Origin of the sequence: Paenibacillus sp. FSL R5-0810, from assembly GCF_038002285.1 — a bacterium.
Classification (GTDB): Bacteria; Bacillota; Bacilli; order Paenibacillales; family Paenibacillaceae; genus Paenibacillus_AQ; species Paenibacillus_AQ lactis.
Genome location: NZ_JBBOCF010000001.1, coordinates 5,250,240 through 5,365,582, shown reverse-complemented (window position 1 = coordinate 5,365,582; position 115,343 = coordinate 5,250,240). Strand labels below are relative to the sequence as shown.

Below are 115,343 nucleotides of genomic sequence, written 5' to 3'. Positions count from 1 at the left end.
CTCGCCTACTCCATATACATCCAAGCCGACCTGGTCGGCCAGCACAATTTCCTCCACGACCTCGCGCAGCCTTTGGGCGTGGCTGATCAATTCGCCGGTGTGAACGTCCGGCACGGTTTCAACAAACGAGCTAATTCCGATTTCCATCATCGGTTCCTCCTAGTAACGTATCGTTATGTGTATGTTTCACAGACGCTATATTTTCTTTAGTTAATATATCTTTATATTGAACGTTTACGCATCTTTTTTCAAGTGGAAAAACGTCAGGGCTGCAGCCTAAGGTTATCGGCATCAACAGATTCAAAAAAAAGACCGGCACTTCTCCCGAAGGCCGGTCTCTCCCTATGCGGTTTATTTCTTGGCAAGCAAGTATTCCTCGAGGCGGTCCCAAGTTTGCGTAATGCCTTCCTCCATGCCCATTTCGAGCACCTTCTTAAGCTCATCCGCGGATTGATATACGGTCCGGGAGACGATCTTCGTTCTTCCGTCCAGCTCCTCGAATGTCATCGTTGTTGTGGACGCTGGAAGTTCCTCGGAAGTATTGCCTTCGGCATCGGAGAAATAATCGGTGTAAACGATTTTGGTAGGCTTCTCAATCTCATGGTAGACCGATTTCCCCCATGACTCCATGCCATAAAATTCTCCTTGATTCTTATCCATGCACGTCATGCAATAATGCCATGAACCGCCGGGACGAAAATCCATGTTCGACACGGTTGTCTCCCAGCCACGCGGACCCCACCAGTGCTTCAGATGCTCCCCGTCCGAGAACACCTCGAATACGAGCTCTCGCGGCGCGTCGAATACACGCTCCAACACAATTACAGGTCCTTCCACTCGGGTAATCATTTTGCTTGTCATCATCATTTCCTCCTCAAGTTTAAGTTAGGCTATGGGTCCTTCTTCTCGCCCGATTGCAATTTCTTCAAGTATGCGTCCAAGCTGTCAAAACGTTCATTCCATATTCTGCGGTAATCATTCAGCCATGCATCCAGCTCTTGAAAGGGCTCCGAGCGAAGCATGTAGTTTCGCCTGTTCGCTTCCGCCTGAACCTCTACCAATCCGGCCTCCAGCAGCACCTTCAGATGCTTCGAAGCCTGAGGCTGGCGAATCTGCAGACGTTCGGCGATATCACCCACCGTCATCGGACCTCCGAGGAGCAGCTCTACAATCGCAAGACGGCTCGGCTCGGCTAATGCACTAAATATCGCTTGCTTCATTCCTGGTGGTGACGGTTATAGAACCGAAGCTTCGGGGAATACGGCTTTTGTCTACTGTCTATTCCAGCCACCAACATCACCTCGATGCGTTTATTTGATTATGCCGTGTTCTTGAATTGAATATACCACACTAGGAATATTCCTGTAAAGGAATATTTATTTTGTTCACATCACTTATGCATTCAGCCGCTATATTCGCCTTCCTTCCCCCCCGCTTCTCCATTCCATTAACATCGGTCACACCTGCATGGGCTTCTGCATAGCATATGATGAAAATCATAAATCACCATTCGTATAGGATTGTACAAACCAACGAATGTATCTGCTGCCTATACGGATGCAAGCTTGCAGAGGGCCGGTAGCCAAGCGGTGGCCACTGCCGTTTGCAGACTCTTGCAAGCCGTGCATGGCAGCATGAATCCCATGAAGGAGTGAAGTTATATGGCATTTTTGCCGCCGCAAGGACCACCAGAACTGCAAGGACCCCAAGGACCGCCTGGGCCGCCAGGACTGTTGGGACCACCGGGACTGCAAGGAATGCAGCAAGGACCGACATCCCCTCCTCCCCAGTTCATTCCCCAGAACCCCGCCGCAACTTCCGTCACCGGAGCTGGCCCTTCAACCTTTGCGGTTGATCCCGGCGCCATTCGGGGCTGTCTGTTCCGGTTCACGTTTATATGGCCTAGACGCGGGAGGGGCTTTTGGTTCTTCCCAACGTTCGTAGGACGTACTTCTGTAGCAGGTTTCCGGTGGACCGGAAGCACCTGGGTATTCTCGGGCTTTGATTTAAGAAGAATCGAGTCCTTTACTTGCTTTTAATAGTCCGGATCCGACATAGTATCCGCGACTGGCGATGATCATGCCGAAACATGGAATAATTGCCTGAATCAAAAAAAGGGATTGCTGTTCTTCGGCAGCACTCCCTTCCCCAAGCCAATTCCAAAGAGCAACGTACACCGGCTTACACAACCGTTTAGCGGTGTCGAAACGACCGTACCCTCCCCGTACAACGATTGGACAAGCTCTTCTCTCCAAATAATAACTTGATTATATTTCATCATCGTTAAATAATATGTAGCAGGCCTGCTTAAACCGATTATAAAGATTGGGATTATCAATATATTAGAAGCAGCAGAAAGGTTGACAGAACACAATGGCATTATCCCAGCAGCTTAGTAACAGCAATCCATCCATTAAACAACCGTTTCCCGTGTCCATTCTATCGCTTACGGTCGGCGCGTTTGCGATTGGCATGACGGAGTTCGTCATCATGGGAATTCTACCGAATGTCGCCGCAGATCTAAACGTCAGCATCGCGATGGCGGGCCAGCTGATCACGATGTACGCTTTGGGGGTTGCCGTCGGCGCTCCCATCCTGACGATTCTTACGCATAAAATTCCGCAGAAGAAGCTCCTTCTTCTGCTAATGGGACTATTCATATTCGGCAACGGAATCTCCGTGTTTGCACCGAATTATGCCGTTCTCATGGGCGCCCGGATGCTGACGGCGTTAACGCACGGCACCTTCTTCGGGGTCGGCGCGGTGATCGCCTCCGGCCTCGTTCGCCCGGACAAACGGGCTGGCGCCGTCTCCATTATGATGGCCGGCTTGACGATCGCCAATATAATCGGCGTCCCGCTCGGTACCTTCATCGGTCAACAGATGGGCTGGCGCGCCTCCTTCGGCGCAATTGCCATCATGGGCGTCCTTGCGCTGGTCGGCATCCTGATCTTCATTCCGCAGATTCGCCAGGAGCAGTCTTCAGGCATTGTCCAGCAGGTGAAGGAGCTTTTGAAGCCCAAGCTGACGCTGTTTCTGCTCATTGGCGCGCTCGGCAATGCCGGCCTGTTCGCGGTGTTTACCTACATCGCTTCCCTGCTGATCGAGATTACGGGATACGCGGAGGCAAGCGTCACGTGGATCCTCATTTTATTCGGCTGCGGCGTTACGCTGGGCAACATCGTTGGCGGGAAGCTGGCCGATTGGAAGCTCATGCCTTCGATCCTAAGCATCTATTTCGCGACCGCCGTCATCCTGGCGATCCTGACGTTCACCATTCACCAGCCGATATTGGCTGTGGTAACCATTGTGCTGTGGGGAGCGGCCTCATTCGCCGTCATGCCCGGCCTGCAAATTCGGGTGATGAACTTGGCGCAGGGAGCGCCAGCGCTCGCCTCAACCTCCTCCCATTCCGCCGGCAACTTGGGGAATGCGGCCGGGGCTTTCATCGGAGGGCTTGTCATCACGCATCTAAGCCTGAACGCCCTGCCTTGGGTAGGGGCCATTCTGGCGGGAATCGCCTTCTTATTGGGCCTCGCCTGCTATATCTCCGAGCGCAAGACCGGGGATGCAGCCGTGAAGGCATGAGACGAGGTATGCCAGAATAGTTAATGATGTGCTTCCTGGCTTTTTCTTGAAGATAGACCATATCTAAAATTCCGAGGAGGTCCTCCATGCCGCGACTTATGAAGTTCAGCCTCATATTCGCAGCCATTGCAGCTGTACTCTATGTCATGATCTATGATTTCGGATTCCCCAAATTTCCGTATGAGATCCGAATGAGCTATCCTGCCGTACAGTACACTGCGGAAGATCCCTCCTCTGCCGTTCCTACGACCATCGAAATTGAGGGAACTTATTATCGCCGGTTGTTCCAAGAGCCGCTGTTCGACGGATCGATTCGGGTCCCTCTGTATGACTTCACGATGAGCTCTGATCCTGATACTGAGTATCCGCTGTATCGTTATGACCGCATATACGAAGACCCGCAGGGAAGCAGCAATGACACCTATATCTCCTTCTTGAATTATCCATCGTACACGTTCAAATCGAATGGCGCGATTGATAGCGTAACGATCGAGACGCTCGGTCAGCTATACATGAAGGACCGCTTTCAGCAAGTATTGATTCAAGTCACCCGCGATCCGGACGTAGACGCGAATCCATGGTTCATCGTCGCTCCGGCAGCGACCATCGAGGAGGCCGAGCAGCTGCGGAAACACATACTTCCCTAGGCTCTGTTCATAGGCGGCATACTTATCGTCAAGCCTGCTGAAGATCACCCGGCCTTTTACTCATAAATCGCTCCAACCATTGAATGTCCATGGCAAAAAGCCCCGGATTCCCTATAATTAAGGAATCCGGGGCTTTTCAATTTCAACTCGGCGCTTCCCTGCTTAAGCTTAGGATCGGTTTTCCAGCTCAATCTTCAGCGCCTCATAGTGCTCCATCAGCTCGCCCATAATCGGATGCTCGCCCGCAATGCCCGTATACTTGGACGCCGTATCGCTTGGTCCGATCTCGCGAACGGAGCGCTGCAGCTCAGCGCTTTCCGGGTCCTCAGGCACGTCGAACAGCAGCGCGGCCGCCATCGATTTGGCCAGGCTTTTGTATGCCAGTCCGCTTTCGAAGGCCAGCATGGCCGGGGACACGAGACGGTCCCCGGGCGACAGCTTCCGGATCGGGGAGCGTCCTACGCGCACCACCTCATCGGTAAGAGCCGGGTTGCGGAAACGGTCCAGAATGGTTGCAATGTATGCCTGATGCTCCGCCGGATTGAAGCCGTGCTTGTGGATCAGCGCCGCGCCGGTCTCATCCAGGACGGCACGGACATGCTTCGCCACCTCATCGTCCTTCACCGCATCCTGAATCGTCTCGTATCCTTTCAGGAAACCGATGTAGGCAGCGGAGCAGTGCCCGGTATTCACCGTGAACAGCTTGCGTTCAATGTACGGCTCCAGCCGGTCCACATAATGCACGCCCTCGACCGGCTTGAAGCCATCCAGCATCTGCGAACGGTCCACTGCCCACTCATAGAAAGGCTCGACAACCACCTTGAGCCGGTCCTCATGCTGCTGGAGCGGTACAATCCGGTCAACGGCCGCATCCGGGAACGCAATGCTGGAATCCGCCTTCCGTCTCGTCTCCTCATCCAGCAGGCCATAGACATGCTCTTTCAGCTGGGTGCTGCCGCCGATGGCATTCTCGCAAGCGATAATGTGAAGCGGAGCAGCCTCCCCCTGCAGCCGGAGCTTTAGTCCTTCCGCAATCGTAGGCGCGATAAACTTCAAAATATTGACGCCTACCGCCGTTGTCACAATATCGGCTTCCGCAACTGCCCGCGCAGCCGCTTCGGGCTCCGAGGCGCTGTTCAGCGCAGTGATGCCCTTGACCACCGTCGTCTCCTGACCTTCGCTGGCAAGCGTCACCGGATACTCCCCGCGTGCTTTCAGCTCGGATACCAGCTCTTCGTTCACATCGACGAAGCAAACCTCGTAGCCTGCTTGAGACAGAAGAAGTCCGATAAACCCGCGCCCGATGTTGCCTGCTCCGAAATGGACCGCCTTCATGCGCCCATTCCCCCTTCGAAGATGGCGAGGATCTCCTCCTCCGTCGAAGCGTTCATAACCTTCTCAATGCTCTCGTCATCGGTGAAGATCATCGCTACATTCGTCAAAATCTCCATATGGTCGCCGCCGGCAGCCGCAATGCCGATAACGATGAAGGCCGGCTCGTCGCCGCCAAAATCAACGCCCTCCGGGAAGCGAACGATGGACAGGCCCGTAGAAGCGACCATGCCCTTGGCTTCTTTCGTGCCATGAGGTATGGCGAGGCCGCCGCCCATGTACGTGGAGGCGATCTCTTCGCGCTCCAGCATTTTGTCCACATAGTCCTCCGACACATGGCCCGCCTTCACCAGCAGGTTGCCTGCCATGCGAATCGCTTCGCTCTTGCTGCTCGCCTGAGCGTTCAAAATCACTTTTTCTTTCGACAGTATGTTGGTCATCGTTAATCTCCCTCTTTCTATAGTCTATGTTCGATTTGTCCGTGTACTTATGGTCTATGATTCAAAAAATGCTGCAGCTCCTCCGCCAAGAAGGAGCGTATCTCTTCTTCGCTGCCCTGCTCCATCAGCTCGATCAGCTCGGAGCCGAGCAGCATCGCGCTAATCTCGCTCAGCACCTCCAGACTCTCCTTCGGGAGCTGCTTCGGGGCGAGCATCAGCAGGATGACGTCGGCCTCCAGCCCCTCTTCGAGCGGAACGGGCTCCGCCAAACGGAAGAGCGTGATTGAAGGCTTCGCAATGTGCCGGCTCCGGGTATGGAACAGCGCGAGCCTCGTCTCGGGGATGAGCTGCGTGCCCATCCGTTCCCGCTCAAGCAGGCGGTTCACCACGCTCCCCGGATCATGTACCGCCTCCAACACATGCATGCGCGATAACGCGTCTGTCAGCGTTCCTTCCAGATCAGCCGGAGCATTATCCAGGCGGTATACATGGAAGCCGTCTAACAGCGCCACGATTTCGTTCATGAGCGCGGCCTGCATCCGCAATCGCTCGAAGGATGCGGCCTTGCGCTCATCTTGCCCTGCGGCAGCAGCGCCACCGCTGCCCCCTGCCGGCTTTGTCGCCGCGCGCTGGAGGAAATGGAGCAGACGCTCCTTATCATCTGCCGTAAGCAGCGGGCTCAGCCGGATGTATTTATCTTTTGAAAGGGGCAGGTCAATCGTGGAAATAATCAGATCATACTGCTCCTCCGGCATCCGCGCCGCTTCATACCATGACGCGTTGCCGAGAACCTCGATCTGAGGCATCTCCTTGCGCAGCCGGGTTCCAAGAAGCCTGGATGAGCTTAGCCCGCTTGAGCAGACGAGAATCGCCCTCACAGGCTGCTCCGGCTGATTCAGCCGTTCGATGGATGCGCCGAAATGCATGACGAGAAAGCCGATCTCTTCATCAGGCACATCCAGCCCGTTTCGGATTTCATCCACCGCCTGACGGACGATGCCGAACAGCTCCTCGTAATCCTTGCGGATCGGACTCAGCAGCGGATTACGGATGCGGGTGCCCTCCCGGAGCCGCTTCATTGCGGCACCCAGATGCTCCACCAATCCGGCCCGAAGCGTCCGGTCCTCTTGAAAATCCAGCCCTGTCCGCTTCGCCACCGCTTCGGTCAACCGGTGCGCAATCTCCACCATTTCCACATCGGAATGGGCGAGCTCGATAATCTCCGACATTTCGCCCGCTGCGTCAAACAATTTTGCGATATAGACAACCTCTGCATCGGAGAGCCTCAGGTTCAGCGTATTTTCCAGCCGGATGGCAAAGCTCCTTGCGTCAGCCAGCATCGCTTTTGCGCTTCCTGCCTCCTCGGGCTGGATGAATTCAATCGGCCGTCCCTGCCGAATTCGGCTTACGGTGACCGATAGAGCGATCAGCATCCGTGTGTAGGCTTCTTCGGTTAAGCTCTCCGTCCAGCTCCAGCCCATATCCCACAGGGCTCTTTCAACGTCCAGAAGGACAGGCTTGTCGATCATGGACAGCAGGCGGGCGATGGCGGGATGACTGTAGTCTTCATAGCCATCTCCGACGAGATCGGAATAATCCACATGCTCATCGGCCAGCCTGCAGATCGCCCACCGTTTGCCGCTCTCCGTCCCTTCGATCTCGACGCCATAGCCCCTGCGCCGGATCAGCGACAGTCCGAACCGCTTCATCCACGGCTCGACCTCATCCAGATCATTGCTGATGGTCGGAACCGTGACCTTCAAGCTGTGGGCCAGGGCAAACAGCTTAATCGGCTCCTCGGCTTCCAGCAGCGCACAGAGCAGAAGGATTTTTCGCTCTTCCCCGGAATAATCTGCGGGCTTGCCTGCGATCAGCCGTGCCCGAAGGCTTGCTTCGGCCCCGGGCGCCTTGCTCTCCAGCCGGATGCCCGTTCCCGACTTTTTGTAAAGCAGTACCCCCGCACCCTGTAGATGCTCCTCAACGGCTTCCAGCTCCCGATGGACCGTTCTGACGCTGACCCCGATCTCAGACGCGATCTCTGCAGCCGTCATGCCCTCCGGTCTGTCGAGCAAGAGCAGAAGCAGCTGGCGCTGCCGGGCAGTTATAGGTTCCAGATCCATGCCTCCCTTCTGCACGAAATGGAGACAACGCCGGCGTATAGGCGCCAGCGTGTCATATCGTTACTGCAATATTAATCTTTCAGACGTTCCACAAGCTCATCATATCTCGGGCTCTTCAGGAAGTTGTCGATCGAGATATGCTCCGCATTCGGATTTTTGGCGATGGCCCGTTCCGTCAGCGTCTTCTGCGTGATGACGATATCCGCATCGTCCGGAATTTCGCTGACCGCCGAGTTCACGACGGTAATGTTCACGCCGGCCTGCTGCAGCTTCTTCCGGAGGACGGAAGCGCCCATCGCGCTCGAGCCCATGCCTGCGTCGCAAGCGAATACGATTTTGTTGATATTCGCCTTATCCGCGTTAGCGACAGCAGCTGCGGCAGGAGCGACTTGATCATTCATGCCGCCTGTCTTCATCGCCTTCATTTTCGCAGAGGCTTCTTCCAGGTTCGGCTCCTCTTCACCCTTCTTACCCGTTTTGAGCAGCACTGCCGCAACGAGGAAGGATGCGATCGTCGCCGTGATGACACCGGACAGGACGGCCAGCAGCCCGCCTTTAGGCGCCATAGCAAAGTAAGCGAAGATGCTTCCCGGCGATGCCGGGCCAACAAGTCCAGCACCAAACAGCTGGAAGGTGAACGTTCCGACTACACCGCCCGCAATGGCAGCGAGAATCAGGACCGGCTTCATCAGAATGTACGGGAAATAAATCTCATGAATCCCGCCCAGGAAGTGAATAACGACTGCGCCCGGTGCGGATGCCTTCGCGGATCCGCGTCCTACAAGCCAATAAGCCAGCAGGATGCCGAGGCCCGGGCCGGGATTGGATTCAAGCATATACAGCACGGACTGACCGATCCGGGCCGATTCCTCGGTTGCAATCGGGCTCAATATTCCATGGTTGATCGCATTGTTGAGGAACAGGATTTTCGCCGGTTCAATAATAATGTTGACCAGCGGCAGCAAATTGGCATTGACCAGCACGTCGACGCCCGCGGACAGTGCCTTGGTAACCCCCTGAATCAACGGTCCGATGCCGGTATAGGCGATAAGAGCAAGCACTCCGCCAATAATACCGAGCGAGAAGTTGTTGACCAGCATTTCGAAGCCGGATTTGATCTTGCCGTCGATCAGTTTGTCGAATTGCTTCAGCACCCACGCTGCGAGCGGTCCGACGATCATGGCTCCTAGGAACATCGGAATGTCCGATCCGACAATAACCCCGACTGTAGCGACTGCACCGATGACGGCCCCCCGTTTGTCGTGGACCATCTGCCCGCCGGTGTAACCGATCAAGAGCGGCAGCAAGTAGCTGATCATTGGACCGACCAGCTTGCCGAGCGTTTCGTTCGGGAACCAGCCGGTCGGGATGAATAAGGCCGTAATCAAGCCCCAAGCGATAAATGCGCCGATGTTCGGCATGACCATACCGCTCAGGAGACGGCCGAGCTGTTGAATTTTGACGCGTATGCCTCCGCCGGATGCGTTGGCCTTCGTCTCAGTGGACATGATGCGATACCTCCAGTCCTTATTTTGAAATATATAAAAAAATCGGTTGTGTCATGAACCATGTCTGACATCTTTATGTTAAGGCATTTTGGTAAGCGCACTCAACGAAAGGAAAATTCGGTTTCGGCAAGAATATTGTTGACAATTTTTAAATGGATCATGTTTGTTATTTGAAAATATCTCCCGATAGGCAGTTCTTTCATAGTTCACGGCCAGTTTGATCCTCATAAATTCTCGTTTTTCCCGTTGATTTCCGTCTCATATAGGTTATACCTATAAATTATATTTAATTTATATATTTCCTTAATGAGTCAAGGGTGGGTTACGATGGAGCCAGCCAATCATTTCGAGAGGAGTTTTGAACTATGGACCCGTCGGTAAAAGACCTGTTTGACGCTGTCGCCGGTGACTATGACCGGGAGCGCCGGCAGCTGATCCCCTGTTTTGACGATTTTTACGGAATGGCGCTGTCTCTCGTTGAGAGCGACCATCCATCGCCGCGTATCCTGGACCTGGGAGCCGGCACCGGACTGTTCTCCGGCATGGTGCTGCATAAGCACCCGCATGCCCGCTTAACCCTGATGGACCTGAGCGACAAAATGCTCGAAGGCGCCCGCCGAAGATTCGCAGGAGCGGATCAGGTCCGCTATATTACCGGCGACTACGCGGACTATCCATTCCGCGAGTCTTACGACATCGTCATCTCCTCCCTGTCGATCCACCATCTGACCCACCCTGCCAAGCAGCGATTGTTCCATGCTGTGTACGGGGCCCTCGAGCCGGGCGGGATCTTTGTGAACGCCGATCAGGTTCGGGGAAGGCACACGAGCTCCGATGAATACTACCGGCAGCGCTGGCTGGAATCGATTCGCCGCAGCGGCTTATCCGAGGCAGCGATCGAAGCTTCGATCAAGCGGCGGGCGGTTGACATTAACGCGTCATTGGAGGACCAGCTCCGTTGGATGGAGGAGGCGGGCTTTCAGGAGACGGACTGCATGTATAAGCATTTGGATTTTGCCGTGTTCTTCGGAAGGAAGCCGAGTTAAAACAAACAAAAACAAGCTCGTTCCTCAATAAGAGGAAGAGCTTGTTTGTTGTTCGCTTATCTCTACTGATGATCTACTGCCTGTCCGGCATGCCGTCAAGCATCATCATCCGCGTGGATGTGAAGAATATAGCCTTTGCCCCGGATGCTCTCGATCCCAAGCAGTCCGCGCGTCTTCTTCCGAACCCGGTAGATGAGGGCATTCATCTCTTCTGCGCTCACATCCGGCACGTCGTCCGGACCCGCCTCCCGCTCGGGCCAGACCAGGAGCTTCAGCTGCTCTTTGGATACGAATTGCTCCTTGTGATGGAGCAGCAGTTCAACGCATTTATATTCTTTTTCCGAGAAGGCAATCACCGTTCTCCCATGAACGAGCTCCTGCTTATAGGGGTTGAGCGTTATGCCTCCCGTATCCTCGGCAGCTGCCAGATGTTTCATGAGCGGCGTAATATCCATCGTCTCATCCATTCGAAGCACCGAGAAGGTTAACACGACCAGATCACCGGCCAGCGCCACGGAATCCCCGTGCTGCAGCGGAGCCTCTCCATTCGGTTCCAGCCGCTGCTGATTGACGAAGGTTCCGTGCTTGCTGTTCAGATCTTTAATGCTGAATTGTCCGTCCCTGTAGATCAGCGCTGCGTGCTTGCGGGACACGTACACATTATCGAACGTGATATCCGGGTCCCACTGCTTGCCCTTGCGCCCAAGCACCGTCATCGATCTCCTCAAAGGGATCACATCTCCGCGCTCGTACGGGTTCCCCCGTTCCACCATCAAGTAGGAGGATCTATCCATCATGCTACCTCCTGATTATCGTAATATCGCCCATGCTTTGTTTCATTTATCAGATCGCTATTATGCAATTGTTATGCTCCAGCCATTGAGTATGCGCCCAAAATCACTAACATGGATAAAGAGAACAAAGCTAGAGATATAGAGGAAGCCGAAACGCTCGGCTCTTAACAGTAACGATTTTGGGGGATTGAATCATGCGTATTCGAAAAAGCTGGAGGAACGTCATTCTGGTTATTCTCATCATACTCGGATTTCTGTATGTTAACAACTCGTCGCTATTCACCAAGGAACGCGAAGGTGAGCCCTTGCTGCTCGCGCATCGGGGGATCGGCCAAACCTTTCCGATGGAGGGAATTGAATCCGATACATGTACCGCTTCACGTATTTACATACCGGAGCATGCCTTTCTGGAGAACACCATACCATCCATGAAGGCAGCCTTCGATGCCGGCGCGGATATCGTGGAGCTGGATATTAAGCCGACGAAGGACGGCCAGTTCGCCGTATTCCACGACTGGACGCTGGAATGCCGGACGAATGCACACGGCTCGGTCAAGGATTATACCATGGAGCAGCTGAAAAGCATCGATATCGGCTACGGCTACACGGCGGATCAGGGAGCCACCTATCCGTTCCGGGGGAAGGGCGTCGGGCTCATGCCGTCCCTATCGGAGGTGCTGGCCGCATTTCCTGACGGCGAATTTCTGATTCATATCAAAAGTCAGGATGCCGGCGAAGGGGAGCTTCTGGCCGCCTATCTCGCCCAGCTGCCGGAAGACCGCTTAAGCCGGCTCACGGTATATGGCGACGATGCGCCGATCAGCGAACTAAAATCGAGGCTCCCTGCGCTTCGGGTCATGTCGATGGATTCTCTGAAGAGCTGCCTCATCTCTTATATCGGTGCCGGCTGGAGCGGCTATATGCCGTCGGTCTGCCGCAATACCCAGCTGCATATTCCCGAGAAGTACGCCCCTTATTTGTGGGGCTGGCCCGATAAATTCCTGAACCGCATGGACCGCATCAATACGAGGGTCATTCTGGTCGCCGGAGACGGCGGATGGTCGGAAGGCTTCGATACGGTCGAAGATCTGAAGAGGCTGCCGAAGAACTACAGCGGCGGCATTTGGACCAACCGGGTGGATGTCATCGCACCGGAACTGACGATCAAGAAATGACATGGAGCAAGGCGCGCTTGCTTCTTGGCCATACCCCCAGCAATGGGGGTATTTTTTTCATGTCCGCATCCCCGCGCCATAAGCTCAACGCCTGCCTGCCAATTGAAATCAAGGCAAAGTTTTTGGGCCCATCCAGCCGATGATTTATATAGACCAGAAGGATCAGACCGTGACGAGGTGCCACCGAACTACCGTTGATTAGGAGAGGATATTTTTTGGCCAGAGACACTGAGAAAAAAGGATGGTTTAAAAGCGTGCTTGCCCCGCAAGCCCCATCAGAGAAGGAGCCTGCGGAAACGGCGCCGGTCCCGGCCCCGGCCGAATCGGTGATGGAAACATCCGGGCCCGCGCATCCTGCGCAGCCCCCGGCAGATCATCAGAAATCCCTGTTATCGAAGGATAACCAGGACAAAATCGCGCTGGACGTGATCGTATCGATTGAAAACATGCTCAAGGAGCGACAATTGCTGTCTTATAAAAACAACGGTCTGGAGGATCAGCTGGCGGCGGCAAACGAGACGATCCAGCGGCTGAAGCAAGAGCATATCAAGAAGGATCAGCTGATTCAGGAGAAGAGCAAGGAAATCCGCGAGCTCGAAAACACGCTGACCCACAAGCAGATGGGCTACGATCAGCTTCTTGAGGACTATAAAGAATTCCAGCTTAGCTCCAACCTGGCTTATGAGAAGCTGTCCGGACAGCTGGAGACAGAAACGGCGAAATACGGGAAGCTTTATGAGGAATCCACGAATGCCCAGTACCAGAGCATGCTCAAGATTAATGAGCTGGAGGACAAGATCCGGGAGCTGCAGATCGAGAATCAGAAATATGCCGAGCAATATCGGAAGATCGCCGACGAAAAAGCGGAGCTCTTGCAGACGATTCAGGACTTCACCGAGAGAATGGGCTTCTCCTTCGCACCCAAGACATCAACGACGCAGATGCCGGAGTAATTCCGCGGATCCGCAGCAAGAGAAAGGAGATCCATCATGTCCGTCTTTTACGGAAAAGTGATTGAATTGCAAGACATTGAACAGCATGAAGGGCAGTATGGCATGCGAATCCGGCTATCGGCCGCCGAGTCGTTCGAATATGTCTGGGCCATCGATAATGCGACTGCAGAGAGCCTGCTGGCGATTGTAGACTTTGACGGCATTCATAAATACCGGCTGTCCCGGCATACCGTATGGGATGCTAATCGTCGGCAGTACATAGGCTACATCACCAAAACCCGCCGCGATCAGAGCATCCGTTATCCCTTCGTCTGCTCCGAAGCATTTATACATAATCTTAATGCAGTTCAGCGCGTTCAGCATCTGGACGAAATCCATGCGCTGCCTTTTCTGTCCCTGACGTACGCGGAGCGGGAAGCTGAGACCTTGCAGGAGGAAGAAGAGCCGGGACGAAACCAGCAGAAGAAGCACAAAAGGCAACGATTGCCGATGAGGCGGGTCGCCATCACGGCCCTCAGCATGCTGTCGATCCTGTTATTGGGCTCGTTCGATGCCCTGTCCCTTCCGGTAGCGGAGTCGCCGGGCGCTTCAGCCTTTACGGCAGGGACGGCTCTTCCGGCATTCCAGTCCGTACGGCACACCGCTGCAATGGCTGAGGCCTCTTCGAACCCAGCCCCGAAGAAGCTGGAATCAGAGCCTCGGCCAAAGGTCAGCTCCGAGCCGAAGCTGAGGCCGCAGGCGGAGCTGAAGCCGCAGACGGAACTGAAGCAGCAGACTGGGACGAGGCCACAGACGGAACTGCCGTCCTTCGAGCTTAAGGACGCCGTCACCTACAGCCTGCCGAAGGGCTATGTCGCTTTGACCTTTGATGACGGACCGTCCAAATACTCGGCGAAGATCATGAAGGTGCTGAAGGAGCATCAAGTCGGCGGCACCTTCTTCTTCGTCGGAGAGAATGTGGGCAAGCATCCGGCCGCGGTTCGGGCCATCCAGGAGAGCGGCTATTCCATCGGCAGTCATTCCATGAACCATGCGAACATGCCGCTGCTGGCCTACGAGGAACAGGAAGCGCAGATCAAGAGCGCCGCTGAATCCATCGAAGCCATTACGAAGCAGCCGGTTACGCTCTTCCGTCCGCCATACGGGGCATTCAACGAGATGACGGAAGAGGCGAGCCGCGCACACGGCAGCAGCATCGTCCTGTGGAACAAGGACCCTGAGGACTGGCTGACGCGCGATAGAGACAAGATTCTCCATTATGTCCGCCATACGGAGCCCTCCGGCTCCATCATTCTACTTCACGAGTCGCAGGCGGTCATCGATGCGCTGCCGTCCATTATTGCGTACCTGAAGGATCAGAATTTAAAAATCGTCAGCCTGCAATAGCCATTATCGACTCCTGCATGTGGACCCCCGACAAATAAAGGCTGTGCCTGCAATTGATGTTCATGCAGGCGCAGCCCTTTTTTTCATGATGATACGGCATGGTTCATTACAGCAGATCTCCCTCGCAAGGGACATTTATTATGGCAGGCTTCCTCTACAAGCTCTCGATCAGCATGTACACGCCAGTAAAGATAAGGATCACATACGTAAAGATTTGAAACACTCGCTGATTAATGACCCGGAATAGCCGCTGTCCGAGGAACAGCCCCAGGAATACCAGCGGAAGCGCCATGGCACTGGAAGTCCAGACCGTCTTGGTCGACCCCGCTACGATCGCTTGAATCAGAAGGCTCAGCGTATAGATGAACATGTAGAAAGCAAGCGTCGTCGCTCTAAGCTGCTCCTTCTGCGTATCCGTGCCGGAGAAATACAGCAGCAGCGGCGGCCCCGGCATCCCGATGCTGGTGGTCAGGGCCCCCGACAATCCGCCTACGGCCAAATCTCTGCCCGGGCGCTGCCGGATCCGGAACCGCAGCATCAGCATGACGGTAAGCAGAAGGATGATCAGGCTCACGCCGAGCTTCAGCCGGCCGATATCGATCCACGAGAAGACGGCTATGCCGATCGGCAGACCGATCACGCTTCCGATCACCAGCCTTTTGAGGATGCCAAAGTCAATGTCCTTCCGAATTCTAAAGATTAAGGCGGCGGATATGATCAGCGACAGGATCAAATTGATCTGGATCGCCTCCGCCGGCTCGAACAACAGCAAGAGAAACGGCGTTGCGAGAATGGAGAACCCGAAGCCGGTGCTTGTCTGGAGGATGGATGCCACGAATATGATGACCATAAATAGAAGAATGTCCACGGGGTTACACCTGCTTTCTTCCATATGCGTTATGGGGAAGTCGGCCCATATCAAACGCTCCATCCTGCCATTGTAACATATAATCCCAGTGATTCTCCCTTATGAGGCTGTTTTTGTCCTGCCTATTATGCTCGGCTATATAGAGTTCCTGCCTCAACTTACCCGCATCAGGAGCCGGGTGCCAGTCATGTATGCGTTCAGAGAAGCCCGCCCAACAATGAAGCTGAAACGGCCGTGGAGCTTATCGCTCGTTGCCTGTCACTTAGGCTCTGATAGTGCAGCCTGCAGCCGGCTCCTATGGATCCAATACGGTTTACGGTTTCCTTCTTTTCGAAGGATTCCCTCGTCCACAAGCTGATTCAGGATGGGCGTTACGGTCTCCCGAATGCTGCCCGTCATGCTGGCCAGCTCCTGGTGGGTCATTTCAACCGGTAACGGAATCCATTCCCCATCGCTTCTTGGACCTGAATTAAATTTCGTCACAAGCTTATTGAATAGGAAGAGCAGTCTTTTACGCACACTTCCGTAAGCCATGTACTCAAGCATGTCCTCGGTTTCCTGCAGTCTGGCGGTGACGATCTCGATGTACTTTAAGGCCAGCTCGGGCTTCTCGGTGATGACCTTGCGAAACTGCTCGCTATCCATCTCGCATATGACGGAGTCCTCCATCGTGACCGCAAACAGCGGGACCCCTGTACGAAATGAGGTGATCTCTCCGAATAGATGGCCTGTCCCTAAAATATCAAGCGTCAGCTCCTTCCCTTCCTCCGTAATTTTATACAAACGAACGGTGCCTGATTTGATGATATATAGCACCTTGTGCTCCATGTAAGGCGAAGCGATCACGGTTCCCTTGGGCCGGGCTTCAAGAGGCGTTATATGGTTCAACTGCTGCAGCTCATCCTCGCTAAGCCCCTTAAACAAGTCCACTCTCGATAGATACGTAATCATCTCCATCTGACATCATCCTTTTCCTATGTATTCCAGACTACATCCCTCAGCGTCCTGTCCCGGATAAACTATGCCTTGAAGGCTGTAAAAGCCGCACCTCATAACAAGGAGTGATTTTCCCATGGAGCCGATATGGACCGTTCTGTTCCAAGGCATATTAATCGTCATCTTCGTCATTTCCGCTTCCCTGAAGTTTCTGCGTACCCGGTCGATGGTGAAGCACTGGACCGAATACCGCTATCCTTTCTGGGGAATGTATGCGATCGCCGGCTTGGAAGCTGTGGGCGCTGCGCTGATGATTACGTCCTTTTGGATCCCGGGAAACAGCATTTATGCCGCCGCCCTGTTTGCCGTGCTGATGATCGGAGCCGTTCACGCCCATCTTTATCGAGCCAAGCATAAACCAATCATGGCCGTCAATGCAATGCTGATGCTCGTGCTGTCCGTTACCCTGCTTTTTCAATAATCACCGCCTATATCCCCTCATGAAAAAGAGGCTGGCCGTCTGTCTGCAACAGATGACCGAGCCTCTTTCGTCCATTTCATCAGCGAAACCCGCTACTTCACCCATTTATGCAGCAGCGGCCCTTCCTCGCCGTAGACCGGGTCCATAGACGGAACCGGCACGCTCCGGATCTCCGATATGGCCTGCGCCCGATCGGTCGGATTCCGCTCCCGCAGATTAGGCGTGATTCCGCCGGGATAGGCGCCCACCACCGCAAAATCCGGACTGGCGTCCAGCAGCATATGCGCCGTTCCGGCCGGCAGCACGATCACGTCGCCTGTGGCGAGGGTCAGCCGCTCCCCGGCATCACCGCCGATCAGAACCGTCGCGCTGCCGGATTGCACGCCCAGCACTTCATGCGTATTGCTGTGGTAATGGTGGTAATCGTACACACCTCCGGTCCAGCTGCCTGTCCATTGATGGCGGTTAAAGGCTGCCTCTATGCCGGCCGGGTGATCCGCAAATACGCCCTCGTACACGATCACCGGCAAATCCGGATGATTCGGAACTTCTCCATCGTCCCTCACGAAGAATGATCTGACCTGAGCCTCCACTGTCATCCGCTCCTTTCTGCACGATTGATGCACTCGTAGTACCAGTACCCGGACAGCCCGGGACTCAAACAGTAAACAGCCAAAGACCATCGGCGGATGCCGATAATCTGGCGAATGCCTCTTCAGAGATATGAAGCTCCAAGCTCCTGCCCCCTGGTGCGATCTTGCTGAATCGCTTTAGTTGCCTAAAAACTCGAAATGAGAACCAAGACGAAGACAGTCCATGAAAAAATACCATGTATTCGTTTTCTTGGTCCTTAACAGGATTTTACATCGGCTCGTGAACTAGGATAGTTTATTACATAAGATGTCATTTGTCTTTATATGTAATTAAAGGATGTAAATGGATTATTTTATCCCTCTGCTATCCATTTTTATCCCTTGACGTCCAGCTCGCCATCCAAGAATTCACCCAAGGTCCATTCCGAAAAGCCACCTGCAGATTGCGCAGGACCCGATCAGCAGCAGGCTTACCCGTTCCATTCAATCGAGATATAGAGAAAGGAGAGAGACGTTTGCAGTACTTTTTCTACGGCATTGCCGGGATATTTCTGGTGTTCCAGACCTTGTACACGATCATTCCGTTATGGTGCAGCAAGGTGAAGCGACTCGATCCGGATCTGCCTGAGCATTCGATCTCGGTGCTCGTTCCGGCTTACAACGAAGAGCTGACGATCCGAAACTGCATGGATGCTATGGCCGGTTTGAACTACAGCCGCTATGAGATCCTGATTATCAACGACGGCTCCAAGGACGGCACCCTCTCCGTGCTTCATGAGCTGCTGGAGTTACAAACCGATTTAAGGAGACCCGATCAGAAGCTATCCTACAAGACGGTGAAGGGCTTTTACCGCTCGAAAAGGTACCCGAACATGTTTGTGATCGATAAGCTCAACGGCGGCAAGGCGGATTCGCTGAATGCCGGCATCGATTATGCCGCTTCGGATATCGTCATTACGCTGGATGCGGATAGCATGCTGGAGGCAGACTCGCTTCGGTATGTAAATCAATATTTCCATGACGACAAGGTCATTGCGCTCGGCGGCACGGTCAAGATCGTTCAGGGAGCCAAGCGGGATCAAAACGGCGCCATTATCGAGAGGTTTCGCGGAAAGAGCTTGATCAAAAGCCAGATCATCAATTATACGCATGGCTTCTATGTGCGCAAGCTTACGCAATCGTTCTTTAATTCCATCGTGGTCATCTCCGGCGCATTCGGCGCATTCCATAAAGCAGTGCTCGTGCAGGTGGACGGCTTCCGCAGCACCGTAGGCGAGGATATCGACATTACCCTGAAAATCCATGAGTACATTAAGGCTAACGGCCTTAAGAAAAAGCTCGTGTATGCGCCGGAGGCTGTCTGCTACACCGAATGCCCCGAGAACCTGCGCAACTTCTACAAGCAGCGCATCCGCTGGCAAAAGGCCTTCGTCGACTGCATCCTGATCTATTGGTCCAGGCTGTCCAGCAAGTTTAGCGTTGGCGTCAGCCTCTTCTTTGCCATCGACGGGTTTATGCTGGGCACGTTCTCCGCATTCACCACGCTTTTTTACCTGGGACAGGCACTGATGCTGGGCGGCAATGTGCTGCATGCGTTCATCTTCCTGCTCATCAGTCTGCTGTTCAATGCGGCGCAGATCATCATTTCGCTGCACCTATGCCGCAAATACGGCAGCACCTACCGCGTGGCCGACTATGTGGCCATGTTCCTGTTCAGCCAGTGGGAGCTCGTCACATACCGGAATTTGCTGCTCTACATCAATATTGCCGGGACGTTTAAGTACTTCGACAATGATGAAGGCTGGGGCTTCGTCGAGCGCAAGGGCGCTGTCGCCATTAGCCAGAACATTGCCGCAGGCTCGAACTAATATCAAGGGAGGCTGCCATAAAGCATGATACGAAATAACCGAATTATATACGTGGATATGCTCAGAATCCTATCCATCGTTGCCGTCATCGTGCTGCATTATACGGCGGAGGTGCTGACGAGCACGAATGATTTCAACAGCTCCGCATGGTGGATCAGCAACGGGTTCAATTCCATCTCCCGCTTCGCCGTGCCTGTCTTCTTCATGATCAGCGGGGCGATGATGCTGCGGACGAACATCAGGTCCTACCGGGAATTTTACGCCAAACGGGTTATCCCGCTGCTCATTCCCCTCCTCACCTGGTCGCTCATCTACGGCTTGTATAATCAGTACTATATTATTCGAAGCAGCATGAACGCCTACGAATTTGTGATCGACTTCGGCTTCCGGCTGCTCACCGACCGGAACTATGTGCATCTGTGGTTCCTGTATGCCATTATCGCCATTTACATGACCGTGCCGCTCATCAGCAAATTTATCCGATCATGCAGCGAGCGGGATTTACGGTATTATCTGCTCTTATGGTTCATCGTCAGCATCGCGTACCGCTTCATATCGGATGCCGTATTCCGTGCAACCGAGCAATACATCAATATCCCGATCATGAACATTCCGTTCTTCATGGGATTTCTGGGCTATTTTATCCTGGGACATTATCTATTCCATTACGATCTGCCGGGGAGGGCAAAGAATCTGTTGTACAACCTCGGCATCGTCTCCTTCTTCCTTACGCCGGTAGCCACCTACTTTGCGTCTATGCACAGCGGCGTGCTGGACGAGATGTTCTATGGCAACTACTCCATCACCGTGTTCTTCATGTCCGTCGGCCTGTTTATTTTCTTCAAGGAGAAAGAGCCCCGTCTCAGCGAAAGCGTGAACCACAAGGTTCAGAAATTGATCGGCTCGATCTCCAAAGCCAGCTTCAGTATCTACCTCATTCATCTGCTGGTGGAAATGATGCTCTCCGGCAGAACCGAGGTCGATGCCACGCTGGCGGAGGCGGCCCTCCGTCTTCTGATCAATATCGGCATCATCTTCGCCATCAGCTACGTCACCGTCAAGGTGCTGAACCTGAGCAAGACGGCAACCTATATCCTGTTTGGCGGTCGGGGGTGACGTGAGATGAGAGTCAGTATCTATACGAAAATATTTATTGTTGTGCTGCTTGCCGGCATGAGTTTTTATTTCTACCGGATATCCGCGAAGGAGGATCGCAGAATTACGGCCGTATACGTGGAGGCATGGCAGGATTACCGAACATTGAATCTGTCGGAGCGGGGGGTCGACATCGCCTTTATCGCATTCGCCAAAATCAAAGGCACCGATCTGTATTTTCACGAGGACAGCCAAACCGACAGCCAGATCAAAGAAAACATCAAGCAGCTAAAACGGCATCATCCGCATACGAAGATGGTGCTGGCGATAGGAGGCTACGGCGCGGACGGCTTCTCCGATGCTTCGCTGGACGGCAACCGTTACTTGTTCACGGAGAGCATTGTCAACATGGTCAAGGAGCTGGAGCTGGACGGGGTCGATATCGACTGGGAGTATCCGGCTTTCGATGCCTGGAATACGCAGAAGGCCCGGCCCGAGGATACGAAGAATTTTACCAGCCTGATGAAGGAGCTGCGGGAGAAGCTGTACCGGCTTCCGCATAAGAACAAGAAGTACCTGCTGACCTTCGCCTCAGGGACGCAGGATTGGTATTTTCGCAACGTCGAGGTGAAGAAGGTCGAGAGATACGTCGACTACATCAACGTCATGACCTACGATCTCACCGGCAAATGGTCGGATACGACCGGCTTTAATGCCAATCTGTACGTAGACAGCCAAGGCAAGTCCGAGCACAGCGTCGACGGCATCGTCTCCATGTATCTCGATCACGGCATCGACAGCCGGAAGCTGCTGCTCGGCATCCCCGCGTATTCCTACGGCTGGAGGGATGTGAAGGATAAGAAGGGGAGCCCGGGCGGCCTCTTTGCATCCGGCAAGCCGATCGACATCGATAAGACGGATTTGAGCTATAAGCAGATCAAGCGGTCCTATCTGAACAAAAACGGCTACAAACGCTATTTCGACAGCAAAGCCAAAGCCGCTTACCTCTACAATGGGGATACGTTCATCAGCTACGAGGATCCGGAAGCCGTGAAAGAGAAGATCCGCTACATTAAGAGCAAGAATCTCGGAGGCGCAATGTTATGGCAGTATGCGCAGGATGCGGAGGACGGGCTCGTACAGCTCTTATCCGAGCATTTGAACGAATAGTTCAATTGCCGGGCCGCGTAAAGATTGAATGTCAGACGATCGTGGTGCCAGCTCAGCAAAGATCCTTGCAGCAGGGAAGAGGATTCCTTGCCTGATATGTCGAAATCTATCGTATTATGCGAAAATGGAATGAAACAGCTCTCAAATATTCTGCGATCATCATCATATTTCTTGCCTTCTTATTCGGCCTGCGATGGGCTTGGTCCGAAATGTTCTCCACCTCGCACGATCCTCGCGCCGTTAACGGCGTGCTCGATCTCCGCGGGGTGGATTTAAATTCGTCCTCCCCATTCTATTTGGACGGTGAATGGCAATTCTATCCGTTTCAGTTTCGATCCCGGGCGGATGTGGAGGAGACGCCGTTTCGCAGCGTTCAGGTTCCCGGGGACTGGAGCAGCGCGCTTCATGAAGACGGGAACGGACCGTCCTACGGATACGGGACATACCGGCTTCGCATCCTGACCGACCCGCTGGAGGAGCCTGTCGCCATCTGGATTAAAGGAATCGAGACGGTCTCCCGCGTGGAAATGAACGGTCTGGCGGAGCCGGAAATCGGCAAGCTGGCTGCGGACAAGAACAACTATATTGCAAGGATTGCTTCGTACACGGCCACCTATTCCGAGGAAGGCGCGACTGAAATCGATCTGCTCATCCAGGTCGCCAATTTCGACGAGCCGCATAACGGCGGCATCGTCCGCTCGATCCGCTTCGGGTCGGCAGCGTCCATCGATTATGTGCGCTGGTATTCGATCGGATTCCAGCTGGTGACCTTTATGGTCCTGCTGCTGCACGGCCTTTATGCCGGCATTCTGTTTGCATTCAATCGGCAGGAACCGGCACTGCTGATGACCGGGCTGCTGACCCTGACGGCGGGCATCGCAATCCTGGCCGGAAACGATTATATCCTTCTGCTGTGGCTGCCGATCGATTACGCGGGAGGGATTAAGGTCCGTCTGATCGCCTTGCTGTGGCAGAACCTGCTGATGCTGCTCTTGTTCCGGCGATTCCTTTCGCCTGTCTCCGGACGAACCTGGCTGCGGGCATTTACGGTGGGGCTTATCCTGTTCACCGGCTTCCTGGTCGTTTCTCCGGCATCTTGGGTCCACAGCGTCATGGAGTTTAAGCTGTTCGCGTTCTTCTATCTGATTCCGCTTGCGGGGCTTGTCCATTTGGTGGGAACGATGATCTTCCGGCGGCAAACCGATCAGGACATCGTATTCCTGCTGCTCACGGCAGCCGGCATGATCACCAATCAGCTGTGGACCCTGGCGGAGTCTGCCAAGGAGATTACCACCGTCTATTACCCGGTCGATATCATTGCTGCAATTATCGGATTCTCGACATACTGGTTCAAAAAATATATCCGCAACGCCAAGGAGAACGCCAAGCTGAACATCCAGCTGCAGAAGGCCGATAAGCTTAAGGACGAATTTCTGGCCAACACGTCGCATGAGCTTCGAACCCCGCTGCACGGCATTATGAATATCGCCCAATCCGTTGTCTCCAAAGAACGGAAGAACATGAACAAGGGCAGCATCGAAGACATGAAGCTGCTCATTACGATCAGCCGCCGCATGTCCCATTTGCTTGAAGACCTGCTCGATATCACCAGGCTGAAGGACCACCACATTACGCTTACTCCCGAGCCCTTGCGCATTCAATCGGTCGTTCCCGGGGTAATCGCCATGCTTCAATTCATGGTGGAGGGCAAGCCGATCCGGCTCCGAATGGAGATTGCGGACTCGATGCCTCCGGTTATGGCCGATGAGAAGCGGCTTGTGCAAATTCTGTACAACTTGGTTCATAATGCGCTCAAATATACAGAGCAGGGAAGCGTAACGGTCTCCGCCTCGGTTCGGAACGGCCAAGCCGAGATCCAGGTATCCGATACCGGAATCGGCATGAGCACGGAAGCGCTGGAGCGCATCTTTCTTCCTTATGAGCAGGGCTCCCACGGCGTCCATGACGGCCGGGGGTTTGGACTCGGCCTCAGCATATGCAAGCAGCTGGTCGAGCTGCATGGCGGCGCGATATCCGTCAGCTCCGAGCCGGGTGCCGGCTCCGTCTTCTCGTTCAACCTGCCGCTGGCGGAGGCAGGGGCAAGCGAGGCGAGGCTTTCCAAGCCGTCCGGGGAAATGGCGGCGTCTACGGGACACGAGGCATCCGAGGCAACGGAGACAAGCGGAGCTGAACCCGCCTCCCTCCCGTCAGCCGACAGAGGCATCCACGAGCCGCTGCCGCCTCCCGTCGATCCGTCGCTGGGTAACGACGGCAAGGCCAGCATTCTGGTCGTCGATGATGACCCGGTTAACCTGAAGGTGCTGCTGGGCATCCTTTCCTCAGAGCCGTACCACATTACTACAGCCGGTTCAGGGCTGGAAGTGTTGGAGCTTCTGGGAATGCGGACATGGGATCTGCTCATCGCGGATGTGATGATGCCTCAAATGTCCGGCTATGAATTGACGCAGCGCGTCCGGGAGCATTACTCGGTAGCTGAGCTGCCGATTCTGCTGCTTACCGCCCGTAGTCAGCCTGAAGATATCTATACGGGATTCGCTTCGGGCGCCAACGATTATATGACCAAGCCTGTCGATGCAACGGAGTTAAAATACCGAATCCGGGCGTTGATCATGCTCCGGCAGTCGGTTCGCGAGCGCTTGCGGATCGAGGCCGCCTATCTTCAGGCACAGATTCAGCCTCATTTCCTGTTCAATACGCTGAATTCCATCATGGCGCTGAGCGAGATCGACACCAAGAAGATGCAGCATCTGGCGGGCGCATTCGCTTCGTTCTTGCGGATCAGCTTTGATTTTCTGAACACGGGCGAGCTGGTGGATATCACGTACGAGCTCGAGCTTGTCAAAGCCTATCTGTATATTGAGCAGGAACGGTTCCGCGAGCGGTTGGCCGCCGTATGGGAGGTCGACCCGGGGATTCAGCTGCGCCTTCCGCCGCTGTCGATTCAGCCGCTGGTGGAAAACGCCGTCAAGCACGGAGTTCTTCGTCGGCATCAGGGCGGAATGGTCCGGATTCGGATCACGCGCCAAACCGAAGGGGTGCTGATTGAAGTGATCGACAATGGCCGCGGGATGGAGGCGGATCAGGTAGCCGAGCTGTTGAGCCCTGCCGGGCAGGCACTGCGGGGGATCGGCATACCGAACACGAATCGCCGGCTGATTCAAATGTATGGTCAAGGATTGACCATCATCAGCCGCCCGGGTGAAGGCACGTCCGTGTCCTTCGTCATTCCGGAGCATCGCCGGCTAGAGAAGAAATCAGGGAAACAAACGATGTAAAGCTCCGATTGTAGACGATACTATATACGGAGCGTATGGTCAGGCAAGCAGAGGCTTGCCTGGCTTTTTTTTGCGCTGATCTTCAGCCTTTGAACGTAATAACCTCGATATGCATCTTCCAAATCCAGGATCATTATGATAATATACCTGCAGAAAGAGTTAGTTAGTTGAATAACTTATATTGGAGGTGGGTCTGTTGGCAAGACCTCAACGGATTACGAAAGAGGAATTAATCGCCTCAGCCCAGCAATGCATTCAAGAGAAGGGGCTCGATAAGCTGACGTTGAAGGCCGTGGCCGAAGGAGCCGGTGTGACGCAGGGGACGGTTTACTACCATTTCAAAACCAAAGAGCAGCTCATGCTCGAAATCGTCCGCTCCATCTGTGATGCGTCCTGGCAAACGGCAGGGTCGGATCCGCAGGATGGCAGCAGACGTGATACGATGGTCCGCGTGCTGGAAGCCGCCCGTGACCGCTGCGCGGAGAAATCGTATCATACGCTGTTCTTCTCGCTGGTGGTACACAGCTTGCAGAACGCTGCCCTCCGTGACCAGCTCAAGGGCATGGTCGAGCGTGAGAACACGCATGCTGCCGGCCTCCTTGCCCGGCTCTTCCCGGAAATGGAGATGTCCGGCCCCTCCCTGAAATACCGGGCCATGATGGTCAACGCCCTCATCGACGGCCTGGCGCTTCAGGCGCTTCTCGATCCGGAGTTTGAGGCGGAAGCGGTGTATGCGGAGCTGATCCGGGCAGCCTCCGCCTGGATAGAGAAATCCCCCGATTCATCCAACACTTCAAGTTAGAAAGGAGCTGCAAAGCCATGCGGTTTTGGATCAGCTTAGGATTCCTGCTGTGGTTGGCCGCTACATTCGTGTTCCGATTTTGGGGAGGTGCGCTGATCGATCCCGGCCAGCCGCTCATCTGGCTGTCCTTTATTGGGATCGTTCCCCTGATTCTGCTGACGCTCCGGGCGCTGTTTCGTGTCCGGAGGCTCTCTTCCACAGAGCGCCCACGGGCTGCCATGCTGGTGGCGGTCCCGGGGATGCTGCTGGACCTCTTCAGCGTAGCTTTTCATGACCTGGTGTTCCCCGGACTTCCGCAAGCCCATCTGCACCTCTTCTTCGTTTGGCTGCTGTGGGCGTATTCGCTCATTCTTCTGGGAGGACTGCTCGGGCAGAATGAGCGGCAGCCCCAGTCGTGATCAGCCATGACGCCTGGATGTCGGGACGCAGGGACGCCGTGACGGTCAGAATAAGGCAGAATAAAGGCAGAGGCAGACGCGGCCGGCCTTCATCGACCGAGCCATCACCCTCGGCTAGGCTGCCTCGCCTCCCTTCGCAAGCGCAAAAAAAACGGATGCCCATCCTCTCGAACGGCATCCGTTTTGTCTTTTTCCGATCCGTTATTTTCCCGTCCGGTTCAAGATGCCCAAGTATTCCACCCAAGGGCCGACATCCAGCCGGTACCGCTCCGCTAATACCCGGGCAATTTGGGCCAGATGCGTCAGATCATGCACCACCCAAGTCGAGAGCAATTCCCGTACCTTCACAACGCCGAAGGCCGGATGCACGCCCGTCAGTTCAAGCTGATGCTCCGATTGGACCAGCGTCTTCAGCTTCTCGATACTTTGCGCCCGAGCCGCCTTAAAGGTCTGCAGTCGTTCATCCGTCGACGCCGCCTCCCCTTCGGACAGGTGGGCAAACCGGTCAAAAGAAGGGAACGGCTTGCCCTCCCCCTCCTCCAGCATAAACGCCAGCCTCGGCATCCAATTCGTTCGCTCCCCTTCGATCAGGTGATCGATCACTTCGGCGGCATTCCAGGTGCCTTCCCCCTCGTTGCACGCCAGCCAGCCCTCCGGCAAGCCGGACAGCAACGTCGCAAGTGCTGCCGGCGTCCGTTCCAATAGCGCAATGGCTTCATTTAACTCGAAATTCATAAGAACCTTCCCCCTATAAAGTTAAAGCATGGTCATGATGTGGTTGACCGCCGTCATGTAACGCCGAGCATTGCGCGCTGTGGCAAAGCCTTGCGGCCGTTGCGGGTTCTTTGATGCAGGACACATTCATAGGTGTCTTCCACTGACCCCTAGCCCATCGGATGGAATAATGCTGCTCTCACCTTCTCGGCCTCTTCCGGGGTTCGATGATGGTCCACGACTTCATTCACATCGAATTTATTCCCATCCGGGTCATAAAATACGAAATTGATTCCGCAGCTGTGACGGTCCTGAAGCTGATCCGTTACGACGCCATTTTCTTTCAATTTATGATACAGCACCTCGATCTGCCTGACTTCAAAGGTAAACCGAAACATTTCATATCCGTCCCTCGTTGGAAACTGATTATTATGCGGGCCTTCGGTTTCCACCAAGTGCAGCCATTGCCCGTCGGAAAGCTTCAAAATCACTTGAGCTTCCGCTGGATTATAAGGTACGGCATACTCAAGCCCAAAGTTACTCTGCCACCATGCCGCCGACTTTAGCGGGTCACGGACCGGTACATAGATGGAACACACGGCTTTTAAAGCATTTCCTTGAACATTCGACATTTACAGTTCATTCCTCTCACTGGGTTTATTCTCTTTCATGCTAAGAAACGCTTTCCGGATCCAAAACCAAACACCTTTCCAAAAAATAGTTGGGCATATTTCTGATTACATTCGTCTGCCGCCTCCCGATTTCCTGCAAGAATACGGCTCACGCCAGCCAGAATTCCGAAACGGCAGCTCTGCCCGCTCGGCCAGCCAGCCGCTTATCCCTTCTCCGCTGCCACCCGCATTTACATGAACGGACCTCATAAAGCCGTCAACGCAAAAAGGCGGAAGGCATCAAGGCCAACCGCCGGAGAAAAGAAATCGATCGAATGATCATCCATCATCTCATCTGCCCAACATCCGTCCTAATAACGGAACGTCACTCTTCAGTCCGTTTAGAAGAGGGGAACGCGCCTCCTTCCCGTGCCAAGCGTTGGAAATAAGGCGCAGAGCCGCCAAGCGACCTGTACACCCTGGCGGCTATATTTCCTGCCAGGATAGCTGCTGCCGGCGTTTGCGGCAAATCGTAAGTCCCGGCGAAATTGGAATCGTCATCATCTCATAAGCATCAGTCCTTCTGGATAACTCATCGATCGCTTGATAAGCGGTCCCGCATAGCGTCGGGTCCATCATTTCAGCGGTCCCCGGATGCGAATCATGAAGCAGGATCAGGCCGTGCGGCGACACATAAGGGAAAAAATCATAGAAATCCTGCAGCACGGCTTCTCTGGAGTGATCGGCGTCAATGAACAGCATGTCAATCTGTATCGGGCGAGCCGCCAGCTCCTGGGCGAAGGCCTGTGTCGTTCCGTGGAAGAACCGCGTCTTGGGGGTCATCTGCATATGCTGACCGGCCTCACCGTTCAGATCAACGCCGATCAGGGTTTCCGCAAACGGAATGACCCGGTTGAACAGCGCGCATTGGTACAGCCCCAGCTCCACGTATACTTTGGGCCGGACGATGCTTGTCAGAAAGAGGATGAAGTCCTCATGCCAGTTGATTCTCACTGGTTCATCGCCTCCTTCGCTTGTACTCATTCCTTTATTTTATTTTGAGCATATGCGATGTGTGCCATGATACGAGACCAAGTGAGACTGCCGCCTGAATGATGCACCGAGACTGCTGAGATGACGCAGAGCGGCGCGGATTACGAGGATAAGCATGGCTCATGATCAGCGGCGCAAATTCCCGCTCCTCGAAAGACGATGGAGGTTTCCGGCGCGCCTGACCGGCACCAAACAAAGAACCAAATCCAATAAACCCTGCACCCGAAGGCGCAGGGTTGTGCTGTGCTGTATGATAGTCTCGGATCACACTGATCCCTTCTGTTCCCGTGCGCATATGGAGAACCGCGTGCGATGAACAAACGAAGCCCATGCCTCTATCGGGGCTGCATCAGGTTCCGCAAAAGGTCCTGTAGGGACGGTTCGATTGCGGAGGCAGCGTGCAATATTCATCCTGCTCCGGGACATAAGCGTACGGATTCGCCAAGGCCGCAACCAGACGCTTCAGCACACTGTAGTCACCCGACTCCACGGCAGCTTCCAGCGCCTCCTCCACCCTGTGGTTGCGCGGGATGATCGACGGATTGCTGCTGCGCATCCGCTGCTTCGACTCCTCCGCGGACGCTTCCTGCCGGTCTAATCTGTCGCGCCACAGCTCCAGCCATTGTGCGAAATCGGCGCTGCCGTGCAGACCCGTCTCCTCCGGCCGGCCCAGCGTCAAGGCACGGAAGGTGTTCGTGTAGTCCGCTCCGTGCCGCTGCATGAGGTGGAGAAGGCTCTTCACGAGCTCTTCGTCCTCTTCCTCCTCGTTCACGATCCCGAGCTTCGACCTCATGCCATCGAGCCAGTGGCGATGGTACAGCTCGGCAAAATCGCCCAGCGTTTCCTCGGCTGTCGCGATCGCCTGCTTCTCGTCATCCTGAAGAAGCGGCAGCAGCGTCTCGGCGAAACGCGCCAGATTCCAAGCGGCGATCTGCGGCTGATTCCCATAAGCATACCGGCCCTGCACATCAATGGAGCTGAACACCGTGTTCAGATGATACGTGTCCATGAAAGCGCACGGACCGTAGTCGATCGTCTCCCCGCTGAGCGCCATATTGTCGGTATTCATCACGCCATGGATGAACCCGACCAGCTGCCACTTGGCGATCAGGGAAGCCTGTCGCCGAATGACCGCTTTCAGAAGCGCAAGATAGCGGTTCTCCTCCTGCTCCGCCTCGGGGTAATGCCTTTGAATCGTATAATCGGCGAGCGCCTGCAGCTCCCCGGCTCTCCCCCAATTCGCGGCATACTGGAAGGTGCCGACGCGCAGATGACTCGCCGCCACCCGGGTAAGAATGGCACCAGGCAGCTCTGTTTCGCGGAAAATCTCCTCCCCGGTTGTCACCACCGCCAGGCTGCGGGTAGTCGGAATGCCGAGCCCGTGCATCGCCTCGCTGATGATGTATTCGCGCAGCATCGGGCCAAGCGCGGCCCGTCCATCGCCGCCGCGGGAGTATGGAGTTCTGCCTGAGCCTTTGAGCTGAATATCCACCCGTTTTCCCTCTGGCGTGATTTGCTCGCCCAGCAGAATGGCGCGGCCGTCGCCCAGCATCGTGAAATGCCCGAACTGATGGCCCGCATAAGCTTGGGCGAGGGGCTCGGCCCCCTCGGGGACCCGGTTGCCGGCGAATACGTCCGCCGCGCCTTCGGTCTGCAGCGAATCGGCATCAAGTCCAAGGGCTGCGGCTAGCGGCTCGTTGAAGATGACGATCTCGGGAGCGCGCACAGGCGTTGGGTCAAGCCGGGTAAACATCGTGTCCGGCAGGCGGGCGTAGCTGTTGTCAAAGTTCCAGCCTGCAGCTGTCGTTGATTTATTGATCATCGGAAGTCTCCTTTTTCATTTTTCATTATACGTTTCTCGTATTGTGCTCTTCGTTTATGCTCGCAACAATGAGTTCCATGATTGCTGTACATCTTATATGTATCATCCAATCCGATTTCTGCCTTTATAGGTTGTACCCGCTCACCAGTATTATTCCTTGCCGGACGGCCATGAGAATCCATCCAGCTATCACCCTTTAGTTTACGCTATTCGACCTGCTTCGCCAAACATGGCATACTTGCTCCCCGGTAATCGGTTAGCGCCAATTGCGGACCTTGCCCTGTTCGCGGCCGAATGCCGAAAGAGCAGCCCGAATGCAGCACGCGCGCATAAGAAGCGTGCAGGACTGCTCCTTTGGACAGGCCATCTTCAGGGGAACGTCCGCTATTTCAGCTCTTTAAGAAATCCGGGTCCGCAAAGCTCGGATTCGGATACTTGTAGAAGCCCTCTCCGGTTGCCCGTCCAAGCTTTCCTTTGTCGATATACTCCGTCTTCAGCAGGTTCGCCACCCGAACGAACTCTTCATCGCCGGTCGCCTCCGCCTTCGCTTGTCCGATATTGTAGGCTGTGGTGATGCCGACGACATCCAAGATCGCGAACGGACCAAGCGGTGCGCCCGTTGCCACCATCCAGGTTTTGTCGATCGTCTCGACGTCGGCCACTTCCCGGACTAACAGACGCTGGGCCGCCTCAAGTAGAGGCACCAAGAGGGAATTCAAAATATACCCCGGCTGCTCCTTATGGAGCGGCAGCGCCACCATCCCGATTGCCTTAGCAAAGTCAATGACATCTTGAAACACCTGCATGTCCGTTCCTGGATGCTTCATGATTTCAGCCGTATTGTTCTTCCAGATCTCATTGGCAAAATGCAGCGCCAGGAACCGCTCCGGCCGTCCGGTCGCATCGGCGAACTGGCTTGGCAGCAGCGTCGAGGAATTTGTAGCGAACACCGTTTTGGCGGGAGCAGCCTGTCCCAGCTTGGCGTAAAATTCGGTTTTGATGGACACCACCTCAGGGACCGCTTCAATGACCAGATCCGCGTCGGCCACGGCCTGTGCTAAATCGCTGTGAAAGGAGATTCGGTCAAAGGCCTGATCGGTTTCCTCCTGGGTCGCCCCCAAATCCTGCCGGTAATGGGGCTTCAGCTCCGCAATCCGCTCCTTCGCACGTTCAAGCGCCTGATCGTTGATGTCGTACACCGACACCTGAAAGCCTTTGAAAGCGGTCTGGTAGGCAATCTGACTTCCCAATACGCCGCTTCCGGCAACCGTAATGTGTTTGAAATTCATGATGATGTCTCCTTTATCGCTTAGTTAACCCTTTTTCCGTATACAATCCCCCAATTATTACAATACATACCCCCAATCTCCGTGAGTGACCCCGGCCTTCCCTAACTTTATGACAGGTGTCATAAGGATCTCTTTACAGGTGTGAATGTTGCGGCAGACCTGCCGAATCTACAATAAAGCTGTAAGAGAGAACGATAAGGAGAGAGGGAAAGAACCATGGAACAACGAAAGGAACGCATTCGTCTGCTGGATATTTTACGGGGATTCGCCATCCTCGGAACACTCGGGACGAATATTTGGCTCTTCGCGCATGCGGGAGACCTCAATTATATGACAACCTTCGAATATTCCGGCTGGTGGGGAATTGATGATCTTCTTCGCATGATCGTGTTATTCCTTGTGAACGGGAAGCTGCTCGGACTATTGACGATCATGTTCGGCGTTGGGCTCGAAATGAAGTATCGGCAGGCCAAACGGAAGGGAAAGCCATGGCCGGGCGTTTATCTGTGGGCTGTGCTCTTTTTGTTCCTGGAGGGGCTGCTGCATTTTATACTGGTTATGGAATATGACATCTTAATGAGCTATGGGATTACGGCAATCATCGCGGCGTTTATCGTAAAAGGCGGCGACCGGCTCATCGCCCGTTCGATGACGGTCATCGGCAGTGTCTGCGCGGTTGTGCTGCTCGGCCTAATGGGATTGATGCTGGCGGTTAGCGGGCAGGTATCGATGGGCAGCTTTGACAGTATTGTTGCTCTATATCAAGAAGGTACGTGGATGGAGCAGGTGCGGTACCGGCTGGATAACTTCCTTCCGCTTCGAATCGAAGCCATATTAACGATTCCATCCAACATATTCCTGTTTCTGCTGGGGGTTCGTTTCATGCGTGCAGGGGTGTTTTCCCCGGATGAGAAGGGCCAAAGGATACGAAAGAACCTATTTAAACTCGGCTTGTTTATCGGATTGCCGCTTAACCTGCTCATTTTCATCCCTGGCGGGGCATTCGATCTACCGGTGCGCTATTTATTTGCTCCGCTGATGTCCATCCTCTATATAGCAATCATTGCGAGAATGATACAATATACGAAGTGGGAATGGCTGTGGCGCCTCCTGGAGAACGCCGGGAAAATGTCTCTGAGCTGCTATGTGCTCCAAAACATCATCGCCTCCTTCCTCTTCTACGGCTGGGGCTTGGGGCTCGCCGGCAAGCTGAATTCTGCAGCCATCATCGCCATCTGGCTGATGATTTGCATCGTCCTGCTGTGCATTTCATCCCTATGGCTTCGAGGCTTTAAGCTAGGACCTATGGAAACCGTCCGCAAACAAGCGATAGGACTCTTTGAATCGAGATAGCCGGAATTGGGGGCTTGATATGTTTCATAAGTTGTACCCGAGAGACCAAATCAAAAATTATCTGCTGATCGACCTCGTACTGACGGTGTTTTTATTCTACCGGGTGTTAAGCTCGGATACGGCACCGGGACTGTGGGGCAGCCTTCTGCTGCTCCTGCTGTTCCTGGTTTCGTTTTATATTGCATTGTGGCGCCGCAGCGGCTGGCTTCTGGCAGCCGTGTTATCAGGCCAGGGTACGCTTACCGTGCTCGGGATCTTTATTGGGCCGGGTATCCTGCTATTCGGCATCCTCTTTGCCGACTTGCTCGGCAAGTCCAGGTCCAAAGGGCAGATCGCTATCGGCAGTGCTACTATCGCCCTTTCGTATCTGCTCGTATTCGTCATCCGCCAGGAGCCGCTGCTGAAGACGGAGAATGCCATTTACCTGCCGGTTATGATCATTCAAACGTTATACCCGGCCATTATCTATATTCGGGAGAAAGCAAAAAGCCTGCAGGGCGAGCTGGAGGAAGCCAACCAGCAGATCGCCATGTATATCCAGCAGGAGGAGCGTCAGCGGATCGCGAGAGATCTTCATGATACGCTCGGACAGACCCTGATGATGATCAAGATGAAGACCGAGCTGGCGACGAGATGGGTGGATAAGGATCCTGCCCAGGCCAAACGGGAGCTTGGCGAGATTCTGGACAGCTCCAGGACGGCCCTTAAGCAAGTGAGAGAGCTGGTATCGGAGATGAAATTTATCTCCTTGGCCTGCGAGTTAGAGCATTCCGTTAAACTGCTGGGTACGGCAGGGATTGAGCTGAGGATCGAGAAGCCGGAGAAGTCCCCGCTGTTATCCAGCGTGGAGGAAACGATGCTTGCGCTCTGCGTACGTGAAGCTATGACCAACATCATCAAGCATAGCCGCGCCAAGCGATGCACCATCCGGATCGAGGCCAAGGACGAAGCCTACGAGATCCACATTGCGGATGACGGCACCGGGATCAAGGAGCCGGACGGCGGAAACGGCATCCCTTCGATGAAGGAGCGGATGAAGATGCTGGGAGGCTCATTTAGCATTGCCGCTTCCCCAACCGGGGGAACCGCCTTGTCTTTAATGCTCCCGTTACGCCAGCATAAAAAGGAGGACCCCTCATGATCCGAATCGTGATTGCAGAAGACCAGAAAATGCTTCGCGGCGCATTCGCCTCATTGCTCCAGTTCGAGGACGACATCGAGGTGGTTGCGGAGGTGCCGGACGGAGAACAGGCATGGGAAGCCATCTCGCTCCATCAGCCTGATGTGTGCGTGCTCGATATCGAGATGCCTCATCTTAGCGGACTCGAGATAGCCGAGAGGATTCGCCATGCCGGCCTGCCTTGCAAAATCATGATCGTCACAACCTTCGCGCGCCCCGGTTATTTGCAAAGAGCAATGGATGCGCGGGTCGAGGGATATTTGCTAAAGGACGAGCCGATCGATTACTTGATCGAGGCCATCCGCCGGGTCATGAAGGGCGAGCGGGTCGTCAGCACCGACCTGGCGGCAGCGCTCTTCATGAAGGAGGAGAACCCGCTCAGCGAGCGGGAGATCGAAATGCTTCGCCTGACCAAGGAAGGGATGACGACCGAGGACATCAGCAAGGCTCTGTTCCTGACGCGAGGAACGGTTCGCAATTACCTCTCTTCGGCCATTCAGAAGCTGGACGCCGAGTCCCGGCAGCAGGCGGTCGCGATCGCGGAGGATAAGGGCTGGCTGTAGGCATTAGACCGTAAAAGGGAGATGTGGTGACATTAACGTTTTTGTCCTCGAGTTTCTCCGATATATATCTCATGTAGACACGAAAAAAACAGCCTGCCGCTTGCCGGTGAACTGTGACCCATAAGATGGACACTTTGAAAAAAGTGACTTCTTGTGGGTCATTTGTGTTTTAATCAAGGTATGTGACGAGGAGTGATACGAGAATGGGGAAGTTGAAACGGGTGCTCTTTACCGAGGAGCAAATGAGGAAGCTGGAGGAGAATCCAAACGTACACCATGTGACCGAGGCGGCCATTACATACACACCTGCATTCAAGCTGGAGGCGCTGAAAGCCTACAAGCAGGGGCAGACACCTTCAGAAATCTTTATTCGTGCCGGCTTCGACCTGGACGTTATTGGTCATAAGAAGCCCAAGGACAGCTTAAAACGGTGGCGTGAAACCTTCGAACTGTACGGTGAGGAAGGTTTGGCTACAGAGCGGCGCGGTAAGGGCAGTACAGGGCGCAAGCCAACTGGTCAGTTGTCAGCCGAAGAAGAATTGAAACGGGCTAAGGCCCAGATCAAACTGCTTGAAGCTCAAGTGGACATGCTAAAAAAGCTCGAAGCGCTCGATCGGCAGAAGAAGAAACGCTGACGCCCTCCGAGCGCTATGAGATCATAAATCGCACCATTCGGGCATATGGCCTGAAACGAATGACACGCTATCTATGCGAGCTCGTGGAAGTAAGTCCAAGCGGCTATTACAGGTGGCTGGGGACGGAAGAAGATCGTCAACTTCGTGCTGCCGCCGACGAGCAGGACATCCTTCTCATCAAGCAGCACTTTGACGCGCTCCGCGGCAAAGCAGGTGCGCTTGTGATTAAGATGCGGCTGGAACAGATAAGCGGCGTTGTCATGAACCACAAGAAGATTCGCCGGCTTATGAAAAAGGCAGGCTTGGTAGCCGTAATCCGTCAGGCGAACCCCTACCGCAAGATGGCTAAGGCAACTCAAGAGCACAAGACGTGTCCGAACCTGCTGGAGCGAAAGTTTGACCAAGGCGAACCTGAGAAAGTGTTTCTCACTGACATCACTTATTTGCGCTATGGAAGCGGACACTGGGCATACCTTTCCTGCGTGAAGGACGGGGCGACCAGGCAGATCCTTGCCGACAGCGTGGCAGCAACACTCGAGCTTCCAATTGTCGAGCGGACGCTACAGCGTCTTTTAGAGCGATTAGATGGAAACATTCATCCAGAAGCGATTCTGCACTCCGACCAAGGGATGCACTACACGCATCCTAAAACCCGTCTTCTCATTGCTAAGGCAGGATTTAAGCAGTCGATGTCGCGCAAAGGCAATTGCTGGGACAACGCCCCGATGGAATCATTCTTCGGTCACTTGAAAGACGACGTTGATTTTAGCGATTGCCAAACTATTGATGAAGTGAGGGTGCGAGTGAAGGAGTACATAAGCTACTACAACTCAGAACGATACCAGTGGACATTAAAAAAGATGACCCCCGATGAATTCAGAGGTCATCTGCTTGCTAGCTAAGCTCTAGGCGGTTTATTTCAAACTGTCCACAAATCGGGTCACAGTTCACGGCAGGCTGTTCCATTAAATCGTAATAAGAATTTGACCTATCATAAATCAATAGAGGTCCATATTACCGCGGGAAATCTTATGATATGATCTTCCCTTTAATAATAAGCCGATGCGTCGGATTGACCATCGGGTGGCAGGTCACGAGCGTAATCTCCTTATTCTTCCCGTCGCTTTCCAGCACCCAGACTTCCTCCGGCTTGACGATCAGCTTTTCGGTTACCTCATATTTAAATACTCGGGTACCCGTATCCACTTCGATGGCATCGCCCACGGCCAGCTCATCCAATCGGTTAAAGTTCCTTCCATAGGTTCGGTTGCGATGACCGGCAACGGCAAAATTGCCGATCTCTCCGGGTCTTCCGGTATGCTCGATGCTGGCTAAAGTCGTCCTCAGATTTTCCTTCGTCGCCCCATGCAATACAGGCAGCTTGAGATCGATCTTGGGGATGGCAAGCATCACTTCGAGCTCCCCTTCAGATTTGGTGGAGGCATGATCGGATGTACCCGCTCCACCGGCTGCTTCATTGGATTCCTGGTTCCCTGACGCCTGACGATCATCCACAACGCTGATCTGTTGAAGACTATCCTGCCATTCGCGGGCCAGCTGCTCCTGTTCCGCCTGCTGAACCCTTTCCGTCAGCTTCGGATAGAATATTAGGATTATTCCTGCAATGATGAATAGAACAGGCAATGCCCGTTTGATCATGGTCTCACTCACGCCCCTTGCTCATCAGCGACCTCAACGGTCTGCTCCCACTCTTTGTACCATTGAACGATGTTGTCCGAAAGGGGGACCTCATATTCCCCGAGCAGCACTTCCTTCATTCGCTGAAACATCTTTCTGACTTCAGAGTGATGATGCAGCGAAGCATAGATATACATCAATCCGACATAGCCGTCCTCCAAATACGGCAGCCGCTCGATCACCTGCTGGTGGATTTTTACGGCTTCCGCATGCTGGCCGATCTCGACATGGCATGCTGCGACAGATTGGACATGCTCGAGCCATAGCAGTCGAAGCCGTTCCTGCTCAGGCTCTGCCCACACATACCGGTGGTCCGCCAGGAAATCCCCTTCGTACATATCCATGATCGACTGGTGGATGGAAAGCGTGTCCGGCATTACCTCCGGCGCTTTACTCAACCTGTCTTCCCATTTCTCCACGTCCAGCTTACCCGCAAGCTCCAGCCGATAGCTCTCGTCATGATAATGAATTCGGGCATCCAGCCCGCACATTCTGATCATTTTCCGAATCTGATAAATGGCCGTATGGAGCTGCGTCACGGCTTTGTGCGGGTCGTGGACAGGCCACAGCAGATCCATGAGCGTCTGCTTGCTCACCGTCTTCCCACGGTAGTAAATAAGGTAGGCGAACAGCTCCGGGGCCTTTAACGTTTTCCATGGAAAATGCTTTGGCTCCCCGTTCTCCCTATAGTGCAGGGATTGCAAGCAGCAGAGGGTTATTGGCTCTTGTTCATCTTCGGTACGGCTGACAACTGCTGCCGGCTTTGTTAGCGAACCTTTCACGATTCGGTCGATCGTAACGGAAAGCCTTGAAGGAAGCACCGGCTTCAGCAGATAATCCAGCGCGTTAACCTCAAATGCCTTGATCGCATAATCATCATAGGCGGTCACAAACACGATCTGAAGCTGAGGCCGAATCTCCCATAAGCGCCCGCCAATTCAAAGCCGGTCATCTCCGGCATCTCGATATCCAGAAATACGACATCAGGCTCCTCTGATTGGGCTGCATCTAATGCTTCGTATGGATTTTGATATTCGCCAACCCACTGGAAATCGGCGGCAGCTTCTTCTTGTAACAGCAGTCTCTTTAAATACTGTGTAGCCAGTATTTCATCATCGACGAACATGACCTTCAAGGTCCTCTTCTCCCCCTTCTGCAGGCTCGCCATCCCCCTTGAACCGGGTTCCTTATAGATGAAGTGATGTTCCTGGTTTTTTGCAGTCATGAATGACTTCTCGTGGTCCATCTCACGCAAAACCAGCGAACAGCTCCCCCAATCGTCCAACACCATTTCTTCTATATATTGGCATGTTGCGTTGAATATTTTCTGAATGCTTATTCTAAGTCTTTATACTCATCTTATCACAATAGAATGTTACTTTTGATATTCGATTACAGTTTTTGCTTCACGCAGTTGGAATTATTTGTGGTGAGGCTCCCGGCGTAATGCCGACTAATGGAGCATTGTAAAAAAGCTGCTCAGGAGTAAGAGCTCACGCTCCTCTCTGAACAGCTTTTTATCGTATGGTTGTTTTCTTTTCCTGTAACCGGTGTGCCGCAACTGAATTCCAGCAGCATGGCTCTTCTACTGGCTTGGTTTCGGGCGAAGCTTCTTTATCAACGGTGGATGTTCAAAAAAGGCATTTACGCTTGCACCAATCCCTGAACAAAAGCTTGGAAGTTCGGCGCAAGCCGGGTAATCTTGTCCGGATGTCTCTGGTCAACATGAACGACCTCGGGTTCACCGTCATTGCCGGCTGCCCGGTAGTCCAGCATGACCGCTTCCGATTCGGAAGGACACACGCAAAGAACGACACCGATCTCCGGGTAGCCTCGATCCTCGATCATATACCGGCTGCCGGCTTCTCCGCAGAGCGAATGCTTCTTCTCTCGGCCGATGCCCAGCATGCCCGTAATCTCGATGCGGCCATCGGCTGCATCCCCCGATTGTACAGGGAAAAACCTTCTGCGGGGAATCCCGCCATTATGTACTTTCATCATCTGAATATAGGCTGTCGGCAGTTTAAAAACCAGCTCTTCCTGGATGGATTCAACCAAATCGTCCGTGGGCGGCGCCATGGTATACAAATCGGCAGCTTCCGCGCCATCATCCCAAAAATCCGTAACATCCAAATCAGCAGGAATAGACGCCTGTCCGGTTGGAGCATCAACTGCTGACACAGCAGCTTCATGCTCCTGCTCCTCCGTTTTACTTCGGATCCACTCCAGGAACTCCAGCGTATCCTCATCCCCCGGCTCCAGCCGGTCGGCGGTTTCGAAGGCTTCGCGCGCATTCTCATACTGCTCCAGGTAATAATAGGCCAGTCCGATGCGGTAATGCCAGAGCGGGTCCTCTTGTCCTTCTTCCGCAACCGATAAGAACTGTTCAACCGCCTCCTCGTAGCGCTCCAGATTATTCAGCGCTCTGCCCAAATGGCTTGTCAGGACATAATCCCGTTCTTCTTCCGGAATCTCCGTGATCGCATCAACGATCGCTTCGAATTCATCCTCTTCATGCCATTCCTCGAGCTGTTCCAAGAGCTCTTCCCTCATTGGCCTTGCCCCCTCTCATACTTTAGTAGAATTATACCATTTCCGGCACGGCAGGCTCCACATCATGTATCGTTATCGTTAGTAAGGCTGGACCTGCAAAGGTGCTGTACGAATGCTCCTCGTAGGAGTGGTGCGCAGGGTGGGGTGGGTCAATAACTGCGGGTTAGACGCCAATAACGCAAAAGGCCGCAATCCCTGTTAGGATTCGCGGCCAGAAACGGTGAACATCGGACAAACCAATCGTCCATGCTGATAAGCTTGACGTGTGATTCGTTTGAAATTTAGCGCCTGAGCTTTCGGTCATGTCATGATTTTTTTACTGCGGCGGCTGTTCCACCCCGAAATGGATCCAGTCTTCTTTAGGAGGCCCGTATACGCCAAAAGGCTTTAATCCCGCTTGACGCATCAGTACGGTAACCTGTCCCCGGTGGTGGACAATGTGTTTGATGAGTCCCATTAAGATGGACGCATTCGATTCATCTCTTCCGAAGGCATTCTGCACCGCTTGCAGCGAGGCATCCGTCCACTGCTCCTCAATGGCGCGAGCCGCCCGGTCGCTGATCTCCGCAAAGGTATCGGCAATTTCCTTCGCGGAAGCAGGGACTTCCTCCGCATTCGGGATCTGTTCGATGGTAATTCCGAACTCTGACAAATATTCCGGGATATTCGTGGTGAAGTGCCAGGCGATTCTCCCCAACGTTCGTCCTTCCCCGTACACCTTCTGCTGCAGCGAGGCATCCGTCAAACCGTTCAATACCTGCTGAGTTAATGCAGCCTCCCTCTTCCACTCCGCAACAAAATCCGAAATTGTTACATACATAAGCGCAGTCCTCCTTATTTTTTAACAATCATATGTTATTTGGCTCGCCCATCCGCTCTGTTCCAGGGTCCTCCCCTAGCTGAAGTTCCGGTTCTCATTTACATGGTTAATGGACCGGCTGCCTTATCTTTATCCTAACCGTTAATAGTGACAAGGTTTGTCATTATTATGTGGCGAATTTAGCGATGATCCTAATTCATCCTGATTTCAATATGTGTTCGTGAAGAAAAAAGAGCACCGTCAATAGGTGCCCTCATCAAGCATATGCGATTAAACCAGGTATTCCGCCATAATCTGCTCGATATCAAACGGCGTGGTTCCATGATCCACCGAAAAAACCGTTTCGGCCTCATCTTTCTGTTCGACGCACTCGCCCCGTGCCTTCGCATGGAGCACAAACAGATCGTACAGGTCCGGTTTCCGAAGCGCCGTCATGGCTTTCCCCATCAGAACCATTCCCTTCTGGTTCCCTTCGACATTGTTATAGTAGTGCGGATGCCGCGTCAAGGACAGATCGGTCCAAATGACCGTGCGCTCCATCAGATCAAGGATAACGGGAATCGCAATCTGCGTGTCGGCGGTGACATCGAGTTTATTGACCACCGTGGCAGGCTCGAAGATTTCCCCGGAGCCGGGTTTTTTACGCATCATCCAGCCCGTGAAGCACTCCGGCAGCTCGCAATACGGCTGACTCGTATAAGAATGAAGGGTTGCCACGATGTAGCGCCCGCCGTACTGGACGATGGAAGGGATATGGAGATCAATGAATTCGCATGCGCCCTGCGGGGCGGATACGATGTCTCCGCTGTGCACGGCACGGTACTTGGACGACCGCAGATTCGTATACGAAATATGCTCCACATACTGCCAGTTCCCGTCATACATCACTGCGGACAGGTCGATATCCACGCGGCCGGTCGGTTGGCCGTCGACCATTCCCTCTTTCCACCAGCTGAAGAACCGGATGGTATCCCCATCCCCCATCGGGATGCGGCTTCCGCGTACGAGCGTACGCAAAGCTTTGCTGGCCGATCTTTGGGAGAACGGAACATGGTAGTGCTGCAACCGTTGATCGACATAGGTCTTCCCAAGCGGCGGCAGCTCGGAGAATCGCTGGATCAGTACCTGGTCGCATAGGTTCACGATGTCCTCGCAAGCCCCAGGATCCACCTTCGGAAGCTTATTCGGAACCGCAAACGCCTTGGCCACATTGCCTTTCGGGAAGAAGATGCGAAGGTCGCTCGGCTCATGGCGGCGGGCAAAATGAGACTTCACCTGCAATAACACCGGCGTCGACACTTGATCCGCGACTTCTCCGAATGCAAGCACGACATACTCTGTATGCTCGGTCGAGCGCAGCAGCTGATCCAGCCGTCTCGCGAATTCGCCGGGACGCTTCATCAAGAGATCGATGAGGGACCAGACTTGATCATAGCGGAAGGCGAGCTCTACGCTGCCGTTGAAGGTCGTAAAGGGCTTGTTATTGCGCAAGATATCGAAGGCTTCTTCCGCACGCGGAAAACGCGACTTGTATTCGGAAGGGTGTAGAATCTCGCCAAGGCGAATCCAGCGGTCTTTAAATCTCAGCATATCCTCCGTTATCGGGTGGCATCGCTCCAGCAATCCGAGCAGCAGCCGTCTTTCCGGGCGCTTGAATTTACGGAAGCGCACAGGCGCGGTAAGGCTGACATCGCCCCCCGACCAAGCCGCTGCCAGACGCAATACATCCGTTGCCGTCTTGAAGTAGCGCTCGATCAGGTTGATGTTTGCCTTGTCATGCTTCAGCAAGGAGCTTGCGACGAAGGCGGCGTTTTCCTTGAACGGAATTTCGGAAGGAAGCAGCTCTTCCAGCTCCTCCGGCTCGGCATTCGCGATCGCGGTATCGATGTCCTGCCGGTCCGTGTCCGAAATGGACGTCTTGGCTTGAATTAGTTGCTGGATCATCATATGGAACTCGGCTTGGCTTCCAAGCTCGATGACGGTCAGCTGGGTTTTATCCAGCAAAGTAGGTCTTACCACACCAGGATGATCGGGAGCCTCCAGCGTAAGATAATGGTAGACCGCATTCAGATACAGCGCTGCATCGTCTTCCTCCATCACTTGCTGCGGGAATCCGGGATACATCGGCTGATACTCCACATGTGCACCGACCATAACGCTAAGGTCAGCGACTAGCTGGGCATAGAATTCGGAAAACTGCTCCATGGATAATGTACGAATGACGTGCATCAATGGGTGGGAGAACGTAAATCCAAGAAACTCGATATTTTTCAGGGCAGTGGCCAAAACCGCTTCCGAAAGCCGGCTCTCCCCTTGCCCTCGCTCCACCATAAGTTTATTCGCTCTTCGTAAATAGATGGTATTATTTATCATCAGGATTCCAGGAAAGCCTTGCCCTAAATACGTGAAAGGTAGTTTAGAAGGAAGGTACAAGATAGCCTGGATGCCTCCTCTCTTAATCAACATCCCTCAGGGAAGCTGCGACCCTAATTCGCTCAATTTGAAATAGAAGGAAGGATCGCAATAGCCTGAAGGTGTGTTCGGTTCCAGGCCATGTGGCCGTGAACCTTGGATGCACTTATCATCACACACGTCGCTTCCTGCGAACAGGGCGGAAGTATTACGACTTATGGAAACGTGCGGAAATCGGGCCATTCCGATGAATTTCCTTGTGCCGTCCTGCAACTTTGCATTATTCTTGATGAGATTAAGTCGACTTAATATGTTGAATTGCAGGAGGAGCAGACATGAGCGAGAAGCTGACCGTGCTTGAATGGCACAAGCAACAAGCGGTAACGAATTTTAATGCCGCATGGGATTTGATTGAAAAAGCGGACAGGTCCTGGGAAGACGATCTCCAGATGATCCACATGGCCCATGCTTCCCGCTATCACTGGGGCGAGATCGGCACCCCCCTTCAATTCTCAAGAGGCGAATGGCAAATCTCGCGGGTATATGCCGTGCTCGGCATGTTCGAGAGCGCTTTATTCCACGGGAAAAACTCGCTTAAACTGTGCTTGGAGAATCATATCGGTGATTTCGATTTGGCGTTTGCTTATGAAGCCATTGCGAGGGCTTACATGATTGATCAGAATATAAATTCCATGATGGAATACCTCCAACTCGCCAAGGAAGCAGCCATTCATATTGGCGATCCCAAGGAGAGAGATTATCTTCTATCCGAATTGCAAACCATCTCGCTGGATTAGTACGGCCCTTCCCCTATTTCATTACCGTCTATGTTGATCACTTGAAAAAGCGCAGACTGCAAAAAAGCGGGATAACATAAAAATCTCACAATCCTTAATTGGATTGTGAGACATCTACGCCATTTGCATTAATTTTTTGGTTAATGAAAAACTAGGTGGTCTGCTCATCTCCAACCGGATATGCATAGAAGATAAAACGATCCGGCGCATTGCCTAAATAGCGGAACGGATAACAGGTGGAAACGACCAGCACCTCGGATCCCATCGATCGAATAACCGATGTATCGTCCTTGTCTACAATATCCGTGCTTCGGATCTCGTATTCAAATGTCCCATACGGCAGCTTTACGATGAATCGATCCCCAACCGCCAGCTTGTCGAAGTTCCGGAACACCGTGTCCCGATGGCCTGACAGCAGAATCTGTTCATCGTCTAGTGGAAATGCGGTAGAGCTATAATGCCCGACTCCTCTTTCAAGCATCTCCTCATCCGTGCCCTCGATAATCGGAAGCTCGGCTTCCAGCTTTGGAACTTCCAGCATCCCGATCACATCGTTCGGACTTGGATCAAACTGGGATCTCTCGGCCATAGGATCACGCTGCGAGGCTGGATCAACACCCTTATCATCCAAATGATCTATGGTTTGCGGCTGAGAAATCAGCGTATTCGCTTCCGCCATGGCTTCCTTCAGGCTTGCTTGATGTTCGAAATATTGTATTGCAGCGAATGTTACAAACCCGACGCCTGCAAGCATCAACAACGCACCTACGATTCTTCGCATGGCTTCCCCTTTCATTCTGTTCAAATTCATCAGTCGGTGACTGCCGGAGCAACAATGGAATCTAATGTTTTTCCAATTGAATATCTATATTTTTACAACCATATCTTACTTCTTCTCCTATTTAAAATCCAGCCGATTGACCGTACTTCTTCTCTTAATAAGCCAAAAGTAATAAATTTCTCGATTTAACCCACTCTGTTAATAGAGGTTCCGATGGAGACTCTAAATCGATGGGACACGCCTGGAATCTGCTCCGCTTACCACCCTATGTTTCCATTGATAAAGGATCTGCACGTTATACGCATCTGATACCTCCGTGATTTATATTTCAAGTTCGATCGTTCGTCACGCCGCTTAACAATAGGTCACCGTATCTAAATAGAAAAACAACCATTGACGACGTTCATGTCATCAATGGTTGTTTTGCGTTGCTTTATTACTTATCGATCAGGTTCGTCACTTTCAGCATTCTTGCAATCAGTGCGGTGACTTCGACGCGTGTCATTTGCGCTTTCGGACTAAGATGATCCGGACCGTTCCCGCGAATGATGCCTGCGGAGATCAATTGCGCTACGTCGGCTTTAGCCCATTTCGCTACGTTATCTCCATCTCTATATTGAGCCAGAACAGAAGTATCCTGTTCTACTGCATTCTGAGAGAGAATCAGGCGATGAGCCCGGGCTACCATGGCGAACCCTTCCTCTCTCGTAATTTGCCGGCCGCCGACGAAGTTGCCATCGTCATAACCGCGGACAATATCGAATTCATCGGCGATCGCAATCGCATTACGATACCAGATTGTTGCCGGAACATCCGGGAACCTCATCTGTGGAGCCTCAGGACGCATCAAGCCTAAACCGAGAACCACCATCTCTGCAAACTCGGAGCGCGTAACGCTGCGGTCCGGCGAGAATGTGTTATTCCCATTGCCCTTCAAATCCAGTCTTGCTGCGATATTATTCACATCCGCTTTGCCCCAGTGTGTTCTCACATCATCGAAATCCTGCGGATTCCAGATGATCGAATAGGTTCCGCTGCTGCGGAGATCGTTAATTTGAGCAAAATAACGGTTATTGATCTTCGTTACGACAGTTGGCAGATGGTACACACTGCCGTCAGGGTTGACTACAACCCCTGTTGTGATCCGGTTAGGGTCGATGCCCTCCGGAAGAGCGATATATTTCGCCGCATATCCGCTCAGCTGACCGGATCTCACGTTCTTTCCTTCGTGAGCAAACGTCAGGTCGAGATCGATTGGATCGACCAGCAGCTCATAGCCTGCCGATGTCGCCTTGCTCTTGGCAGATGCGGTCACGGCTTCCGAAGCACGCTTAATGTCGATACGGACTACGATATCACCAAGCGCGGCATTTCCAAGCTGCCCGGCTACGGAAGACAGATTCATTTTACCAGCTGGAACCGGATAGATGGCGAGCGGGTTGCTGATTTCCAAGCTTGCGCCCTTATCGCCGAGTTGCTTCAGATTATCCGCAGTCAAGCCGCCAACTGTCAGGTCACCTTCATTCGGCGAGTGAATAGCCAGCTTCGGATCTGTGCTCTTGGATATTGCATCAACCAGCTTGCCCTGATCTACCTTCACTGAGGTTACGGTACGGCCATCCGTAACTGTCGTGGTACCGGTGGCAAATGGATTGTCATTGCCGTCCACTCGGACATCCAGATTGCTCTTTGGAGTTTCCGGCTGAGGTGTTGGAGTTGTTCCCGGCGTGCTTCCGCCTCCTCCGTTTCCGCCTCCATTGTTGTTATCTCCTCCGCCACTGAACGCTCGATATACGGTTAGTTTATAAATCGTCTCTCTACCGTTTACGGTTACCTTGACTTCAATGGTGTTGCTGCCTTCTTTTAAAAGCAAATGATCGCTTGCCTTACCGTCAGCTGCATCCATCCAGGTACCACCATTGAGTGAAATCTCAATCTTGGCATTCGGATCCAGGCCAGCCAGCTCGTCCAGCGTTGGTGTTAGATAGACGCTGTACGTTGCAGCAGAAACGGATGCGGTGTACTCACGAGTATTTTCAGCAAACTCAGGTGACAGACCAATCGGTGTACCATCGTTGCTGTTGTTCAGCTCCAAGCCGATGAGGTGGGAATTTTCGGATGCATCCACCACGATCGTCTTGGATTCGTTGGACACTTTGCCGTCCTTAACTGCCGTTACATCGACCGTATATTTACCATCCGCCAGCTCCGCCGTTGGAATGAAGCTCCAGTTGCCATTGCTGTCCACTTCTACCTCTCGAGACTCAATGACATTTCCGTTCTCATCCTTCAGTTCTACGGTTACTTTGGCATCCGGGTCTGCGATTCCCTTGACTTCCGGCTTAGCCACGGATACCAGCTCACCGGTTGGTTCGGTGATCGCAAGCTGAGGCTTGGTCGTGTCCACCGTCACATTTTTGGTTGCAGTATTGGACTCTCCGTTCTTCGTGGCTGTCACTTCAACCACGTAGTCCCCATCCGCCAGATCCTGTGCAGGCTTAAAGCTCCAAGTCCCGTCAGCATTCACTTTGACGGTAGGCGTACCAATCACATTGCCGTCTTTATCTTTAATCTCCACAGTAACATCCGCACCAGGAGCAGACTCACCTTTAAACTCAGGCTTGGCTACGTATGCGCTGCTGCCAGCCGGCTGCGTGATTTTAATCCGGGTCTTCAGTTGATCTTCCGCTGCCTTTAGGGCCTCAAGCGCTTTATTTACTTGCTCTTGCGTTTTGTTTCTGTTTTCAAGCACTGCTTTGGCTTGTTCCAGTGCCTGCTGATACGCTGGCCACTCGTCTTCCATGTAGTCTTCTTCTTTCAATTGGCTGAGTTGCTCAACCGCCTTCTTCAGTTCGGTAATGTTAACAAAAGCTACGGATTTCTCGGCGATAACCTCGTAATTGGTGTCAGTTGACATACCACCGAATTCAATGACGTATCCTGTAACGTTGTTATCATTCGGATAATCATTCCACTTCCCTGCTTGTTGACCAGATGAAAAAATATGAGCTACATATTCCTTATTGCTGTAATCATTAGGCTCCTGAGCGTCCCAGTTGGTATACGCTCCGTCTACTGGCTTCCCAGAGGTTTGATAATAGCCTTCATAGAATTTCAAGCCATTACCGCTATCCTTTTCACCTTCTGGGCCGGTTACCCAACGCCAGTCACCAGTTTTCCTAGGTCCACCATCTTTACGTTCGATATCCTGTGCGCCAATCCAGCCCAAGCCTAGAGTCTTTTCTTTTACGAACTCATTCTCCTTGGCGTCTGTAATCGTGACCAGGTACCCTTGCCGTCCAAAATAAGTCATACCCTCAGCTTCTTGCTTCGCTTTATCCCAAGTAATTGAGCTGCCCTTATTTACATATTTGTAAAAGTGACCGTTACCTTCATAAGGAAGGGCATCGCCTAAGGTAAATTTAATAGTTCTCACTGATTTATCGCTGGACGTCGTCGAGAACTTAACACTGGATAATGTTTGCGTATAAGCTTCTGCTGAAGCCTTTCCCGTAAACATTAGAACGCCGTTATCGGGGGTATTTCTTTTTGCTGTAATTCCCGCAGCCAAGGTATATGATAATGTATCTCCGGTCTGGAAATTTTCAATCATTACCGTTGCAGCATCCAAGTTAGCCGTATCGGGAGAGTTAAGAATCAGAACCTCCGGATCAATAACTACCCCGGTCGGAGTTCCCCCGTCAACAACATCATAGCTGGTCGTACCCCCGGATGTGGTAATTAAGGCTTGTTCTGTATCAGCCGCGTAGACTGAAGCTTTAGCAGCTCCTACCGGAAAACCACCAATAGTAAGAACGCAAGCCAGGAACAATGCTGCATGCTTTTTCTTACGAGGCTTGTTGCTAGATTTAAACACGTTTTTCTTTCCTCCTATCTTTTTCATCATATTTGTAAGCCTCGTGTTTTCCTTTTCCAACAGCCGCTTCGCTTAAGTAATTATGCAGAATAGTTAAAATACCCCTCACATAATCTCCATCCTTTTAAATCTAGGCTACATACTCTGTTAGATTCCTAAATACGAAATTTGTTGGACCGAGGATCTTATTCAAAGTCACTGTCGAATTATAGGAATACACGCCACTACATTATATAGAGGCAGTCTGAATAAAATCTGAACAGCCTTAAAGAATTTATCTATGAGAATTGATATGTCGGTGCACGTGAACAAAAGAAAACAACCATCGAAGACGTTCATGTCATCAATGGTTGTTTGCGTTGCTTCATTATTTATCAATCGGGTCAGTCACTTTCAGCATTCTTACCAACAGTGCGGTTGCCTCGGCACGCGTCATTGCTTAACTTCCAGCCATAATAGGTTTTTTTGAGGATGTACGCAATTCCAGCCTATTCTCCCACATATCGATGAAAGATCGGCCAGACGTACCGCATTCTGGTTGAAATCTCGGCACCGCATCCTGGCCCCCCTTTCCGCTTCGCATAAAAGGTTACATCTGCAGATGCCCAATTTTTTAAACTTGATGTCCCTTTATTTTGAAGGCGAATGCTCTGCATACCATTTTCTTAGCAGATTAATATGCGCCTGATGATAGCGGTTATGGTCAGCCATATGCCACAATCCCCAGCGAATCGTTGCTTGCTTTTCATTCTCATGACCAAAGGTGACCACCCGATCTAAATCAGCATCCTGCAATTGGGTACAGATGTCTTTCAGCATGCTTAACACCTCTTCATACTCCGATATCAGCATGTTGAGCGACTTGCCTTGGATCATCGGCAGCCGGTTGTTCACATCGATCATGGGACCGTATTGTTCTTGTAACGAATGAGGGAGCGGCTCCCCTTTCATCCGGTACACCCAATTCAAATCAACATACAGGATATGTCTCATTAATTGAGCGGTGCTGTTAAAGCTGCCATCGGGCCCCTTGTAATCGACTTCTTCCTGCGACATGTCCTTCGTAATCAACTGAAGTCGCTGGCTGTTTTCTTTCACCGCGGAATATAACATCCCCACCATCGGCGACATATTCGCTTCGCCTTGTAGATCGTTAACCATCTGGCTCTTCCTCCTGCAATATTGGTTTACGGTCGCATCATTTCTTTATTTCTGTAAGGGTTACATCCCACATTAATACATTTATATTCGAATTTTGGTCTTCATTCATTATCGAGATGGTAAGCTCCTATGCTCCTTGAATGTCCGTTTCGGAAAAGCAGGATCCTCTCGTTCATTTCCATCTGCGATATATATATTTTTTCTATCTTAGTAGGGGAACAGGGAGGTGTCAATTCCAGACTAATTAGATGTGAGCGCGGCCTGATTCCGTTTGGTTGATCCCTTACGGACAACAGAAGGCCATCGACGAATCGACGGCCTCACGATCTTACGCTTGTATGCTCGATGCTTTGCTTGCCTGTCTTGAGTGCAGAACCTTCATCGCGTATCTTGCGATAGGCTGTGCGATCAACACTTCAATCCAGAACGCAATGCCGAAGTTTCGTGGCCAGGTATGGAGGAAGTTTTTAAACGGATCCAAACTGATGTGTTTGGTACCTACCATGGGGCCAATAATGGAGAGAAGAAGTGATAATACCGTTACATTGAGCACAATATTTAATAATACTCTTGCATTGAACCCATCAGTCTGCCCCAAGAATTTAGGCATCATCTTGCCAACAATCGGGCCAGCGATCAGCTTCACGCATAACACGACGATGACCCACATGATAGGAATCACTTTTAGACTATCCAGATAAACCTCTTTGCTGAACCCGCGCTCCAATCCAATAATGATCGGCGCGATCGTGTTGACCGAAATAATCGATACGATCAATAAAAATAATATTCCCTCTTTGCCGTTCCTAGGCAGTCTTGTCTCCACGTCCTTCTGGTTTGCCATCTCCTATCATCAACCCTTCATCTAATGTGTCACCGTGTTATTTTAGCGATTTAGGGAGGCTCTTCATAAGTGAACATTCTGTGAATAATTATCCGAATAGAATAGAGAATGAACGTCCGAAACAAAAAAATCACCAACCGATAACGGATTGGTGATTTTTATTGTAATAATGAAGTCTGGATCGCATACATACAGTCTCTCTGCCCTCGCCTTGCTGAATTTCGGTCAGCCAGCGCTTACGCCAGCATGCCGTTTACCTTGCCCAATACCGATTCATAGGATGTATCCAAAGCAATTGCCATTTCCTGAAACAAAATATTTTGAGCCGAAGCTAACATCACTTGATCTTGTTGGTTCAGCTTTTTGTTGTTGCTTTCGGCCTTCTGCTTGTGACGCATTAAGGTGTTGATAATGTTAGCGATCTCCTCCCGGTCGCCTGATCTAATTAATTTGGAGTAGGTCTGGAAACGCTCCGTATTTTTTTCAATCCATCCCGTGCCCGGCGATTTAAAGGATTGCATGACCTTCTCGGCTTCCTCCCGATCGATCAGTTCGACCATGAGCAGACTGTCGTTGTCTACTGGCGTGCTAATCTTTAATTTCACGTTGCTTACCGGATGCAGCTCATAATAGCGTCTGGTTGTGCCCAAGACTTCTTTCTCGCTGATCCCATCAATTTGGCATATGCCATGAACTGAATAGATAACCAAATGACCCGTTTCAAACATGCTGTTGTCCTCCTCACGTTGTCAACTTGGTTGACTATGTACCTCTATTATACACTATCGTCAACTTAGTTGACGAAGAATCGTGAACTTTTGTATATTGGTGGAGGAATTGCTGAAAGGAATGATGACCAATGCATGTAGAAGTGAAGACCGTGGATCTGATCGACCTGATAAGCGAACGTCATGTCCTTCTCCGCACCTTAAACGACCGCTTGTGGCATAAAAGCCATGACCTTCATATATCGAACTCCGAATGGTTTATTATGGCGAGAATCTATAAGAAACAAACGACGATATCCCATGTCGCCAAACAAGTGGATATCTCCCGTCAGGCTACCCATAAATTCATTAAAAATCTGGAAGCCAAAGGACTGGTCGAGGTCAGCAGAGCGCAGCATAACAATAAAGACAAGTGCATCCGTCTCACGCAGTTCGGCGAGGAGTGCTTTGAGCACAACGAAGCGATCAAGGCAAAGCTTGAGGCCAAAATCATCGCCTCGATCGGAGAAGAGCAAGCGGATCAGCTTAAGCGGCTTTTAACGATGGATTGGGGTTTGGGGACGAGTGTTTAACCTTACCTAGCCCTTGGCTGAAGATCATCCGGTTAACCATAATAAATGGATAAGAATCGAGGGTAAGATGAATGAAGCTTCAGCTCCTATTTCATGAATATTTAAATATAAAATTCAACAGAGGCTTGCCGTCGGTACAGACCGTTGGCTTTGAATATGGCGTTCTGGAAGACGAAAGAGCAGCGTTATTCTTTGTCGATCGCAACGGTCAGGCTTTTGTTGAATGGGCGTATGATTTACAGCCGGGAGATCCCCAATATGCTGCGAGCCCGGATTGGAAGCCTGTGCTCGCGGACACGTTTAAGCAGCTGGACGTCTACGATGAACAGATACTCTATTATCTGTTGTTTACCATCAACTCGACGACATCCATTGTTCGAAGCAATCCGTACAACGCCATGAATGATTTGATGAAGAATTATTGTTACTTCCAGTTGTCTCAATTAAACGGTGTCTCCCGGTTGAGCGATGAACAGAAGCTTCAATTAAGGGACTTTTTCCTCTTTTTCTACCTGTATGCCCACCCGGTGAACGAGGAGACGCTTTACGCTTTTTCATTCCACGGTCAGGATTTGGTTCATACGAAAACCGGCATCCACATCGAGCCATATTTCTCGGCGTACCATGATTACTACATCGAGCATTTCGATAAGCATCGCGATCAATTAATGATAGCTCCCCATGAAATCGCCGCCTGCAAAAACCTAACGATTGAGCTGCTTAGGTCCATCGAGGGAAAGTCGACCAAGCTGGTCTTGCCCCCGGAAGAAGGCTTCGAGGCTGCACTCCGACTGATCAATGATGTGGACGAGATGCTCCATATGTACTCGGAAAATAAATCAACGGTATTCGACATCATGAGAGATGCTCTCGCAGGCACTCGCTCTATCCCATATCGTGATCATTGCTTCAGCATATTGCTGCAGAATTACGTGTGCTATGTTCTTTATTTTGAGTTTGATGAAATTCATCATCTGGTGGACTACTTTAGAGGCACTCCGGCATGGTGCAAGACGATTCTAAATAAAATCTTCGCGGATACCATCTTTCTTCAGAAGATCATGCGGCAGAACCGGATCGATATTGCCGATTATGGGAGTGTGATTGAATTCTTCGATGAGGAGGCTCGGAGGATTTACTTGTGAGTGGCAAGCATCCCTGTTACCTACTCAGGAGCCGATGCTTCACACACTTGCTGTACCTGTCCCCCGCTCTTATAATACCCATTGATTAAACCCCCTTAGCGCATTACGCTTCCATGTACAGGCAGAGAACTTCCTGCCAGCAGCTCGTTGTGCTAATGGAGACCTTGATGAAATAAACTTGGCCGGCAGCTTAAAAAAGAGCGTTCCCCTCTTTAGGGAAACGCTCTTTTGCTCATTCATATTATTTCAAGCCCAATACCTCAAAGTCATAAATCCGCGCGGCCGTATCCCCGCCTTGTGTCGCCTTCTCGACTTGAAGACGAACGTACTGTGCGGAGGTAAGCTCGATGGCATGGCTGCTGACCGCTTCCGTATTGTCCTTGACCGAAACCGCATCCTTCCATTCCTTGCCGTCCGAGCTTACCTGTACGGTGAATGCCCGCGTGTTGAATGCGGCCGGCTCGCCTCCCGCCTCCGCATGCTTGATCACGAATTCGCTGATCTTGTGCTCAGCTCCGAGATCCACCGTCAGAGAATGTGGCCCGTCTCCGACCGCACACCATTTGGTGGCGGCATTACCGTCAACCGCAAATGCAGGTGCTTCCTTCTCGTTCACGAAGCTGGATGCTGACGTTTGCTTGCCAAGGGCAAGATTGCCAACGCCATTCTCCGCTTCTCGTGTAACCGTAATGAGCTTCTTCCGAACCACGTCCTCGCCAATGCTATTTTTAGCGGTTAACGTCACTTCGAACGTTCCTTCTTCCGGATAGGTCACCTTAGGATTCTGCTCCGTGCTGGACGCCGGCTGTCCGCCCGGGAAGCTCCAGCTCCAGGACTCTGTGACTTCCGATGAAAGATCCGTGAATTGTACCGATTCTCCCGGTGCGATCAGCGTCTTATCCGCCTTGAAGGCTGCCGTCGGCTTCGGGTATTCCGGCCAGTCAAAGCTTACGGACGCTGCCTTTCCTTGTTCATAATGGCGGTTCACCGGAATCACGACCATTTTGGTAGACTGCTCTTTTTGCAGACGCTTCATTTCAGGCACATAATAAACGGTGTTGCCCGTCATGCCCATCAACTCGTACTTGCCGTCCGGATGAACCCGGTACACCTGATAATACATTACGTCCTCCGCCTGTTTCGGTGCCTTCCAGGACAATCGCGCATCCCCATAGATCCCGTCGCGGAAGTCGTTCTCGATCACCTGCAGATCGCTCACCTGATGCGGCTTCTTCGCCTTATCATTCACCTGCGAAACGGCCAGTTTGCCGATATTGGCCTGATAGTTGGCCATATCCGCCGCGGATTCGAATTGAAGCGAAATTCCCGCAATCGTACGTCCTTTGAACTTGTTCAGTCTGACGCTTCCCTGCTTCCAATCCTGATTCGCGCCCGCCTGGGTCCACTTGGACGGCTCGAAGAGCACATAGTCATCCGGCGCATCGGAGAAGGCCAAACCGATCTTCACCTTGGCGTCCTTCGCATTGTCCGTATAAACAAGCGATACTTCCGTCGTCGCTTCTACCGGGATATTCGCCTTATACAGCTTGACATGGGTAGAGGAGCCTTTGCTAACGGGACCTTCTACCTGAAGCGAGCTGCCTCCGTAGTAGGATTTGCTGAAATCAAATCCAGGCTTGAGGGCTTCGCCCTTGCCGTTGGTTTCCGTGATCCAGCGCCAGGTCGGCAAAATATCCTGCAGACTCCGGTTGCTCCAATCGCTGCTCCGCATCACTTTGCCGTCCACCGCGAACATATGGCCGTTCCCCGTATTAAAATGGGTGACGAACTCGGAACCGGTCAGCACCGTTTTGGCAACGACATCATGGGCAATCCCTCTCCAGGCGAGCGGGTCGCTTCCTTCAGGCTGGGAGGTATTCGCCGGGTTCATGCGGGGCCCAGCCCAGAAAATCTGCTCCTTGTTCATATATTCCTCATGCGTCTCAGAGCTGTTGAACGCCCAATCCGGACGGTAAATGCCGAGGGAAGTGGTCGCTTTCTTGCCTTCCGGGAACACGACCGGCCAATTAAACCTGCTTTCGTAGCCGTTTGCCTCCACATCGATTCCGGCGTACAGATCATACGGACTGCGGCCAAGCTCGGCCGCCTTCGCCGGGGAGTTCAAGAATGGCGTGATATAATCGTATTTGCCGTTCTTCTCGTCCTTGAACTGCCAGCGGAAATCGATAAACATATTGTCGGAAACGCGCTGATTTCCCGCCTGGAAGAACATCTTGTTCTGGTCCGTCAAAGCCCCCTGCCACTTCACCGGCCCGTCCTTGATCATGGAATCGTACCAGATCACTTCCATGCCCGGTGCTTTCTTCTGCTGAAGATATGTTAAAAATTCAGCCATCTTGGCGGCATCCTCAGGCGTTCCGCCTTGCGTTTCCTGATTGATGAACCAGCCGTCAAATCCGTAATATGCAGCAACCTCAATCAGTTTGTCTGCAACCGGGAAGGATCCGTCCTCCCGCTGCTGTAACAGATCATGCAGCCACTGGATTTTGCCTCCATGCTCGGTTTGCGGCAAGAAAACGGTTCCAAATACAGGCACGCCATTCTTGTGGGCTGCATCGATCACGTCGGCGCTTGGCGGAACGATCAAGCCTTCACCTGCCGAGCCGCCCCACATTACCAGCTTGTCGATATACTGCCAATTACTGAACGTATACGTATGGAACTTCTCCGAGCCTTGGGAAGGAGCACCGCTTGTGCTTGGATACATGGAAGCAATCGATAGTACCTTCACTTCCTCCTTGGCATGGCTGTTGACCTTATGGCCCTGAACCCGCTTGGTCTCCAGCTTCACCGTTCCCCGGTTAAAAAGCGCATCCTTATCGGTTGACGGCGACCATTCCAGCAGCGTGTTCGGATACCAATAGGACGAATGAGGCTGCGCCGCTTCGGCTTCTCCAGCAAAACCCGTCAGGGATGCTGCCAGCACGGCTGTGCTCATCCATACGGTCATTCTTCGCTTCCACTGAGCTTTAGTAAAATAACCCGGTTTGATTTTTTTCACTCAAAAAACCTCCTATACGGATAATGATCATGCAGTTTTTCTAGTATTTTACAGGAGCGTGATGATAAATTGAGAGAAACGGCTATCATCAGCCGTTTCTACTCTTCAACTACTCTTATGCCTTACTTGTTCTGAGCTGCCTTCCACTCATCGAACTGCTTTTGAGCCTCAGCGATAACTTTGTCGATTCCAGCATCCTGGAATTTTTGTTTTGCTTTTGGCAAGTATTCGTCAGGATCGATGGAGCCGGTATACAGTGCAGGGATGAATTCCTTCGCTACGTTCGTCACGGCCGCAACTTCTGTTTTGACCGGAGCCGTATCGAAGTTAAAGCCGAATGTAGGAGCTACTACAGCGGAGCTGTTAAATTTCTCGAATGCTTCCCACTTGTCTTCAGGCTCGCCTTCATGAAGGTACGTCAGGAACATATTGCCGAGCGCAAATCCAGGCATTGCATAGTTTTCCTGCATTGCAGGCATATCCTCGATGTATGGCCCTTCAAGCTTCTTGTAATGCGTTCCTTCCAAACCGTATTGAATCATATTACGCAGTTTCTCATCCGTGTTCAGCAGGTTCAAGAACATCATGGCCCGCTCCGGATTTTTGGAGTACGAAGAAATCGCCATCATCGAACCCGCTGCGGAGCTGGTGTAAATCACCGGATCGTGCATCGGTCTTGTCACAATGTCATATCCTGCGTTTCTGGACCAGCCGAGCTCTGCATATGGCTGCGTAATCTCGCGGTCCACGAGCCATTTGCCGGTCTTGATATTATCAATGCCGTCCAGCGTCGCTACATCCTCGCGCACATAACCCGCTTTATAGTATTTGCGCATCGTGGCCAAAGCCGATTTCAGTTCAGGTGTATCCAGCAGATTCACAAATTTAAAGTCTTTGGTATCAAGGTACATGCCGATCGGAATTTCATCACCAAGCGGGAAGTCAACCGGCAAGTACGGCTTAAAGCTTTTCGGTACGGCGAGCGGTGTAATATCCGCCGGCTCGTTCTCTTTAATCGTTTTCAAAAGCGGCTCCAGATCCTCAAGCGTTGTCACGTTGGAAATGTCCAGGTTGTACTTATCCAGATACTTCTTGTTGAAACGCCATACAAACTGCTGTGCCAGCTCCTTATTGGCCGGGATGCCATAGTTCACGCCATTCACCTTCGTTCCTTCGAGGAAACGAGGATCCAGCGCTTCCTTGATGCCTTGTCCATACTGATCAAGCAAGTCATTCAGCGGCTTGAAGGCACCCTTGGCCGCGTTTGGAAGATAATCAAATGCCCATGAGCTGGTGAAGGCGATGTCGTAATTCTCGCCGGAGCTGGTAATGACTTGCATCCGCTGGCTGTAATCGCCCCAGTCGATCATGTTGATCTCGATCGTAGCGTTGATTTTCTCCGTCAGGTATTTATTGATCTCCTCTTGAACCTTAGGAAGATCCTTCTGGTTAGGCCCGATCATGTACATTTTGAGCTTGACCGGGTCCAGCTTGGATGCATCCACCGTGCCGTCGCTCTGAATGGCCGCCTCTTCCTTCGCGGGCTCGCCAGACTTAGCGCCTTCCTTGCCGCCGCAAGCCGATAATACGACCGTGAGCAAAAGCACAAGAGCAAGGGACAGTATAGAAGCCTTTTTCTTAAACATGTGTTTTCCCCCTGTATCACTTAATGGTTAATGCTATATTGACACCGCTTACACACCTCAGACGTGAAAGCCGGATTACTCCGGCCGTGTGCGATGCGGGTACAACCTTATGAAATTAGCCTTTGACTGAGCCTACCGTCAGGCCCTGGACAAAATACCGCTGGAAGAACGGATACGCCATAACAATCGGCAGGGTCGCCAATACGACCATCGCCATTCTTACCGTCTCCGTCGGCAGGCTTGCTGCTGCGTCGAAGGAACCGATATTCTGCGCATTCTGCGTCAGAAAGTCCATGTTCTTCTCGATCTTCATCAGCATGAACTGCAGCGGCGGCGTCGCTTGTGGATCGTTATAATACAGCAAGGCGTTAAACCAGTCGTTCCAGTACCCCAGAGAGCTGAACAAACCAATGGTTGCAATCCCCGGGAGCGAAACCGGCAGCACGATTCGGATAAAGGTCAGAAACTCGCCGGCCCCATCGATTTTGGCGGACTCGATAATTTCATCCGGAATCGTCGTCTGGAAGAAAGTCCTCATGACAATGATGGAGAACGCGCTCAAGGATAAAGGAAAGATCAACGCCCAGATGGTGTTCTGCAGATGCAGGAACTGGGTCATCACGATATAACCAGGCACCATTCCGCCTGAGAACAGCATGGTGAAGAATGCAAGGAAGCTGAAGAAGCCTCTGAATTCAAAATTTCGACGGGACAATGCATAGGCATAAGTCGTAACCAATGCCAGACTCACCAGCGTCCCCAGCACCGTGATCAAAAGCGTTAAGCCGAATGAGGACAAAAGCTCGCTGCCCGTTTCGAAAATATATTCATACGCTGCCGTGCTGAACTGACTTGGCAACAGCCTGAAGCCTTCCGAAACCAGCGTCTGTTCGTCCGTCAGGGAAATAATAATAACAAATAGAAACGGAAAGATACAGGAAAACGAGAAGAGGCCGATCACGATATTGAAAATCGTATTCCACAATGGGGAGATGGCGTTATAGTCTCTCTTTCTTGAACGCTTTGCCGGCTGACCGGCAGGCTGCGTGGATAGCTGCGACATGATGGTGCACCTCCCTCGGATTAGAAGATCGCATGATCTTTTTCAATTTTACGAACGATATAGTTGGCAACCAGAATCAGAATCAAGCCTACAAATGATTGGTACAAGCCCGCTGCCGTACTCATGCCGATGTCTCCCATGTTCATCAGCCCGCGGTAGACGAAGGTATCGATGACGTTCGTAACCGGGTACAGCGCGCCCGAATCCTTCGGAAGCTGGTAGAACAATCCGAAATCGGAACGGAAGATGCCGCCGATTGCGAGTATGGTCAGGATAATCATAAGCGGCTTCAGCAGCGGAATCGTGATGTACCGCACCTGCTTCCACTTGCTGGCTCCGTCAATGACGGCCGCTTCATAATAAGACTTGTCGATCCCTGTAATAGCCGCAAGATAGATAACGCTGTTGTAGCCTACGCCTTTCCAGATGCCGACAAAAACGAGAATGAAGGGCCAATACTTCGCTTCCGAATACCAGCTGATCGGCTCTCCCCCGAAATACGTGATGATTTGATTGAGCGTCCCTTTGTCGACGCTAAGAAACGTGAACGCAAAATAACTAATGATAACCCACGACAAAAAATGCGGCAAAAACATGCCGGTCTGATATACCTTAGCCGTGCGCTTGTTGACAAGCTCGCTTAGCATGATCGCGAAGCCCACTGCAATGATCAAGCCTAGAATGATAAAAGCCAGGTTGTACAGAATCGTATTCCTTGTAATGATATAAGCATCATTGGTTGTAAACAGATATTCGAAGTTTTTGAACCCTACCCATTCGCTGTTGAGCACGCTGGCAAAAAAACCGTCCGGGCTAATGCGGAAGTCCTTAAAAGCGAGAACGGTACCGAACATAGGCAAGTAAGCAAAGATAAGAAACCATATGGTTCCGGGCAGGATCATCAGCAGCATAAACCGGTTGCGTATGACCTTTTTGATGAACCCCGACATGAGCACTCCTCCTCTTCCCTGTTAAATACAAGTGATGCGACTGCAGTAGAAGATCCCCATGATCTTTATCGATGCGCTATTCTATCACTTGCCCTTAACTACTATCATTGTGCCAAGTAAGCGCTATCGCGCTCAAGTTGAAAAATACTAGAACGGGATGGACAAATTAAAGAATCCCTTATAAGTGCGTGTTCAAAAAGTCGGGTTTTAACAAAAAACAGGCCGAGGGTTATAAGCCCTGAGCCTGTCGCAATTGGTTTCCCCGTCGATTTAGATCCGATACATGGATCTCATCTCGGTCGGAGATACGCCCGTATATTTTTTGAACTGTCTGTAAAAGTACGAGCTATCCGTATAACCTACGCTGAACGCAATATCCGCCGTCTTTTGATCGGTATGCAACAGGAGCTGCGTGGCTTTCTCGATGCGGTATTGGTTCAAATAATCCGAGAAGCTGGCGCCGACTTCCTGCTGAAACAGCTGGCCTAAATAATTCGGATGCATCTGCAGCCGCTGGCTCAGCGTCTTCAGGGAAAGCTCTTCCGGATAGTGATGCTGCACCTGCTCCACAAGAAACGAGACATGCGGGCTATAGCCCTGCTCCGCTTCTTCCAGGCGCGCAAGACTGCGTTCGACGATGCGCCATACATGATTGCGGAGCCCCTGGAGCGTATTAATCCGGTGCATTGGCGTAAATACCTCGCTGTAATCGGGGTTTTTCTCCATATCCTTCGCCGCAACCATCAGCTGGACTGCTGCATTCAAGCAGGTCTCCCGAGGGAGCATCGGTTCCCTGCTGTCACCGCCCAGAACGGACTCGATATAAGCCTGCAGGGAGGGAATGTCTCCTTCGATCAGCAGCTTCGCGAACGTGTCGGGACGAGCGGACGGCGAAGAAGCCTGAACGGCCTCCGGTTCCGCAGCCGGACTGTATAGGAGCATGTCATCTCCGGCAATCAGGCAGGCGTTGAAGAGGTCCTTCGCCTTCCTGTAGCTCGCTTGAATATCTTTGAAATCATTGAATCCTGCATTGCCTTCGGAGCACCAAATGCGCAAGCCCGTCAGCTCCCGCAGCCGGGCCATGGCATTTCTTATGCCCTCCCGCTCCGCGTCCCTCCGTTCATTCCTCGCGGCCGACATCACAACGATGTCGTCATCCGCATCAGGGAAACAGATTACCTCGTGGTCTCCCCCAAGCACTTCCGAAAAAGCCCGGCTGCATTCGTCGGCTAGGCTGGTCAAGCGATAGAGCTGGGACACCGGGCGCTCATCGGATATGAGCCGCAGAACATACACCTGGTAAGACGCATAATTGAGCGGAATTCCGAGAAGCTCAGCTCTCTGCTTTAATTCCGAGCTCTTGATATCGCCGTTAACCCACCGCTGCAAAATATTGCTGCGCAGGATCCTCCAATCCTCCTCGGAGCGAAAGCGGCTCAATTCCTCGCGCTCCCAATCGCCGCGGATATGCTTAATCGTCGCTTCCAGCTCCTCGATGCTGATCGGCTTCAGAATATAATTCTGAATGCCGAGCGTGATCCCCACCTTCACATATTCAAATTCTTCGTAACCGCTCAGCACAATGAATTTGGTGCGGGGATGCATTTCTTTTACCTTCTTGATCAGTTCCAGCCCGTTCATTCTGGGCATCATAATGTCCGTGATCAGCAGATCCACAGGATCTTCCCTTAGCCGCTCAAGCGCTTGCACCCCATCGTTGGCCGAACCTGACACATGCAGGTCATAATTCTGCCAATCCACGATGGTGGCCAATCCCTGTGCAATTAAAGGCTCGTCATCAACAAAAAACACCTTCCTCATGTCGTCTCCCCCTTGCGCAGCATCGGTATTTCCATGCGGACCTCGGTTCCCTGTCCTTCCGTGCTGTTGATGGTCACTCCGTAATCACTTCCGTAATTCAGCACGATTCGCTCGTGCACGTTCATCAGTCCGATCGAACGGTATCCCTTGTCGGGAGGCTGGAGAACCTTGTCCAGCGTGCTGCGGATTTGGGCCAGCTTTTCCTCCGGTATGCCCGTTCCGTTGTCGGATACGATGATGACGACCCGGTCCCCCGCCCGGCGGGCATGGACCGAAATTTTATTGTTGTCTTCCAGCGGACGGAATCCGTGAACGATATAGTTCTCCACGATCGGCTGGACCAGCAGCTTGATGATGCTGGCATTTTGGATCTCCGGATCCACCTCGATTTCCGTCTCCAGCCGTCCTTCATAGCGAATGCGGAACAAGTCGAGGTAAACGGAACACATGTCCATTTCCTCTTCAACGGTAACCACCGTGCTTTTTTTCACCATGTTCTTGAACATCACCGACAAGCTGTATATCATTTGCCCCACTTCCTTCGCGCCCACAAAGTACGCCTTCATGCGAATGGACTCGAGCGTATTGTATAGAAAATGGGGGTTGATCTGGGATTGCAGGGCAACCAGCTCCGCGTTTTTTTGCTTAATTTCCGAGGTATACATTTTATCGATATATTGCTCCAAACGGTCGCCCATGTCGTTAAACCGGCGGGAAATCTGCTGCAGCTCATCTTCGCCGGACATCTGAATGCGCGTCGACAGATCGCCTTCGCCGATCCGGTTCATCGAACGGATAATCCGCTGCACTTTCTTGGAGAACCTGCGAATGATCGTAACCGTGATCGCAAAACTGGCCGCTATAAACAGAAGGGTGACCAGAATCAGTCCCGTTCTTAAACTTTCCGTGCTTTCTTTGATCAGGGATTGCGACACAATCCCCACCACCGACAAGCCCGCATTGCTGACATTCAATATGTTCACTTTGGAGGGTTCATCCAGCTGCACCCAATCCCCGGCTTTTTCCTGCTCCAAACGGTAGGGGTAGGTTTGCCCGTAATACTCATCCTCCGAATCGTAAATGACCGTTCCCTGTGCATTCATCACCATAATCCGGCCTTTGACCGAAGCTCGGCTCTCCAGCCAGGATGAAATTTGCCGGGCGTCGAACTCCACATTCATCATCCCCACCCGATTCAGGGTCCAGGGGTCCTTCAGTTCTCTGGAATAGGAATACGATCTTGGACTGGAGCCTCCGGATGAACGCGAGGATTCGTTTGGAGGCATGGTATCCCAGCTGTGCTGCTCCCGGCGGGCAAACCAGGTCTCCCACTTGTTCTTGGAACCGGCATCATTATTCAACTGCTGGTTGGTCCGGCTGATATGCATGTAAAAATTGTTCGGATAGCTGTAGATCGAGACGCTTCTAGCGCTTGATTCCTGTTCCAGATAATTTCTTATCAAGGTATTGAAAGACCGTAATCGCTGCTCTCCTGCCCTGGTGTACAAATCCAGCCGGTATTTCAGGTAACTCTCATATTCGTGGTTTAGAAAATAGATCAGCTCATCGCTTAGCGTGGCATCTCCGTAAATCTGCTGAAATATATTCTGTATGCCTTCATACTGCCGGCTCAAATAAATGTTCAGCACATGCGCGGATTTGAGATTCGCATCGGTCTGCTCACGGAGTATGCGCTGTTCCTGGTATTGATAAACCAGCGTTGCCGCAATCGCAAACAGCACGATCATGACGGTTGAGTACAGCACGACGATTTTATTGAACATCTTTCGCTTCAAATGATTTAAATAGAATTGGCGCAGTCTGAAAATATGAAACACACCCTGTTCTATAATGGTCACTTCGGCACTCAGTGTACACCCTTTCCGTAAACCCGGCAATTGAAAATTGCATCGTCGGGAAGCTTAACTTTCATTCATGTAGCCAGATGCAGCAGAAACGCTTTCCTAGCGGGGGATGGATGACTGTGCAGAAAACGAGGAACGGCATTCGTTCTGACTATTGTAGGCCCGGGTGATCATGTAATGTGGTAGACAACCGGTGTCTGCTCCGGATTTAAGAGCGCACAATCTAATAAATCAGGGCCCTCTCATTCCTAAGAGGGCCCTAATTATATGGATGGTAAGGGATCGAGACTGTTCATTCGTTAATTAAGGTTTAATATAAACATCCGTAGCGTACCATTTCCCAGATTTTAATTTCAGACTTAACCTAACCGGCTCCCTGAATCCAAAATCCCCTTTTGAATAAAACTGATTTACATAAGCCTTTGATCTAAAAAAGAAATGCAATGGGAACACAAAACCGACATCATGAAATTTTCTATCGTACTCATAAGGCTTTGTCGTCATTTCACGTTCTACTGGGTTGATTTTTTGATATGTCGTAGTATTCATATAGTCCTTATAGTCAGCAGCCCCACTCATTGCTTTGACCAATATGATCTTAGTGTCATGGGAGATCCATGCGCCGACGGAAACATAAACAATTATGAATAAAATGATCAAAGAAATAGCATACCTTTTTCGTTTCATATCTAGCCCCTCCTGCCAAATTTCATGAAAAAAGCAGTACAAATGCTTGAACTGTACTGCTGTGCCGGACTACCGAATGTATCTTAAATAAGGAATTACACAAGTACATATATAAAAACACCCAAACCTAGAAAAAGGTTGCAAAGTTTATTAATACGCACTAATAGCCAGTCATGGCATTGTTATGCAAAACCAGTCAACTGGCTTAAGAGGACCGTCTCCGGGATAGATTCACGAAGTATCGAAAATGGGCCACCACCAATTTGGCGGGACCCTATCGCTATGAAATACAAGATTGACCTCAGCGCCGGATTTCCGAAGAGACCCTGCCACAAAAATGATGTAATACCTACCTCCCCCTGCCTCCCCTCTTCTCCCACTTCTCCCTCAAACCCTTCAAATCCTCGACAAAGAACCTTAGCAAATTGGGTCTCCTTCTTACGGCCAGCGGGTGATAGGTAAAGCCGATCGGGATTCCTTCAAACTCATGCCAGCTCCCCCGCAGCTCCTTAACGGTGGCGTTCTTCTTCTGCGGGAATAATCCTTCGACCACGACGTTCCCAAAGCCAAATAGTACGAGCGGCTGCTTCTGAAGGAGCTGCGCCTGCAGATGCGGCAGGCATGCTGCACGGGTGGCAGGCTTATCGTAAGCGCGGATTGGCCGGCGTTTCAGCAAATAAGTGACGTATACCGAGTGAATATCGATACCCGCTTCCCCCATGCCGAGTTGGAGGGTCTCCCGAGTCCCGCACAAGAACGGATTGCCTTCCCGGTCCTCCCGGGCTCCCGGATTATCCAAGATCATCATCAGCGAGCTATGCGGATCGCCTTCCCCCCAGATGACACGATTCCGCTGTTTGTACAGCTCGCAGCGCTCACAATGCCGCATATCCTCGGGCGCTTGCTCTTCCGGCAAGATGACACAGGAATGATCCATTTCCTTAGACATGCATATCCCTCCTTTCCGTTAACAAGCAATGGTTCCATTATGCCCACCTAAAGTTAAAACTTGACCTCTCCTATGGTTCGGACACCCGAAATAATGAGACCCTACCAAAAAAATCGTGCCTGTTCATCGGTTCATGATCTCCGATAGAATAAAGATGCTCACCGGTGTAAGCGTTTTCTGATATGCGTATAGACCGGGAGAATCCATGATTAAGGGAGGGTATTTATGAAGCGATCTTACACAACGGAGAGGCGGTTTAGGCACAAGGGACTGAGCTTGTTCTTGGCAGTCGTGTTGTTGGCCAGCATCGGACTGTGGCCGACGTCGAAGGTTCAGGCAGCCAAAGAGGCTGGAACCACCATTACCTCGATGTCTTACTTTTCCGCTGCAGACGGGCCAGTAATTACAAAATCAGGGGTCGGCCAAGCCAGCTACGGTTTTGTGATGCCGATCTTCAACGGAGGCGCCGCCACCTGGAATGATGTTGCCCAAGACTTGGGTGTGAAGGTGAAAGTGGGCGGCAGCTGGGTCGATATCGACAGTGTCAGCAGCTTTGTCTATAACCAGAACTGGGGTCACTGGAACGACGGCGGCTTTACCGGCTATTGGTTCACCCTCTCCGCAACAACGGAGATTCAGCTGCACTCTAAAGCGAATGGGGTGACGCTGGATTACAGGCTGGTCTTTCAAAACATCAACAAAACGACCATCACGGCGATGACCCCGACGCAAGGGCCGCAAATTACGGCAGGTTTTACGGGCGGTGCGGGCTTCACCTATCCGATCTTCAACAATGATCCAGCCATCACCTATGAAGCCGTCGCGGACGATTTGAAGGTGTATGTAAAGCCTGTCAACAGCAATGAATGGATCGATATTGACAACAATGCCGCCAGCGGCTGGATATACGATCAGAACTTCGGTCAATTCACCGATGGAGGCGGCGGCTACTGGTTTAACTTCACGGAGTCGATCAACGTCAAATTGGAATCGAAGACCTCTTCCGCTAACATCGTGTATACCATCACCTTTAACGAGCCCGTAAGAAATTCATATGTGCTTACGCCTTATGAAGGTACGACCTTTACAGCCGATGCGAGCGGCGCTATCGGGATTCCGCTGCCTAAGATTGATGGAGGAGCGCCAATCGGCACGGAGCTTGGCAATTTCGTATACCAGATTAACATCAACGGGCAGTGGGTGGATCTGGACAATTCAAGCCAGAGCGGATTTGTATACTCGGCGAACGGCTATAATAACATGTCCCCTGCCAATCAGTGGGGATATTGGGCCGATCATATCTACGGCCTGTGGTTCCAGCCGATCCAAGAGGACATGCAGATCCGTATCGGCTATCCATTAAACGGGCAGGCAGGTGGAAGCGTGGGCAGCAATTACGTTAACTATACCTTGATCGGGAATCCCGATGCTCCTCGTCCGGATATCACCGATCAGGAGGATATTCCGATTGGAACGCCAAGCGATCCGACCATCCAAGGCATGAATCTGATCTGGCAGGATGAGTTTAACGGGACGACGCTGGATAACAGCAAATGGAATTATGAAACAGGGTATTATCTCAATGATGATCCGAATACCTGGGGTTGGGGCAACTCGGAGCTGCAGCACTATACCAATAGTGCGCAGAATGTTTTTGTTCAGGACGGAAAGCTCAATATTCGAGCCTTAAACGAGCCAAAATCCTTCCCGCAGGATCCTAATCGGTATGCACAATACTCCTCCGGGAAGATAAACACCAAGGATCATTTTTCCCTCAAGTACGGTAGAGTGGACTTCCGTGCCAAGCTGCCTACCGGCAACGGCATCTGGCCTGCGCTCTGGATGCTTCCGCAGGATAATGTGTATGGAACATGGGCATCCTCCGGTGAGATCGATGTGATGGAAGCAAGAGGACGCTTGCCTGGCGTGACGAGCGGCGCCGTGCACTTCGGCGGGCAATGGCCGACGAACCGGCATCTTTCCGGCGAATACCACTTCCCGGAAGGGCAGACCTTTGCCAATGACTATCATGTCTATTCGGTCGTCTGGGAAGAAGACAATATTAAATGGTACGTAGACGGCAAGTACTTCTTTAAAGTGACCCGGGATCAATGGTATTCCGCAGCGGCGCCGAACAATCCGAATGCCCCGTTCGATCAGCCGTTCTACCTCATTATGAACCTGGCGATCGGCGGAACCTTCGACGGCGGCCGGACCCCAGATCCGTCCGATATCCCTGCAACGATGCAGGTGGACTATGTCCGGGTGTACAAAGAAGGGGACGGCGGCGGCCAAAATCCCGGAAACGTGCCCGTTACCGGTGTAACGGTGAATCCAAGTACGGCGCAGGTGAAAGTCGGACAAAGCGTTCAGCTAAACGCCAATGTAGCGCCTTCCAATGCAACGAATAAGCAGGTGACGTGGTCAGTTGCGAGCGGCGCCATTGCATCCGTAAGCCCGAGCGGTCTCGTAACCGGGCTCGCTGCAGGCACGACAACCGTCACGGCGACAACCGCCGACGGCAATAAAACCGCCAGCTCCACGATCACCGTTGTGCCGCCTCCTTCCACCGTCATCGTCATCGGCGATGAGGTGAAGGGATTGAAGAAAATCGGCGATGACCTGCTGTTCTATGTTAACGGCGCCACCTTTGCCGATTTGCATTATAAGGTCAATAACGGCGTGCAGCTGAACGTTGCCATGACCCCTACGGGGAACGGCAACTACACCTACCCTGTCAATCATCTAAAGCGTGGGGATACGGTAGAGTATTTCTTTACCTATAACCCAGGGCAAGGAGCACTGGATACCCCTTGGCAGACGTATGTGCATGGGGTGACGGAGGGGAGGGTGGAGTAGGGCAGGTATAACTGAGAGACCCCACCGCCTGCTCGGGTGATGCAAGTGTAGCTAATAAAAAAATCAGGGCCCCTCAAACATAAGGTGGCCCTTGATTTTACAGTTCTGTTTTTGAAAGAAACTATGTTGCCTAAAAAAGCTATTTACGAAGTACCGTTAATCGGTCTAATTCTTCATTGATAATAAACTCTCAGCTGTCTCATCCGTGCCCCAAATAAGATTACCCCAAACTTCCCATAAACCCCTCACTATCCATAAACAGTTGCTGAAGAATACGTCGGAACTCTCCAATCACATGTGCATTCGTATCTCCTGGATTAAGTGGAACCAATCGCAAATTGTGATCATCTGAGGAACTCGGACTCTCTTTACGTCCCTTTTTGACAGGGTAGAATGCCCATACTTCTGCTACTGGACTGAGTCGTTGTAACGGCTTACTATTGAGATTGTCTTCACCATAAAGGAAGTTGGAGCGACTATCGCTGTAAGCAATCAACTGGCTCATCTCACGGGTACGCGCTATTGTATTAACTCGGTCTTTTTCCCAGAAATTGCGTCTTGGGCGATACTTAAAGTCCATCATAATAGATCCGCAGTAAATCTCACTCTTATATACATCCAATCGTCCATCCGGACGGTTATACTGCTGTCGAACGTAGAGCGGGTGGACAAACATCTGCGTCTCTTTACTGGTTAAAGGAACAACACCATCGTATACGAAGTGTAGTTGAATGTCGCCCTTTTCCAAGATCACCCGCTCTCCAGCAGGTAAAGATGGGATTAACATTCCTTCTCCGTTAAAGTGTAAGTTGTAAATCCATCCTCGAACAGGATTAAACCCAAGCGTTTCCTCTAAAATTCGTAATAGTTCCACATAACCCCACATTTCATAGAGCTTATCTGTACGCTTCCATTGGTAAGAGTACAAAGGATCTAACGTAATCTCAAGCTCATCCTCTTGGAGTTCACGATAAAGCATATAGATTGAGCGATATCGCGCATCTTTTGTTAGTACATAAGGCACGGTAATTAGCGGCTTCTCACTCACCTGATCGTACCAGTGGGCAGAGGTGATGAGCTGGAAGCCGATCTTCATTCGCTGGACCATTTCCAAATAATTCTGTAGCTCATTATATACCTTACTCTTTTGCTCTAAAACGATCCTTGTACTGTCCTGAAACTCGAACGGCCGCAGCTGGTTGATCTCATCTAGCAGATCTACTGCATAGTGTTCAACGGAGATTACAAAGTCATTCAGCACGGTGATAAGATGCCTGACAATCTGCTTTATCCATATATTCTCGGGCATATCATAATCAATAGCACGCACGGGTACCTTAAGAAACCCCTTGATCTCAGGATGCTTTAACTGATGCCGAACCGTCACTTCATCAACGACGTTAGCCCGATCGGCCCTGGCAATTTCGTAAACCTTTCGAGTTCTAAAATTAACCTTTGTGTACAGATCACTAAGAGCGCCCATAACATTAGGGAAATGCTTTGAGATTATCATAAATTGCATCAATAACCGGGGCGGGAGCGATTTCCCCAGCTTCTGGCCTTTAGCAAACTGCTTGCTAATAAAATCAAGTGCCAATCCTCGGACAACATCCTCTAGCTGTTCCCTCATGAGGGTTAATTGCTCAGTTGAAAGCTGTTTCGGTTTAATAGCAAAGGGGGCATACCAAACCATTTCTTCACTCTCTACCCGAATCTGATACGTCCCTGGAATTAGGGGGTAATAATTTTTATTAAAGAGGGGAATGTTACCGTCATTTGGAAAGATGAATGCTTCCCCTTTCTCATCAAGCTCTACTCCTCGGTAAGGGATCGTTTCCAACCCGTACATATAGAGTCTGGCATTTTCATCGTTAGACGTAAAGTTGATCGTAATCTCAATATTTTCAACAAGTACCAGCGAAGGTTCGTCAATGTGCTCATAGAAACCCTGCTCATCATCGTAAAATCGGCGCACTTGTTCCAACTTATTTCCTAACTGAAAGGATAGTTCAAATGGGAGCGGACTATATAGTGTAGCCATTGATTTTCAACTCTTTCACTTTCTGAATCAGCACATCTCTTGTTTCAGTAAAATCAGAAATATCTTTATATTCGTCCAATCTCTCGAGGAGTTTACTACCTATCACCTCTCCGCTCGCATCAATCCTGCCAATCAACTCTTTCAGTAGCCCTTCTGGACCTCTTAACTTTGTAAGGATACGCTGCACCACTTGGATGTCCAAAGCATCCCTCTTTGATATGTAAGGATTCTCCAGCAAATTACGAATGTACATATCAATTTGACGAACCACGCGGGGACCAACGCCAAAGTTTTTATTTGACTCTTGAAGCGTCTGGTGGATGGTCCAAAAAAACTCAGCTTCCCGATCACTTAACGTAAAACCTTCCGTCTGACGGAATTTATTGTATTCTTCAAAGGTGTACGGCGTCTTCCGTCCCTGAGGTTTCCGTTCCTTTTGGCTCAAATATTTAAGCCCAGTATACGGCAATACATCCAGAGAAATTACATTAGCACGATCCAGAACCTTATCGGAGAAATGATATGTGGATTCGTCAATATTAACTGTCCCGACGAACATGATATTCTCTGGGATTGTAATAACAGGTTCATATTGAGCAGTATTATACAATCGACCAGTAAGATCGTCGTTGTAAAGTCGCAAGAAGCGCCGCTGTGGGTCCATCTCAAGGACAGATAGGAACTGAGAGAAATAATGCTCTACTCTAGCCAGGTTCATCTCATCAAAGCAAATCAGATATAGCTTGCTCTTTCGATTCTCTTCCTTCTGCGCTTGGATCAAGGTGTTTATCAGCCCGGAATCCCCTGGCCGATACACCATATTCATGGCATCTACATAACCAATCAGATCAGAATCGTCAGTCCAAGAGGGGCGCACAGGAATGATGACAAATTGATCGTCATCTAACCCAAGGGCACGCGCATAGGCCTGAACAAGCCTTGATTTTCCTGTTCCGCTCATTCCAGCGATTATGTTAAGCGTATTCGATTTCATGGAAGTGTGAAAATTGAATAGATCTTTTTCGGAGTACTGCAAGCCCATATCTCTAGTGATTTGAATGAAATGGTCCATAAACCGATACTCTTCGTTATCCATGTGGAACAAAGCATCTGTGCCTTCAACAGTTGATTCCTTCATCGTAATGGCTTGTGCTGATGGAACGAACTCTGATTGCTGTATCTCTACAGGTTTCTCAGGAACATCAACAGCCACTGCTGCGGAAACCTCAGAAGCAGCGTCGTCCAAGTTCTCAAGGGGAGTTGCTGCTTCCATATAGGTGCTCATGTTCTGATAGATGCCTAGCGGCAAAAACATGAGTGTCGGGTTCTCCGGCGTCCCGTAGCAATCCTCTAACCAGTCGTCCTCAAACTCTCGAATCTTTAGCTGCCCGGCTATATTCAGGCAGTACCCACCATGGGCATACTGGTGTTTATCGAATTCCCCAATAATGCTATATTTATCTCCCTGCTTCCACAGAACAAATTGCGGAGTATCATTCGCTTCCGTTGAAATGCTTTCAATTCTACCTATAAACTTATTGTTCAATATTTTATGAATAAGATCGTCAAAAGAAACATCATGTCTTTCCTCACTAAACACAGGAACAGGAATGAATGTAGTACCATGAACATAACTGTCCGACTTTCGTATCAGACGTACCTCTTTACCCACATAGATCTCGTTGTGATTCGGTAGGACCCTCTTCTGCGGTCGGAATATGAGCATGTAATCGTTTAAAAAGCGCTCCAGCTTCTCTTTCCGCTCATCATCGGGCCTATAGTAATCATCTTCAAAACCGTATCGAACTAGGTCGCTAGAATAAAAAGTAAATAGATTTACATTCGGGAACCCATAGGGGGTATCAGATATTAATTTCACAAAAAATTGCAGGGAGTTTTGAGAGTTAATGATAATAGGCCGTTTCTGTAAATCTTCCTCCGTTGCTAATAGGCCTACAAAATCTACATTCCAGTCTTTGTTCATGCGACACTACCTCACCTTTTATTAATGTGTGCTTGGAGTTCTACCAATGTTGCAAATTCTTTAAAATTGTTGTTTGTAAAAGTGTTTCGTAGTTTTCGTTGCTTTTGCGGGGAAATTTGAAAGGATAACATCCAGACCTCTTCAGCTTGGGAGCCACGTTGAAGGAAGTCCTCAATTTGGCTGTTCCCCACCAATTCAACATCGTATTTTGATGTTTGTAAAATATTTTTGTTGACACCTTCTCCTAACAGAACGACCTTTATTTTATTTGGAGCCGGGTCTTCTAGTGTTAGCAAATTATTATCTGCTACCCTCTTCGTCACTATCTGTTGGGTCAGTCGTTTAACCTCTTCTTGAAGCTTAGCTACCTTATCCTTTAACTCGACAATAGCAGCCTCCTTTTCCATAATTTGTTCCCCTTTGTTTTCCACTTCTGTTTTTAGTCTTTTTATTTCCTCTGTGTAGGTCTTTCGTTCCTTTTTCCATTCTTGTACCTCTGCCTTTCTTTTCTCTCGTAGCTCATTTAATGTTACGTCTAGTTGAACTATTTTCTCCTTTTCCTGGGAAAGACATTCTATCAGCTCTTCACCGTTCGATTCTGCAGGAGCAACCGTCTCTGTCCCTCCCCCCTGATTTGGGACAGAGTCCCTTCGGGGCTCATAATGGGCAAGGTTTCCTTGATCTCGAATTGAGGCAAAAAGCGATTCTGCAAGTGTAGCCTGTTCCGTTTCCCCCGTTACGAGAGCAACAAGGACATCTGCCATTCTGAGTTTTTTAGTAGCAATCAGTCCCAAGAGCTCGTCCTGATTTTTCAGTCGTAGGTCTTTTACGACATTTTCGGTTAACATTTTGTTGATATGCTCTCGAAGACCCTTCTTTAACCTCACAGCCTTAGTTTTTTTCAGTAATTCGTTAATTACTTGTGGTCGTATTTGTTTAATATTGTTTCTTGTGATCTCTCGAAAGCCTTTTACTTTACATGCTGTTGCGATGGCTAGATCGTATAATATAGCCTCTTCTTGTTGGGTCAGTACCCATTTCATCATTACTTTGTTCATATTTCCATGCACCTCTTTAATTAGGCCCTATAATTGTCCCATACTTTAGGATACCTCTTGTAGGAGTAGAACTCTAGTACTAATAACGAGAGAAAAGGAAAATGAATCGTGAATTTGCAATGGGTCCAGCTGCTGTCCACTAGTACCGCTGAATCACGCGCTACCTCAATTCAACTTCGGGAATAAGTGGTGCTGCATTTGGAAGCCTTTATAGCGTTCTGGTCCGTTGCTTAATAAAATCCTTGGAGGACATTTGCCTATCGGGGCACCCTTAAGTACTACCCGGTTGATTAACGAAGAGGGTTCGTGAGGAGGACTTTGAAGCGTTCTTCTGGTGAAGATGCGATAAAAGAGCAAACTCTTCTTGACCTGACATATTCACCTCAATCATCCTACGGGGATCATTGATTCCAATGGCGTGTATTTGTTTTACACGTCCTGGAGATCGGTTTCTTTTATTAATTCCTCGGTATAGAGCTCATTATAATGGCTTGCTTCTTCCCTTCACTTAGAGAGGTCTATTTGGAGTAAGGATGTACTGCATACTGCCGCCAAGCTTATCTCTACAACCACCAAGTTTTCAACAAACTCAAACAACCTGAGCCCAAATATAAATACCGGACTCAGGTTGTTTATTTTTGCATGTCAACTTAACAGGGGTCAGTTCAATAAGAGGGCCTATACGACACGGCCGCACCCGATCGTCAAGCACATCAGCTATCAATGAATTTAATCTTGACCTTCTCATTAGTGGCATACTTTAGAAATCGATCCGAAGGCAATATTCCTTCAAATATGAGGGGAACCAGTATGGCATCATCGTTGGTTCTGGCTTGTTGTGATTAACGAAAGGAGCGAAAGGAAATGAACAAAAAGATTAATCAGGACCCTACAGCGGTTTCGATCATCGGCCTTGGAAACATGGGAGTGGCACTTGCAGAAGTTTTCCTTAAAGGCGGTCACCCTACAACCGTATGGAACCGCTCGGCGAATAAAGCCGATGGACTGGTTGCAAAAGGTGCTGCGCTTGCGGCTACCTTCGCTGATGCGGTAGCAGCTAGTCCGGTGGTGATCATATGCCTATCCACTTACGAAGTTATGCATGAACAGCTCTCCTCACTTACCGATGAACTTTCCGGTCGAGTCCTTGTCAACCTCACAAGTGGAACTCCAGACCAAGCCCGTAACACAGCCATCTGGGCGGCTGAGCTAAAAGTCGAATATCTAGACGGAGCCATCATGGCTGTTCCCCAGTTAATCGGGCTCCCGGAAACTCTTATCTTCTACGGAGGCTCCAAGACTCTCTTTGAAGCTCACGCGCCGCTGTTACGGGTTTTGGTAGGCAATGCGACTTATCTGGGCGATGATCATGGTCTCCCATTATTGTACGATCTGGCACTGCTCACCATGCTTTATGGATCCGTGTACGGATACCTCCATGCGCACGCCTTCTTGAGTACAGCGAACATCTCGCCGACAGAATTCCTCCCATTTGCAACCAATATGGTGAACCATGTGATTGCCCCAAGTATAACCAGCCCCGATAGCGCGCGTGCAATCGAGGAGCGGAATTACGCGACCGACGTATCCAACCTGAATACCAACAAACTAGGACTGGAACACATTATTCGCGCCAGCAATGAGCTGGATATCCCGGCAGAGTGGTTAAAGCCCCTGCACGCTATTGCTGCGCAGCAAGTCGCTGAAGGCTACGGCAATGATGCATTTGAAAGAGTCTTCGAGGCTTTGCGGAAATCCTGATGGGCCAATCATCCAAATACAGGAAGAAGAGGATTCTGTTTCATACAGAATTCTCTTCTTCTCTCATTGGATTGGTTCCATTCCCTAATCCGGTATATTTCCTGACCGTGTCCCTACCTCATAAGAAGGAAGCACATGATCATACATGAGATGCAGCGTCATCCCGACCGCCGCATGATCGAGGTTATGGCAGTGGTCCATCCACATGCCCGGATTATCCGCGATAAATGCGACCTCATACGATTCGCCCGGCATGACGTTTAACGTATCGGTCAGCCACGGCGTGGCCACCTTCTTGCCGTTCTTCTTCAACACCGTCATATGATGCCCGTGCAGGTGCATCGGATGCTCGCCCAAGCTTCGATTTACGAACGTTGTTTTGACCCTGTCGCCCTCTTTGACGACGAAGGTTGGAACCCGGGGATACACCTCCCCGTTGATCGTCCATAGGAAATTAATCTGGCCGTTGTAAAATCCCATTCTGTTGCCGAGAATCATATGGAATTCCCGATCGAATGGGTCCGTAGCCGTAACCTCATTCATGACGGGCTTCCCGTAATCAGACGGGTCAAACTCCGCCGATTCGGGCTGAAAGACCGGTCTCTCTGGTCGGCTCCCTGCATAAAACACGATGCCCGGATTGCTCTCGTTCTTGGCATCGCCGAGTTTCAAGAAGACCGGACGATCCGGCATCGTGAAGACCACGTTGTATCGGCCGCCGGCCCCGAGCCGAAAAGCCGTTTGGTCGGACAAGGGCTGGGGGGCTTGAATCCGCATGCCGTCGATACTGGTGATTCGGAATTCGGTACCTTGAAGCAGGAATTTCTCCGAATAGTTATATGCATTGATGATTCGCAGCTTCACGGTATCCCCCTGCTTCACCTGCTTCCACTGGAACTCGTCTTGGCTTCCAAATGCTTTTAGGTATCCTCGGTCGGTCTCCCATCGATGGTTAATCAAGGTTATCTCTTCATCAAAACTTTCCGTTTCCTGTTTCGGCTCGACGATCAGGGTGCCAAACAGCCCTCTCACCACTTGCTCCGCCGCTTGCTGATGCGAGTGAAACCAGTAGGTTCCTTCCTGATTGGCCCGAAACTTGTAAGTGAATGATTGCCCGGGCTTGACGACATTTTGTGTCATCCCCGGCACGCCGTCCATCGCGTTCGGCACGTTATACCCATGCCAATGAATGGTGACGCCGCGATCGATATCTTGATTGACCAGCTTCACTTCTATCATCTCGCCTTGCTTTACCCTAAGCTCAGGTGCGATCTCTCCGTTATACGTCCAGGCATCGATAACTGCCCCGGAAGCGAGTGTCACCTTCTTCCGCTGGGCCACAAGCTCGAATCTCCGATCGGCGGGCTGCGAAATATCCCCTGTCAGCGAAGCTACTTCGACTTGGCTGGGATCGGCCGAAGCCGACGCATGATGTGCTTGATGCTGCTGATGATTGGAGCTTCCCGACATAAGAGTAGAGGCGCCGCCTCCCTCGTCAATCCAGTCGTGATTCATCATGTCGGAGGCTTCCGGCAGCTTGGAGACCTGGACTCCGACCAGTACGTTGGCAACCAGAAGGGTGATAGCCACCATGGCCGTAAGCAGACCTGCCGATACAAAGCTTATAAGCCTGGCACCAAGCCCGCGCCGAAGTGGTTTCCCCTGCTTCAACTTCAAGTACCTTCTGTTTGCAAAAATCGCCGGCACAAGCAACAGGAGCGCAACCAGCAAGTAGCGGGAGCCGATCTGAGATAGGCTGGGCAGAACCGGTTGGACGAAGAACGTACTGAGCGCGGAGATGCCGGATACGAGCGCAGCCGCTAAAAAGGATATTGATATGGAAGGATGGGCCGCAGCTTCCCGTGCCGCTGGCGTCATCGGCTTTTCGCCGGAATTCCTGAACCTTTGTAACCGAGGAAGAATGTCGCCCGCGATATACAACTGAGGCACCAGCGTCAGCGGGATCAGCATTTTGACCGTCCCTTCGACAAACAACCAGCCGTCCTTGATAAACTGGAGGATAATCGCTCCGTACCAAGCAGTGCTCAGTACCAGGGCAGTACCAGCCACCCAGAAAAGGAATGTGCTCCGTTGGTCCAAGCTTTGGCTGGTCTTGGCGTAGGGAAGGGCCGCTGCCGCAATGGCGGCGATTCCCCACAACAGGGTCATAACGACCGTAATGATGATGCTGAATATGGTTTCGAACATGCTGTTCACTCCTTTTAACCGGGGGCTTCGTAAGCCTCACGCCCGGTATCCTTTTCTTGATGGTTGACCTGTAGCATTTGTCCCCATCTGCCAAACGTTATCTTTAATGACCATATTACTAGCGAAATGTTGCGAACTTGTGGTGAAGGTATTTACAGATTGTGAAAGCACCCATATTCTTTAAGTAGCTATCAAAATGGATAAGTCTGGGAGTGTAGGAATGGGAATCAAATTGCTAATCGTTGAGGATGAAACAAAAATTGCGTCGCTCATGGAATCGTACCTTCAAGCAGAGGGATATGACGTACTGACCGCGATGGACGGAAAAACCGCCCTGCAGCTGTATGCGCAGCATAAACCGGATATCGTGATCTTGGACTGGATGCTTCCGCAATTGAACGGACTGGACACCTGCCGACAGCTTAGACAGTCAGGGTCCCCCGGGATCATCATGGTTACGGCCAAGTCGGAGGAGGCTGACAAAATCGTGGGCCTCGAAATGGGCGCGGACGATTATCTGACAAAGCCCTTCAGCTTGAGAGAGCTGTCCGCGCGCATCCGTTCCTTATTGCGGCGCATGAACCACACAGGAAATGACGAGGCCGATACTGTGCTTCGAAGAGGGGATCTGACGATTGATGAGAGCAGCCTGCAGGTGTTTATTGGCGGTCAGGAGCTGCAACTCACACCGACCGAATTCAAGCTCTTGCACCTGCTGGCGTCAAAGCCCGGGCGGGTGTACAGCCGTATGCAGCTGCTGCGGCATGCCTTCGAGGAGGAGTTCATCGTCGACGAACGGACGGTAGACTCGCATATTAGCAAGCTGCGGAAGAAGATGGAGAAAGACGGCCGGGCGGCCGATTATATTCAGACGGTCTACGGCTTCGGCTACCGATTCGGAGCGGAACATGAAAATTAGAACCAGGCTGACCCTGTCGATGGGCGGATTGATCGTATTGATTATGCTAGTCCTGCTTGCCGTTACGCATGTGCAGTTTTATATCACCCGCGATTTGGCATATCTGGAGGAGAAGGAAGCCTTTGAAGCCTTGAGGAAGGAGTTTGAGCAATATTACCGGAGTCACGGGGATTCTTGGGAGGACGTAGGAACCGCGAGCTTTGAATCTGCCGCCCCCTTCGTCGAAATCGTGTTGTCCTCCGAGGAGCAGACCTTATATCAGCAAGGAAGTTTAAGCGTAGATAGGCTCCGCGGCGACGGCTACATGCTGGCGCTTGATCAGGGGGACCAGAGGATCGGCAGACTGTACGTGATGAACGAGCGGCAGTCCAAAATCTACGAGTTCAAAACCATGTGGTACGGCATGCTGCCCAATATCGGGATTGCTTCGCTGCTGATTACCGGCATTGCCGCGCTGCTGATCATCCTGTTGTTGTCGTGGCGGCTGACAAGCCCTATACGCAAAATCATCAGCGGGATCGGGGCCATCAAACAAGGCGGCGCACCCATAGTCTTACCCGCGCATCGGAAGGATGAATTCGGCGCGATTTCCAAGGCCCTTCTTGAGATGAACGATTCGCTCGCGGAAGCGGAGCGCACCCGAAAACAGCTGATGTCTGACGTCGCCCATGAATTGAAAACCCCGCTGATGATCATCCAAGGGGAATTGGAGCTGGCGCACGAGACGGGCTCTCCCCTCACTGCCGTGAAGCAAGCCTCGATTCTTGATGAAGTTTTGCGGTTATCGCGATTGGTTCATGATGTGCTGGATCTGTCCCGGCTTGAAGCCGGCATGACGGAGCTGCACCCGAAAGAGGAGAACCTGGTTGCGCTGCTGGAGGACTTACTGGCGAAAACCCGGTTCATGGCCGAGGACAAAGAAATCCAGCTGTCCTTGCATGCCGAAGAGCAGATGATCCCCGTCTCGGTGGAGAAATCCCGTATTCTTCAGGCGCTGTACAACATCCTGACGAATGCCGTGTACTATACGAAAGCAGGCGGACACATCCGCGTCCATGCGGGAACGGTGCACCTGCCTGACCGGCAGCGGCAATACGCCCGAATCCGGGTTGAAGACAACGGGACCGGCATCTCCGAGGCGGATCTGCCCCATATCTTCGACCGGTTCTATCGGGCGGACCATTCCAGGGCTCGCCCCGGCGGCGGAACTGGACTGGGCCTCGCGATTGCGCAGCATAATATCCTTGCTCATCAAGGCTTCATCGAGGTGGAAAGCGTGGTCGGCGAGGGATCGGTGTTCACGATCTGCTTGCCGCTTGAGGATTAGGGGCCAGAGGGACTTGTATAACAAAGCCGCAGCATCCGTGCTGCGGCTTTCATAATTATAGGAATATTACTTCGGCTTTGCGAAGAGACGTGCACGGAAGGTTACCTCGGTCCCTTCCCCCAACGTGCTCTTGATAAGCAGTCCTGTTCCGAAGTGCCGTTTTAATCGCAGATCCGTATTGATTAGCCCGACTCCGGCGTGCTCTGCCCGCCTTTCCAGGATCCGCTGCAATAGAGCTTCGTCCATTCCGACGCCATCGTCTTGAACGGTGATCTCGACGTCATCCGCCTGGACCGAGATCCGGATCCGGACCGTTCCCCCGCAGGATCGCTTCATGATCCCGTGCCTGATCGCATTTTCAACTAAAGGCTGGATCGATAGGAAGGGGATTTTTAATGGCTTGTGGTCATCGATCTCCCAAACAACCTGCAGACGCTCTCCGAACCGGACCTGTTCAATATATAGATACGAGCGCACCATCTTGAGCTCCTCTTCGATGGGAACTAGGCAGTCTGTATCCTGGAACCTGAATCTGCTCCGCAAAAAATGGCTGAACTCCTCGAGCAAATCCCGCATTTTATCCAAATCAATGCCGCTTAACGCCGTTATGGCATTTAACGCATTGAATAAGAAATGAGGCTGGATTTGCGCCTGCAGCCATGCCGCCTCCAATCGCAGCTGCTCCCGAACCGTCTGCTTAATCGTTGTCAGCGCCTGAATCCGCGATCTGATCTCCAATGCTTCCACCGGCTTGGTCACATAATCGTTAGCTCCCGCCATAAAGCCGCTCTGAATATCATTCGGCTGGCTTCTTGCCGTAAGGAGCAATATAGGAAGCTCGGTGAGCGTAAACCGCTCCCGAATCCGCCTTGTCAGCTCGTAACCGGACATCTGCGGCATCATGATATCGGTAATGACCAGATCCCATTCCTTCCTATCCAGGAGAGCCAACGCTTCTTTACCGCTCGTTGCCATCGTAAGGTCATATTCGCCTGTCGGCAGAATCGCTTCCAGCACTCGAAGATTGACAGGGTCGTCATCAACGATTAACAGGTGCGGACGATAACCGCTCATGCCGGATAACGTTGTCGGGCTGGAGGTCGATGGAATGATTTCATCCAGCTCCAAACTGGCCGGTGCCGTTTCCCCAATCGGCAAAGGCTGTACAGCCAATGCTTCAAACGATGTATGAACCTCCTCTTTCTCCACGTCCATCCCCGCCAGCTCTAACGAAAATGTAAACTTCGAGCCTTCTCCTAATTCGGAGGACGCCTCTAACGTCCCCCCATGAAGCTCAATCAGCTGCTTGCTTATGCTTAAGCCTAATCCAAAGCCGCCTTCAATCATCGTTTCGCTGGCGCTTGCCTGCTCATACGGAAGAAATAAGCGCTTCAGCATGTCTGCATCCATTCCGATCCCCGTATCGGCAACGGCGATATAGGCTTTTCCGTCCTCTGCATATGCCTGAATCGAAATGATGCCTTCGTTCGTGAATTTCACCGCATTATGAAGCAGATTGAACATGACCTGAATGACCCGGTTCTCATCGGCAATGACGGGAGGGAAGTCTTCAGGAATCTGGTTTACGATTCGAACAGACTTCATATCCGCGTTCCACTGCAGCATATCCATGACGCCGGTCACAATCGGTTGAATCGCTACGACCTTTTTCTGTAAACGCGGATTGCCTTCCCGCAGACTCATTCCATCAATTAAATCATTTAATATGAGCGTCAGGCGGCGCCCTACAGATAACACCGTTTCAAGCTCTTTAATGCTTCGATTCTGCAGTACATCCCGTTCTCTGCTCAACACCGATTGGGACATGTTAAGGATGCAGTGGAGCGGATTTTTAAATTCATGCGACGTGTTCGCCAAGAATTGATCCTTCTGATCGTTCACCCTCTGCAGTGTCGCGGCAATCTCCTTCGTATGGGCATGCATACGGAAATAATCCCGAAACCATACGGAGGCCAGGCATCCGATCGAAATGATCAGGTCGAACGGATAGTGGGCGATGCTAAGGCCGCTCTCCCGCCAGTATAAGGTCCACAGGAAATGGTGAACCAGCGCAAACATCGATAGAAGCTGCAGCAGATGATTTTTGATATCCTTGAATACCTTTTTAAAGATAGCGGTGATCGCAACAACAGTTGCAACACAGCCCAATAAATAATAAACCGGAAAGAGTTTGATGATCTGATGGGGAGCCAGAAACAGCGTAACGGCGGCCGTCCCCAGACTCGCTGCGGCATAGGCCGGATATACCCTTCTCCAATAAGGAAGCTCCCGATGCTCCGTACATTGGAGCAGCGCGTAGCAGCCGATGATCGCCGTGGCATTCGTCAGCCGAAAATCCCAATCACTGCCGATGTAAAACAATTGGTGAAACAGCTTCTCATCGCTGCTCAATAAGCTGGGCAGCGTGACACAAAATGTCAGTAAGGAAAAATAAAGCAATCTTTTTTCCCGGTTCCCCAGTAAGAACAAAATTAGCGCATAGACCGAATGCATAAGAAATATGACCGCTCCCAGCGTCTGCATCGATACGGAGAGCTTCATTTCCTGTGCTACGGCCTCCTCTGAGCCAAATTTAACCGATCTGGCAATGCCGCCGCTTCGACTATCCACATAATTTGCCGCCTGAACCACCAGCTCGATGACCCCGTTCTCATCTGCCGTAAAGCTTGTGGAATACGGGAGGTTCTTCGCCGTATATGCTTCCTTCGTCTCCCCCACCTGACCGGATTTGGCAAGCAGCCGACCGTTTACGTACACTTCCGATGCAGTACGCACGCTGGGCAAGCGAACGCTATAATTCAAATCATTGTCCGGATTTACCAAAATACGCAGGCGATAGGACCCGAATCCATACGGGGTCCCCTCTTCACCTTCACGGTGTAAAGCTTCCTCCCATTGCCCCGGGACCTGGAGGAGCTTTGGCTCCGGACCGCCTGCACCATGCTGCTTGCGTTCTGACAGCCACTCCGAGGGATAAAACTCCCACTCCCCATCAAGCAGGAGAACGCCGCTGTCTTCTGCATGCCAATGGCGCAAATCCAATTGTCCGTTCTTGATGGACACCTGCATTTGATGAGGGAGCAACTCCATCCATAACACGCGCAGGCCGGATAAAATGACTAATAACAATCCGATGAACAATACAATATGGCTCTTTTTCATAAATAACTCGGGGAGTCTTTTGCCAACAAATATCCCTCTCCTAATCCAATCTCTAATGCAGACGCGTCAATGATCCAAGGGATGGTTATCCGAGAACAAATCCGGATTGTCCTTCAGCATCGCCGTGATGATCTCCGCCACCGCAGCTGCATCACACACCCTTACAACGGCATCGCCAAGCTGCCCCTTGTGCATCGCGCCTTCACGTTCTAGGACCTCGTCGACCTTCCAGAAATGCTCCGACCACGACAGCCCGCAATGTCTGCGGGAAGGCACAGAAATTTCCGTTCCATCCGGCAATACCGTATACAGCTGCTCATGGTCATCCGTTAACCTCCCCGGGATGTCCACCCATTCCTCAACGCCATGAATAAAGGTGTTGCGCCTTAAATCAACCCCGACTAACAAAATGGTCGCCTTTCGGTCGAGCAGCTTCCCCCAGGCGGAGCCTCTGGCGCATGGCGTATCAAAGCGATGGTCGTCGCTTGTGAACGCTTCGGATTCCCGACCCAATGCCGCCACCGAATGCGTGGGATGCAGCGAACGCACCACGCCGGGCCGCTTGCGAAACAGTTCGGGCAGTATCCCGACGCAGGAAGGCGAACGGTCCACGTAAAACCTCGGATTATCCGCATTGATGTAAGACCAAGTATGGGTGGGCAATACCAGCAGCCCATCCTTCATATATTCCGACAACGCGTCCAACACCGTATCCGCGCCGCCCTCGACCGGTCCCATGCTTTTCATCGATGAATGAACCAGCAGCGTCCCCTGGCTGTCTATGCCCAGCTGCTCCAATTCCTCCATTAAGCTCTCTTTCGTGTGCATATTCCTTCTCCTCCCGAATGCTTATGAATCATAACCTATTGACGTTTCGATCTCTTAGCTGAACGATTCCTATAACAGGAATATACCATCCTTATTTAGGACCAGCCACCTACCATTTCCAATAGTCTTGTTACGCAGGTCATATTTAGAAATTCTTCAGAGTCCTATGTTACGCTTAAAATAAAAACAGAAAAGGGCAGTGAGCTTGTAAGTGAACAAAAAGTACTTCGAAGAGATGCGCAAATTCAGCCATGACGACGAAATGAGATACAAGCTATTGATCCAGGGAGTCAAGCGGGTACTGGAAGAGCGTAAGCAGGGACGTCGTAAACTCACGCACATTCTTGATTCACGTAAAAGGAAGAAAAATTTGCAGGCCGGAAAGTGGTGCCATTAGCCGCGCCGACTTGATGTTAGTCCATCGTTGTTTGTGTTTCTAAACCCTGCTCCCCAGATCGCCGGAGAGTATACATAGGGAATTTTATAAGAGCCTGTCCAACCCGGAAGGCTCTTTTTTGCATGGCTTAGAGCTATGTCCCATCGACTTGCCTGCGCTAACTCCTTCGCGGTTCGCGGCCAACGGCCGAATGGGAAGCCGGTCCGTCAAACGAGACTTTTATCCAAACCGCTGCGTTTTGTACCACTTTGCTTTTCTCCCCGTCACCTTGTCAACGACGAACGAGTAGAGCGCGCGCAAGGAAATGAGCAGAAATAGCTGGGCATACGTGAAATACGATATGCAGGACAGAATAAAGTTTTGGATCGTGCTCTGTCCGACATCGGTTGCCAGCGCCAAATTGATCTGCAGCACAAACAAGTAATACATCAATCCCCAGGCCACCATCAGATAAACGTATACATCATCGGCGAATTGGAACGGCGATACCACGTCCGGATTGAACAGCGCCACGACCCAATAGGCCACGTTGACGAGGATGATGATATCCGAGACGATAATGGATAACAAAAACCAGAAATAACTCGCCGCGTAGTACAGCACTTGCAGCTTGATCCGCCAGCTCGACCGATTGAACAAATGATGGATGTTCTCAACCACGACGGAGAAATTCCCTTTGGCCCATCGTTCCCGCTGCTTCAGGTATACGCTGAGCTGCTCCGGTTCCTGCTGGTAAGCTTCCGCCTGCGGAGCCAGGGCGATCAGCTGCCCCCTTGTCATAATCTCGAACGAGATGGCCGTATCCTCCGTGATGGCCTCCGTATCCCAGCCGCCGATCTCGCGCATCAGCTCTGTTTTCACAATAAAATTCGTCCCCGGGATCGTCCCCAGCTTGAACAGCTCCCACAGCCCGGTATGATAGATGCGCTGCGCGGTAACCAGCTCGAGATTAATGCATTTGGAGAGGAAATTCTGCCCGCGGTTCCGGGCCTTATTCCGTCCAAACACCGCTCCGTAGGTTTCCGGGTCTTCCATTGCTTTGTCGATCAGAAAATACAATGCGTTCCGCTCCGGCGCCGCATCCGCGTCGAAAATGCAAATCCATTCATGCTTGGCATACTCCAGCGCATCATTAAGCGCTCCGGACTTGCCGCCCGTTCCCGTGCGTTCGAAGATCATGAAGTCCCGGTCGCGATACGCTTCCTTGCTTTGCAAAGCCCGCAATTTTCCTGCGGTATCATCACTGCAGTTATCAGCAATGACAATGAGCTGCACTTTATCCTTCGGATAATTCAGCCGTAAAATATTCTCCGCCGTTGCCGCGATTACCAGTTCTTCATTGTGCGCGGGAACCATAACGGTTACCTTGGGGAAATGCCCCATCTCTTCCACATCGGGAATGGTCCACTCCCTGCGGCTCTGCCGGAATATGAACCGGATCGCTCCCCCCATAATGAGGATCGACTCTAACACGGCAGCCCAAATGCTGATAATGCAGAACATCAATAATAGGTCAGCCACTGATCTTCCTCCGGTCGTATTTTCGATGTACGCGAACCCGAAGGGTCAGCGTTGCGATGAACAGCCCCACCACCGCAACGGTAAACAACAGGCTGACGATTTTGCAAAGCGGAACAAACCATTCCGTATAAGACATCTCTTTTTCTCCTCCTACTGCTAACTAAACACCTTATATATATTCTCCGATCAAATCCGTCTCCGTATTGCGCTCGAGTGCGGCAATGACGGCATCCGCATCTTCATACTTACTAAACTGCTCCTTAGCAAACACCAGCGCCCCTGCACGGATCACCAGCTTCAGCTCCCCGCCCTTCCGGTCTTGAAACGGCATGTCCATCAGCGCGTGCTTGATCCGGTCCGTCAATGCCTTTAAATACTCCTGGTTTGTCATCGGAAGCAGAACGATAAACCGCCCCTCATCCAGTGCGAACTTGTAATCCTCATAACGAATATGATTCCGGATCCCTTCCGACAAGGAAGCAAGCAGCTGGACATAGCCCTGTGAACCCAGGGATTCCCGCACCATCGGCAGAAATTCGATTTTGAACATGGCCAAGCAGAAGTTATATGTATCCGAATAACGATTGGCCAGATTGGACTGCTTGACCAGCGTTTCCCTAAAGGCTTCCTTATTGCCTAGCGAGGTTGCCAAATCCACTTCCGGATTCCTTCGCTGCAGCTCCTCGAGCCGCTCAATCAGCCGCTTGTTGCGGATCAGCCCGGATTTGATGAACATGGCCACGGCCACGTTAGCCGGCAGCAGCCACAGCCAGGAGATGGACAGCACATCAACCTCGGCATACGTTGTAAGCCATACAAAATAAGCGACAATGTATACGAAAATACCGACGGCCGAGACCCCCGGCGGGGCCAAAAAGCCCAGCAGCAGAGCCGCAAGGCAGCCAATGGCGAATCCCAGCTCAGGTAAAGTAAGGGATTGGTCCCTAAACACATTCAAATAGATCAGCAATTCCTGCACGATTGCTAATCCGATCAGCAGTACGTATCCCCAGACCATGCGCTGGATGAATCTTTTATTTTCCATGTCCACCTCGTTGAATTGCGTATTCCCCTAGTAAAGGAAGCAAGTTATCAAAAATATGCGTGTCTTTCCCGAACACATATCCTCCGGGATATTGGGGATCCCGCCCCTTGAAGGTCTGCAGACGCTCGTACAGCTGTTCTGCCAAAGGCCTGTCTCCCATTTGGAGCGCAAACTTGATCGCGAGGCCATACACCGACGGAGACTCGTAATCCACCGCGGCCTTTCGGTCGGCGCGTGTATACTGTCCTGCCAATTTCCCCGCCTGCCCGAACTCCTCCTTCAGGAATTGGTGAAGCGCCGCTTGGTCCCTTCCCGTCTCCCCGGCATACATCGCGATCAGCAGCTGATCGATTAAATTCACCTTGTCTTCATAGATATACTCCCGAGTCACGACATGAAAGGACTTGGGATAGAACACACCGTCATTCGGCATGTTTCGAAGCAGGGCATGATATCGAATATAGCTTTCCTGATCCAGGATGCCTTCGTTCTGGAGCCCTTTGAGTGCCGGAAGATCCACATAGGCCAGACTCAGCGTATCGGGCATTTCCTGCCTGGAGAAATCGTAGAAATCCACCAGATACCCGTTGTTTTGGGACCTGTTAAGCAAGGCTTCCGTAAGCTCCCTGGCCGTCTCCTTCCATTCCGGGTGGCCCTTCTTCCATACCTTGGCACCATCCAGCAGCGCCCCGATAATCCGCAGATCGTCGCCAAGCGCATTCGTGGTCACCTTCGCCTCCCCCTCGGGACTTAGCTTCCACACAATATAATCGCGATCCGCGATAAAATAGCGGGTTAACAGGTCATAACTCTTCTCAAACTCGGCAAGATCCCGACTTTCAATCGCTGCCTGCATCCAAAACCCAAGGGATTCGGAGAGCGCCTCTCGTCCTGCCGCCAGCTCAGGACTGACCGATTCCGCCTTCTGTAAATAGGTAGCCAGCGTGCCGTTAGCGTTGATCATATTAATCCTAATAAAACGTTTCGTTGGATTGTCCCCTTTGGCTTGCGTAAAGAATCCACCGATTCCTACAACCGCGCCTAATAATAAGCCAAGTCCTGTCCACAGGACTTTACGTCCATATCGCCATTCCAAACTGTAAAAACCTCCATTCACTGCGGAGCCGCGCCTTGATACAACCCTAAATCCGCACCGGGATTTTCCCACTCAAGGATTGTATCACTTCATTCTGAAGAAAAACTGTACATGGGATTGTTCAGGAGGATTCACAGGTCTGGAGGTTGGTTTAGTAAGGGGAAATTTTAAAATTAAAGCTTGTTTGGAAGGGTTTACATTACCAACTCCCTCCCCTAAACTTATCGGTATAACGAAGCGGGGAGAGTGACAAGGATGGGGTTGTTGAAACTGGGGGAGCCGTTGTCGACGTTCAAAATATGCAGCGCGGCTTACCAGCCGATGGAGGACGGCGGATACCGCATTTATACGGTGGCCCAAGGCAAGCCGTGCAGATTCGTTGCGATCGACGCACTGACCGGGCAAATGGTGACCAGCTTGCCGCTTACCGGCTCCAATCACTCCTGGGGCATATGCGTGACAAGCGACGGGTCGGTATATGTAGGCGGCGACGGTTTTCTGTACCGGTACGATCCCCGGTCGGACACCCTTGACCATTTGGGGCAAGCAATCGATGGGGAAATCTATTTCTGGAGAATGGCGGCGGACGAGAACGGAAATGTATACGGCGGTACCTACCCCGGCGGCAAAGTGTTCCAATACCGTCCGGCTGACCGCGCGTTCCGCGATTACGGCACGCTGGTGCCGGGCAATCAATACGCCCGCAGCATGGATATCGGCCCGAACGGAAAATTATATATCGGCACCGGCGCCATGGAAGCCGCGATTATAGAGCTCGACACGGCAACCGGAGAGACTATCAAGCTGCCGATGCCGGAAGGACAGGAAGCAAGCACGTTCGTATACGACCTTGATGTTCACGAAGACAAGCTGTTTGCGCGGTTTACGGAATCGGCGGATCTGCTCGTATACGATCTGACGAAGCGCTGCTGGATCCACCGCATCGATCAAGCGATGGGGCTTGACGTTTCGCCGCCGGGCGAAGACCGGCGCGTCTATTTGTTCCGGGACCAGAAGCTGCACGCCCTCCATCTGGATACGCTCGAGCTGACCCCATGCCCGCTTGCCCATGACGAGGGCGCTTACGATTTCGGATGGATCGCTTGGCCGGAACCGGGCTTCCCTGGACAAAGCCTGATCAGCATGTACTCCGGAGGATATTTCATCTATAATCCGGCCACACATCGCGCCAAACATGTCGAGGTCGAGCTTGACGGTTCCCCGGTCGGCATACAATCCATCGCGCTCGGCGGCGACGGCAGGCTGTATCTCGGCGGTTATTTCGCGGGCGGATTCTCCTCGTACGATCCGGTGGCCGGCGCATTCAGTCCCTGCGAGCGTTTCGGCCAATCCGAGAACCTGTTCTGGTTCAAGGACAGGTTGTATCTTGGCGTGTATCCGGGAGCCAGAATTTACCAATACGATCCCGATCAGCCCTGGGAGCACGGCGTTAATCCGCGGCTGCTCTTCTCCCTCAAGCGGCACAGTCAAGATCGGCCGTTTACATTCGCCGCGGCCGGGGACCGGCTCGTCATCGGAACGATACCCGCTTACGGCAAGTTAGGCGGCGCCATCGCGTTCTACGATCCGGATTCGGACCGGTATGAATGCTTTGCCGAACCGGTGCCGGAGCATAGCGTCATCGCGCTCTGCTATTCGGACGGTTTCGTTATCGGAGGCTCCTCCGCATTCGGCGGCTTAGGTTGTCCGCCTAGCGGGAAAGACGGAACGTTATTCGTATGGGATAGTTCCGCCAAGAAGACGGTATGGGAAGCCGTTCCGGTCCAGGGGGAAAAGGCGGTTGCCGCCCTCGCTCCCGGCGAGAACGGAATCATATGGGGAATGACCACAGGCAGTTTGTTTGCCTTTAATCTGGCCGAGCGCCGAATCGAGCGTATCATCGACCTGTTCCCGCCTCTCAATTGGGACGGGCTCGATCTGTTCTGGAGAGGCGTCTATCTTCAATATGAAGAGAGCACCAATATGCTCTACGGCAACTGTCTTGAGAAGCTGTTCCAATTCGATACTCGCACCGGTGAGCTTCAGGTGCTGGCGGAAGGCGGGACGCTGTTTGCGCGGGATTCGGGGAACGGGGGCACCATCTATACGGTAAAAGGAACCGGGCTTTATGAATATCGCCCGGTCCCATCCTGATTCAATATCGCTTCGATGCCGGCGGCGAGCCTCTCTTTGGTCCGAAGTCCCGACCAATAGAGCTTGCACTCCGACAGCATGTCCTCCAGCTGCTTCAGCGTCAGTCCCGTGTCGGTAAACGTACTGAAGCTCGGAATAATCTCCTTGTACATCTGATAGCGGGTCGGATATACCGTTTGCCCGGTCCACTGTGCCGCCTGCTTATGGGCCGGAATGCTGAACGTTTCCTTCCGTATAACCCGCTGGGCTTCATCCGACACGAGGAAATCGACCAGCTGTTTGGCTGCCGATTTCACTTTGGACCGTTTGTGGATCGCAAGGCCGATCGTAAGATTTAACGTATTAAAGCTGTTTAAATGGGGAAGCGGAGCGACGTCGAATTCGAAATCCGCTTCCCTCAGATTGTTAATGGAAAAGTACGTCGTCATGATGATGGATACCTGCTGCTCCTTGAACAGCCGCTCCGCCTCTCCGCTGCTTGCGGACAACAGGAGCGGGTATACGCCGGGCTGATACAAGATGTCCCGAACCTTCTCAATGCCGTCCAGCAGCCTCGTTTCATGAACGCGGTATCGCCCGTCTTCATCCCTTCGGAACACTTCCCCGCTCTGGAGCAGAAACACGATCCACCGGTTCGGACTGAGCAGGTGGTAATAAAAGCCGAACCGCTCGTTGTGAATCGCCAGCTTGGAAGCGTTTGCGATCAAGTCGTCCCATGTCCAGCTGCTGTCCGGCTCCGGAAGCTGAAGCGAAGCAAAGTGCTCCCGGTTATAACAAAGAATGACCGGAGAAAAGATGAACGGCTGCGCATAAAGCTCGTCCTTATATTGAAAGGCTTTTTTCAGAAAAGGGTATATCTCTTCAAACGGTTCTTGCGGCTCCAGCAATTCTACCGCCTGTTCCTCCAGAAGATCTTGGTACAGATACGTGTTCATCATGGCCATGTCGATCATGTCGTGGGTCAGCAAATCCCGAACATACCCCCGGGCGTCGCTGATTTGAATCGGCTCTACCCGAATATGCGGATGCCGCTTCTGAAACTCATTCAATAAATAAGGAAGCTCCCCTTGAGAATCGATGATCGGATAATAGCCCAGGCGGATGACGATTTGATCCTCGCTCGAAGGCGCTTTGATGCGGTTGCCGACTCTCGGAATTTTCTCTACCAATCCTTCTTCCACCAATGTGTCCAAGCCTTTGCGGACGGAATTGTTGCTGAGCTGGAACTTCCGGCTTAAATCCAGTTCCGAAGGGAGGTACTCCCCAACCGCGTAATGGCCGGCCATAATCTGTTCCCTCAGCGTCCGGATCATCTCTTCCATCCGCGTCCTGAACGTTTTTCTGCTTTGCTTGTCAGACATTCGCCCGACCTCCGATCCCTATTTTCATCAGCATCATACACAAACTGGAGCCCGCTTGCAAGCGCGCATATGGCAAAGCGCACGCGGCCGCCGCGGCATATGAAGGCGCAATCGTAAAAAGGCGCCCACGACCGGGCGCCTTCGCTGCACTAGCGTAACAATCAGTACGAGATAACCGCTCCAAGGATTTGGTCCGGTCTGGACGTATAATCCCGATAAATATCCGCGGCATGGGATAACGGCACTTGTGTCGTAATGAGCGATCCCGCGGATATTCGCCCTTCCGACAGGAGGCGGATATACTCCTTCATATTCCGGCCTTCCGTCCATCTGACGAATCCGATCGGGTAATCGCGCCCTTCCCTTTCGTATTCCGGGTCGTACCGCCCCGGCCCGCCGGCCCGGGAGATGACGACATCCGCTTCCTTCTTGAACATTTGTCCGCGGCTGAATTCCATCACCATATCCCCGACGATGACGATTTTACCGCGATCGCGAATCCAATCAAAGCTGCGGTCCAGCAGCTCTTTCTGGGCGCCGGAGGCGCAGTGAAGGACGGCGTCGGCACCGATATGGCCCGTTACGCTGCCGATAGCCTCCTCTACCTCCTCGAAGGTTGCGCACACCGTAATGCCTGCGACCTCCTGAAGCGTCTTTCGCCGCTCCTCGTATAGGTCAATGGCAATGACCTTTATGGCGGCGGCATGAGCGATTCGGGCGACCAGCTGGCCGATGACGCCGAGCCCGATGACAACGGCGCATTCGCCGAATACGAGCCCCGACTGGCGCAAACCGTGTATGGCAATGGCGCCTAAGCCGGCGGCCGAGGCTTCCTTCAGGCTGACATGGTCTGGAACGGGGGCGATCAAATGCTTAGGCACCAGCAAATATTCGGAATGGTTCACGTACGGTGCGCCGTAGCAAGCCACCCGCTGGCCGACGCGAATATCCGTCACCTCGCCTGCGACCTCCACCGCGATACCGGCTGCGCTGTATCCAAGCTTGCTCGGCGTCCCTCCGCTTCGATGAATGATCGATAATTCCGTGCCCGGGCTCACCATCGAATAGCTGGTTTTCATAAGAACGTGATTCGGCTTCATGAGAGGCTTATCGCTCTCGATAATTTTTACCTGTTGTTCATGGGTTACGACGCTTTTCATCAGTCTGGTTTCCTCCATTTTTTATCGTTTGATTAGCCAGCTTTCTATCCACCATTCAGGAGTCGAGCAAGGACAAGGCGTCCCGGATTAAAATATCGGCTTCCGCCTCCGCAATATGCTTGCCTCTCTGGGCCTCGACTTGATGCAGGAACGCCTGCAGCTCCCCGCTTCCCAGCTTCCGGCGAAGGCTGTTCGCAATCCCGCCGTTATCAATCGCGCCCGATGCTTCAAACAGGTCGACCAAGCGGCTGAGCACCGCCGCGCTCGTCTCCGTATGAAAGACCACTTCGGCTTGACTCGAATTGCCCGCCATATCGCTTCCGTTGACCATAAGCGTATGAGGACCGGGCTCAAGCAGATACAGCGGAACGCTTTCATTCGGAGCGATCGGCTGGCCGTCAAGCAGCAAGGCGGTGCGCGAGCTGTCCGGGCCGGACCCCTCATCATGCGTGATCACCTGCAGCTTAAGCACTTCGTCATTCGCGTAAACCGCTCCGGTCACCACGTTGGTCTGAACGCTCGGCGGGGTTCGATCAATCCGGAATGCCGCTTCGCGCTTCGCTTCCGTATGTCCGGCCAGGTCCACCGCGCGGTAGAGCAGACGGTACTCCCCGTCCGACGCGAATTCCAATTCGGCGCTGTCCGTCCCTGCGGTCAGCCACTCCGCGCCGCCGTTCAGGCTGTATTCGATCCGGCTGACGCCTGACCCATCGTCGGTGGCACTCAGCTTGATGCTTACAGGAGACACATACCAGCCGTTCGCTCCGTCAGGGGCTTCAGGAAGCATGGTCATCACCGTAACCGGAGCCTTCGAGTCGGTAATTGCCCGCACAACGACTTCAGCCTCCGGCGCCTGAACGGGTATCCCGCCCGGCAGTAATAGCACCTCCCCTGCATACAGACGCAGCGAGCCCGCAGCCTCTTCCGCAGCCTCCTTCATGCGGAAATTCAAGACAGCCGCTCCGGCGCTCCCGTCCGCTCCGCCGCTGCGGTTCCAAGTGAGGATCAGCCGGCCGGGCATTCCTTCTTGTACGGTATAGGCCTGACCCGGCCCCTCCTCGGCTGATCCTTCATAGTCAAACAGCGTCTCGTCATAAACAAGCACAGCCCGTTCCGCCCGCACGTCTAATCCGGAGCTGCCGGCTTTGGGTTCAAGCGTCGCCTGGAACTGCTCCCCGCTTCTTACCTCTTCCGGGGCGGCGAGCGTCAGGCCCGGCATATTCTCAGGGCTGGGATGGTTTGCACGGTCCTCCTCCGAAATGACCCGGACATTATCGAGAAGCAGCGTTCCCGTTAAGGCGTTGCTGAAAAACTGCAGCTTATCGATGCCCATGCTGTCTGGATTACGGAAGGCGAAGCCGTCTGCAGCGAGCGTACCATTGATATACAGGTCGTAGGTTTTCGACTCCGTATCGGCCACCGTTCTCATGTGATACCACTGTCCCGCTTCATACGGCATCAGCGTCCGAGCCGACGCACCGTCGTAGGCATGAATCGTACCGTTGTTCACAAACAGGATGACCGCGTTGTCGCGGCCTGCGGCATCCTTGATGTACGGCGCGCCGAAGGTCTGATTGGTCTGCTCCGGTCTGACCCAATACTCCACGGTCACCTCGCCTTCTAATGAATCGAACGCCCGGATCGCTGCCGTCTGGCCTGCCTTCGTATTGCGGAGGCTCAAGCTGCGGTTATCCACGCTCGGATTATCCGCGAGCGATACTTCCCCTCCGGTCTGATTCAGCTGCCAGCCGGAAGGCGCTTCGCTTCCGATGATGTTGAAGCTATCGTTCACCGTATAATCGAACGCCGTATCTGAAGTAAGGATTAGCCCTGCCTCATCCTGCTGAGTCCGGATCGATACGCCGTTTGGCAGCAGATAAAGCTCGGATGAGAACAGCCTTAGCGTCGTTTCCGTAGAGCCTGGCGCTTCCTTCACCCGGAAGTTCAATGCCGGGAGACTCTCGCTGGCCTCAGCATGCGCTCCGTTGGTCCAGGTGATAACTAGCTCGCCCGTTCCGGTGTTGAACACATCGTATGCCGCAGCCGGATCACCTGCCGCCAGTCCTTCGAAGTCCAATACATCCTCGTCATAGCCCAGCACCATCCGCTCCGGCAATACCCGGTATCCCAGCGTCAGGAGATCGAGCTTCACCTGCACAGCCTCGCCCGGTCCTGCCTCTTCAGGTGCGACCAGGGCGATGGAAGGACTGACTCCCGGCGGAGGAGCTTCAAACTCGTCTTCCTCCGAGATAACTCGAACGTTATCGATATGCATGGCTCCGGCCGATGCGTTGCTGAAGAAGAGGAGCCGGCTGACGCGGCCGCTGCTTGTATTGCGGTATCCGAAGTCGTCTGCCGCCAATTGGCCGTTAACGTATAAATCGTAGGTTTTGGCGCTCGGATCGAGCTCAACCCGCATGTGATACCATTTTCCCGCCTGATAAGGGGTTACCACCGTCGATGTTGCTCCGTTGAACGCCGTAATATTGCCGCTGTTATTAAACAGGATAATCGCGATATCCCGATTGCCGGCATCGCGGATATACGGCGCGCCGAACGTCTGATTGCTCTGCTCGGGCTTCAGCCAGAACTCGATGGCCGCGCGGCCGTCGGGAGCATCGAATAGTCTGGTGGCCGAGGTCGAGCCCGCGCCTGTATTGCGAATCGTCAAGCTTCGGTTGGCCTCGCTCGGCATATCGGACAGCCCAATGGTGCCCCCCGTCGGGCTCAGTGCCCAGCCAACCAGCGATTCCGCATCCGCCGCATTAAAATGGTCGCTCACCGTGTAAGGCGGCAGCACCGCAGCCGAAGCATCGCTGTTTTGTTTGTCCTGCGGCGATGGTGCCGGCTCCATCCGATTCGTGAGTCCTGCCGCTATATCATCGATGAGAAACTGCCCTCCGGTACCGGCCACAAACCGGATCTCGTCAACCGCTGTCTGCGTCGGCATGCCCAGTCTTGCGGCTTTCCTTGCCTCGTCAATGTACACGTCGTAGCTGCCGGCCTGCGTGTCGATGACCAACTTCACCTTATACCAGGTATCCGCAGCGTAAGCCTGCAGATTGGCAACCGAGGAGCCGTCGCTGGCTATCATCCGTCCCTTGCCGTTCATCGAAATGCGTATCGCCTGCGATTCCCCGGCAGCAGGCAGCAAATCGAAGTGCAGCGGCACAGAGGCTTGCTCCGCTCGAATCCGGAACTGCGCATAAAGCAAGCCCTCTTGCGCTTCAAACTGAACGCCGGCCGTTAATCCTTCAGAGCCTCCTGCCAGCTGCAGCTCCCGGTCATTCATTGCGCCCGGCTGCTCCCAGACGATTGCCGACCCGCCCTCCGGCTCGGTCGCCCACCCCGGAGGCCGCTCGCCCGGAGCAGTCGCGTCGAATGGCTCGTCAAGCGCCGCCGTCACCGCTTCACCGTAAGCCGGCTCCTCGGGCGGAACCGGACCCCCGGATGCGAAGCTTCCCTCAATAACAAGCTGCGGAGTACCGTAGGAATGCTCCTTGCTGTGAAGCGCCAAGTTGACCCCTTCATAATCCGCGCCCGTTACGACAAGGGTCGCTGTTCGATCGCCCGCCAATTGACCGCGAACGTACTCGGTTACATCCCACTCGTAATACTGCTCCATACCGTTAATCCATACCCAATCCAGCGGTCCGGTCTCTTCAGCAGGAGCGTTCAGCCATGTCATATCCTGTTCATTCCAGCCGTCACCGGCGCCAAGCACGTTCAGCACCGCGGACTTGCCTTCCGGATTAAAGGTCTTCGCGCGCAATACGGCCCTGTTCACCGTATCCACCGAAGTCAGATCGAACTTCATGTACGCCTTCCGGTTGTTCCTTACGTCCCCGTCGTCCTTAGCCGACATGGTCGAAGCCGATCCGAACGGCTCTGCCGCTTCATCCCCATTGTGAACGGACGCATCCGCAACCGGTGATAACGCAAGTCTTGGCGGCGTTTCTACGCCTGCCTTCGAGAACGTGATCGACTGCGTCCGTCCCAGGGTTCCTCCTGTCTGAACGGCCAGCTTGATTGTCGGCGACATGCTCAGCACTTTAATGGAAGGATCGGAAGCTACGACACCGGCGGCGGCCCGGTGAATTTCCACCTCAATGATTCCCCGGTTCTCCTGCGTCGGGTCGGATACGGCGACCTCCAATTCGTCCCCCGTTTCCCGCACGGCTACCGCGGCCTTCTTATCCACGGTAATCAACTGATCGACCGTGCGTCTCACGTCTTCCCAGAACAAAGCAGCTGTCAGCTGCAATCGATTCTCCCTTACCGCATGGACGTAATCGTCCTGCTCCAGAATCGTCACGTCCTGCTGCGCCGAATAATCGGCCACTTCACCGGCCGTACGGTTCGGAAGCAGCGTATAAGCATACGAGCCGCCCGCCGGGCTTTTACCGTGATCGAACCATAGGTTCAGGAATCGGTTCTTATACACGGTCGGGTCCGTCGCCTGGTTGGACACTTCGCCCCAAGTGCCGCTTCGCTCCTCCCGGAGCGCGTGCACCGTCGTTCCCTCATTCGGGAATACGTACCCGGTGCCGGCACTGCCCGACGGGCCCTCAAGATGAATATGCCGGACATGCTCCATCGCTGCGCTCCAGCCTAGCGACGTTGGCTGAAGTTGTCCGTTGACGGTGAGCGCCTGCCCTCCGTCACCGCTCAATTTGCGATTCTCGATAATGGTCTCGATCGTCCTACCATCCGTGCTGTTTATATCGGAACCGAGCGCCACAATTTCGTTATCAAAGGCAAACCAAGACTTTTTGGCGCTCAGCGTCGTCCGGTACCCTTCCAGCTCCATGCCCGAAGCTCCGAATTCGCCCGATATTTCCACGCCGCCGACCCAGCTTTTGGTGCTCAGCTTGTTACTGTCCATCTCCGGACGGTCGTATTCCGCGTCTACGGTGATGCCCGGAAGCCGCTTCATATTCACCGTCGCCCAATAATTGTTGTTATACTGCAGATCATCATCATCGTAGAGATAGGTCATCCCGGACGACGTATACCACCCCTTCTTGTTCTCCCCGTTCACCGTCTCAAAATCGTAAATCCGGTTCGAAAACATGCTCAGGCCGAATGCATAGCCAGGCCGCTGCTGAACGGCACGGTCCATGCCGGCATATTGCATGTAGACCGGCTGGACCGCCGCGGGAATGGTCGCGTCCTGCACAATCCTGTTCACGCGAAGCAGCATCGGGATCGACGCGGTGCTGCGGTAATCAAGCTGGTCCTTGCCCAGCACCCATGCCTTGATCGCCTGTTTGTACACGGACGCCCGTTCCGGCTCCGCGAACTCGCTCAGGATCAGCAGGGAATCGATCAGCTTGTTGCCTTGGACGTGATCGCTCGCCCCTTGCCTTGCAGTCGATCTCCCGTTCACCATATCCATCAGCCGCCCGTTATAGACGAGCGGAAGATAGCCGTCGTCCGTCCATTGGTATACATTCTCCACCCTTGGATCGGACAGCTCCCAGGACGAGCCGTCCAGCAAGTACATTAACGTAATTAATATGCTGTACTGCTCCAATCCGTAGGTTCCGTTATACGCGTGCCTGTCATGGGAGATAAAGGAGCCGTCTCTGTACCAGCCGTTCCCTTCTTGTACATAGGGAAAGATCAGCGCTTCATAATCGCTCAGCCGGTCCCGGACGAGCGCCAGCCTGCTGCCGTCCTTCACCAGTATGCCGCGAAGCGCGATGGGCAGGGATTCCGACAGCCGATTCGCTCCATAAGAAGGAACCACGGACAGCGCGTACGTCGTCGGGTCATTGGCGAACCGGTGGACAGCGTCCATATAATGGCCCACCCGTTCGGGTCCGAGCTGATCGTACAGCAGTGTTGTGATATTGCTTAGAACGGTCGGTACGTTAATTTCCCAGTGATGATAGTTGACCTTCCAGTCCAGCCGCTCGTTGTACTGATTCTCGTATACCCAGTCCAAGCCTTGAATCAGATCGCTCAACAATGCCGCATCGCCGTACAGCTCCGAACCTTTCGTGCTGTACGCCAGCGCCATGCGGTACAGCCGCTTATAATTCTCATAAATATAAGACGAGCTGGGGAATTTGGCTTCTACCGCATCTTCCCACAAGTACGTTCTGCCGGGCTCCTTGTTCATGCTGTCCCAAGCGGATTGCCCGCCTGCCGAAATCGAATCGATGCGGGCCTGAACAGCGGGATCCTGAACCGGAAGCTCATACATATCCCCGCCGGTAAGATAATTGCGCCACTTCGCCCTTAACCGGTCGAACTCATCCCCGCCCGCTCCCGAGCCGGCAGCTGCAGGCTCTGCAAGCATGAACACCATCGCCACCATGAGCATCATTGCAATCGCGCGTTTCATCATGCACCTCCCAATTAGTTCTTGACAGACCATTACGTTATGCATATTATCTAATTGACAACTACATTCTAATAAACATTTGAAAACGCTGTCAACAGTTAAATTAACTACCGCACTGCATTATATCTAATTCATAATTAGTTTTCATCCTTTTTTGTTGAGAGTGCCTTATCACATATAGAAGCAAGACGTCTCTCATGCAATGGGCTTCAATGAAGACCGCCAGATTAAAAAAGGAGGAGCATTTATGTCAAAAAAGATGTTTTCTGCAGCACTGGTTTTGACGCTTCTAATCTCGCTTCTTGCAGCATGCAGCGGGAACGGCAGCGGGAATAACCCGCCTGCCGCCGGTTCCGACGGATCGCCTGCGCCGGCCGGCTCCGGCGGCGGGCAAGCGGCGGCCGCCGATTACGGCGATACTGGAGGTCTTGCCCTCCCTCTCGTCGATAAACCGACCACGATTAAGATGCTTGTCGTCAGCGACTCTACCAAGCTGAACGAGAAGTGGGCCGTCCAAGAGCTGGAAAGGCGAACCGGCGTTAAGGTCAACCTCGAATTTTACTCCACCGCCACGTTCAAAGAAAAGCTGAATTTCATTCTGGCTTCCGGGGATTTACCGGATATTATTCACGGCCCTTCGCTCGCGGAGCTCAACGACCTCGGCGGCAAAGGCGCCTTCGCCGCCATCAACGATTACCTCGACCAGCTGCCCAACTTCAAGGCACTTTACGTAGACAATCCGGAGAACAATTGGGTCATGAAGTCTTACTCCGATGAGAAGGGAAATCTGTACACATGGCCGACTTACGGCATCAACCGCGAAGTGAATCACGGCTTCCTGTACCGCAAAGACATTTTCGACAAGCATAATATCCCGCTTTGGACCAATCAGGACGAATTTTATCAGGCGCTGAAGAAGCTGAAGGAATTGTATCCGAACTCCGTCCCGTACTCTTCCAAGACGCAGGCCAACATCTTCCGGGATTGGGGACACAGCTGGGGGCTCAGCGGTTACCCGAACAATTATGACGAGGAAACGAAGCAATGGGAGTTCTCGTTCACCCAGCCGGAGTTTAAAGAAATGCTGGATTTCATGAAGAAGCTTTATAATGAGGGACTGCTTGATCCGGAGTTTATGACCGATACGTCCGCCAACTGGACTGCCAAGATGACCAGCAACAATTCATTTGTCACCTATGACTGGATCGGCCGTCTCGATATGTTCGCAACCCAAGCGAAAGACGCCACTCCGGACTATGATCTCCGTTACGGCAATCCGATCGGCCCATCCGGCAAAACGCTCAGCCTGCCGAAAATCGCGACGTTCGGCCATGCGGTGGCAAAGAACAAAAACACCGAAGTCTCCATGAAGCTCCTGGATTATTTGACAAGCCCGTCCGGCGCAGAGCTGATGACGGTGGGCCAGGAAGGCGTCAACTATGAGCTTGACGAGAACGGCAGACCTGTCTATCCGGAGCTGAAGGACCTTGAGCTCGTTGATATTAAAGCGCTTGAGGATAAATACGGCTTGTGGACGCAAGGCTTCTATGTCCGCACCGATTCCCGCAGCGTGTACTATAACTTCACCGAGAAAGAGCAGGAAGCGCAGGATATGATGAAGGATAAGAAGCTTGCGCTTGATCCGGTCCTGAAATTTACCGACGAGGAGACCTCCACGATCGCGGAGCTCACCCAAGCGCTGCAAAAGGCGGGCGAGGAATTCAGCGCGAAATACGTCTTAACCGCTTCCCACGGTCAGGCGGAATGGGATGCGTGGCTTCAGCAAGCAAAGAAACTCGGCGAAGATGAGTTCGTCGGTGCGTATAATGCGGCGCAAGCGCGTTATGATGCCGAGTAAGGAGAGCTAGAAGATGACCGAGAGACCGTACCCCCTCCCTTCATTGGGCGTACGGTCCTATTTGTTCAAGGAGGTATGTCGATGAATCCGAAGATGAGCGCAGGTGAAGCCGGGCCGTCCAGAGCCAAACCGTCCTGGTTGATCTCCCAGCTTCAGCACATGAAGAGAGACCGGCAGTTTTTGCTGATGCTGCTCCCTTGTATCGTGTTTTACATTTTGTTCCGTTACGGCCCTATTTACGGGCTCATTATCGCGTTCAAAGACTACAGCGTGTTTGAAGGCATTCTGGGCAGCGAATGGGTTGGCCTCGAGCATTTCCGCACCTTTTTCAGCAGCAACGACTTCTGGCTCTTGTTCAAAAACACCCTGCTCCTCGGGCTGTACAGCTTACTGTGGGGATTTCCGTTCCCGATCCTGTTCGCCATCCTATTGAACGAAGTGCGCAACAAGCGCTTTAAAAAGTCGGTGCAAACGTTCAGCTATCTGCCCGCGTTCCTGTCCATCGTCATCATCTGCAGCATGGTTATCGACTTCCTGTCGCCAGGACGCGGTCTGCTCAATCAATTCCTGCAATGGATCGGGCTCGAGAAAATCTATTTCATGATCGCGCCCGAATGGTTTAGGACGATCTATGTCGCATCGGATATTTGGGCCTCGATGGGGTATGAAGCAATCATCTATCTTGCTGCCATTGCCGGCATTAATCCGTCCCTGTACGAAGCCGCCAAGGTGGACGGCGCGAAGCGCTGGCATCTGATGCGATATATTACGTTTCCTTCGCTATTGCCGACCATCCTTGTCCTATTTATCCTGAAGGCAGGCTCCATGTTCCGAATCGGCTTCGAAAAAGTGCTCCTTCTGTATAACCCGATGACGTACGAGGTGGCGGACGTATTCTCGACGTATGTCTATCGAAAAGGTCTGATCGAGCGTGACTACAGCTTCGCAGCCGCCGTGGGGATTTTTGAAGCCTTGATCGCTTTGATCATGCTCGTTGCCGCAAATCTGATCAGCAGAAGAATGGGGGGCAAAAGCTTATGGTAGGAGAAAAAAGATGGAGTCTGTTCACGATCTTCAACACGCTCATCTTATCCGCTGTAGCGGTCGCCACGCTGTATCCGGTCATATATATTATCGCTATCTCGTTCAGCGAATCGTCGGCGATTGCGCAAGGCAAAGTGTTTCTGTGGCCGGTAGGCTTTAATCTCGATGCGTATCGCTATATCTTCTCGGAGGACCGGATTCCTTCGGCCTATTTGAACACCATCTTGTATACGGCGCTCGGCACGCTCATAAATCTCGTGATGACCGCTGTAGCTGCATACCCGCTCTCCCGTCCCGGTTTGTTCTGGCGGAAGTTCTTTGTTATCGGCATCGTCCTGACGATGTTCCTGAACGGGGGCATGATCCCGACCTACCTGGTCGTCGACAAGCTGGGTCTTCTGAACAGCATCTGGGCCATCGTCCTTCCAAACGCCATCTGGACGATGGAGCTGCTTATTCTGAAAAGCTTCTATGAGAATATGTCCGAATCGCTGCGGGAATCGGCCATTTTGGACGGTGCGACGGAGTTTCGCATTTTATGGAGCATCATCATCCCGCTGTCGAAGCCGGCGCTTGCGTCGATCGGACTGTTCTATTTCATGGGACACTGGAACAGCTATTTTCTCCCAATGATCTATCTGAACGACGTGGACAAATACCCCTTGCAGGTCGTGCTCAGGGATATGCTGATTCTGCAGTACGCGGAGGAATCACAAGTGGAGGGCACGAAGGCGCTAATGCCGGACGCGGTGAAGAACGCCACCATCTTCATCTCCATGATTCCCGTACTGCTGATCTATCCGTTCGCCCAAAAGTATTTCGCCAAAGGCGTCATGCTTGGTTCGGAGAAGGGATGACGCCCGCGTTAAAAAAACGCCCTTTCGCTTCCCCGGGTACACCGGCGGCGAAAGGGCATTTTCTTTTCGGGAATGCTCCACAATCGTCAGACTTGCTGGATTCTCTTGAAATAATGCTTAGCTATACAAGGAACGCATCGCTTCGACTTTTTCCTGAATGTATGTGATCGCTTCAACCGGCCCCTTAATCTTGACCTCGCTCCCGAGATTCCAGATCAAGTCTACATAGAAACGTAAATCCTCCGTGGCAATCTGAATGGCTGCCGCTCCGCTTCCGTCTTCGTTGCGCTGTATACTCGGGGCAAACCGGGGATTGGATTCCAGAAGCCATACTCCCTTCCTGGTGATCTCGATATGCAGCACCGTTTGATCCAGATGGCCTTTCTCCGGCTTATTCATCAGCGTCATCTTCCGGATCTCATCCCGGGGAGGGACCGATGGGTTGAGCGCTGCCGACAGGATCCGATCCGCTCTGAACTGACGGATATCCTCCCGCTCAAAACAATAAGCCGGGCAGTACCAATAACCGGAGCTCGTGTAAAGGCCGATGGGCTGAATATCCCGCTTGGCTATCCCGCTGCTGGAGTTGTACTCCATGGTGACCACTTCGCCGGTCATGATGGCTTGCATCAGCGTTTGAAGAATCCCCGGAGCCATGGAACGGTACGGACTCCATAACATGATTCGCCCGTCCAGCCGATCGATCTGCTCCTTGATATCGGCAGGCAGATAATGATAGAACTTTTGCAGTGCGGATTCGGCCCCCTCGCCAAATGGCAGGGAGAAGAAATAGTCCAGTGACTGGCACGCGAAGAACATCGCGATGGCTTCGCTTTCCGAGAGGCTGATGGGCGGCAGCATCCTGTCTTGAAGCAGCTTGTACCCTCCCCCTCTTCCCTGAATGGAATAGATCGGGATGCCGAGCTCGGACAGCTCCTGCAAGTCACGGGTAATCGTTCGAGTGGATAGCCCGAACTCATCGGCAAGCTCTCGAACGGTAAATGACTTTTTCGCATTGATCATCATAATCAGCTGAATGAGACGCTGCGACTTTTGCATGGGTCACCTTCTCTTCGAAGTTTTTTTCATTATAGCATTTAAATAAGACATGATTTGTCTTATTTACGTGATACGATGTTCACAAATAACACGCAGCATATCAACCTGTGAGGGGAGTTTAACTTATATGAAGAAGAACACGAACGAAGAGATCGGTTTTGTATTTATCCATGGGGCGGGATTGGAGGGCCGAATATGGAGTAACGTTGCGGAGGGACTGGGTCATCCTTCTTTACTTCTCGATTTTCCACTTAGGAAGGGACCAGTCGATTCAAGGAGCGACCTGGCTTTAGAGGATTATGTCAACCATATGGAACAACAAGTGAATCAATGGGGCATCGATAGGTTTGTCATCGTAGCGCATTCGCTCGGAGGCGTTCTAGCCCTAAAGCTCGCTTCCAAATTCTCTGATCGATTGGCCGGCTTTGTCGCCGTAGGGGCAGCGATCCCTAAGAACGGCGGTTCGTTCGTGTCGGTTCTTCCTTTCCCAAAACGAATGCTCATGACGGCCATTTTGCGCAAATGGGGTACCAAACCGCCGGAATCCGCCATCCGCGCCGGCTTATGCAATGACCTGTCAGAGGAACAGACGACGGGGCTCGTACAAGGCTTCGTTCCCGAGGCCGTACGCGTATACACGGACCGGGCTCATGCGGCCGTTCCGGCTGTGCCGAAGCTGTACGTCAAGCTGACGAAGGACAAGGAATTCCCTTCTTCTCTGCAAAATAAAATGATATCGCATCTATCCCCGCATTCCGTTGAACAACTGGAATCCGGCCACTTGCCGATGCTCAGCAAGCCGGGAGATTTGCGGCGCATTCTGCAATCCTTCCTGGGTCGCATCGCTTAATTGAAACGGATACCCATAGAAGTTAGTACAGAAAAGGCTGCCAGCATGCTAGCAGCCTTTAAGGTTGTTACCTTCGTTGAATCAAAAAATCCAAAAACATCTCCGTCGTCGGAAAAACATAATTGCCTTGGAAACTTCGGCTAGTAAATGCCACGCCTTGGAACGTGCTGTAATAGAATAAAGCCAATCTTCGCGGGTCCCCCGGCTTGAAATCGCTTTGCCGCTGCCCGGCTTGAATGAGCTCTGATAGGCTATCGATCAACCGGTTCATCGAGGCCCGTACGGCATTCTTCAGATCCGGGCTCAGCTCTCGATCTGTAAAACTATCGATCTGGCTAATTAGAAGCAGCCCATCCGTGGAGGAAGGATCCTCTTGAAGGTTACCCAGCAAAAATGTGGTTGCTTCTATGATCACATCTTTTTCATTGCCCTCTTGTTCAAAGAGCCCTGCCATACGGTCAAACCCGGGGATCGAAATTTCGATCAGCCTGCTCATGATTTCTTCTTTGGTAGCAAAGTACCGATATGCTAACCCTTTACTGAGACCGGCATCATCCGCAATGTCCTGCATTGTGGTTTTGCCAAACGTTTTTGTAGCGAAAAGTTTAGCTGCCGATAATAAAATCTTCTCCGTAGCCTCGGCTCTCATGGTTTCAAAGCGTTCTTTCTGCTTGCTCAACGCTAACTGCTCCTCCCGTTCTTCACCTTATTCTGCTGTTAGGAATCCTTGATCCTCCATCATTTGTGTAGGGGCATCATGGGTAATCGTAAAGACCATCTTAATCGAATCTTCTTTAACATGCAAAATGTAAAAAGAATCATGAACCAGATCGAAGGATTTACCCGAAGCCTGCTCGACTCTCGCCGTGCCTTTAACTTCTACCAGCACATAGTTGTCTTTTAAAGGGGTTTCCTTTACGGGCGTAAGCTTGAAAAACTGATAGCCTAAAGATTTTAAGTATTCCCCCGATTCTCTCGTCCCTGCCAAGTAATCCTCCTTCTTCACCGCATGTACGTCACCGGATGGATAGGCGCCCACCAAGGGGTCATTCACCAAGGGATCTAGAAGCTCCGGATCGTACATATTGTTCGCGTGCTCGAAATCTTTGAAATAATTCTGAATTCTTTGGCTTACTTCGCTCATTGTTTATTCCTCCAACCTCTTTTTAGAGTGATTTCCAATAAAATAAATGACTGAATATATAGTCATTATATTTTCTGTTCCATTAACTGTCAACCTCGTTCGAAAAAAATAAACCAAATATTACTTCTGGTTTCTTAATATTGAAGGTAAAGTGTAAGCATATACGCTCGACCATCAACACTCCCGGGGGAGCAAGCCGCAGGTTGGCCAATGTTTGAACCTTCATGAAAGGAGCTTCACCCGGCTTTGTTGATGCGATGGGCACGATTATTTATTTTCCAATCTGTCACATCGGCACGTTTCCATACGTCAATCCAATGAGAGCTTATAGAAGGGAGACTTTTCAATGACCGACACCCATTGGCTTACGGATCAATTCGAAGCCCATCGTTCCCATCTGCGATCGGTAGCTTACCGAATACTCGGGAGCTGGAACGAGGCAGAAGATGCCGTTCAGGAATCGTGGTTTCGATTGAACCGCTCCGAGACGGATGCGATCGAGAATATCGGAGGGTGGCTGACAACCGTCGTGTCTCGGGTATGCCTTGACATGCTGCGTTCCCGAAAGGCACGGCGCGAAGAATCAATGGAGGCTTACGAAATCGGAAAGTCCACCGAACTTGAAGCTGGGGGTGACCCGGAGCGGGAGGCGTTGCTGGCTGATTCGATCGGCCTAGCATTGCTCGTAGTGCTTGACACCTTGAGTGCCGATGAGCGGGTTGCATTCGTGCTGCATGACATTTTTGCCATTCCCTATGCGGAGATTGCCCCTATTATAGGCTGCTCCGAGGCCGCAGCGAGGCAAATGGCCAGCCGTGCGCGCCGCCGCATACAAGGAGCAAAGACTTCTTCCAAGACGGACCTCTCCATTCAGAGGAGACTCGTTGATTCCTTTCTGGCGGCGGCGCGGAGCGGCGATCTCGGCGCATTGCTTCAGGTCCTCAACCCGGGAGTCGTGCTGCGTAACGATCGCGAGAACGCTCCGAAGGAAGTCCGCGGTACCCATGCTGTGGCCGAACAACTGATGTGGGGACGCGCCAAAGCGGCACGGCCGGCTCTCGTCAACGGAGAGGTCGGCGTCGTCATTTCACCTGGGGGGCAATTGCTCCTCGTATTGGCTATCGACTATGCGGATGGGAAGATCAATGGAATCGATGTGATTTCCGATCCGGCACGCATGAAGGAGCTGGACTTGGTCACGTTAAGCGAGTAAACAGCTTTTCATTCTATTATATATGGAGGGATTTGCATGATCCTGTTCTCGATCGTACTTCAGAGCTTACTTGTGGCGTATTATCTATTCTCGGGCACGGCCAAAATCATCGGAGCCAAGTACTGGGCCGAGATCTTTGCCCACCTTGGGCTCTCCCAGAGATTTTCGCGTCGTTACCGGCATCGTTCAATTAGTCGGAGCTGCCGCGCTCATCGCTGGCTACTGGTATGGCTGGGCAACCGCTTGGGCCGGGGTATGGCTTGGTATCACGATGCTGGTCGCATGCTTCGTGCACCTTAAAGCTCGGGACACTTTCGGAAAAACAGCACCTGCCCTCGTATTCGCTGCATTGAATATCATTGTCCTATCCATCAATGCAAACGAGCTGACTAATATTTTCTGAACGAGCCGGATTGCCCAAGATAACATAATGGCTGAATGTACACTGTTCCAAATCTCGCCGTAACAAAAAAAGGCACCTCGTTCGAGGTGCCAATTCATCAACGGAGTGATCTCATGATAACGTCCTCATCGGACAGTTGCACGGTATGCAATGGTGAAATTACTTGATCGCTCCCTCAACATGAACCGATCTTGCAAAGGACGCCGCCGCAGACTCGGCTTCACGGAAGGCCTGGGCTAAAACTTCATCCTTTCCCCGTGAATAGCTCCCTTGAGCACGGATAATTTGATAGTCGACGCCCATAAAGTTAAACATCGCCTTTAAATACTTGTGAGAATACTCGACTTCCGTGTACCAATCCTGATTCGTATAGATTCCATCGCTTGCTTGAATGACAAGCACGTTTCTGCCGTCGGTTAGCAGACCGACCGATCCCTTGTCCGTATAGGCGAACGTCTCTTTAGCGATCAGAATGTTATCGATATAGTCTTTCAGCTTGGAGGGAATGTTAAAGTTATGGAGCGGCATGGCAATGACATATCTCTTCGCACGCTTAAATTGCTGCAGAATTTCCGTCATGCGGGAGTCGAGCGCCTGCTCCTCTTCAGTCAAAGGCTCTCCGCTTCTCCTTTTATCATATAGGCTCAGAAAGGTCCGGTCTATGCAAGGAATGGTTTCCCGATATAAATCGATCTGTTCGATTGGCCCCTCCGGATTCATCTCTCTATACGTCTCCAGAAAATGATGGAGCACTTGCAGGCTTATCGACGAATCGTCATCCACCATGGGGTGTGCATTGATAACGAGCAGTGTTTCCAACTTCGATCTCTCCCTTATCCTGTATTTCTGATACATAGATGAGACAAATAGCAGATGTCTTTTGTGACATGATCGCTGAGGACGCCAAATAAAAAAACCGACCCCAAAAGCAGGTCGGTTGTTCTTGTTCTATAAGCAGTCCATGAACTCGGACTTTAGTTGGCTCGGTTCCGGCTAAATTGATTCACAGCGCTAAACAGTGCTTTTACAGACGAGGTCATGATATCAACATCAATGCCGCAGCCCCAATATACGCTGCCGTCAGCAGCCGTTATACCGATGTAAGAGACCGCTTGTGACTTCGAGCCTGTTTCCAATGCGTGCTCTTTATAGATCAGATCGGTATAGTTCATTCCAAGCTCGGTTTGAAGCGCATTGCTGATTGCATCAAGTCTTCCGTTTCCGGTGCCTTCAATCTCCTTGACTTCATGGCCGGTCCGGATCGTAACGGTCGTATGGAAATCTTCATTATCCGTCATCCGGTATTTGATAAACTCGACAGGCGAAGTTATATTCACATATTCCTTCACGAAAATATCGTAGATTTCTTCAGGCATCAGTTCCTTCTGCTGCTGATCCGATACGTTTTTCACGAAGTATCCGAAGTTTTCGCGCATTTTCGCCGGGAGATCGAGCCCGTACTTCAGCTGCAGGACATATCCGATGCCGCCTTTGCCGGACTGGCTGTTAATGCGGATAATATCGCCTTCATACTCCCTGCCGATATCCTTGGGATCAATCAGCAGATAAGGAACCGACCAATGCCGCGGCTCTTGTTCCTCGCGCCACTTCATTCCTTTCGCAATCGCATCCTGGTGCGAACCCGAGAAAGCGGTGAATACCAGCTCGCCTCCGTATGGATGTCTCTCGCTTACTTTCATCTTGGTCAGCCGTTCATAGACGGAGATAATCGCAGGGATGTTCTCAAAATTCAGCTTCGGGTCCACCCCGTGCGAGTACATGTTGAGCGCCAGCGTCACAATGTCGACGTTCCCCGTTCTTTCGCCGTTTCCGAACAACGTGCCCTCGACGCGCTGGGCTCCGGCCAGCATTCCCAGCTCCGCATCCGCCACGCCCGTTCCTCTGTCGTTATGCGGATGGACCGACAAAATGACATGCTCCCGGAAGCTCAGATGCTCGCTCATATACTCGATCTGGCTTGCGTAGACGTGAGGCATCGACATGGAGACTGTTGCAGGAAGGTTAATGATGACCGGGTTCTCGGCCGTCGGCTGCCATACGTCGAGCACACTGTTGCAGATATCCAGCGCAAATTCGATCTCCGTTCCGGTAAAGCTCTCCGGCGAATACTGGAACTGAAAGTTCCCTTCCGTCTCCTCGGCGCATTCCTTGAGCAGCTTGGCGCCGCTCACGGCGATGTCGATAATCTCTTGTTTGGACTTGCGGAATACCTGCTCCCGCTGCGCTACGGAGGTCGAGTTGTACAAATGGACAACGGCCTTCTTCGCGCCCTTCAGCGATTCGAACGTTTTGCGGATGATGTGCTCTCTCGATTGGGTCAGCACTTGGATCGTAACGTCATCCGGGATCAAATCCTGCTCAATCAATGTGCGCAGAAAGGTAAACTCCGTCTCCGATGCCGCGGGGAATCCGACCTCGATCTCCTTGAACCCGATCTCCACAAGCAATTTGAAGTACTCCAGCTTTTCCTCCAAATTCATCGGAACGATCAATGCCTGGTTTCCGTCGCGAAGGTCGACGCTGCACCAAATCGGCGCCTCGGTAATATATTCCTTTTGGGTCCAGCTCAAGCTTGTCTCCGGCGGCATAAAATATCCTCTGGCGTATTTCTCAACATTTTTCATGGATATCCTTCCTCTCATCGATTTCCTGTGCTTAACTGCAAAAGATCCGGATGCACAAAAAAAGCCTTCCATCTCCAATAACAGGAGACGAAAGACTTTGACATCTTACGCGGTACCACTCCGAATTCATGCCGTCATCAGCATGCACTCTACGGATACAGGGCTGGCAGCAACGCACAATCCTTGCATCCTCCTGAAGATAACGGTCAGGCTCCGGCTCCACCTACTCTACGGGTTCAGCGAGCAACTCCAAGGCGAGTTCCGATTTTCTCCACGGCTGTTTCGCACCATCCAACAGCTCTCTTCACGTTTTGAAAAACGTACTATTCCTTTTCAACGTTTTAAATATTAGAAACAATGTATATCACCAATACGTTTGATGTCAAGTATTATCTTTCATGTGTCAGGGATGTGCATTGTTCTATAGTATGCCGTTATTTCAGAATTTTTACCTTCAAGTTCTGCTGTTTCTGCCATATACAAAATATAAAGTAATGGTGGACATGATCATCAATATAACGGAATACACCAAGGTTAACGCTTTGGTATCCGCTGCGGCCTGCGCATCCGTGCTGTTCTTGATGACGATTCCTAACGGTTGGTACAGGGGATGATAGAGGAACACCGTAACGTCGTAATCCGCCAAAATCCCGTTAAAGTTCAAAGCGAGTACCGCTAGCGTTGACGGAAGAATGATGGGCAGCAGCACTTTCCTGAACGTATAGAAGGGTTTGGCGCCAAGGTTTCTTGCCGCATCTTCCAAATTGCTGTCCAAGCTGAAGAATGATGCCTTTACCATACGCAGGGTGAAAGGAATATGAACGATTACATACGCGATCAACAGCATCCAGACCGTTCCCACCAGAACCGAATTCCCGATCACCAGCTGGGGCGTATTAAACGTTACGATCAGTCCGATCGCGATTAATGTCGAAGGCAGGATCCACGGGATCAGCAGCGAATATTCCAGGGCAAGCGTCCACTTGTTATTATATTTATGCAATAATCTTGAGACCGCCAGCGTCAACGCTACGACGATGACCGAGGCTGCCGCGGCATAGACGATGCTCACGAGATAAGGCTTGAATGCGGACATGGATGAAAACACTTGAATGTAATTGTCCAAGGTGAAGCTGCTCGGATTCAGCGTGGCGGTAGTAATGCTGGCCGAATCGGTGAACGAAAAGAGGATGATGAGCACGACCGGAACGATATAGAGCACAAACAGGCCGTAAGCCAGAATATGAGCGGCGATATTCCCGAATTTGTGGCGAATCTTTTGCTTGACCAGCTCGGATTTGACTTTGGAGACCGACATGAAATTGCCCTTTCGTTCAAACCGGATCATCACGGTTAACAGTACCAGCGTTGCCAAACCGAGAATAAGGGCCAGCAGCGCGGCCAGATCCCTCGACGTCATGCTTTTCGAAAATGTCAGGATCATCGGCGTAATCGTCTGGAATTCCTTCCCGCCCAGGATGAGCGGTGCAGACGTGGCGGCAAGGCCGGTCAGGAAAGTCAGGATCGTTAGCGCATAAATGGTAGGCTTCAGAACCGGAAGCACAACTCTTCTTAGGATGTACCACGTTGAGGCTCCCATATTTCGCGCCGCTTCTATGGTCTGAAAGTCGATTTTGCGAATCGCATTGCCCATAAACAGGAAGTGGTTGGACGTGCAGGCGAACGTCATGACGAATAGAACTGCCCAGTAGCCATGAAACCAGGTTGTATCAAAAGAAGGGAATAAGCGGACCAAGAGCTTGGTCATAAACCCCTCTTCGCCATACACGAATTTATATCCGGACACCAGCACGACCCCGCTGTAAATCAGCGTCGTCGAATATCCGAGCTTTAAGATCTTCGCGCCTTTGATATCGAAGTATTCCGAGATCAGCACGAGCGTAATGCCCACGATGTTTACCGTAACGACAAGCGAGAACGCCAGGATAAAGCTGTTGTACAAACTTCTCATCGCGCGTTCGGACGACAGCAGCTTTTCCGCTGCCTCCAGCGTAAATTTGCCGTCTTTAAAGAAGATTTCGCCATAAATATTCAAGTTCGGGTAAATCAGAAAGGCAATGACGAACCAAATAATCAATCCGTACAGGATAATGGCGATCGGGTTCATGGAAGCCAGCCGGGTGTTTAGGCTCCGGACATTCATGCTTCCCCCTCCTTCATCGGGTACTGCAAAATATCGCCTACCGGAATGTAAATATCCACCTCGTCGCCAACCTCATGATGGACAAGCCGGCTCTCTTTTTCTATGGTCTTTAATTGTCCGCCGCCGGCAATCTCCAGCACATATTTGCTGTATAATCCGTAAAATTCCCGCTCCGCAATCTTGCCCTTCAGCTGGATCGTATCAATGCCCGGCAGGGGCAGCAGGCTGACCTTTTCATTCCGGACATAGGCGATGTTTCCCGGATGGACCACCTCATGCAGCCGGCTGTTTGTTATCGCCTGCGGATCGATCCGGTTAATATCCCCGATAAAATTACACACAAACTCCGTCTGGGATTGGTTATAGACCTCCTGGGGCGTGCCTACTTGCTCCAGAACCCCCTGATTGAATACGCCGATCCGATCGGACAGCGTTAACGCTTCTTCCTGATCGTGCGTGACATAGATCGTCGTGATCCCGAATTTCTTCTGCAATTCCTTCAGCTCGTTTCGAAGCTGTACCCTCAGCTTAGCGTCCAAATTGGATAAGGGTTCATCCAGCACCAGGATACTCGGCGTTAACACCAGCGCCCTGGCAATCGCCACGCGCTGCTGCTGTCCGCCGGATAATTCCGATACCTTCTTGAACAGCTGTTCATCCTTCAAATCGACCTTACGGGCAATATCCCGTACCCTTTGGTCCACTTCAGCCTTGGAAATCTTCTTTACCCGCAAGCCGAAGGCGATATTCTCGAACACATTCATTGTCGGAAACAGTGCATAGCTTTGAAACACCATACCGATCTCTCTTTTCTCGATCGGCAGATGAGTAATGTCGGTATCCTTCAACAGGATCCGTCCGCTCGTAGGCGTAATAAACCCGACCAGACTGCGAAGGGTCGTCGTTTTTCCGCAGCCCGAAGGACCAAGGAACGTGAAAAACTCCCCTTCCCGAATATGCAAATTGAGGTTCTTGACCGCATGAAACGCTCCGAATTTAATATCAACGCTCTGGAATGTAATCATCGTATACTCTTCCTTTTTGTTGTTCTTGAATGAACGGCTGTATATTGGCCTCCCAATATACAGCCGGCTTGACTCCATTCCTTCTTATTGCATAATCTCCAGCTCGATTTTCTCCGCCCACTGATCCATGTTTTCGGCGATAAAGGCCCAATCCAGCTCCTGCGGTTTTAAGGTAGAATACAGCTCCTTGACGGACGCGTTGGCTTGCTCGGCCGCTTTCGTATTGGCCGGCATCGCATTGAACTGTGCCGCGAATTGTCCTTGGACTTCTGCGGATCCCATCCATTCCACGAATCGTTCCGCCGTTGCCTGCTTCTTCGTTCCATTTACAATCGCAGCGTGCTCTACAACCATCGGCACGCCGATTTCCGGACTGACGATGCCTGCCTTCACTTTATACTGCTCTTCCTTCTGCTCCAGGGTTCCGGAGACCAGCGCTCCCAGCGGTGTTTTGCCGCTGGCCAAATTGGCATAGAAGTCTTCGCCCTCGACAGCGTTAACCCCGTTATCATAGAGCTGCTGAATTTCGTTCCAGCCTTCCTCCGAGATGCCGAGATCACCATTTGGATTCTGGAATCTTGTCAGAATCCCCGCTACGACAAGGCGAGGGGTATTTTGTCCAAGGAGCGTCGGAGCCTCATACTTCCCTTTGAACGCGTCGTTCTTATAAAGGTCCGTCCAGTCCTTCGGGGCGGTATCGGCCGTGAATTCGTTCGGGTTGTACCCAAGCAGAATCGCTTGCTTCACAAGACCATGATAGTAGCCTTCCGGATCGTTCAGACCCTGTTCAACATCTCCGGCCCAGCTTGGAACAAACTTAGCCAGCACGTCTTCCTTCTTCAAATTCTCATACAGCATATTGTTCAAGCCGTATACAACGTCCGCGATCGGGTTGTTCTTCTCTGCGATCAACCGGTTCGTCAAATCGGCGCCGCCCGCCCCAACAATTTCAATGTCAAAGCCCGCGCTCTTCGCTTGCTCGATTAACCATTCGCCGCGGCCGTCAGAGTTCGCATTCGTGTACACGATCAGCTTCTCATTCTTGGCCGGTTCGGAAGACGAATCCGTCCCAGCCGATGTTCCGGCCGGCGCTGCGGCCCCCGAATCGCCCGTGTTTGCATTGCCGGCATTGTTGCCGCCGCAAGCCGATACGACCAGACACAAAATGAGAAGCAAAGCTGCCATCGTCCATTTTCTCATGATTATCCCAACTCTCCTTTTAATCATTCTTCTTATTCGTTTCAAATGTTTATGATTAACCCGTCGTATGCCGGCACAATTCCGACGGGATTGAAGATGCGGACAAAATCCTCGTGAAGCAGCTTGGAATTATGGCTAAAGTGCGTGACGACGATTTTGCCTTCGGGCTTCAGAATGCTTTCTTTCTGGAACTCGCGCTGAGCCTCCAGCACCGTTTCCACGCACATATGATTGCGGTCGCGGGAATTTCCCGTATATCCGTGCGTGCAGTCGAGGATGGCGCAATCCAGATTTTTGCCCTTTAACCACGCCCACGTCGCATCCGGAAACCACCCTGAATCATGTCCGTACAGCAGTGCTTTTCCATCCTTCTCAATCACGTACAGCAGGCAGGTTTCCATGCGGTCATGATCCGCCAACAATGGCGTTACCCGCGCATCGCCCATCATGAACGTCTCAAACGGACGCACCAGATGGAACGCATACCTTTGTCCTTCAAAACGGCCGATCGCGGCACGCGTATGATGCATCACGGTACCATTGCCATAAATGTGCATCGGATGCTGAAGGCCGTGCGCAATTCCTTCCCTCCGGCATTCCAGATCAGCGGCATTATAATGATCCGAATGGGAATGGGTGACGAGCAGATGCTCGATGGCCCCAAGGTCAATGTTGTCCCGCAGCGCCTGCATATAGGAATCCGGGGAATAGTCAAACTTGATGACATCGTCAATGATGGCGGAAGTTCGCGTGCGGATATTTTTGCCGCCTAGCTCCCGCGCTTTGGCACAATACTCGCAGTGGCAAAATGCATTGGGAAAGCCCTCTGCGGCTGCGGTTCCTAGAAAGTGTATTTTCAAAAGTCATTTCTCCTTACCATGCAAACTGTAGCGATCCATGTTACGTCCTGGTTAGAACGGATTTTCGTTCTACAATCGATGTTTGAATTTTAATGGTGATTGGATTCTCGTTGGAGCTGCCAACACGCTTCATCAGCAAATCAACGGCCGATCGGGCAAGCCTCTCGGTATCTTGTCGAACCGTCGTGAGCGGAATCGGAATATAGGCTGCCAACTGGATATCGGAGAACCCGACGATGGACAGCTTGTCAGGGACCGGGATATCCATATGGAGTGCGGTATATATCGTCGAAATGGCCACGTGGTCATCACCGCACATGATGGCGGTCATGTGGGGGTTGTCCTGAATGAACCGCTCCTGTTCCGGATCTCGCTCATGGATGCGGCTGGTATTGCAAGCCACGCTCCTGAAGTGAATGTTCTGGTATTTTACCGGGATTTTATGGTCGAGCAGCGCCTGGATATACCCTTGGTACCGCTCCTCCCTGCTTGTGATATGATCGATCGCGTTCGACGTATAGCCGATTTCCCGGTGCCCCTTCCCGATCAAATACTTGGTCATTTGGTAGGAGCCCATATAGTGGTCGTGATAGACGCAGTCGATCTCCACTTCATGGAAAATGCGGTCGATGATGACAAGCGGCAGCTTTTGCAGCTTTA

The 115,343-nt window shown here is 52.0% G+C and carries 90 protein-coding genes and 1 other annotated feature (2 of these 91 cut by a window edge); of the genes, 32 read left to right on the top strand and 58 right to left on the bottom strand.

All coding sequences use genetic code 11. The features are described from left to right. From MKX76_RS23815 to MKX76_RS23805, 3 genes are all read right to left on the bottom strand, one after another. Positions 1 to 147 carry the beginning of an LLM class flavin-dependent oxidoreductase gene (locus tag MKX76_RS23815; RefSeq protein WP_040738327.1) on the bottom strand. Its footprint begins 915 nt before the window's first position, so the window shows 147 of its 1,062 coding nt (coding positions 1-147); it begins with the start codon at positions 145 to 147; the stop codon falls past the left edge of the window. Between the two features lie 204 nt (positions 148 to 351). Continuing rightward, a complete protein-coding gene (locus tag MKX76_RS23810; RefSeq protein ID WP_007129030.1) occupies positions 352 to 864 on the bottom strand; it encodes an SRPBCC domain-containing protein in 513 nt (170 codons plus the stop codon). Positions 865 to 890: 26 nt separating this feature from the next. Beyond that, complete coding sequence (locus MKX76_RS23805) at positions 891 to 1,220, bottom strand: ArsR/SmtB family transcription factor (protein WP_040738328.1); 330 nt, start codon at positions 1,218 to 1,220, stop codon at positions 891 to 893. Between the two features lie 1,153 nt (positions 1,221 to 2,373). Here MKX76_RS23805 and MKX76_RS23800 point away from each other — a divergent pair. Continuing rightward, entirely contained in the window at positions 2,374 to 3,588 is a 1,215-nt protein-coding gene (locus MKX76_RS23800) for an MFS transporter (RefSeq protein WP_007129033.1), read from the top strand. Positions 3,589 to 3,674: 86 nt separating this feature from the next. Then, on the top strand, positions 3,675 to 4,235 hold the full coding sequence (locus MKX76_RS23795; protein WP_007129034.1) for a hypothetical protein: 561 nt from the start codon (positions 3,675 to 3,677) through the stop codon (positions 4,233 to 4,235). Positions 4,236 to 4,403: 168 nt separating this feature from the next. Here the strand turns inward: MKX76_RS23795 and MKX76_RS23790 are convergent, their stop codons facing one another. The 4 genes from MKX76_RS23790 to MKX76_RS23775 form a co-directional block, all read right to left on the bottom strand. Then, a complete protein-coding gene (locus MKX76_RS23790; RefSeq protein ID WP_007129035.1) occupies positions 4,404 to 5,570 on the bottom strand; it encodes a mannitol-1-phosphate 5-dehydrogenase in 1,167 nt (388 codons plus the stop codon). Further along, the gene (locus MKX76_RS23785) at positions 5,567 to 6,007 is read right to left on the bottom strand and encodes a PTS sugar transporter subunit IIA (RefSeq protein WP_007129036.1); all 441 of its coding nucleotides are present in this window, start codon (positions 6,005 to 6,007) and stop codon (positions 5,567 to 5,569) included. Before MKX76_RS23785 ends, MKX76_RS23790 begins: the two co-directional genes overlap by 4 nt. A gap of 47 nt (positions 6,008 to 6,054) precedes the next feature. After that, the gene (locus MKX76_RS23780) at positions 6,055 to 8,127 is read right to left on the bottom strand and encodes a BglG family transcription antiterminator (protein WP_341034720.1); all 2,073 of its coding nucleotides are present in this window, start codon (positions 8,125 to 8,127) and stop codon (positions 6,055 to 6,057) included. A 71-nt stretch (positions 8,128 to 8,198) separates the two neighbouring features. Continuing rightward, positions 8,199 to 9,635 carry a PTS mannitol transporter subunit IICB gene (locus tag MKX76_RS23775; protein ID WP_341034719.1) on the bottom strand — a complete coding sequence of 479 codons (1,437 nt, stop codon included), beginning with the start codon at positions 9,633 to 9,635 and terminating at the stop codon, positions 8,199 to 8,201. Positions 9,636 to 10,000: 365 nt separating this feature from the next. Between MKX76_RS23775 and MKX76_RS23770 the strand changes: the two genes are divergently transcribed. Beyond that, on the top strand, positions 10,001 to 10,681 hold the full coding sequence (locus MKX76_RS23770; RefSeq protein WP_007129039.1) for a class I SAM-dependent methyltransferase: 681 nt from the start codon (positions 10,001 to 10,003) through the stop codon (positions 10,679 to 10,681). A gap of 95 nt (positions 10,682 to 10,776) precedes the next feature. On the opposite strand, the gene MKX76_RS23765 is transcribed toward MKX76_RS23770, so the two are convergent. Further along, entirely contained in the window at positions 10,777 to 11,478 is a 702-nt protein-coding gene (locus tag MKX76_RS23765) for an FHA domain-containing protein (RefSeq protein ID WP_244152672.1), read from the bottom strand. A gap of 191 nt (positions 11,479 to 11,669) precedes the next feature. Here MKX76_RS23765 and MKX76_RS23760 point away from each other — a divergent pair, with 191 nt between their 5' ends. The 3 genes from MKX76_RS23760 to MKX76_RS23750 all read left to right on the top strand — a co-directional run bounded on the left by MKX76_RS23760 (position 11,670) and on the right by MKX76_RS23750 (position 14,989). Further along, complete coding sequence (locus MKX76_RS23760; RefSeq protein WP_007129041.1) at positions 11,670 to 12,650, top strand: glycerophosphodiester phosphodiesterase family protein; 981 nt, start codon at positions 11,670 to 11,672, stop codon at positions 12,648 to 12,650. Between the two features lie 215 nt (positions 12,651 to 12,865). Further along, on the top strand, positions 12,866 to 13,603 hold the full coding sequence (locus MKX76_RS23755; RefSeq protein ID WP_007129042.1) for a hypothetical protein: 738 nt from the start codon (positions 12,866 to 12,868) through the stop codon (positions 13,601 to 13,603). Positions 13,604 to 13,639: 36 nt separating this feature from the next. Beyond that, on the top strand, positions 13,640 to 14,989 hold the full coding sequence (locus MKX76_RS23750; RefSeq protein ID WP_007129043.1) for a polysaccharide deacetylase family protein: 1,350 nt from the start codon (positions 13,640 to 13,642) through the stop codon (positions 14,987 to 14,989). 154 nt (positions 14,990 to 15,143) lie between these two features. Here the strand turns inward: MKX76_RS23750 and MKX76_RS23745 are convergent, their stop codons facing one another. Further along, on the bottom strand, positions 15,144 to 15,881 hold the full coding sequence (locus MKX76_RS23745; RefSeq protein ID WP_279615610.1) for a sulfite exporter TauE/SafE family protein: 738 nt from the start codon (positions 15,879 to 15,881) through the stop codon (positions 15,144 to 15,146). A 234-nt stretch (positions 15,882 to 16,115) separates the two neighbouring features. Then, on the bottom strand, positions 16,116 to 16,814 hold the full coding sequence (locus MKX76_RS23740; RefSeq protein ID WP_007129045.1) for a Crp/Fnr family transcriptional regulator: 699 nt from the start codon (positions 16,812 to 16,814) through the stop codon (positions 16,116 to 16,118). A gap of 115 nt (positions 16,815 to 16,929) precedes the next feature. Here MKX76_RS23740 and MKX76_RS23735 point away from each other — a divergent pair, with 115 nt between their 5' ends. Next, positions 16,930 to 17,274, top strand: a complete 345-nt coding sequence (locus tag MKX76_RS23735; protein ID WP_007129046.1) for a DoxX family protein — start codon at positions 16,930 to 16,932, stop codon at positions 17,272 to 17,274. Between the two features lie 92 nt (positions 17,275 to 17,366). Here MKX76_RS23735 and MKX76_RS23730 read toward each other — a convergent pair whose 3' ends face one another. Beyond that, positions 17,367 to 17,867, bottom strand: a complete 501-nt coding sequence (locus tag MKX76_RS23730; protein WP_007129047.1) for a cupin domain-containing protein — start codon at positions 17,865 to 17,867, stop codon at positions 17,367 to 17,369. A gap of 515 nt (positions 17,868 to 18,382) precedes the next feature. Between MKX76_RS23730 and MKX76_RS23725 the strand changes: the two genes are divergently transcribed. The 6 genes from MKX76_RS23725 to MKX76_RS23700 all read left to right on the top strand — a co-directional run bounded on the left by MKX76_RS23725 (position 18,383) and on the right by MKX76_RS23700 (position 26,496). Next, entirely contained in the window at positions 18,383 to 19,735 is a 1,353-nt protein-coding gene (locus MKX76_RS23725; RefSeq protein ID WP_007129048.1) for a glycosyltransferase family 2 protein, read from the top strand. A 24-nt stretch (positions 19,736 to 19,759) separates the two neighbouring features. Next, positions 19,760 to 20,851 (top strand): acyltransferase, encoded by a 1,092-nt coding sequence (locus MKX76_RS23720; protein WP_251535838.1) that lies wholly within the window; start codon positions 19,760 to 19,762, stop codon positions 20,849 to 20,851. A gap of 6 nt (positions 20,852 to 20,857) precedes the next feature. Next, positions 20,858 to 22,000, top strand: coding sequence for a glycoside hydrolase family 18 protein (locus tag MKX76_RS23715; RefSeq protein WP_007129050.1), 1,143 nt, complete (start codon positions 20,858 to 20,860; stop codon positions 21,998 to 22,000). A gap of 116 nt (positions 22,001 to 22,116) precedes the next feature. After that, positions 22,117 to 25,296, top strand: coding sequence for a hybrid sensor histidine kinase/response regulator (locus tag MKX76_RS23710; protein ID WP_341034718.1), 3,180 nt, complete (start codon positions 22,117 to 22,119; stop codon positions 25,294 to 25,296). A 196-nt stretch (positions 25,297 to 25,492) separates the two neighbouring features. After that, complete coding sequence (locus MKX76_RS23705; protein WP_341034717.1) at positions 25,493 to 26,098, top strand: TetR/AcrR family transcriptional regulator; 606 nt, start codon at positions 25,493 to 25,495, stop codon at positions 26,096 to 26,098. 17 nt (positions 26,099 to 26,115) lie between these two features. Further along, complete coding sequence (locus MKX76_RS23700) at positions 26,116 to 26,496, top strand: DUF5367 family protein (protein WP_341034716.1); 381 nt, start codon at positions 26,116 to 26,118, stop codon at positions 26,494 to 26,496. Positions 26,497 to 26,697: 201 nt separating this feature from the next. Here the strand turns inward: MKX76_RS23700 and MKX76_RS23695 are convergent, their stop codons facing one another. The 5 genes from MKX76_RS23695 to MKX76_RS23675 all read right to left on the bottom strand — a co-directional run bounded on the left by MKX76_RS23695 (position 26,698) and on the right by MKX76_RS23675 (position 31,985). Then, positions 26,698 to 27,231, bottom strand: a complete 534-nt coding sequence (locus MKX76_RS23695) for a DinB family protein (RefSeq protein ID WP_341034715.1) — start codon at positions 27,229 to 27,231, stop codon at positions 26,698 to 26,700. Between the two features lie 149 nt (positions 27,232 to 27,380). Beyond that, positions 27,381 to 27,842, bottom strand: a complete 462-nt coding sequence (locus MKX76_RS23690; protein ID WP_341034714.1) for a VOC family protein — start codon at positions 27,840 to 27,842, stop codon at positions 27,381 to 27,383. A 465-nt stretch (positions 27,843 to 28,307) separates the two neighbouring features. After that, on the bottom strand, positions 28,308 to 28,835 hold the full coding sequence (locus MKX76_RS23685) for a class I SAM-dependent methyltransferase (protein WP_341034713.1): 528 nt from the start codon (positions 28,833 to 28,835) through the stop codon (positions 28,308 to 28,310). Positions 28,836 to 29,223: 388 nt separating this feature from the next. Beyond that, positions 29,224 to 30,696: a protein adenylyltransferase SelO gene (locus MKX76_RS23680; protein ID WP_341034712.1), complete on the bottom strand. Its 1,473-nt coding sequence runs from the start codon at positions 30,694 to 30,696 to the stop codon at positions 29,224 to 29,226. Positions 30,697 to 31,085: 389 nt separating this feature from the next. Continuing rightward, positions 31,086 to 31,985: a 3-hydroxyacyl-CoA dehydrogenase gene (locus tag MKX76_RS23675; protein ID WP_341034711.1), complete on the bottom strand. Its 900-nt coding sequence runs from the start codon at positions 31,983 to 31,985 to the stop codon at positions 31,086 to 31,088. Between the two features lie 216 nt (positions 31,986 to 32,201). Here MKX76_RS23675 and MKX76_RS23670 point away from each other — a divergent pair, with 216 nt between their 5' ends. The 5 genes from MKX76_RS23670 (at position 32,202) to MKX76_RS23650 (ending at position 36,618) form a co-directional block, all read left to right on the top strand. Then, positions 32,202 to 33,338 (top strand): DUF418 domain-containing protein, encoded by a 1,137-nt coding sequence (locus tag MKX76_RS23670; RefSeq protein WP_007129059.1) that lies wholly within the window; start codon positions 32,202 to 32,204, stop codon positions 33,336 to 33,338. Positions 33,339 to 33,357: 19 nt separating this feature from the next. Continuing rightward, positions 33,358 to 34,479, top strand: a complete 1,122-nt coding sequence (locus MKX76_RS23665) for a sensor histidine kinase (protein ID WP_341034710.1) — start codon at positions 33,358 to 33,360, stop codon at positions 34,477 to 34,479. Beyond that, the gene (locus MKX76_RS23660) at positions 34,476 to 35,081 is read left to right on the top strand and encodes a response regulator transcription factor (protein ID WP_341034709.1); all 606 of its coding nucleotides are present in this window, start codon (positions 34,476 to 34,478) and stop codon (positions 35,079 to 35,081) included. Before MKX76_RS23665 ends, MKX76_RS23660 begins: the two co-directional genes overlap by 4 nt. Before the next feature lie 203 nt (positions 35,082 to 35,284). Beyond that, the gene (locus MKX76_RS23655) at positions 35,285 to 35,716 is read left to right on the top strand and encodes an HTH domain-containing protein (protein WP_007127449.1); all 432 of its coding nucleotides are present in this window, start codon (positions 35,285 to 35,287) and stop codon (positions 35,714 to 35,716) included. Beyond that, entirely contained in the window at positions 35,713 to 36,618 is a 906-nt protein-coding gene (locus MKX76_RS23650) for an IS3 family transposase (RefSeq protein ID WP_341035036.1), read from the top strand. The genes MKX76_RS23655 and MKX76_RS23650 overlap by 4 nt, the downstream gene beginning before the upstream one ends. A 127-nt stretch (positions 36,619 to 36,745) precedes the next feature. Here the strand turns inward: MKX76_RS23650 and MKX76_RS23645 are convergent, their stop codons facing one another. The 6 genes from MKX76_RS23645 to MKX76_RS23620 all read right to left on the bottom strand — a co-directional run bounded on the left by MKX76_RS23645 (position 36,746) and on the right by MKX76_RS23620 (position 43,118). After that, the gene (locus MKX76_RS23645; RefSeq protein WP_445669857.1) at positions 36,746 to 37,309 is read right to left on the bottom strand and encodes a class D sortase; all 564 of its coding nucleotides are present in this window, start codon (positions 37,307 to 37,309) and stop codon (positions 36,746 to 36,748) included. 74 nt (positions 37,310 to 37,383) lie between these two features. After that, the gene (locus MKX76_RS23640; protein WP_341034707.1) at positions 37,384 to 38,304 is read right to left on the bottom strand and encodes a BTAD domain-containing putative transcriptional regulator; all 921 of its coding nucleotides are present in this window, start codon (positions 38,302 to 38,304) and stop codon (positions 37,384 to 37,386) included. Next, positions 38,301 to 38,639, bottom strand: a complete 339-nt coding sequence (locus MKX76_RS23635; RefSeq protein WP_341034706.1) for a LytR/AlgR family response regulator transcription factor — start codon at positions 38,637 to 38,639, stop codon at positions 38,301 to 38,303. Before MKX76_RS23635 ends, MKX76_RS23640 begins: the two co-directional genes overlap by 4 nt. A gap of 419 nt (positions 38,640 to 39,058) precedes the next feature. Further along, positions 39,059 to 39,967: an SMI1/KNR4 family protein gene (locus MKX76_RS23630; protein WP_341034705.1), complete on the bottom strand. Its 909-nt coding sequence runs from the start codon at positions 39,965 to 39,967 to the stop codon at positions 39,059 to 39,061. 316 nt (positions 39,968 to 40,283) lie between these two features. Next, a complete protein-coding gene (locus tag MKX76_RS23625; protein ID WP_251537967.1) occupies positions 40,284 to 40,787 on the bottom strand; it encodes a DinB family protein in 504 nt (167 codons plus the stop codon). Between the two features lie 270 nt (positions 40,788 to 41,057). Further along, entirely contained in the window at positions 41,058 to 43,118 is a 2,061-nt protein-coding gene (locus MKX76_RS23620) for a TerD family protein (RefSeq protein WP_432806791.1), read from the bottom strand. 416 nt (positions 43,119 to 43,534) lie between these two features. Between MKX76_RS23620 and MKX76_RS23615 the strand changes: the two genes are divergently transcribed. Next, positions 43,535 to 43,996 carry a hypothetical protein gene (locus MKX76_RS23615; RefSeq protein WP_210094095.1) on the top strand — a complete coding sequence of 154 codons (462 nt, stop codon included), beginning with the start codon at positions 43,535 to 43,537 and terminating at the stop codon, positions 43,994 to 43,996. Between the two features lie 151 nt (positions 43,997 to 44,147). Here MKX76_RS23615 and MKX76_RS23610 read toward each other — a convergent pair whose 3' ends face one another. From MKX76_RS23610 to MKX76_RS23590, 5 genes are all read right to left on the bottom strand, one after another. Beyond that, the gene (locus MKX76_RS23610) at positions 44,148 to 44,777 is read right to left on the bottom strand and encodes a class D sortase (protein ID WP_341034704.1); all 630 of its coding nucleotides are present in this window, start codon (positions 44,775 to 44,777) and stop codon (positions 44,148 to 44,150) included. 436 nt (positions 44,778 to 45,213) lie between these two features. Then, complete coding sequence (locus MKX76_RS23605) at positions 45,214 to 48,684, bottom strand: S-layer homology domain-containing protein (RefSeq protein WP_341034703.1); 3,471 nt, start codon at positions 48,682 to 48,684, stop codon at positions 45,214 to 45,216. Between the two features lie 600 nt (positions 48,685 to 49,284). Beyond that, a complete protein-coding gene (locus tag MKX76_RS23600; protein ID WP_341034702.1) occupies positions 49,285 to 49,815 on the bottom strand; it encodes a DinB family protein in 531 nt (176 codons plus the stop codon). Between the two features lie 328 nt (positions 49,816 to 50,143). Beyond that, complete coding sequence (locus tag MKX76_RS23595; RefSeq protein ID WP_341034701.1) at positions 50,144 to 50,659, bottom strand: hypothetical protein; 516 nt, start codon at positions 50,657 to 50,659, stop codon at positions 50,144 to 50,146. Between the two features lie 236 nt (positions 50,660 to 50,895). Continuing rightward, positions 50,896 to 51,387 carry a CarD family transcriptional regulator gene (locus MKX76_RS23590; RefSeq protein ID WP_007129072.1) on the bottom strand — a complete coding sequence of 164 codons (492 nt, stop codon included), beginning with the start codon at positions 51,385 to 51,387 and terminating at the stop codon, positions 50,896 to 50,898. Positions 51,388 to 51,518: 131 nt separating this feature from the next. On the opposite strand from MKX76_RS23590, the gene MKX76_RS23585 reads away from it, so the two are divergent. Both MKX76_RS23585 and MKX76_RS23580 read left to right on the top strand, forming a co-directional pair. After that, positions 51,519 to 51,959, top strand: a complete 441-nt coding sequence (locus MKX76_RS23585; RefSeq protein ID WP_210094100.1) for a MarR family winged helix-turn-helix transcriptional regulator — start codon at positions 51,519 to 51,521, stop codon at positions 51,957 to 51,959. A 71-nt stretch (positions 51,960 to 52,030) separates the two neighbouring features. Further along, a complete protein-coding gene (locus MKX76_RS23580) occupies positions 52,031 to 53,104 on the top strand; it encodes a hypothetical protein (RefSeq protein WP_210094101.1) in 1,074 nt (357 codons plus the stop codon). 241 nt (positions 53,105 to 53,345) lie between these two features. Here the strand turns inward: MKX76_RS23580 and MKX76_RS23575 are convergent, their stop codons facing one another. The 8 genes from MKX76_RS23575 to MKX76_RS23540 form a co-directional block, all read right to left on the bottom strand. Further along, the gene (locus MKX76_RS23575) at positions 53,346 to 56,126 is read right to left on the bottom strand and encodes an endo-beta-N-acetylglucosaminidase (protein ID WP_341034700.1); all 2,781 of its coding nucleotides are present in this window, start codon (positions 56,124 to 56,126) and stop codon (positions 53,346 to 53,348) included. A gap of 122 nt (positions 56,127 to 56,248) precedes the next feature. Further along, positions 56,249 to 57,772: an ABC transporter substrate-binding protein gene (locus MKX76_RS23570; RefSeq protein WP_007129076.1), complete on the bottom strand. Its 1,524-nt coding sequence runs from the start codon at positions 57,770 to 57,772 to the stop codon at positions 56,249 to 56,251. A gap of 115 nt (positions 57,773 to 57,887) precedes the next feature. Then, positions 57,888 to 58,835, bottom strand: a complete 948-nt coding sequence (locus MKX76_RS23565; protein WP_213616819.1) for a carbohydrate ABC transporter permease — start codon at positions 58,833 to 58,835, stop codon at positions 57,888 to 57,890. A gap of 20 nt (positions 58,836 to 58,855) precedes the next feature. After that, entirely contained in the window at positions 58,856 to 59,785 is a 930-nt protein-coding gene (locus MKX76_RS23560; protein WP_341034699.1) for an ABC transporter permease, read from the bottom strand. 270 nt (positions 59,786 to 60,055) lie between these two features. Continuing rightward, complete coding sequence (locus tag MKX76_RS23555) at positions 60,056 to 61,606, bottom strand: response regulator transcription factor (RefSeq protein ID WP_341034698.1); 1,551 nt, start codon at positions 61,604 to 61,606, stop codon at positions 60,056 to 60,058. Then, complete coding sequence (locus MKX76_RS23550) at positions 61,603 to 63,465, bottom strand: sensor histidine kinase (protein WP_341034697.1); 1,863 nt, start codon at positions 63,463 to 63,465, stop codon at positions 61,603 to 61,605. The genes MKX76_RS23555 and MKX76_RS23550 overlap by 4 nt, the downstream gene beginning before the upstream one ends. Before the next feature lie 309 nt (positions 63,466 to 63,774). After that, a complete protein-coding gene (locus MKX76_RS23545; RefSeq protein WP_341034696.1) occupies positions 63,775 to 64,158 on the bottom strand; it encodes a hypothetical protein in 384 nt (127 codons plus the stop codon). Between the two features lie 349 nt (positions 64,159 to 64,507). Beyond that, the gene (locus MKX76_RS23540; RefSeq protein ID WP_341034695.1) at positions 64,508 to 65,107 is read right to left on the bottom strand and encodes a uracil-DNA glycosylase; all 600 of its coding nucleotides are present in this window, start codon (positions 65,105 to 65,107) and stop codon (positions 64,508 to 64,510) included. Between the two features lie 225 nt (positions 65,108 to 65,332). Here MKX76_RS23540 and MKX76_RS23535 point away from each other — a divergent pair, with 225 nt between their 5' ends. Continuing rightward, the gene (locus MKX76_RS23535; protein WP_341034694.1) at positions 65,333 to 67,966 is read left to right on the top strand and encodes a family 16 glycosylhydrolase; all 2,634 of its coding nucleotides are present in this window, start codon (positions 65,333 to 65,335) and stop codon (positions 67,964 to 67,966) included. A 220-nt stretch (positions 67,967 to 68,186) separates the two neighbouring features. On the opposite strand, the gene MKX76_RS23530 is transcribed toward MKX76_RS23535, so the two are convergent. Genes MKX76_RS23530 through MKX76_RS23520 form a run of 3 tightly spaced genes read right to left on the bottom strand, consistent with a single transcriptional unit; the run spans position 68,187 to position 73,049 of the window. Next, complete coding sequence (locus tag MKX76_RS23530) at positions 68,187 to 69,941, bottom strand: DUF2357 domain-containing protein (RefSeq protein WP_341035073.1); 1,755 nt, start codon at positions 69,939 to 69,941, stop codon at positions 68,187 to 68,189. A 49-nt stretch (positions 69,942 to 69,990) separates the two neighbouring features. After that, positions 69,991 to 71,991, bottom strand: a complete 2,001-nt coding sequence (locus MKX76_RS23525) for an McrB family protein (protein ID WP_341034693.1) — start codon at positions 71,989 to 71,991, stop codon at positions 69,991 to 69,993. A gap of 11 nt (positions 71,992 to 72,002) precedes the next feature. After that, a complete protein-coding gene (locus MKX76_RS23520) occupies positions 72,003 to 73,049 on the bottom strand; it encodes a hypothetical protein (RefSeq protein WP_341034692.1) in 1,047 nt (348 codons plus the stop codon). Between the two features lie 864 nt (positions 73,050 to 73,913). Between MKX76_RS23520 and MKX76_RS23515 the strand changes: the two genes are divergently transcribed. Then, a complete protein-coding gene (locus MKX76_RS23515) occupies positions 73,914 to 74,810 on the top strand; it encodes an NAD(P)-dependent oxidoreductase (protein ID WP_341034691.1) in 897 nt (298 codons plus the stop codon). Between the two features lie 84 nt (positions 74,811 to 74,894). On the opposite strand, the gene MKX76_RS23510 is transcribed toward MKX76_RS23515, so the two are convergent. Then, entirely contained in the window at positions 74,895 to 77,018 is a 2,124-nt protein-coding gene (locus MKX76_RS23510) for a multicopper oxidase family protein (protein WP_341034690.1), read from the bottom strand. A gap of 220 nt (positions 77,019 to 77,238) precedes the next feature. On the opposite strand from MKX76_RS23510, the gene MKX76_RS23505 reads away from it, so the two are divergent. After that, positions 77,239 to 77,937 (top strand): response regulator transcription factor, encoded by a 699-nt coding sequence (locus MKX76_RS23505; RefSeq protein ID WP_341034689.1) that lies wholly within the window; start codon positions 77,239 to 77,241, stop codon positions 77,935 to 77,937. Then, a complete protein-coding gene (locus tag MKX76_RS23500; RefSeq protein WP_341034688.1) occupies positions 77,927 to 79,264 on the top strand; it encodes a HAMP domain-containing sensor histidine kinase in 1,338 nt (445 codons plus the stop codon). Before MKX76_RS23505 ends, MKX76_RS23500 begins: the two co-directional genes overlap by 11 nt. A gap of 66 nt (positions 79,265 to 79,330) precedes the next feature. Here MKX76_RS23500 and MKX76_RS23495 read toward each other — a convergent pair whose 3' ends face one another. From MKX76_RS23495 to MKX76_RS23470, 6 genes are all read right to left on the bottom strand, one after another. Beyond that, positions 79,331 to 82,447 (bottom strand): hybrid sensor histidine kinase/response regulator, encoded by a 3,117-nt coding sequence (locus tag MKX76_RS23495; RefSeq protein WP_341034687.1) that lies wholly within the window; start codon positions 82,445 to 82,447, stop codon positions 79,331 to 79,333. A 66-nt stretch (positions 82,448 to 82,513) separates the two neighbouring features. Continuing rightward, positions 82,514 to 83,275: an AAC(3) family N-acetyltransferase gene (locus tag MKX76_RS23490; RefSeq protein WP_007129095.1), complete on the bottom strand. Its 762-nt coding sequence runs from the start codon at positions 83,273 to 83,275 to the stop codon at positions 82,514 to 82,516. A 616-nt stretch (positions 83,276 to 83,891) separates the two neighbouring features. Further along, on the bottom strand, positions 83,892 to 85,193 hold the full coding sequence (locus MKX76_RS23485; protein WP_341034686.1) for a glycosyltransferase family 2 protein: 1,302 nt from the start codon (positions 85,191 to 85,193) through the stop codon (positions 83,892 to 83,894). Further along, positions 85,186 to 85,329: a hypothetical protein gene (locus MKX76_RS23480; RefSeq protein ID WP_340898310.1), complete on the bottom strand. Its 144-nt coding sequence runs from the start codon at positions 85,327 to 85,329 to the stop codon at positions 85,186 to 85,188. Before MKX76_RS23480 ends, MKX76_RS23485 begins: the two co-directional genes overlap by 8 nt. A 33-nt stretch (positions 85,330 to 85,362) precedes the next feature. Continuing rightward, on the bottom strand, positions 85,363 to 86,238 hold the full coding sequence (locus MKX76_RS23475) for a GGDEF domain-containing protein (protein ID WP_341034685.1): 876 nt from the start codon (positions 86,236 to 86,238) through the stop codon (positions 85,363 to 85,365). Next, positions 86,228 to 87,334, bottom strand: coding sequence for a glycosyl hydrolase (locus tag MKX76_RS23470; RefSeq protein ID WP_341034684.1), 1,107 nt, complete (start codon positions 87,332 to 87,334; stop codon positions 86,228 to 86,230). Before MKX76_RS23470 ends, MKX76_RS23475 begins: the two co-directional genes overlap by 11 nt. Positions 87,335 to 87,589: 255 nt before the next feature. On the opposite strand from MKX76_RS23470, the gene MKX76_RS23465 reads away from it, so the two are divergent. After that, complete coding sequence (locus tag MKX76_RS23465) at positions 87,590 to 89,488, top strand: WD40 repeat domain-containing protein (protein ID WP_341034683.1); 1,899 nt, start codon at positions 87,590 to 87,592, stop codon at positions 89,486 to 89,488. On the opposite strand, the gene MKX76_RS23460 is transcribed toward MKX76_RS23465, so the two are convergent. From MKX76_RS23460 to MKX76_RS23450, 3 genes are all read right to left on the bottom strand, one after another. Next, a complete protein-coding gene (locus MKX76_RS23460) occupies positions 89,461 to 90,849 on the bottom strand; it encodes an extracellular solute-binding protein (RefSeq protein WP_210094124.1) in 1,389 nt (462 codons plus the stop codon). The genes MKX76_RS23465 and MKX76_RS23460 overlap by 28 nt on opposite strands. Before the next feature lie 161 nt (positions 90,850 to 91,010). Then, positions 91,011 to 92,009 (bottom strand): zinc-dependent alcohol dehydrogenase, encoded by a 999-nt coding sequence (locus MKX76_RS23455; protein WP_341034682.1) that lies wholly within the window; start codon positions 92,007 to 92,009, stop codon positions 91,011 to 91,013. Positions 92,010 to 92,064: 55 nt separating this feature from the next. Continuing rightward, positions 92,065 to 98,361, bottom strand: coding sequence for a polysaccharide lyase family 8 super-sandwich domain-containing protein (locus tag MKX76_RS23450; protein WP_341034681.1), 6,297 nt, complete (start codon positions 98,359 to 98,361; stop codon positions 92,065 to 92,067). A 247-nt stretch (positions 98,362 to 98,608) separates the two neighbouring features. Here MKX76_RS23450 and MKX76_RS23445 point away from each other — a divergent pair, with 247 nt between their 5' ends. The 3 genes from MKX76_RS23445 (at position 98,609) to MKX76_RS23435 (ending at position 102,120) form a co-directional block, all read left to right on the top strand. Continuing rightward, the gene (locus tag MKX76_RS23445; RefSeq protein ID WP_341034680.1) at positions 98,609 to 100,219 is read left to right on the top strand and encodes an extracellular solute-binding protein; all 1,611 of its coding nucleotides are present in this window, start codon (positions 98,609 to 98,611) and stop codon (positions 100,217 to 100,219) included. Positions 100,220 to 100,300: 81 nt separating this feature from the next. Next, positions 100,301 to 101,263 (top strand): ABC transporter permease, encoded by a 963-nt coding sequence (locus MKX76_RS23440; RefSeq protein ID WP_077568869.1) that lies wholly within the window; start codon positions 100,301 to 100,303, stop codon positions 101,261 to 101,263. Continuing rightward, positions 101,257 to 102,120 carry a carbohydrate ABC transporter permease gene (locus MKX76_RS23435; RefSeq protein WP_007129107.1) on the top strand — a complete coding sequence of 288 codons (864 nt, stop codon included), beginning with the start codon at positions 101,257 to 101,259 and terminating at the stop codon, positions 102,118 to 102,120. Before MKX76_RS23440 ends, MKX76_RS23435 begins: the two co-directional genes overlap by 7 nt. A 117-nt stretch (positions 102,121 to 102,237) precedes the next feature. On the opposite strand, the gene MKX76_RS23430 is transcribed toward MKX76_RS23435, so the two are convergent. Continuing rightward, on the bottom strand, positions 102,238 to 103,179 hold the full coding sequence (locus MKX76_RS23430; RefSeq protein ID WP_341034679.1) for a helix-turn-helix transcriptional regulator: 942 nt from the start codon (positions 103,177 to 103,179) through the stop codon (positions 102,238 to 102,240). A gap of 127 nt (positions 103,180 to 103,306) precedes the next feature. On the opposite strand from MKX76_RS23430, the gene MKX76_RS23425 reads away from it, so the two are divergent. Further along, positions 103,307 to 104,029 (top strand): alpha/beta fold hydrolase, encoded by a 723-nt coding sequence (locus MKX76_RS23425; RefSeq protein ID WP_341034678.1) that lies wholly within the window; start codon positions 103,307 to 103,309, stop codon positions 104,027 to 104,029. A 67-nt stretch (positions 104,030 to 104,096) separates the two neighbouring features. On the opposite strand, the gene MKX76_RS23420 is transcribed toward MKX76_RS23425, so the two are convergent. Both MKX76_RS23420 and MKX76_RS23415 read right to left on the bottom strand, forming a co-directional pair. After that, positions 104,097 to 104,708: a TetR/AcrR family transcriptional regulator gene (locus MKX76_RS23420; RefSeq protein WP_341034677.1), complete on the bottom strand. Its 612-nt coding sequence runs from the start codon at positions 104,706 to 104,708 to the stop codon at positions 104,097 to 104,099. Between the two features lie 27 nt (positions 104,709 to 104,735). Further along, on the bottom strand, positions 104,736 to 105,173 hold the full coding sequence (locus MKX76_RS23415) for a hypothetical protein (RefSeq protein ID WP_213616785.1): 438 nt from the start codon (positions 105,171 to 105,173) through the stop codon (positions 104,736 to 104,738). A gap of 346 nt (positions 105,174 to 105,519) precedes the next feature. On the opposite strand from MKX76_RS23415, the gene MKX76_RS23410 reads away from it, so the two are divergent. Together MKX76_RS23410 and MKX76_RS23405 are read left to right on the top strand one after the other, a co-directional pair. Next, positions 105,520 to 106,386 carry a sigma-70 family RNA polymerase sigma factor gene (locus MKX76_RS23410; RefSeq protein ID WP_213616783.1) on the top strand — a complete coding sequence of 289 codons (867 nt, stop codon included), beginning with the start codon at positions 105,520 to 105,522 and terminating at the stop codon, positions 106,384 to 106,386. A 145-nt stretch (positions 106,387 to 106,531) separates the two neighbouring features. Further along, positions 106,532 to 106,789, top strand: coding sequence for a DoxX family protein (locus MKX76_RS23405; RefSeq protein ID WP_341034676.1), 258 nt, complete (start codon positions 106,532 to 106,534; stop codon positions 106,787 to 106,789). Between the two features lie 159 nt (positions 106,790 to 106,948). On the opposite strand, the gene MKX76_RS23400 is transcribed toward MKX76_RS23405, so the two are convergent. From MKX76_RS23400 to MKX76_RS23370, 7 genes are all read right to left on the bottom strand, one after another. Next, on the bottom strand, positions 106,949 to 107,608 hold the full coding sequence (locus MKX76_RS23400) for an FMN-dependent NADH-azoreductase (RefSeq protein WP_213616779.1): 660 nt from the start codon (positions 107,606 to 107,608) through the stop codon (positions 106,949 to 106,951). A 155-nt stretch (positions 107,609 to 107,763) separates the two neighbouring features. Beyond that, a complete protein-coding gene (gene leuA / locus MKX76_RS23395; protein WP_213616777.1) occupies positions 107,764 to 109,434 on the bottom strand; it encodes a 2-isopropylmalate synthase in 1,671 nt (556 codons plus the stop codon). An 80-nt stretch (positions 109,435 to 109,514) separates the two neighbouring features. Continuing rightward, positions 109,515 to 109,780, bottom strand: a binding site (T-box leader). 108 nt (positions 109,781 to 109,888) lie between these two features. Next, a complete protein-coding gene (locus tag MKX76_RS23390) occupies positions 109,889 to 111,598 on the bottom strand; it encodes an ABC transporter permease (protein ID WP_251535866.1) in 1,710 nt (569 codons plus the stop codon). Continuing rightward, the gene (locus MKX76_RS23385; protein WP_341034675.1) at positions 111,595 to 112,623 is read right to left on the bottom strand and encodes an ABC transporter ATP-binding protein; all 1,029 of its coding nucleotides are present in this window, start codon (positions 112,621 to 112,623) and stop codon (positions 111,595 to 111,597) included. The genes MKX76_RS23390 and MKX76_RS23385 overlap by 4 nt, the downstream gene beginning before the upstream one ends. Before the next feature lie 84 nt (positions 112,624 to 112,707). Further along, a complete protein-coding gene (locus MKX76_RS23380; protein WP_341034674.1) occupies positions 112,708 to 113,823 on the bottom strand; it encodes an extracellular solute-binding protein in 1,116 nt (371 codons plus the stop codon). Between the two features lie 41 nt (positions 113,824 to 113,864). Continuing rightward, positions 113,865 to 114,683 (bottom strand): MBL fold metallo-hydrolase, encoded by an 819-nt coding sequence (locus tag MKX76_RS23375; protein ID WP_210094139.1) that lies wholly within the window; start codon positions 114,681 to 114,683, stop codon positions 113,865 to 113,867. A gap of 40 nt (positions 114,684 to 114,723) precedes the next feature. Further along, on the bottom strand, positions 114,724 to 115,343 hold the 3' portion of the coding sequence (locus tag MKX76_RS23370) for a GntR family transcriptional regulator (protein WP_341034673.1). It continues 532 nt past the right edge of the window; only the last 620 of its 1,152 coding nucleotides appear in the window; its start codon lies off the right edge, out of view; it ends in the stop codon at positions 114,724 to 114,726.

Bases quoted from the DNA above. Each gene is read 5' to 3' on its own strand.
- MKX76_RS23810 (WP_007129030.1), bottom strand. From the start codon at position 864: ATGATGACAAGCAAAATGATTACCCGAGTGGAAGGACCTGTAATTGTG.
- MKX76_RS23805 (WP_040738328.1), bottom strand. From the start codon at position 1,220: ATGAAGCAAGCGATATTTAGTGCATTAGCCGAGCCGAGCCGTCTTGCG.
- MKX76_RS23800 (WP_007129033.1), top strand. From the start codon at position 2,374: ATGGCATTATCCCAGCAGCTTAGTAACAGCAATCCATCCATTAAACAA.
- MKX76_RS23795 (WP_007129034.1), top strand. From the start codon at position 3,675: ATGCCGCGACTTATGAAGTTCAGCCTCATATTCGCAGCCATTGCAGCT.
- MKX76_RS23790 (WP_007129035.1), bottom strand. From the start codon at position 5,570: ATGAAGGCGGTCCATTTCGGAGCAGGCAACATCGGGCGCGGGTTTATC.
- MKX76_RS23785 (WP_007129036.1), bottom strand. From the start codon at position 6,007: ATGACCAACATACTGTCGAAAGAAAAAGTGATTTTGAACGCTCAGGCG.
- MKX76_RS23780 (WP_341034720.1), bottom strand. From the start codon at position 8,127: ATGGATCTGGAACCTATAACTGCCCGGCAGCGCCAGCTGCTTCTGCTC.
- MKX76_RS23775 (WP_341034719.1), bottom strand. From the start codon at position 9,635: ATGTCCACTGAGACGAAGGCCAACGCATCCGGCGGAGGCATACGCGTC.
- MKX76_RS23770 (WP_007129039.1), top strand. From the start codon at position 10,001: ATGGACCCGTCGGTAAAAGACCTGTTTGACGCTGTCGCCGGTGACTAT.
- MKX76_RS23765 (WP_244152672.1), bottom strand. From the start codon at position 11,478: ATGATGGATAGATCCTCCTACTTGATGGTGGAACGGGGGAACCCGTAC.
- MKX76_RS23760 (WP_007129041.1), top strand. From the start codon at position 11,670: ATGCGTATTCGAAAAAGCTGGAGGAACGTCATTCTGGTTATTCTCATC.
- MKX76_RS23750 (WP_007129043.1), top strand. From the start codon at position 13,640: ATGTCCGTCTTTTACGGAAAAGTGATTGAATTGCAAGACATTGAACAG.
- MKX76_RS23745 (WP_279615610.1), bottom strand. From the start codon at position 15,881: ATGGAAGAAAGCAGGTGTAACCCCGTGGACATTCTTCTATTTATGGTC.
- MKX76_RS23740 (WP_007129045.1), bottom strand. From the start codon at position 16,814: ATGGAGATGATTACGTATCTATCGAGAGTGGACTTGTTTAAGGGGCTT.
- MKX76_RS23735 (WP_007129046.1), top strand. From the start codon at position 16,930: ATGGAGCCGATATGGACCGTTCTGTTCCAAGGCATATTAATCGTCATC.
- MKX76_RS23720 (WP_251535838.1), top strand. From the start codon at position 19,760: ATGATACGAAATAACCGAATTATATACGTGGATATGCTCAGAATCCTA.
- MKX76_RS23715 (WP_007129050.1), top strand. From the start codon at position 20,858: ATGAGAGTCAGTATCTATACGAAAATATTTATTGTTGTGCTGCTTGCC.
- MKX76_RS23710 (WP_341034718.1), top strand. From the start codon at position 22,117: ATGCGAAAATGGAATGAAACAGCTCTCAAATATTCTGCGATCATCATC.
- MKX76_RS23700 (WP_341034716.1), top strand. From the start codon at position 26,116: ATGCGGTTTTGGATCAGCTTAGGATTCCTGCTGTGGTTGGCCGCTACA.
- MKX76_RS23695 (WP_341034715.1), bottom strand. From the start codon at position 27,231: ATGAATTTCGAGTTAAATGAAGCCATTGCGCTATTGGAACGGACGCCG.
- MKX76_RS23690 (WP_341034714.1), bottom strand. From the start codon at position 27,842: ATGTCGAATGTTCAAGGAAATGCTTTAAAAGCCGTGTGTTCCATCTAT.
- MKX76_RS23680 (WP_341034712.1), bottom strand. From the start codon at position 30,696: ATGATCAATAAATCAACGACAGCTGCAGGCTGGAACTTTGACAACAGC.
- MKX76_RS23675 (WP_341034711.1), bottom strand. From the start codon at position 31,985: ATGAATTTCAAACACATTACGGTTGCCGGAAGCGGCGTATTGGGAAGT.
- MKX76_RS23670 (WP_007129059.1), top strand. From the start codon at position 32,202: ATGGAACAACGAAAGGAACGCATTCGTCTGCTGGATATTTTACGGGGA.
- MKX76_RS23665 (WP_341034710.1), top strand. From the start codon at position 33,358: ATGTTTCATAAGTTGTACCCGAGAGACCAAATCAAAAATTATCTGCTG.
- MKX76_RS23660 (WP_341034709.1), top strand. From the start codon at position 34,476: ATGATCCGAATCGTGATTGCAGAAGACCAGAAAATGCTTCGCGGCGCA.
- MKX76_RS23655 (WP_007127449.1), top strand. From the start codon at position 35,285: ATGGGGAAGTTGAAACGGGTGCTCTTTACCGAGGAGCAAATGAGGAAG.
- MKX76_RS23635 (WP_341034706.1), bottom strand. From the start codon at position 38,639: ATGACTGCAAAAAACCAGGAACATCACTTCATCTATAAGGAACCCGGT.
- MKX76_RS23630 (WP_341034705.1), bottom strand. From the start codon at position 39,967: ATGAGGGAAGAGCTCTTGGAACAGCTCGAGGAATGGCATGAAGAGGAT.
- MKX76_RS23625 (WP_251537967.1), bottom strand. From the start codon at position 40,787: ATGTATGTAACAATTTCGGATTTTGTTGCGGAGTGGAAGAGGGAGGCT.
- MKX76_RS23620 (WP_432806791.1), bottom strand. From the start codon at position 43,118: ATGGTGGAGCGAGGGCAAGGGGAGAGCCGGCTTTCGGAAGCGGTTTTG.
- MKX76_RS23615 (WP_210094095.1), top strand. From the start codon at position 43,535: ATGAGCGAGAAGCTGACCGTGCTTGAATGGCACAAGCAACAAGCGGTA.
- MKX76_RS23610 (WP_341034704.1), bottom strand. From the start codon at position 44,777: ATGCGAAGAATCGTAGGTGCGTTGTTGATGCTTGCAGGCGTCGGGTTT.
- MKX76_RS23605 (WP_341034703.1), bottom strand. From the start codon at position 48,684: ATGATGAAAAAGATAGGAGGAAAGAAAAACGTGTTTAAATCTAGCAAC.
- MKX76_RS23600 (WP_341034702.1), bottom strand. From the start codon at position 49,815: ATGGTTAACGATCTACAAGGCGAAGCGAATATGTCGCCGATGGTGGGG.
- MKX76_RS23595 (WP_341034701.1), bottom strand. From the start codon at position 50,659: ATGGCAAACCAGAAGGACGTGGAGACAAGACTGCCTAGGAACGGCAAA.
- MKX76_RS23590 (WP_007129072.1), bottom strand. From the start codon at position 51,387: ATGTTTGAAACGGGTCATTTGGTTATCTATTCAGTTCATGGCATATGC.
- MKX76_RS23585 (WP_210094100.1), top strand. From the start codon at position 51,519: ATGCATGTAGAAGTGAAGACCGTGGATCTGATCGACCTGATAAGCGAA.
- MKX76_RS23580 (WP_210094101.1), top strand. From the start codon at position 52,031: ATGAAGCTTCAGCTCCTATTTCATGAATATTTAAATATAAAATTCAAC.
- MKX76_RS23570 (WP_007129076.1), bottom strand. From the start codon at position 57,772: ATGTTTAAGAAAAAGGCTTCTATACTGTCCCTTGCTCTTGTGCTTTTG.
- MKX76_RS23565 (WP_213616819.1), bottom strand. From the start codon at position 58,835: ATGTCGCAGCTATCCACGCAGCCTGCCGGTCAGCCGGCAAAGCGTTCA.
- MKX76_RS23560 (WP_341034699.1), bottom strand. From the start codon at position 59,785: ATGTCGGGGTTCATCAAAAAGGTCATACGCAACCGGTTTATGCTGCTG.
- MKX76_RS23555 (WP_341034698.1), bottom strand. From the start codon at position 61,606: ATGAGGAAGGTGTTTTTTGTTGATGACGAGCCTTTAATTGCACAGGGA.
- MKX76_RS23545 (WP_341034696.1), bottom strand. From the start codon at position 64,158: ATGAAACGAAAAAGGTATGCTATTTCTTTGATCATTTTATTCATAATT.
- MKX76_RS23540 (WP_341034695.1), bottom strand. From the start codon at position 65,107: ATGTCTAAGGAAATGGATCATTCCTGTGTCATCTTGCCGGAAGAGCAA.
- MKX76_RS23535 (WP_341034694.1), top strand. From the start codon at position 65,333: ATGAAGCGATCTTACACAACGGAGAGGCGGTTTAGGCACAAGGGACTG.
- MKX76_RS23525 (WP_341034693.1), bottom strand. From the start codon at position 71,991: ATGAACAAAGACTGGAATGTAGATTTTGTAGGCCTATTAGCAACGGAG.
- MKX76_RS23520 (WP_341034692.1), bottom strand. From the start codon at position 73,049: ATGAACAAAGTAATGATGAAATGGGTACTGACCCAACAAGAAGAGGCT.
- MKX76_RS23515 (WP_341034691.1), top strand. From the start codon at position 73,914: ATGAACAAAAAGATTAATCAGGACCCTACAGCGGTTTCGATCATCGGC.
- MKX76_RS23510 (WP_341034690.1), bottom strand. From the start codon at position 77,018: ATGTTCGAAACCATATTCAGCATCATCATTACGGTCGTTATGACCCTG.
- MKX76_RS23505 (WP_341034689.1), top strand. From the start codon at position 77,239: ATGGGAATCAAATTGCTAATCGTTGAGGATGAAACAAAAATTGCGTCG.
- MKX76_RS23500 (WP_341034688.1), top strand. From the start codon at position 77,927: ATGAAAATTAGAACCAGGCTGACCCTGTCGATGGGCGGATTGATCGTA.
- MKX76_RS23495 (WP_341034687.1), bottom strand. From the start codon at position 82,447: ATGAAAAAGAGCCATATTGTATTGTTCATCGGATTGTTATTAGTCATT.
- MKX76_RS23490 (WP_007129095.1), bottom strand. From the start codon at position 83,275: ATGCACACGAAAGAGAGCTTAATGGAGGAATTGGAGCAGCTGGGCATA.
- MKX76_RS23480 (WP_340898310.1), bottom strand. From the start codon at position 85,329: ATGTCTTATACGGAATGGTTTGTTCCGCTTTGCAAAATCGTCAGCCTG.
- MKX76_RS23475 (WP_341034685.1), bottom strand. From the start codon at position 86,238: ATGGAAAATAAAAGATTCATCCAGCGCATGGTCTGGGGATACGTACTG.
- MKX76_RS23465 (WP_341034683.1), top strand. From the start codon at position 87,590: ATGGGGTTGTTGAAACTGGGGGAGCCGTTGTCGACGTTCAAAATATGC.
- MKX76_RS23460 (WP_210094124.1), bottom strand. From the start codon at position 90,849: ATGTCTGACAAGCAAAGCAGAAAAACGTTCAGGACGCGGATGGAAGAG.
- MKX76_RS23455 (WP_341034682.1), bottom strand. From the start codon at position 92,009: ATGAAAAGCGTCGTAACCCATGAACAACAGGTAAAAATTATCGAGAGC.
- MKX76_RS23450 (WP_341034681.1), bottom strand. From the start codon at position 98,361: ATGAAACGCGCGATTGCAATGATGCTCATGGTGGCGATGGTGTTCATG.
- MKX76_RS23445 (WP_341034680.1), top strand. From the start codon at position 98,609: ATGTCAAAAAAGATGTTTTCTGCAGCACTGGTTTTGACGCTTCTAATC.
- MKX76_RS23440 (WP_077568869.1), top strand. From the start codon at position 100,301: ATGAATCCGAAGATGAGCGCAGGTGAAGCCGGGCCGTCCAGAGCCAAA.
- MKX76_RS23435 (WP_007129107.1), top strand. From the start codon at position 101,257: ATGGTAGGAGAAAAAAGATGGAGTCTGTTCACGATCTTCAACACGCTC.
- MKX76_RS23430 (WP_341034679.1), bottom strand. From the start codon at position 103,179: ATGCAAAAGTCGCAGCGTCTCATTCAGCTGATTATGATGATCAATGCG.
- MKX76_RS23425 (WP_341034678.1), top strand. From the start codon at position 103,307: ATGAAGAAGAACACGAACGAAGAGATCGGTTTTGTATTTATCCATGGG.
- MKX76_RS23415 (WP_213616785.1), bottom strand. From the start codon at position 105,173: ATGAGCGAAGTAAGCCAAAGAATTCAGAATTATTTCAAAGATTTCGAG.
- MKX76_RS23410 (WP_213616783.1), top strand. From the start codon at position 105,520: ATGACCGACACCCATTGGCTTACGGATCAATTCGAAGCCCATCGTTCC.
- leuA (WP_213616777.1), bottom strand. From the start codon at position 109,434: ATGAAAAATGTTGAGAAATACGCCAGAGGATATTTTATGCCGCCGGAG.
- MKX76_RS23390 (WP_251535866.1), bottom strand. From the start codon at position 111,598: ATGAATGTCCGGAGCCTAAACACCCGGCTGGCTTCCATGAACCCGATC.
- MKX76_RS23385 (WP_341034675.1), bottom strand. From the start codon at position 112,623: ATGATTACATTCCAGAGCGTTGATATTAAATTCGGAGCGTTTCATGCG.
- MKX76_RS23380 (WP_341034674.1), bottom strand. From the start codon at position 113,823: ATGAGAAAATGGACGATGGCAGCTTTGCTTCTCATTTTGTGTCTGGTC.